We start from the raw sequence: 105,136 nt of genomic DNA on the forward strand, positions 1-105,136 counted from the left end.
TGGTAGCGGGGGCAGGATTTGAACCTGCGACCTTCGGGTTATGAGCCCGACGAGCTGCCAGACTGCTCCACCCCGCATCAGAAGCGGAATTATGAGGGATAACTTCAAAACCTGCAAGCTTTTCCTCATTCATCGAACTGGTTGGCGCCGATTCGATGTGTTGGTAGCGGGGGCAGGATTTGAACCTGCGACCTTCGGGTTATGAGCCCGACGAGCTGCCAGACTGCTCCACCCCGCACCGGAAGTGTTTGAACCGCTGCCCCACTCTGGAGAGGGGGCGCTCCGCAACGATGTTCTGGCTGAACCGCTGCAGTGACAACTCAAGCTGCGTATATTACACGAATCGCGCAGCTTTGTGTCAACTTTTATGCAAGATGCGCAAATGCCTGCTGGCACCAGACCATGATCGGGTTCCAGGCCAGGCCGAGCGCCAGCAATGCCAGTGCGTTCACGCCCAGCACGACACCCAGCACGCGATCCTTGCTGCGCGGCATGGCCTCGCCCACCGGCTCATCGAAGTACATGACCTTGATGACACGCAGGTAGTAGAAGCAGCCGACCACGGCACACAGCACGCCCAGGATCGCCAGCCACAGCAGGCCGCCGTTGATGGCTGCGCCGAGCACGGCCAGCTTGGTCCAGAAACCGAGGAACGGCGGGATGCCTGCCAGCGACGCCATGATGCATAGCACCAGGCCGGCCATCCACGGGTTGCGGGCGTTCAGGCCCTTGAAGTCCTCGATGTTCTCGGCCTCGAAACCGGCGCGCGACAGCGCGATGATCGCGCCGAAGGCCGCGGTCGACATGATCGCGTAGGCCAGGGCGTAGAACAGCGCGGCCGCATAGCCCTGCGAACCGCCGCCGGCGATGCCCATCAGCAGGAAGCCGATATGCGAGACCGTGGAGAACGCCAGCATGCGCTTGAGGTTGCTCTGCGCAATGGCCATCAGGTTGCCGATCACCAACGAGACCGCGGCCAGACCGGCGATCAGCAGCTGCAGTTCGGTGGACAGCGGGCCCACGCCCATTTCCAGCAGGCGGTAGGCCATGCCGAAGGCGGCCAGCTTCGGTGCCGAGCTGATGAACAGCGCGATCGGAGCCGGAGCACCCTGGTACACGTCGGGCAGCCACATATGGAACGGTGCGGCACCCAGCTTGAAGGCAACACCGGCAATCATGAATACCGCGCCGGTGATCAGCAGCACGCGCTCTTCCGAGTGCGGGATGGCGGCCTGGATGGCATCCAGGTGCAGGCTGCCGGTGGCGCCGTAGATCAGCGACATGCCGTACAGCAGCAGGCCAGAAGCCAGCGAGCCGAGGACGATATATTTCATCGCCGCTTCCGAGGCCAGGCCGTTGTCACGGTTGCTGGCGACCAGCGCGTAGGAGCACAGGGCCAGCAGTTCCAGGCCCAGGTACACCATCAGCAGGCTGCCGGCGGACACCAGGATCATCATGCCGGCGGTGCCGAACAGGATCAGCACAGGAATCTCACCCTGGAACAACTTGCGCTCGCGCAGGTAGCCCCAGCCGTAAATCAGGGTCAGGCCGCTGAGCAGCACGATCCCGGTCTTCATCACGTCCGCGGCGGTATCGCGCACGAACATGCCATGGAAGACCTCCCCCTGCCCGCCCACGCCGGTGGCCAGCATGAACAGCACCACGGCCAGTGCGGCGACCGAGAACAGGTGGGTGACGATCTTGTTCCGCTCGCTGACGAACAGGTCGAGGATCATCAGGGCGAAGGCGCTGCCGATCAGCACCAGCTCGGGAGCGAGCGGTGGCAGGTCAGCGGCGGTCAGTGGCAGCAGCGGCGAGGTGGTCATCATCAAATCCTGGAATTACAGCAACTTGCTGGATGCGATCTGCATCGCCAGCTTTGCGATCGAGGGCTCCATCAGGTCGGTCAGCGGCTTGGGGTAGATGCCCAGGGCCAGTACGCCAATGGCGAACACGCCCAGCACCAGCCATTCGCGGCCGTTGATGTCCTTCAGTTCGGCGACGTGGCTGTTGGCCACCTCACCGAAGAAGATGCGCTTGTACAGCCACAGGGTGTAGGCCGCACCGATGATCAGGGTGGTGGCTGCGCCCAAGGCGATCCACGGGTTCCGCTGGAACGCCGACAGGATGACCATGAACTCACCGACGAAACCGCTGGTGCCCGGCAGGCCGGCGTTGGCCATGAAGAACAGCATGGCGAACGTGGCGAACCACGGCATCACGTTGACCACGCCGCCGTAATCGGCGATGCGGCGGCTGTGCATGCGGTCGTACAGCACGCCGACGCAGGAGAACATCGCGCCGGACACGAAGCCGTGCGAGATCATCTGCACCATGGCGCCCTGCAGGCCCAGGCGGGCCGCATCGACGTTGCCGGCTTCACGCACCAGCCACAGGGCGATGAAGGTACCCAGGGTGACGAAGCCCATGTGCGCGATCGACGAATAGGCGATCAGCTTCTTCATGTCGTCCTGCACCAGGGCGACCAGGCCGACGTAGATCACCGCGATCAGCGACAGCGCGATGACCAGCCATGCCCATTCCTGCGAGGCATCGGGGACGATCGGCAGGTTGAAGCGCAGGAAGCCGTAGCCACCGATCTTCAGTGCGATGGCGGCCAGGATCACCGAACCGGCGGTCGGCGCTTCCACGTGCGCGTCCGGCAGCCAGGTGTGCACCGGGAACATCGGCACCTTGACCGCGAACGCGATCAGGAAGGCGAAGAAGATCCAGGTCTGCTCCTTGCCCGACAGCTGCAGTGCATAGAGGTCGGCCAGCTGGAAGCTGCCGCCCTTCATGTACAGGTAGATCAGCGCCACCAGCATCAGCACCGAGCCGAGGAAGGTGTACAGGAAGAACTTCAGCGCGGCGTAGATGCGGCGCGGGCCGCCCCAGACACCGATGATCAGGAACATCGGGATCAGCATCGCCTCGAAGAACACGTAGAACAGCATCGCGTCCGTGGCCGAGAAGATACCGACGGTGACACCTTCCAGGATCAGGAAGGCAGCCACGTACTGGTTCACGCGCTTGTCGATCGCGCTCCAGGCACCGATCAGGGCGAGCACGCTGACCAGCGTGGTCAGCAGGATCAGCGCTACGGCGATGCCGTCCACGCCCAGGTTGTAGCCGATGTTGTAGGTCGGGATCCAAGCGTGGGTCTCGACGAACTGCAGCGCGTCGATGCCCGGGTTGTAGCCGCCCAGCAGCGAGAGACTCGCAACGAAGGTCAGCACCGCGACGCCCAGCGACGCCCAACGGGCGGTCTGCGCATCACGGATCGCAAGGATCAGGGCACCGCCGAGGATCGGCAGCCAGATGAGGACACTGAGTAGAGGCCAGTTCGACACGTCTTCTTATTCCGTACAGGTCATCAACGCAGGTAATGCATCAGCACGCCCAGGAGGGCAATCAGGCCGATGATCATCGCGAAGGCGTAGTGATAGAGGAAACCGGATTGGGTACGGCGCAGCACGCTGGCTGCGACGTCCACAACACGTGCCGAGAGATTGACCACGCCGTCGACGATGTTGCTGTCGATCCAGCGCGAGACCTTGCCCAGCTTGACGCTGCCACCGGCAAAGCCATCGATCCACAGCTTGTCGAAGCCGTACTTGTTTTCCAGCACGGACACCACCGGGGCGAAGGTCTTGCGTGCCTTGCCCGACAGGTCCGGCTTCCACAGGTAGAACAACGCAGCCAGCAGGAAGCCTGCCAGGGTCAGCCAGAACGGCGGCAGCATCATGCCGTGCAGCGCGAACGCCACCGGACCATGGAACTCCTCGCCCAGGAAGGCCACGGTGTTCTTGGCCGGATCGTAGAAATCGACGATGCCGGTGAAGAACGTGTTGACCTGCCCCTTGATCGCCGCATGGGCGTGGTGACCGGCCCAGTCGGTGCCGTGCAGCATCGGACCGATACTGAAGAAACCGATGGCGATGGACGGGATGGCCAGCAGGATCAGCGGCAGCGTCACCACCCACGGGGTTTCATGCGGCTCATGCGGACCGTGGCCATGGCCGTGGTCGTCATGCGCATCAGCGTGGTGGGCGTCGGCAGCATGGTGATCGTCATGGCCATGACCATGGTCATCGTGCGCGTCGCGGAAGCGTTCCTTGCCGTGGAAGGTCAGGAACAGCAGGCGGAAGCTGTAGAAACTGGTCACCAGCACGCCACCCAGCACCGCCCAGTAGCCATAGGTGGCCACCCAGCTGTTCTGCATGTGAGCATGGATCTCGGCCGCCTCGATGATGGTGTCCTTCGAGTAGAAGCCGGAGAAGAACGGCGTACCGACCAGCGCCAGGGTACCGATCCACATGGTGATGAAGGTGATCGGCATGTACTTGCGCAGGCCGCCCATCTTGCGCATGTCCTGCTCGTGGTGCATCGCGATGATGACCGAGCCGGCACCCAGGAACAGCAGCGCCTTGAAGAAGGCGTGGGTCATCAGGTGGAACACGGCAGCGGAGTACGCCGACACGCCCAGGGCAACGGTCATGTAACCCAGCTGGGACAGCGTGGAGTACGCGACGACGCGCTTGATGTCGTTCTGCACGATGCCGATCAGGCCGGTGAAGAACGCGGTGGTGGCACCGATGAACAGGATGAAGTTCAACGCGGTCTGCGACAGCTCGAACAGCGGCGACATGCGGGTGACCATGAAGATACCGGCGGTCACCATCGTCGCGGCGTGGATCAGTGCCGAGATCGGGGTCGGGCCTTCCATCGAATCAGGCAGCCACACGTGCAGCGGAACCTGGGCCGACTTGCCCATGGCGCCGATGAACAGGCCAATGCAGATGACGGTGGCGATCGACCAGATCACCGGCTCGTTCAGCAGCTGCATGCCGAACATGGTGCCGTCCCAGATCTGCAGCTGTGCGCGCGGGTCGGCGAGCATGCCGGCCTGCGAGAACACCTGCGAATAGTCCAGGGTGCCGAACACCCACAGCACGCCGGCGATGCCCAGCAGGAAGCCGAAGTCACCGACGCGGTTGACCAGGAACGCCTTCATGTTGGCGAAGATCGCGGTCGGGCGCTTGAACCAGAAGCCGATCAGCAGGTACGACACCAGGCCCACCGCTTCCCAGCCGAAGAACAGCTGCAGGAAGTTGTTGCTCATCACCAGGGTGAGCATCGAGAAGGTAAACAGCGAGATGTAGCTGAAGAACCGCTGGTAGCCCGGATCATCCTGCATGTAGCCGATCGTGTAGATGTGGACCAGCAGCGACACGAAGGTCACCACCACCATCATCATCGCGGTCAGCTTGTCGACCATGAAACCGACGTGGGCCGAGTACTGGCCGACTTCGAAGAACGTGTACAGGTTCTGGTTGAACGGCTGCGCCCCGCCCCACAACAGCTGGTAGAGCGTGTGCATCGACAGGCCGCAGGCAACCGCGACACCGAGGATCGTGATGGTCTGCGCACCGAAGCGCTTGACCTGGCGACCGAACAGGCCGGCGATGATGCTGCCGAACAGCGGTGCAAGCACCACTGCGATCAACAGACTCTTGGAGAGAGTGATTTCCATCTGTGGATCAGCCCTTCAACGAATCGACTTCGCCGACATTGATCGTGCGGCGTGTACGGAACAGGGTCACCAGGATCGCCAGGCCGATGGCGGCCTCGGCAGCAGCCACGGTCAGGATGAAGAACACGAACAGCTGGCCGGCCGTGTCTCCCAGTTCCCGCGAGAACCCGACGAAATTGATGTTGACCGACAGCAGCATCAACTCGATGGACATCAGCAGGACGATGATGTTCTTTCGGTTGAGGAAGATGCCGGCGAGGCTGATGCAGAACAGCACCGCGCCCAGCGCCAGGATGTGGCCCAGAGTGATCGAGATCATGCCTTGGTCTCCTCGTCGCCCGCGGCCGGCGTGGTGTTGCTGTGGATCTGCGGCTGTTCGGCGTCCATCTTGACCATGCGCAGGCGGTCGTGTGCCTTGACCATGGTCTGCTGCGACGGGTTCTGCGTCTTCAGGCCTTCACGACGGCGCAGGGTCAGCATCACCGCGGCGACCACGGCCACGGTCAGGATGACGGCGGCGAACTCGAACGGCAGCAGGTACTCGGTGAACAGGCTGCGTGCCAGCCAGGTGACGTTGGAACTGTCGGCGGCGAGCGCGGCGGCGTTGTCGGCCGGGAACGGGTTGACCGTCCTGCCCTTCACGCCGATCAGGATCAGCATCTGCACCAGCATCGCCACGGCCACGATCAGGCCGACCGGCAGGTAGCGCACCCAGCCTTCACGCAGCTTGTCCGGATCGATGTCGAGCATCATCACCACGAACAGGAACAACACCATCACCGCACCAACGTAGACCAGCACCAGTGCCACGCCGAGGAACTCGGCGCCGACCAGCAGCCACACGCAGGCGATGGAGAAGAAGGTCAGCACCAGGCACAGGACAGCGTGCACGGGGTTGCGCACGCTGATCACCGCACCGGCCGAAACCGTTGCCGCGATGGCGAAGACCCAGAAAGCGATATTTACCCAATCCATCTCTCGACCTCAGCGGTAAGCGGCATCGGCGGCACGACGCTCGGCGATCTCGGATTCGAGACGGTCGCCCAGGGCCAGCAGCTGCGGCTTGGTAACGATGTTTTCGCCACGATTCTCGAAGTGGTACTCGAGGATGTGGGTCTCGACGATCGAGTCCACCGGGCAGCTTTCCTCACAGAAGCCGCAGAAGATGCACTTGAACAGATCGATGTCGTAGCGCGTGGTACGGCGGGTGCCGTCCTCGCGCTTGGCCGAATCGATGGTGATGGCCAATGCCGGACACACCGCTTCGCACAGCTTGCAGGCGATGCAGCGCTCTTCACCGTTGGGATAACGGCGCAGGGCATGCAGGCCACGGAAGCGCGGCGACTGCGGGAACTTCTCCATCGGGTACATCATCGTGTACTTCGGCTTGAAGCTGTACTTCAGCGTCAGCCAGAGACCGGCCAGCAGTTCGAGCAGCAGCAGGCTCTTGAAGTAATGGGTAATCCTGTTCATCACTTAGACGCCCTTTTGAATCACGCCGAAGAACACCATGACGGCGGTAACCGCGATCCAGAAAATGGTCAGCGGGATGAAGACCTTCCAGCCCAGGCGCATGATCTGGTCATAGCGGAAGCGCGGGAAGCTTGCTCGGAACCAGATGTAGGCACTGGCGAAGAAGAAGACCTTGACGAACAGCCACGGCCAGCCGCCCTTCCAGATCCAGTCGATGAACGGCGAGATCTCGCCCGGGTTGACCCAGCCCTGGATCGGGCTCAGCCAGCCGCCGAGGAAGAAGATCGAGATCAGGAAGCTGATCAGGATCATGTTCGCGTATTCGGCCAGGAAGAACAGGGCGAACGCACCGCCGGAGTACTCGACCATGTGGCCGGCGACGATTTCCGACTCGCCTTCCACCACGTCGAACGGCGCGCGGTTGGTTTCGGCGACGCCGGACACCCAGTACACGACGAACAGCGGGAACAGCGGGATCAGGAACCAGTCGAAGAAGCCGGAGCTGCCGGCCTGGGCCATCACGATGTTGCTGAGATTGAGGCTGCCCGAAGCGATCATCACGCCGACCAGGGCGAAGCCCATCGCGATTTCGTAGCTGATCATCTGCGCCGAGGCGCGCATGGCACCCAGGAACGCGTACTTCGAGTTGGAGGCCCAACCGGCAAGGATGATGCCGTAGATGCCCAGCGAGGTCATCGCCAGCAGGTACAGCAGGCCGGCATTGGCGTTGGACAGCACCAGCTGCGAATCGAAGGGCACCACCGACCACGCGGCGAAGGCCGGGGCCAGGGTGATCAGCGGTGCCAGCAGGAAGATCGCCTTGTTGGCGCTGCTGGGCTGCAGGACTTCCTTGAACAGCAGCTTGAAGACGTCGGCGAAGGCCTGGAAGATGCCCATGCCCACGTACATCGGGCCGTGGCGGACGTGCATCCAGCCGATCAGCTTGCGTTCCCAGACCACGTAGAAGGCCACCGAGACGATCACCGGGACGGTGATCACCAGGATCTTCAGGATGATCCAGATCAGCGCGCCGATGTCACCCAGGCCAAGCAGCCACTGGTGCAGCGGATCGACCGCGTTAATCAGCAATTCGTTCATGCAGCCACCACCGAAACACGAGCGGCACCCAGCGGCGCGGTTGCGCCGTGGCCCGATTCAATCCAGACCGAACCCGCAGCGACGCGGGCGTCGACCACCACCGGCAGGGTGGCCTTGCCGGCATCGGTGCCGACCTTGGCCATCTGCCCTTCCTGCAGCTGCAGGCGGGCGGCATCGTCAGCGTTGAGCACGATGCGCGGGGTGTTGTTGAGCGGATGCGACTGCAGCGCCGGGGCGCGACGGACCACCGCATCGGTGCGGTAGATCGCAGCGGTCGAGGCCACTTCCATGCCCTCGCCCGCCTGCACCGGTTGTACCGAAGCGGACACCTGCACGTTCACCGGTGCCAGGCTGGCGCGCAGGCCGGCCAGGTCGATGAACTCGAAACCGGCCACGGCCAGCTCACCGCCAAGTGCACGCAGCACGCGCCAGCCCTCGCGGGCCTCGCCCGGCAGCTTGCCGCCGGCACGCGCCGACTGCTCGCGACCATCGAGGTTGGTCAGGGTGGCATCGATTTCCGGCAGCGCACCGATCGGCAGGATCACGTCGGCAACGTCGCGGGTCGAGGCGCAGGCGAACTGGCTGAAGGCCACCACCTGTGCGCCGACCAGCGCCTTGCGCGCGGCCGGAGCATCGGCGAAGTCCAGGCCCGGTTCCAGGCCGTAGACCACGTAGGCCTTGCGCGGATCGGCCAGCATCGCAGCGACGTCCTTGCCGGCCGGCAGCACGCCGGCGCGGCTCAGGCCGATCGCGTTGGCGCCCTGCGGGATACGGCACAGCTTGGCACCGGTGGCGGCGGCGAAATCACGCGCAGCGGCGCGGATCGCGGCAGCCTGCGGATGGTTCTCGGCGATGCCACCGACGATCAGCACGGTATTGGTACCGTCCTGCACTGCCGAACGCAGCTCGGCGTTGGCCAGCGCATCGGCGAACTTCGACGGGGCCACGATCTGCTTGCCGGCAACGCTGAACGCGAAGTCGAAGTCGACCGGGTTGACCACGTGGATCTTCGCGCCGTTCTGGGTCTGCGCCTTGCGCAGGCGGGAGTGCAGCAACGGCAGCTCGTGGCGGATGTTGCTGCCGAGCACGACGATGCGGTCCGCGCCTTCGATCTCGGCCAACGGCAGGCCGAACACTTCGGCAGTGGCGGCGTCGGAGAAGTCGCGGTTGTTGATGCGGTGGTCGATGTTGCTCGAACCCAGGCCGGTGGCCAGGCGGGCCAGCAGTGCGCCCTCTTCGTTCGACGTCGACGGGTGCACCAGCACGCCCAGGTTGTCGCCCTGGTTGGCCTTGAGGATCTCGGCGGCCGCAGCCAGGCCTTCAGCCCAGCTCACTTCCTTCCACTCGCCATTGACCTTGCGCAGCGGCTTGACCGCACGGTCTTCGCTGTACAGGCCCTGGTGTGAATAACGGTCACGATCGGACAGCCAGCACTCGTTGACCGCCTCGTTGTCGCGCGGGACGGTACGCAGCACTTCGCCGCGACGCACGTGCAGGAACAGGTTCGAGCCCATCGCGTCGTGGTAGCCCAGCGATTCGCGCGCGGTCAGTTCCCACGGACGGGCACGGAACTGGAACACCTTGTTGGTCAGCGCGCCGACCGGGCACACGTCGACGACGTTGCCCGAAAGCTCGGTGGTCAGCGGCTTGCCGTCGTAGGTGCCGATCTGCAGGTTTTCACCGCGGTACATGCCACCCAGTTCATAGGTACCGGCAACGTCGGCGGTGAAGCGGACGCAGCGGGTGCACTGGATGCAGCGGGTCATCTCGGTGGCGACCAGCGGGCCCATGTCCTCGTCGGCCACCACGCGCTTGCGCTCGTTGAAGCGGCTGACCGAACGGCCGTAGCCCAGCGACACGTCCTGCAGTTCGCACTCGCCGCCCTGATCGCAGATCGGGCAATCCAGCGGGTGGTTGATCAGCAGGAACTCCATCACCGAGCGCTGGAACTTCAGCGCCTTTTCACTGCGGGTGGCGACCTTCATGCCTTCCATCACCGGCGTGGCGCAGGCCGGTGCCGGCTTCGGCGACTTTTCCACATCCACCAGGCACATGCGGCAGTTGGCAGCGATCGGCAGCTTCTCGTGGTAGCAGAAGCGCGGAATCGAAATGCCCGCCTTGTCGGCGGCCTGGATGATCATCGAACCCTTGGGCACGACCAGCGACTTGCCATCGATCTCGATGGTGACGTGGTCCGGTGGCACGCTGGGATTTATGGGTTGCGCGCTCATGCAGCGGCTGCCTCCACCTTCTTGCCGTCAACCATCGAATGACCGTTGACGATGTAGTACTCGAATTCGTCCCAGAACTGGCGCAGGAAGCCCTGGATGGGCCATGCCGCCGCTTCGCCGAACGCACAGATGGTATGGCCTTCGATCTGGCCGGCCACGGTCTTCAACTGGTGCAGGTCTTCCATCGTGGCCTTGCCGGCGACGATGCGCTCCAGCACGCGGTGCATCCAGCCGGTACCTTCGCGGCACGGGGTGCACTGGCCACAGGATTCCTTGTGGAAGAACTGGCTGATGCGGCAGGCGAACTTGACGCAGCAGACGCTGTCATCCAGCACCACGACCGCACCGGAGCCCAGGCCGGAGCCCAGCGCACGGATGGTGTCGTAGTCCATCGGCAGGCCCTTCAGCTCGGCCGCGGTCAGCACCGGCATGGACACGCCGCCCGGGATCGCGCCCTTGAGCTTGCGACCCGGCTTGAGGCCGCCGGCCATTTCCAGCAGGTCGTCGAAGGTGGTGCCCAGCGGCACTTCGAAATTGCCGCCCTTCTGCACGCAGCCGGACACCGAGAAGCACTTCGGGCCGCCATTGGCGGTCAGGCTCAGGCCCTTGAACCACTCCGGACCATTGCGGATGATCGCCGGCACCGAACCGTAGGTTTCGGTGTTGTTGATCGTCGACGGCTTGCCATACAGGCCGAAATTGGCCGGGAACGGCGGCTTGTAGCGCGGCTGGCCCTTCTTGCCTTCCAGCGATTCCATCAGCGCGGTTTCTTCGCCGCAGATGTAGGCGCCGGCACCCAGGGCGCCGTAGATGTCGATATCCACGCCCGAGCCCAGCACGTTCTTGCCCAGCCAGCCGTTTGCATAGGCATCCGCCAGGGCCTGCTCGAAGTGCTCGAACGGCTCGTGGTGGAATTCACCGCGGAGGTAGTTGTAGCCCACGGTCGAACCGGTGGCGTAGCAGGCAATCGCCATGCCTTCGACCACCGAATGCGGGTTGTAGCGCAGGATGTCGCGATCCTTGCAGGTGCCCGGCTCGGATTCATCCGAGTTGCAGAGGATGTACTTCTGCACGTTGCCCTTGGGCATGAAGGACCACTTCAGGCCGGTCGGGAAACCGGCGCCGCCGCGGCCGCGCAGGCCCGAGGCCTTGACCATCTCGATGACCTGCTCCGGCGGGATCTTCTCTTCGAGGATCTTGCGCAGGGCAGCGTAGCCACCGGTCTTCAGATAGCTTTCGTACGACCACGGGGTGTCGTAATGCAGGGTGGTGTAGACCACCTGGTGCGGCAGCGGCGCGGGGCCGACCGGACCCTTGGATTCGTGGTGATGTGCCATGCCCTTACTCCAGCCCGTCCAGAAGCTCGTCGACCTTTTCCAGGGTCAGACGCTCATGGTAGTGACCATTGATGACCATCATCGGTGCACCCGCGCAGCCGGCCAGGCACTCTTCCTCGCGCTTGAGGTAGACGCGGCCGTCAGCGGTCGACTGACCGTTCTTGATGCCCAGCTTCTTCTCGCAATGGCGCACGATGTCTTCGGCGCCATTGAGCCAGCAGCTGATGTTCGTGCAGATGGCCACGTTGTTGCGGCCCACCTTCTCGGTCTCGAACATCGAGTAGAAGCTGGCAACCTCGTAGGCCCACACCGGCGGCAGGTCCAGGTACTTGGCCACGCCGGCGATCAGCTCGTCGGTCAGCCAGCCCTGGTTCTGCTCCTGGGCAGCATGCAGACCCTGCAGCACGGCAGAGCGCTTGCGGTCCGGCGGGAACTTGGACAGCCAGTGATCGATGTGAGCGCGGGTTTTGTCGCTCAACACCACCATCGGGTCGACGTCGCGCGCCGCCTCGAAATTACCTGTCGCCTTCATCGGCCGACCTCAGCGAAATGCATAACGTGAAATTGCAGAAACTGCGGCGCCGGCTTGCGCCGGCTGCCTGCAGCGGGCGTTGGCGTGGCGGACGGCATTACCGGTCAACCTCGCCGAACACCAGATCGTAGGTACCGATCATCGCCACCACGTCGGCCAGCATGTGGCCGCGCACGATCGAATCGATCGAGGACAGGTGGGCAAAGCCCGGCGCACGAAGGTGTACGCGGAACGGCTTGTTGGCGCCGTCGGAAACCAGGTAGCAGCCGAATTCGCCCTTGGGCGCTTCAACCGCGGCGTAGGTCTCGCCGGCCGGCACGCAATAGCCTTCACTGAACAGCTTGAAGTGATGGATCAGCGCTTCCATGTCGTCCTTCATGTCCTCGCGCTTGGGCGGAGCGACCTTGAAGTTCTTGACCATGACCGGGCCGGGGTTGGCCTTCAGCCATGCCACGCATTGCTTGATGATGCGGTTGGACTCGCGCATTTCGGCAACGCGGCACAGGTAGCGATCGTAGCAATCGCCTTCCTTGCCCAGCGGGATGTCGAAATCGACGGCATCGTACTTCGCATAGGGGCGCTTCTTGCGCAGATCCCAGGCGACGCCCGAGCCACGCAGCATCACGCCGGTCATGCCCCACTGGTGGGCCAGCTCCGGGGTGACCACGCCGATGCCGACGGTACGCTGCTTCCAGATACGGTTGTCGGTCAGCAGGGTCTCGTATTCGTCGACACGACCCGGGAACTCATTGGTGAAGTTCTCCAGGAAGTCCAGCAGGGAACCTTCGCGCGAGGCGTTGAGGTTCTTCAGGGCCTTGCCCTTGTGCCAGCGCGATTCCTTGTACTTCGGCATGTGGTCCGGCAGGTCGCGGTAGACGCCGCCCGGACGGTAGTACGCCGCGTGCATGCGCGCGCCGGAGACCGCTTCGTAGCAGTCCATCAGCTCTTCGCGCTCGCGGAAGGCGTACAGCATCACCGCCATCGCCCCCAGATCGAGCGCGTTGGAACCCAGCCACATCAAGTGGTTCAGGATGCGGGTGATCTCGTCGAACATCGTGCGGATGTACTGAGCGCGCTCCGGCGCCTCGATGCCCATCAGGGTCTCGATCGAGCGCACGTAGGCGTGCTCGTTGCACATCATCGACACGTAATCCAGGCGATCCATGTAGCCGATCGACTGGTTGAAGGGCTTGGATTCGGCCAGCTTCTCGGTGCCCCGGTGCAGCAGACCGACGTGCGGGTCGGCACGCATGATGGTCTCGCCGTCCATCTCCAGGATCAGGCGCAGCACACCGTGCGCGGCCGGATGCTGCGGGCCGAAGTTCATGGTGTAGTTGCGGATTTCCTGCCGGCTTTCGGCAGCATTGCTGGCGAATGCTTCGCCGGCCTGGTGTACGTGACTCACTTCACTGCCTCCTGCGAGCGCTCGCCGGCAGCGGTCTGCAGGCGGGCGTCGTCGCGGATCACGCGCGGCACGCCGACGCGCGGCTCCACCGAGGTGACCGGTTCGTAGATGACACGCTTCTTTTCTTCGTCGTAGCGGACTTCGACGTTGCCGATCAGCGGGAAGTCCTTGCGGAACGGATGGCCGACGAAACCGTAGTCGGTCAGGATCCGGCGCAGGTCCGGGTGACCTTCGAAGATCACGCCATACAGATCGAACGCTTCGCGCTCGAACCAGTTCAGGCCCGGCCAGATGCTGGTCAGCGAGGACACCACCGGCAGCGCTTCGTCAGGCGCGAAGCAGCGCAGGTGCATCATCAGGTTGTGCTGGTACGAACGCAGCTGTGCGACCACGGCGAAGCGCTGGGTCGGCATGTGCTGCGGACGGGCACCGTCGGCGCTCTCTTCGCTGGGGAATTCGCCCCAGGCGAAACGGCCCTGGGCCTTGCCCTCGACACCGCGGCTGAAGCCCTGCGAGGACACGTCGGCGGTGTCCCACTCATCGGAGCCATAACCGAGGTAATCGACGCCGCAGAGGTCCACGGCCTGCTCGAAACCAAACTCGTCACGCAGCGCGAGGGCGGTGGCGTGCCACTCAGCGGCAGGCACTTCCAGCGTCACTTCGCCGCGGGGTTCGACCACGATGACCTTCGCACCAGCGAAACGTGCGGAGAGTCGGTCGATGAAGGATGCTTGCTCTGCCATGGGGGCTTGGCGCGCTCTTGTCAGGTGAAGGGGTCAGCGGGCGATGGTCTGTGTACGCCAGATCTTCTTCTGCAGCTGCAGGATCCCGTACACCAGCGCCTCGGCGGTCGGCGGGCAGCCCGGGACGTAGACGTCCACCGGCACCACGCGATCACAGCCGCGCACCACAGAATAGGAATAGTGGTAGTAACCACCGCCATTGGCGCAGCTGCCCATGGAGATCACCCACTTGGGGTCGGGCATCTGGTCATAGACCTTGCGCAGCGCCGGGGCCATCTTGTTGACCAGGGTGCCGGCGACGATCATCACGTCGGACTGGCGCGGCGACGGGCGGAACACCACACCGTAGCGGTCAAGGTCCAGGCGCGCTGCACCTGCGTGCATCATTTCGACCGCACAGCAGGCCAGACCGAAGGTCATGGGCCACATCGAGCCGGTGCGTGCCCAGTTCAGCAGCGCATCGACGCTGGTGGTGACAAAGCCCTTTTCAAGCAGCGGGTTGTCGCCTTCCGGCCGCAGGATGTCGTCAACCCGCCCTTCCGGGACAGGATTGGTCATCAGGCCATCGAGAGTCTGAATCACTCCCATTCCAGCGCTCCCTTCTTCCAGACATAGATGAAACCGAGGAACAGCATGCCGACGAACAGACCCATGGTGACGAGCGAACGCGCGCCAAGCTCCATGAAGACCTGCGTCCACGGCACGATGAAGATGATTTCCAGGTCGAAGACGATGAACTGGATCGCGATCAGGTAGTAGCGCACGTCGAACTTCATACGCGCGTCTTCGAAGGCTTCGAAGCCGCACTCGTACGGCGACAGCTTTTCCAGATCGGGGCGGCGGGGACCGAGGAATCGACCAACCAGCATCAGCGTAATGCCGATACCGGTGGCAACGATCAGAAACAGCAGAGACGGCAAATATTCGGCCAGCACAGCGATTCTCTCTTGCCTCTGCCGCTGCGCCTGCAGGCGCTTTGGCATGGGGGAGTGGACGGGAAGCTGCCTGGCGCCTTGCGCGCCAGACCAACCCGCTTTACTTACTAAATGGTGCCCAAGAGGGGACTCGAACCCCTACGACCTAAGTCGCTACCACCTCAAGGTAGTGCGTCTACCAATTCCGCCACCTGGGCAAACGATCACATCAGACTATCTTCCCGATGCGCCGCGTATTGTAACCGGCTTCAGTCTTTCTGGGAGCCTTCCGAAGGCTTTTCTTCACCAGAAACCGAAGATTCCGCCTGAGCCGGCACAGTTGCGGCCGGAACCGGGGCGGCCGGAACCGCATCGGCCTTCGGAACGGCCGGCAATTCGCCCGCCGGAGCGGCCGGAGCGCTGGCCGCCGGGGCGGACATCAGACCCAGATCCTGATCGGCGGCCGGGCGGTTGCCATGGCCGGCGTACCAGGCCATGAAGAGGCTGATGCCGAAGAACACCACGGCCAGCCACTTGGTCGACTTGGACAGGAAGTTGGACGCGCCACGCGCACCGAACACGGTCCCCGAGGCGCCAGCGCCAAAGCCCGAACCTGCCGCCGCACCCGAGCCACGCTGCATCAGGATCAGCGCGACCATGGCTACGGCAACCAGCACGTAGACGACATTGAGGATCAACATCAGCATTGGAAATCCGCCCTCGGACTAGAGTGCCGGCGGCTAGCCGGCAACCGTAACTAATTGTTTGCCGCCGCCTCTGCGATGGCCAGGAAGTCGGCGGCCACCAGGGAGGCACCACCAACCAGCCCACCATCGACATCCGGCTGCGCGAACAGTTCCCCGGCATTGTCGGGCTTCACGCTACCGCCGTAAACAATGGGCAGTGAATCAGCAATTCTAGCATCGATGCGCGCGACTTCGCCACGAATGAACGCGTGCACCTGCTGCGCCTGCTCCTTGGTTGCGGTGCGGCCGGTTCCGATCGCCCAGACCGGCTCGTAGGCGACCACGGCATTGGCGAAGCCTGCGGCCCCGACAAGCTCGAGCACCGGGGCCAGCTGGCTGGCGATGACCGCCTCGGTCTGCCCTGCCTCGCGCTGCTCAAGGGTTTCACCGACGCAGAGTACCGGCACCAGGCCGGCATGCAGGGCGGCGGCGAACTTGCGCGCGACCAGTTCGCTGCTCTCGTTATGGTACTGGCGGCGCTCGGAGTGGCCGACCAGGCCGTAGCGGGCACCCACCTCGTGCAGCATGGCCGCACAGACCTCACCGGTGTAGGCGCCCTTCTCATTGCTGCTGACGTCCTGTGCACCAAAGGCCAGGCCGGTCTCGCCGAAGTCTTCGACCAGCTCACCCAGGTAGGGCATCGGCGGCAGGATCACCACCTCCACCCCGCTCTTTGGCAGCCCGGCAGCGACCTGCCTCAGCAGTTCGGTGGCGAATTGACGGCTGCCGTGCAGCTTCCAGTTTCCAGCGACGATCTTGCGGCGCATGAGCGGGTGGCTCCTGTGTGAACTCAGCCGCCCATGATACCTGCTGCGGCAAAAAACCGTTTCTTTGTAAGCGGTTACATGGATTTTCAGCCAACGGCACAGCCCCTCGTGGCGGGGGTTGGGGGGTGGTCGCGGAGAGCCCCGGCTGGATTTGTGGGGTTGGCCGGGCGGGTGGGACTGGCGAGGGACGCCGTGAACCCATCCCTGGGGGCTTGGCCGCGGCATCCATGCCGCGGACACCCTCGCCAGCCCCACCCTCCCGGCCCATGACACATTGCGGCGGTCCGCCCGCCACGGAAAGAAAAAAGAAGATCAAAAGCAAAAGCGAAAGCAGAGCTTTGGCCCCCTCCCCTGCTTCGAGATCTGACAGATCTCATCCACGCATGACGTGGATAGATCGTGTCGACCAAGGTCGACACCTACCAACAGCCGCAGGGAGCTGTCGAAGGCGGGGAGGTGTCGGATGGCGGGGTGTCCGCGGCATGGATGCCGCGGCCAAGCCCCCATGGATGGGTTTACGGCGTCCCCGCCATCCGACACCTCCCCGCCTCCTCACGGAACATTCCAGAACCGCTTTGGCTTTGGCTTTGGCTTTGGCTCCGGCCTCTGCGGGTGCAGGGTGCAACCCTGCAAAGAAAAAGGCCGCCTTTCGGCGGCCTTCTCATTACTTCAGCTTGATCTCGCGCAGGCGCTCTTCGAGGAAACCGTGCGCGGTGATCGGCTCCGGGTACCGGCTCGGGTTTTCCTCGGTGATGCACGAGGGCAGCACGTCGATCAGGAAGTCCGGGTTCGGGTGCAGGAAGAACGGCACCGAATAGCGCGGCTGGCGGGCCAGCTCACCCGGGGGATTGACCACCCGGTGGATGGTCGACGGATACACGTGGTTGGTCAGGCGCTGCAGCATGTCGCCGATGTTGACCACGATGGTGTCCGCGTCCGAGGTGAACGGCACCCAGTCCCCGTCATGCGACTGCACTTCCAGGCCTGCCGCGCTGGCACCGACCAGCAGCGTGATGAAGTTGATGTCGCCATGCGCACCAGCGCGCACGTTGGGAATGTCGTCGGTGGTGATCGGCGGGTAATGGATCGGGCGCAGGATCGAATTGCCGAAATTGGTCTTGTCGGCGAAGAAGTGTTCCGGCAGGCCGATGTGCAGAGCCAGGGCCGACAGCACGCGCGAACCCAGGTTGTCCAACGCCTGGTACAGGCCGTAACCGCGCTCGCGGAAGCCCTCGACCTCGGACGGCCACAGGTTCGGCGCCATCACTTCCCGGTACTTGGAGTCGTCGGCGATCTCGCGGCCGATGTGCCAGAACTCCTTCAGGTCGAAGTGCTTGGAGCCCTTGGCGGTCTCCACACCGAACGGGGTATAGCCACGGGCGCCGCCGCTGCCTGCCACGTGGTACTTGCGCTTGGTCTCATCCGGCAGTGCGAAGAAGGCCTTGAAGACGTCGTAGGCCGCGTCGATGTCGGACTGCGGGATGCCGTGGTTGCGGATGCCCGCGAATCCCCATTGGCGGTACGCCGCCCCCAGCTCGGCCACGAAGGCGTCGCGGTCACTGTCGAAACGGGTGATGTCGAGGGTGGGGATCTGGCTCACAGCGGTTCCTGGCTTGTCGTTGAGTCGGTACGGGCCCGCCATGTCATGGCGACCGATCTGAACATTGTGACAGATAGATCGGGGCATGCCACCGACACACTGAAACAAACCGATACAATGCGCCACCCGCGCGCGGTTTAACGACTTCGTCACGCCGGGAAACGCCCTTGCTGCCCACTTGAACCCGCCTCTCCCATGGACGCCGCTCTGCCCGACGCCACCGCCGCCGTTCTTCCCGGGCCCGCCCGACGCTGGCGCAGGCTGGCTTGGTGGTCGCTGTTCATCGCGGCCAACGCGGTGCTTGCCGCGTTCATCGCGCTGGGCAACGTGCCGCTGCGCGACAACCCTGGCGGCACACTCGGCCTGGCCTACCTGGCGTTCGCCCTGCCAGGCCACCTGCTCGCGTTCGGTGCACTGGCCGGCCTGCTACCACTGGCCATCGGCCTGTGGCCGCGCAGCGCGCGCGCGTTGAGCGTCTCGGCGGTGATCTGCCAGGGTCTGTGGCTGTGCCTGCTGCTGGTGGATGCCAAGGTCTTCGCGCTGTATCGCTTCCACCTCAACGCGATGGTCGCCAACATGGTGTTCGGCGGCGCCCTGCAGGATCAGGTCAGCCTGTCTTGGAAGACCTGGCTGCAGGTGACGGCTCTGGTGTCGGCAATCTTCGCCGCGCAGGGCCTGCTGGCCTGGGCGTGCTGGAAGCTGCTGCCCGCAGCGCCGCGTCGGCGGCGGGTACTGCAGGCCTGGGCGGTGGTTGCCCTGCTGATGGGCGGCGGCCAGGTCGCCACTGCCTACTACGACGCGCTCGGCGAACGCGCAGTGATCAGCCAATGGAACTACCTGCCATGGGCGCAGCCGATCACCGCCAAGAGCGCGATGCGTCGCTTCGGCGTGGTCAGCCAGCACCAGGTCGGCCTGCCCGATCCGCGCCATGCCCAGCTGAATTATCCGTTGCACCCCCTGCGCTGCCAGAGCCACCAGCGGCCGAACGTGCTGATGGTGGTACTGGAGTCGTTGCGCCATGACGTGCTCACCCCGCAGTTCATGCCCAACGCCTCGGCGCTGGCCCGGTCCTCGCGGGTGTACGAGCATCATTTCAGTACCGGAAACGCCACCCGTTATGGTCTGTTCGGGCTGCTGTACGGCCTGCCGGGCGGCTATTGGCCGAGCATGCTCGACGAGCAGCGCGGCTCGCAGCTGTTCAAGGTACTGGGACAGCAGGGCTATGACTTGCACCTGTATGGCAGCGCGCCGCTGTACAGCCCGGAGTTCGATCGCACCGCGTTCGCCGATGTCCGCGACCAGCTTCACCAGGGGCCGTCCGAACTGACCTCCGATGGCCGCGATGCCGCCATCGTCGCTGGACTGCAGAAGGACATCCGCGCCAGCCAGGCTGCACAGCGCCCGTGGTTCGGTTTCGTGTTCCTCGATTCCACCCACGCGCCCTACCACATGCCGGCCGGCTATCCGCCGCTCGGCACGCCGATGGCCGATGCCATCGATTTCCTCAAGTTCGGCCCCGGGCACGATCCAACGCCGGAGTTGAACCGCTACCACACCGCGGTGCATTACGCCGACAGCCTGATTGGATCGCTGCTGGATGACCTGCGCGCACAGGGCCTGGAGCAGAACACGATCGTGCTGGTGACCGGCGACCACGCCGAGGAATTCAACGACCTCAAGCTCAACTACTGGGGCCACAACGGCAATTTCTCCAACTACCAGTTGCAGGTGCCCTTCGTGCTGCATTGGCCTGGCCAGGAGGGCGGCCGCGAGGCACGCGTCAGCTCGCATGAAGACTGGGTACCCACACTGATGCGCCACGGACTGGGTTGCGAAAACGCATTGACCGACTACAGCACCGGCCATGACCTGCTGGCGGCACCGACCGGCAAGCGTGCGCTGGTGGTGGAAAGCTGGTCGCAGCGCGCGGTACGCAATGGCGAGGCGATCTACGTGTTCGACAAATTCGGCAACGCCACCGCGCTCGATGCGCGCTACCGCCCGTTGCCGCAACAGACCCCCGACGCCGCCAGCATCCGCGCGGCATGGGAAGCGCTGACCCGCTTCCGCAACCGCTGAATCCAAGGACCGATCCACGCATGAACCGTCCGCTGCGCATCCTGCATACCGAAGCCGCCAAAGGCATGGGCGGGCAGGAGATCTACATTTTCCGCCACATGCAGGTGATGCGCGCGCGCGGCCATCATGTCGCCCTGCTGTGCCAACCGGACGCGCGCCTGGCCACGCGCGCCCGCGACGATGGCTTCACCGTGCATACGCTGCGGATGGGTGGCATGGCCCGGCTGCTGCGCGGCATCTGGTCGGTGTCACGGCTGGTCCGCCGCGAGCGCTACGACGTGGTCAACACCACCAGCCGTCGCGACGCATTGATTGCCGCCGCGGGCGCACGGCTGGGCGGCACACCGCTGGTGGTGCGCTCGCGCCACCTGATGAGCCCGGTGAATTCGCTGCTGACCTACACCGGCCTGCCCCACCGGGTCATCACGGTGAGCAACTTCGTCGAGCAACTGCTGGCGGACCGCGGAATTCCCGCCGAGCACATCGGCATCGTGCCGCCGATGGCGGTTCCGCCAACCGACACCACGCATGAGCCCTCCTGGCAGCAGTTGCAGGCGACGCGCGCACGCGTGCGCGCCGAGCTCGGATTCGAGGAACAGGACATCGTCGTAGGCTGCGTGGCAGTGCTGCGCGAACCCAAGGGCCACGCCGAACTGCTGCAGGCCATGGTGCCGCTGTGCAAGGCCAATCCCCGCCTGCATCTGGTGGTGGTCGGCGATGGCCAGGCCGTGATGCAGCGCCTGCAGGCCACCTGCGCCGAACACGATCTGCAGCGCCAGGTTCATCTGCTGGGCTTCCGCAGCGATGCCAGCCAACTGATGCCCGGCTTCGACATCTTCGCCCTGGCCACACACAAGGAAGCATCGGGCACGGTGTTCCTGGAAGCGGCGCAGGCGGGCCTGCCGATCGTGTCGCATCGGGTCGGCGGTGTGCCCGAAATGCTGGTGGAAGGCAGCAATGCCATCCTCACCCGGCTTGGCGACAATTCCGCGCTCACCGGCGCGCTGCGGCTGCTGGTGGACGATCCCGAACGCCGCCGACAGATGGGTCGTTCCGGCTGGGAGTGGATCTGCAGCGCCAAGCGTTTCAGCCCCGAAGGCCACGCTGAAGCCACCGAACACTACTACCACCAATGGATGAAGGAGCTGGGTCATGGCTAATGCCAGAACCGTACCGGTGCTGATGCATCATCACGTCAGCAACTCGCCCGGCATGATCACGGTGTCGCCGGAGAATTTCGAAAGCCAGATCGCCTGGCTGGCGCGCACCGGCTGGACGTCCTTGACGCTGGACCAGTACGCCGGCTTCCTGGCCGGCAAGCCGGTGCCGCGCAAGTCGATCGTGATCACCTTTGATGATGGCTACCTGGACAACTGGGTTTACGCCCATCCGATCCTGCAGAAGTACGGCATGCACGCGGTGGTGTTCGTGGTGACCGGCTGGATGCACGAGGGGCCGATACGCCCGCATGCCGGCATCGCCGGTGCCACGCTGCCGGAAACGCCCGAGCATCGCGCCTGCGAAGACCTGATCTACAAGCAGGGCCGCAGCGATGAGGTGATGATGCGCTGGAGCGAAGCACGTGCGGCCATCGAGGCGGGCACCTTCGAGATCCATTGCCATACCCACACCCACACGCGCTGGCTGCGCCGCCAGGACCTGGATCGCGCCCAGCGCCGTGCCGGTATCAGTGGCGATCTGTCCAAGGCCAAGGAAGTGCTGCTGGAGAAGCTGGGCGAGGTGTCGGACACGCTGTGCTGGCCGTACGGTGATTTCGACCAGGACTACATCGAAGTGGCACGTGAGCAGGGGTTCCGCTACCTGCATACCACCCATCCGTTCGGACGCAACGTGGTTGGCGGCGATCCCGAGCGCATCTACCGATTCGCCATCCGCAACCGGCCGGCAAGCTGGCTGCGCAAGCGCATCACTTGGAGCTACAACCCGCTGATCGCACCCCTGTTCAACGGCTTCAAGGCGCGGCAGAAGAAGATGGTGCCGGGGCCGTGATGGTTTCCCCGGGCCAGGGCTGACGCAGCTTCGGCAAGGAAGCCCCAACAGAGTGGAAGGAATACAGGAAATGAACGTTCTGGTTACCGGCGGTGCGGGATTCATCGGCTCCCACACCTGTGTGGAACTGCAGCAGCAGGGCCATGCGGTGGTCATCGTCGATTCGCTGTGCAACAGCGACGCCGGAGTGATCGGCCGGATCGGCGACATCACCGGCATCGCGCCGCTGTTCGTACAGGCCGACGTGCGCGACCGTGCGCGGATCACCGCGGTGCTGCGCGAGCATTCGATCGATGCGGTACTGCATTTTGCCGCGCTGAAATCGGTTGGCGAATCGCGGCAGATGCCGTTGGACTACTTCGACAACAACATCAGCGGCACCCTCGCCCTGCTCGGCGCCATGCGCGATGCCGGCGTGGGCACGTTCGTGTTCAGCTCGTCGGCAACCGTCTACGGCGACCAGGACCATTGCCCGGTGGCCGAAACGGCCTCGACCTGCGCGATGACGCCCTATGGCCGTTCGAAGCTGGTGGTGGAGCAGCTGCTGTCCGACCTGGTCGGCGCCGATACGTCGCTGCATGTGGCAACGCTGCGCTACTTCAACCCGGTGGGGGCGCATTCAAGCGCGCTGATCGGCGAGCTGCCGCACGGAACGCCCAGCAACCTGATGCCCTACATCGCCCAGGTGGCCGCCGGCCTGCTGCCGGAAGTGCAGGTATTCGGCGATGACTATCCGACCTGCGACGGTACCGGCGTACGCGACTACATCCATGTGCAGGACGTGGCGCGGGCCCATGTGCTGGCGCTGCAGTACCTGCGCGACAAGCGCCGCAGCATCACCTTGAACCTGGGCACCGGCCAGGGCCATAGCGTGCTGGAACTGATCAAGGCCTTCGAGCAGACCGTCGGCCGGCCGATTCCATTCCGGATCACCGGTCGCCGTACCGGCGACATCGCGGTGAGTTTTGCCGACCCGTCCCTCGCCCTGCGCGAGCTGGGCTGGACCGCCCGCCACGGCCTGGCGGACATGTGCCGCGACACCTGGAAATGGCAGACGGAGATGACGCGCAGCGCCTGATGCCTTGCTTGCGGCAGACAGCAACATGGCCGCACAAGCGGCCATGTTGTTGGTTCGATCCAGCGCCCGGGCTCAGGCCGCGGCGGCCGTCCTGACCGCCGCCGAAAGCCGGTCCAGGGTGTCCTGCATCAGCGTCGCGTCATCGGCCTCGACCGTGACCCGCACCACCGGTTCGGTGCCGGAAGGACGCAGGAAGGCACGCCCGCGGCCGGAAACCGCCTGCTGCGCTTCGGTCAGTGCAGCCTGAACGCTCTCGGCCTGCACGGTGGCCTTGGCCGAGACATCGCCAAGGCGCACGTTGACCGTCTTCTGCGGCACCTTGGACAACGGCTGCAGCGCTTCGCGCAGGCTCTTTCCCTGCTGCTTCAGCGCCACCAGTACCTGCAGGGCACTGACGATACCGTCGCCGGTGGTGGCCCGGTCCAGGCACAGCAGATGGCCAGACGCTTCGCCGCCGAGCACGCCGCCTCCCTCCACCAGTGCCTGATGCACGTAGCGGTCGCCGACGTTGCTGCGCTGGAACGGAATCTGCAGTTCGGCCAGGGCCTTTTCCAGGCCGAAATTGCTCATCAGGGTGCCGACCACCGGGCCACGCAGGCGACCATCGGCCTGCCATGCGCGTGCCAGGATGTACACCAGGTCATCGCCGTCGACCGGATTGCCGCGGTCATCGGCCATCAACACCCGGTCACCATCACCATCGAAGGCGATGCCCAGGTCGGCGCGGGTCTCACGCACCTTTGCAGCGAGGTTGTCGATGTGGGTCGACCCAACGCCGTCGTTGATGTTGACGCCATTGGGTTCGGCACCGATACCGATGACCTCCGCGCCCAGTTCGCGGAACAGCAGCGGCGCGATCTGGTAGGTGGCGCCATGCGCGCAGTCGAGCACCAAGCGCACACCGCGAAGATCGAACGCGCGCGGCACGCTGGACTTGCAGAACTCGATGTAGCGGCCGACGGCCTCGCGTGCACGCGAGGCCTTGCCGAGCTTCTCCGAAACGGCCGTGGTGAACGGCACGTCCAATGCGGCTTCCAGCGCCAGCTCGGTGGCATCGTCGAGCTTCTCGCCCTGGGCGGAGAAGAACTTGATGCCGTTGTCGTAGTGCGGGTTGTGCGAGGCACTGATGACGATGCCCGCATCCACGCCCAGGGTACGGGTCAGGAAGGCAACGGCCGGGGTCGGCATCGGGCCGAGCAGCTGCACGTCAGCGCCCGCGGCGACCAGCCCGGCTTCCAGTGCGGCTTCGAACATGTAGCCGGAGATCCGCGTGTCCTTGCCGATCACCACGATCGGACGGCGCCCCTCCTGGCCACGCTGGGCGACCAGCACGCGGCCCAGGGCGTTGCCCAGGCGCAGCACGAAATCAGCCGAGATCGGCCCTTGACCGACCCGACCGCGGATGCCGTCGGTACCGAAGTACTTGCGGCCCCCCATCAAACCTCCTCCGGTGCCGGCTCGCGACGCAGCATCGCCAGCAGGTCGGCCAGACGGTCGCGCAGTTCACGACGGTCACAGATCTGGTCGATGGCGCCATGCTCGAGCAGGAACTCCGAACGCTGGAACCCTTCCGGCAGCTTCTCGCGCACGGTCTGCTCGATCACGCGCGGGCCGGCGAAGCCGATCAGTGCATGCGGTTCGGCGATGTTGATGTCACCCAGCATCGCGAACGAGGCCGACACACCGCCGGTGGTCGGGTGGGTCAGCACCGAAATATACGGCTGTCCGGCTTCACGCAGTTTGCCCAGGGCTGCCGAGGTCTTGGCCATCTGCATCAGCGAGAACAGGCCCTCCTGCATGCGCGCCCCGCCACTGGCGGAGAAGCACACGTAGGGTGCGCCGATCTCGGCGGCGGTCTCGGCGGCAAGGGCGAAGCGCTCGCCGACCACCGAGCCCATCGAGCCACCCATGAAGGCGAAGTCGAAGGACGAGGCCACCAGGGGACGGCCCTTGAGCAGGCCGCGCATGGCAATCAGCGCGTCGTACTCACCGGTGTTCTTCTGCGCGATCTTGATGCGCTCGCTGTACTTCTTCTGGTCCTTGAACTTCAGCAGATCGGTCGGCCCCAGGCGGGCAGCGATCTCGGTGGTGCTGTCGGCGTCGAACAGCGCAGCCAGACGGGCGCGCGCGCGGATGGCCATATGGTGGCCGCACTTTGGGCAGACCTCCAGATTCTCTTCCAGCTCCGGACGGTACAACGCACTGCCGCAGTTGCTGCACTTTTCCCACAGGCCCTCGGGGACGCTGCGCTTCTTGCTGGGGGTGTTGTCGGTGCGGATGCCAGACGGCATCAACTTGCTGAGCCAACTCATGCGGGAGGACACTTCCGTTCAGGGCGGCCCGGGGGCCGCAAAGGCGGACAGTCTAGCTCCGCTTTCCCCGCCCGTGCACCCCCTGCCCGGCCTTGGGCCCGCTGGAAAAAACCATGCTGGGACGTACGTTTAGCGTCGGCGGTAGTGCCGGCCGCTGGCCGGCAACCGCTTGCACCCGAATGGGTCGGGCGGATGCCGGCCAGCGGCTGGCACTACCGTTACGCGTCCAGCGCCTGCCGCAGCGGAGCCAGGAACGCTGCGGCGCGCTGCGCCGCATCCTCGGTGGAGGTCGCTTCGGCCAGCACCGCCACCAGTGCGCTGCCGACCACCACGCCGTCGGCCTGGCGGGCCATGGCCGCCGCACTGGCTGCGTCCTTGATGCCGAAGCCGGCCACCACCGGCACGCTGGCCCTGGCCCGCAGCGCCTGCAGGCGTGCGCTGGCCGCGTCGCTGTCCAGTCGTTCCGAGGCGCCGGTGACCCCGGCAAAGCTGACGTAGTACAGATAGCCACGGGCCAGCGCCAGCAGCTTGTCGGCGCGTACCTCGCTGGTGGTCGGCGATGCCAGCAGAACCAGCGCAAGGCCTGCAGCGTCGAAGGCCTGCTGGGCTTCGCCGGCCTCTTCCGGCGGCAGGTCGACCAGCAGCACGCCGTCCACGCCAGCAGCCACCGCCGCTTCGGCGAACGCCACGTAACCGTGGATCTCCACCGGGTTGAGATAGCCCATCAGCACTACTGGCGTCTGCGTGTCCTGTTGCCGGAACTGCGCCACCGCCTGCAGCACGTAACGGTTGCCGGCACCGCGCGCCAGCGCGCGCTCGGAGCTGCGCTGGATGGTCGGGCCGTCGGCCATCGGATCGGAGAACGGCACGCCCAGTTCGATCACATCGGCACCGGCCTGGACCAGCGCGTGCATGACCGGCACCGTGGCTTCCAGCGAAGGATCACCGGCGGTGATGAAGGGGATCAGGGCCTTGCGCTGCTGCTGGCGCAGGCGCTGGAAACAGTCATCGAGTCGGGAAACAGGCATCTCAGGCACATCCTTCAATCAGTTCAATCGCTTCGCTGGTCCCCCAGTACATCAGGATGACCTTCCCTTCAAACACTTCCAGGCGGATGCCGAGGGCCGAGCCCGGGTCCTGCCAGGTCAGGTACTCGCCCTGATCGCCATCGTAGGCATGCGGGCTGGAGACCGGCGCGCCGGGGAACTGCGCCACCGCCTGCGCCCGCGTCATGCCGATGCGCAGGCCGAACGGACCCGGCTGGTCGACCGGCGCCTTGGCGTCCTCGCCCGGGCCGAGATCGAAACGGACCACGCGGTCTTCGTCGGTCATCATCGACACGCCGGGCGGCAGTCCCTTGCCGTCGTAGTACTCGCAGCTGCCGCCGATGGCCTCGACCGCGCCCATTGCCGTCCACGGCCCGAAGGCCTTCAGATCGCTCATGTGCTGGCCGATCAGCACCTCGCCGGCATGATCCAGCGCCACCGACGCCACGGCGGGCGCGTCGTCGCTGGAAACCGCGGCCGAGGCCGGTGGATCATCGATGGGCGTCCGCGCGATCGGGTCGACGTCATCGTTGGCCGCCATCGGCTGCGCCGGTTGCGCAGCGGCCTTGGCCGCCGGCGCAAGCACCGGCGGTTCCGGCGGTTGGCACGCGGCCAGGCCCAGCACCAGCAGCACGCCCGTACTGCGCATCAGTGCGCTCACAGCACCAGCCCTTCGCGCGCCGCGATGGTATGCACGTCCTTGTCGCCACGTCCTGACAGGTTGCACAGCACGATCTGGTCGCGCGGACGCCCGCGCGCAAGCTTCATCGCCTGTGCCAGCGCGTGGCTGGACTCCAGCGCCGGCAGGATGCCTTCGGTATGCGCCAGCAGGTGGAAAGCCTGCAACGCCTCTTCGTCGGTGATGCCGACGTAGCGCGCGCGGCCGCTGTCGGCCAGGAACGCATGCTCGGGGCCGACGCCCGGGTAATCCAGGCCGGCCGACACCGAATGGGTCTCGATGATCTGGCCATCGTCGTCGCACAGCACATAGGTGCGGTTGCCATGCAGCACGCCCGGGCGGCCGGCGGCGATGGAGGCTGCGTGGCGGCCGGTGTGGATGCCATCACCGGCCGCTTCAGCGCCGACGATCTCGACCTGGCGGTCGTTGAGGAAGGCATGGAACAGGCCGATCGCATTGCTGCCGCCGCCGACGCAGGCGGTGATCGCATCGGGCAGGCGACCGTACTCGGCCAGCATCTGCTCGCGTGCCTCGCGGCCGACGATGGCGTTGAAGTCGCGCACCATGCGCGGGTACGGATCCGGGCCGGCCACCGTGCCGATGATGTAGAAGGTGTCCTGCACGTTGGTGACCCAGTCGCGCATCGCTTCGTTGAGGGCATCCTTCAGGGTGGCCGAACCGGAGGTCACCGGCACCACCGTCGCACCGAGCAGTTTCATGCGGTAGACGTTGATCTTCTGCCGCTCGATGTCGGTGGCCCCCATGTACACCACGCACTCCAGGCCCAGCCGCGCCGCGACGGTGGCACTGGCGACGCCATGCTGGCCTGCGCCGGTCTCGGCGATGATGCGCTTCTTGCCCATCCGCGCCGCCAGCAACGCCTGGCCAATGGTGTTGTTGATCTTGTGCGCGCCGGTGTGGTTCAGGTCCTCGCGCTTGAGCAGGATCTGCGCGCCACCGACGTGGTCACTCAATCGTTCAGCGTGGTAGATCGGGCTCGGCCGGCCCACGTAATGGGCCAGGTCGCGGTCATAGGCCAGCTGGAACGCCGGATCCTGGCGGGCCTGGTCATAGGCCTGGGCCAGTTCCTGCAGCGGACCGACCAGGGTTTCGGCGACGAAGCTGCCACCGTAACGGCCGAAGTGGCCCTGGGCATCAGGGAAGGCATGGAAATCGGCGATGGGAGAGTCAGGCATGGGACGACCGGTCGTTCAGACAGGTGGATACTCTAGCGCACGGATTGTGTCCGGAAAATGGATATTATCTGGCCACTCCCGTCAGGAAATCTCACATGAGCACGTCACTGCTGCCGCCCCTGAATGCCCTGCGGGCCTTCGAGGCCACCGCACGCCTCGGCGGCGTCGGCCGCGCTGCACAGGCGCTGCATGTGACCCATGGCGCGATCAGCCGGCAACTGAAGCTGCTGGAAGACCATCTGGGCATTGCCCTGTTCCAGCGCGCCGGCCGAGGACTGCGCCTGACGGCCGCCGGCACCCGCCTGCAACAGGCCTGCAGCGAGGCGTTCGGCGGCATTGAAGACTGCGTGCGCGAACTCCGGCGGCCAAGCGCGGAGCCAGCCCTGGTACTGGGCTGCAGCGGCAGCGTGCTGGCGCGCTGGATGATTCCGCGGCTGCCGGCACTACAGGCTGCTCTCCCCGGCGTGCGCCTGCAGTGGTCCGCCTTGGATGGCAGTTTCACCGAGGCACAGGCCACGCTGGATGCGGTGCTGCTGCTGGCGCAGGGGCCGTGGCCGCGCGGCTGGCAGGTGCGCGAGTTGGCACCGGAACGGGTGGGTGTGGTGGTGGCCCCCTCGCATCCGGCGGCACAGCGGCTGCGCCAGGTGCCGCCGTCGGCCTTGCTGCGGGAAACGCTGCTGCACACCAGTTCGCGCCCGCAGGCGTGGCCTGCATGGGCGCAGTCGCACGGGCTGGACCCGGCCCAGCTGCAGCTCGGCACCGGCTTCGAACACCTGTACTACCTGCTGGAAGCAGCGGTCGCGGGGCTGGGCCCTGCGATCGCTCCGGAGCCACTGGTGGCCGAGGATCTGGCAGCGGGGCGGCTGGTCGCGCCGTGGGGGTTCGCCGCGACCGGGGGTTTCTGGGTGCTGGCGCGACCGGACGGCCCTGTCGATGCGCGCGTGGACGCGCTGGCGGACTGGGTGACTGCCCAGCTGCGATGAGGCGCCCCGCGGCGGGTGCGCAATGGCCGGCAACGCGGGCGGAATGATCCGCCCGGTGCCAGCACTGCGCAGGCCTCAGCGGCCGCCCATCGCGACCCGCTGCTGCTCTTCCTGCACCTGCTGGTGCTGCGAAGGATCGGACAGCAGCTTCGCGCTGGTGTGCTCCAGCGATGGTGGCGCCTGGGCAAGGTCAACGGCGGCGCGGAATCCCGGCGTGGTTCCCATCACGAACGCCTTGCCATCCTGCACCGTGATGCTCTGCAGCTTGTCGGCGGCGTCGATGCCGTTCTGTTTTGCATGCAGGGTGATGTTGGCCGCGGCTTCTTCGGAGAACACGCTTGGCAGCTTGCTGCGCACTGCGTTGTGCAGGGCATTGTCCGGATGCGAAGCATCGTTCAGCGATGGTCCCTTCGGCGCGGCAGCCGCCGGCTCCTGGCCCTGCAAACGGCCTGTGGCCAGCGCAGCGTGGGTGTTGCGGCCGGCGATGCCATCGGGCACCAGACCCTGCTGCTTCTGGAAGGCGAGCACCGCCTCGCGGGTGTGGTCACCGAAGCGACCGTCCTCGGCCAGCCGGTTGCCGTGCGCGTCGCGCACGCCAAGCTGATTGAGGGTCTGCTGCAGGGATTGCACATCACTGCCGCGCTGGCCGTGCCGGATCACCTCGGCCGATGCTGCGTGCGATGGCGCCGGTTGCGCTGCCGATGCCCCCGCCGGTGCGGCGGGGCGAGAAAGCGCCGGCTCGCCATTGCCGTGCAGCGGCGCACGGACCTGGAACTCCGGCTTGGGCGTCAGTGCACCGACGATGCGCGTACCACCACCGTCCCAGTAACCACCCGGGCGAATGGTGACTTCAGCCGGCCCGGTACTGCCCTGGGAGCCGATGAACTGGATGTTTCCCTGCGCGTCGTAGCCTTTGAAAATGCCGACATGCTGACCCTGCGAAGAGGAGAACATCAGGATGTCACCCTGCTTCAGCGAGCCATTGGGCTTGCGCGCATCCGCCGCCGAGGTCACATCGAAATGCTCGCGCGCGTACGCGGTTGTATTTGCGCCGTTGAACAGGGTCGAGGTGGTGAAGCCCGCGGCGTTCTCGCCACGCACGTCGTAGCCCGCGTTCTTCAGGCCGCGCCAGACGAATGCAGAGCAATCCACACCGAGCCGCCCGTCCCCGTCCAGGTCGCGCTCCAGCCGGCTGCTGTCACGACCCGGCCGTGGATGGTCCGGCCGGCCATACTCGTACTGGCGGCCGGAGCCCATGAAATGCTGGTGGGCCTCGTTGTAGACGGCGTCACTACCGGCCGCAGCCACGGTCTGGGTTGCAGCGGGTGCGGTCGTAGCAGGCGATGTTGCTGGAGTCGGGGTCGGGGTCTGGGTCTGCACCGGCGCGGCAGCCGATGTGCGCGTCGGCTGCTGGACGGTAGCGACATCGCCCGGCTGCCAGCCCTCGAAACGCCGTATACCGTCGGCCAGCACCTCGCGCTCGCGCACGCTCATTTCCCCGACCGTCTTCGAGCGCAGATCAACGCCGTTGCGGTCACCCTCGGCATAGATGGTGGCGGCCTGCTCTTTGTGGTGGGTCGTGCCGCTGTAGTCCTTCTTGGAGTAACTCGGCAGCATTTCCTCGACGGTCTTGTCACCAAAACGGCGCTCGAGCAGCTGGATCTTCGCCACCCGCCCGGCTTCATAGCTTTCGAAGACCGCGTTGCCCCATTGGTCCAGACCGACCACGCCTTGGTAACGTCCCTGTGCCGCCTCGAGCGCCTGCTCGCGGGTACGGGGGTTGGTTACCGTCTTGTCCGCACTGCCGGCGAACTCGAACTTGAGATTGCCGGGGTTGTTGTTGCGCCACGAGACGCTGCCGCCTGACCGTTCGATGACACTGCCATCGTCCATTTCCAGCGTGCGCGTCGTACCGACGCTGCTGACTACCCGGGTGATGTTTGGATCCGACATGCGCTGTTCCTTTGCCAGTGGTTGATTGGACCGCTCCCCCGGCGGCGATTACATTCCGTTGGAAAACACGTCCAGCACATCCGCACTGACCCAGCCCTGTGCGCAGTTCCCGGCGTAGTGTCCTGGGGCTGCCGCATGGCAGGCCTCGCCTCCCGTGGCGACCCGATTGTTGATCGGCCTGTCACCATAGGTGTCACACAACGCATTGTCCTTGCACTTGCCGACCGTGTTGGCCGGAATGGCGACAACGTAATAGAACAGCGGATTCTGTCCGGTGCGGCCGATGCCTTGCACGCACACCAGCTGCCCCTTCGACAGCTTCGCGGTGGCGGTGGCCCTGCTCCCGCTGCTCGGTACCGCATCCAGCGTCTCCACGCCCTTGGCCTCGGCCACGCCGGCGAAGAATCCCTGGTCGCCGCAGTCCGGCGACAGTTCGACATCGTAGAAGTCACCGCTGTCGACATCGCCTGCCGTGCAGCCGGTACCGGCACTTGCATTGCTGCACGTCACCCCGCTGGCGCGGATCAGCGCGGCCAGCCCGTTGTTGGCCGCTGCAGGCGTGGACGCTGGTGCCACCACCCCAGCTGCAGGGACCGGGGCCGCTGCAGGCGCAGGAACGGCGGCGCGCGACGCTGCAGCGGGATTTGATGAATCTCCCGCCGCACACGCTCCCAGGGCGAGCAGCAGGCCCGGAACGAGCGCAACGCGGGCCACGCGGAACTGGCGGGAAGAAAGACGGGGCATATCCATTGCGACCTCATTGAAGGCATGACGCACCACAGGGGGCGAGAGGGTTGAACACAGCCCACCCGGCACTCAGCCAAGGCGGTCAGGCGCATTGTGTGCGAACAGATGTTCGGTGGATGTCGACTTCATCGTCGGCATCCCGACACAACGCAAAAATGTGCATTTCGTCACATTACCCCCCCCCCCTTGCGACGTCCAGCGCAGACGCCGGCTACGGCGCCGTCGGCGCCACCAGCCGCTGCTGCAGGTCCTCGCGCAGGCGCGACAACTCAACTTCGGCCTGCTGACGCTGCTGCATGCCCTCGCGATGGATGCTGCGCACTTCCTCGACGGTAGCGATCAGCTGATCGTGCACGTGGCGCAACGTAGCCACATCGATCACGCCGCGCTGGTTGCTGCGTGCGGTGTCCACCGACGCCTGGCGCATCAGATCGGCATTGCGTCGCATCAACTCATTGGTCGCATCATCGATGGCATTAGCCAGTTCGGCGGCGTTCTTCTGCTCGCCCAGCGACAACTGGATCGCGAACTGACGCTTCCACGAGGGGATGGTGATGTCGCGGACGGTGTTGAACTTCTCGATCAGCTGCAGCGCATTGGCCTGGATCAGGCGGATCATCGGCAACGACTGATCAGCCGCATGCTGCATCAGCTGCAGGTCGGAGACGCGCTTCTCGATCAGGCGGATCGCATTGTCGATCTCGCTCTGGCGGATGCGCTGCTGCGGGTCATCGCTGCCCTGACCCAGCAACTGCTCGGACTGCAGCTGGGCCAGGCGCTGCTTGCCGGCGGCGGCATACAGGCCCAGCGCATGACGCTCCTCGCGGACGATGTCATGCATGCGGTCGAAATCGCTTACCCGCTTGCCCATCAGCGCCTGTTGCGCACCCACGTCGCCGAGCAGCTGTTCGATCTGCGAATTGGTATCGCTGAACTTCTGCACCAGCTCGCCCTTGGAAGATCGCAGGCGATCGATGAGGCCACCGATCAACGGCACCTTCGAGCGCTGGGAAAAACCATCCAGCTTGAGCTCGCGCGCGATGCGCACCACTTCGCCGAGCTTCTCGCCATTGGCGTCGAGGTCACGGTTGCGCACCTGGTCCAGCAGCTGGCTGGAGAAGGCCGTTGTGCGTGCGGCGGCTTCACGGCCGAACACCTGCAGGTTGCCCGGACGCAGGTCTTCCAGCTCGCGGCCGATTTCGGCGATGCGCGGCAGGTCGTCGCGGACCAGGCCGAGGGCCTTCAACGTGCTGTCATCAAGTTCAGGGGCGGGCGTGGTGGCGGGCACGAGCGTGCCGGAGTTCTGGCTGTCCTGGGTCATCGGGCAGTGTCCTTGCGGTGGATAAGCGGCAGCGGCGGCCGGCTCAGGGCAGTCTAGCCTGAGCAGCGGCTACTTCGTCGTCGATCTGGGCCTGCAGCGTGGCTGCCTGCTCGGCCTGTGCAGCCTGCGCCTGTGCCTGGCGCGCCAATGCGGCCTGGCGCCAGGCCGGCAGCAGGACATCGTGGATGCGGACGAAGCGCTGCAGCAGGGCCTCGTCCTGCTGCTGCAGCAGCTGCCACTGCCCGCTTTCGATGCGTCGCAGCGTGGCAAGCCGCTGCAGATGGTCCACGCGTGGGGCCAGCGCGACCTGCGCAGCTCCCTGCAGTGTCGCCAGCTGCGCGGCGCCGAACGTGGCCCAGGCCTCCAACGCGGCGGCAGCCGCATCGTTGTCGATGATGGCCCGGGCACGCTGCTGCACACGCTGCGCGAGACCCTGCGCCTGCTCGCGCGCCTGCAGCGCCAGCACGCCCAGCTGCGCCTGCAGCCCCTGCGCCTGTGCCTGGCGTTCAACGTCACGGCCGAGCAGGCGCCCCCACCAGCTCTCCTGCCGGCGCAGGCGGGCCGGATCGCTGGCCTGCAACGCCAATGCGATCCGCGCCAGCGCAGCCACCAGTCCCTCGCCTTCCGCGCCGGCCTGCAACGGTACAGGCTCGGCCAATACCTGCAGCAAGTGGCTGCCGTACGCTGCCAGCGTGGCCACATCGGCGCGCGCCGGAAGCGTGGGTTCAGGCAGGGAGCGCACGCAGGTCACGGCAGTGGCGGCGGCCGTGGGCCGTCATCAGCCACCGTTTCCGGCGGCAATGATTCACCGTAGAAGTGGCGCATCAACGCTTCGTCCAGCGCACGTTCTTCCGGAGTCGCTGCACGACGCACCCGCGGGCGACGACGCGTGTCGGTCGTGGCCACATCGGCAGTTACCTGCTGCCGGGCCCACCCGGCAAACGCCGCCAACGTCTGCGACAACTGCACCTGCTGTTCCTGCGAGGCGACCAGCAGCTGCAGCAGCGGTGCCAGACCAGCCTGCAGGTCTTCGGCCAATGGCGTGGCTGCGGCCTGCGGTACGGCGGCAGCCGGCGCGCTGGCCGGACGTGCATCGGCCAGGCGTTGCAGCGCTGCCAGCAGGGCGGGCCATGGCGCAGGCTCCGGTGCGACGGCCACCTCTGCCGGCGGTGGCGGCGGTGGCAGCTGCAACGCACTGGCGATGTCGGCCAGCTGCGCGACCACGCGGCCACCGACATCACTGTCACCGGCGCCCATTGCCTTGTTGCGCAGGAAATCACGCTTGATCTGCGCCCAGCGTTGCGCGCGTTCTTCATCGAGCACGCCACGCAGCTCGGCCAGCTTCAGCAGATTCTCTTCGGCACCGGTGGTCAGCAGCTGCGCTTCGCCCAAGTAGTGGTCGGAGATCAGCTGCTGCAGCTCGTCGTCATTCATCACCGGCGAAATTTTCTCAGCCAGCTTGTTCATGTTGCGGTAGCTGCCCTGCAGGCGGAAGGGCGGCTCGGTGCGATAGCGGTCATCCTGGGCAGCGCTGGCGATGTACTGCTGGTTGACCTTGTAGACCACATCGCGGACCTGCAGCATGCGCTGCAGGGTGGCGGTGATCTCGTTGATCTCGGCGCCGCTGTAGGCGTGGCTCAGGCCGTTGGTGGACACATCATTGCCCATCGCGCGGTCGACCAGCAGGTACAGGTCGGCCATCTCGCGCGTGGCCAGCGGCGCCAATACCGGGTTGGAGGTCAGGCTGTTCTCGATGTAGCTGAGCGTGAAGGCTGCTTCCATGCCACCGAGCACATCGCCCAGGTTGTAGATGTCGGCACGGTTGGCCAGCATGTCCGGAATCTTGAACACTTCGCCGGATTCGGTGTACGGGTTGCCGGCCATGACCACGCAGAACTTCTTGCCACGCATGTCGTAGGTGCGCGTACGGCCGCGCCATACGCCTTCGATGCGGCGCGTGCCATCGCACAGCGAGATGAACTTCTGCAGGAACTCGGGGTGCGTGTGCTGGATGTCATCGACATACAGCATGGTGTTGTTGCCCATCTCCAACGCCAGGTTGAGCTTTTCCAGCTCCTGCCGCGAGGTGGCGTCCGGTGCCTGCTGCGGATCCAGCGACCGCACTTCGTGGCCCAGCGCCGGGCCGTTGATCTTCATGAAGACCAGGCCGAGGCGATGTGCCACGTACTCCATCAACGTGGTTTTGCCGTAGCCGGGCGGCGAGATCATCATCAGCAGGCCCATCAGGTCGCTGCGCTTGTTCTCGCCAACGGTGCCCATCTGCTTGGCCAGGTTGTCGCCGATCACGCCGAGATATACGTCGTTGATCAGCTTGTTGCGCACGAAGGACGACAACGGCCGGGCCTTGAACTCCGACAGCCGCAGGGTTTCGCGTTCGCGACCGATGATGCCCTGGCGCACCGCCTGATAGGCATGGAAGGCCGGTACGAACGACTGCAGGTGGTGCTGCAGGCGTGCCAGGAAATCGTCCAGCGACACGGTCAGGCTGCCGTTGTGGATGCGGGCGTGTTCACCCAGCAGGCCGCTGACCTCCGCCCGCAGCAGTGCATCGCTGGCACGGGTGCGCAGCTGTCGCTGCACCAGCAGCAATGCCGCCGCTTCTTCGACATAGCCGGCATGCGCCGACTGTGCCGGCAGCCCGGCGAGCGCCCGCAGCCATTGCCCGGCCAATGCCCAACGCATGGCCAGCGGATCCTGCGATCGCTGCAGCGCACGTTCAAGCGCATCACGCTGGCCCGCCTGCTCCAGTTGCTGCGACAGCGCGTCCAGCAATGCCTGCGCGTGCCGGCTGGTGCTGAACACCGGCTCGCCGGCCACCAGTTCTTCGCCCAGGTATGCCGCTGCTGCATCGGCGGCGGCGGCGTCGAACGGCAGTGCATGCGCGAGTGCATGGTCATGCAGCGCCTTGGCCATTTCCGCACGCAGGGCCTGGCGCCCCTCATCGGAACCGAACAGGCGCGCGATGGCCTCGGCACCAGCCTGCCGGCCGGGCCACTGCGCCACGGCTTCATCGCGTTGCCGCGCGGCCCAGAACAGCAGTGCCAACGCACGCACATGGGGCGAATGCCGCAGCGTTCCGGCGGCCTGCTGCAGCGGCAACAGCGCGCGCAGGATCAGGGCGGCGTCATGGTCATGGATACCGCGCTCGTAGCCCTCGCGGTAACGGGGCGCGGCAAAGGCGCGGACCCGCTGGCCCAGCGCTTCCGGTTCGGCCGCATCGTGCTGCAGCTGGGCCAGGTCGAGGCCATCGCGGCCCTCCTCCGCGGCCAGCAACAGGCAACCGGCCAGGTATTCGCCGCGGTAGATCGCTGCCGATTCCGAATCCAGGGTCACCGGCCAGAACGGCTTGAGCGCATCCAGCTCGGGATCGTGCAGGGTCTCCAGGAAATCGGTGCCGGTGAGATGGATGGCAAGGGTTTCACCACGCGGCAGCAGGGTCAGGTCGAGCGCCTGGGTGTTCACGCTGAATCGATGGCGCGGGCCAAGGCGGACCACGTTGCCGCCGGCCTCGTACAGGTCGCTGCGGTCGCGCAGCTGGCGCACGGCCTGGTCGCGCACGCCCTTCAGGCGCGCCTCGACATCGTCAGCCTTGACGTTGTCGCGCAGCGCACGCAGGCGCTCAGCCAGTTCACGCAATTTGAGGATCAGCGGATCGCCGGCGAAGAATGCGTTGAGCTCATCTGCCGTGCCGAACCGCTCGGTACGCTTTCCGAGGCCATCAAGGATGCGGTTGGCGGCATCGAGCACCGAGCGTGCCTTGCGCTGGCGATCATCCAGCAGGGCCTGCTTGTGCGTATCGAAGGCTTCGACCAGCTCTTCGCGCTTGCTCAGGATGTCGCCGAGGAACTGCTCGTGCTCGCCGAACTGGCTTTCCAGTTCTTCCAGCTGCACCAGCAGGCGCGACAACTGTTCGTCGGCGCGCTCAGGGTCGCTGGCCAACGCCAGCGCGCTGGTGATCGACTGCGAGAACAGGGCGAACTGGGCAGCGAACTGGGCCACGGCTTCGGCCGAGCCCAGCGACTTGCGGCGCTGTTCGGCGCGGGCGCGTGCCTGGTTCAGGCGCCCGTACAGCAGCGATATGGATTCGACCACACGGGTGCGCGCGGTCGCATCGTCGACCTTCAGCCCGGCCATCAGTTCGGACAGCATGTCCAGATCGCCGGCCATGCCGCGCAGGCCGTCCAGCTGCTCATCCAGCTGGCGTGAGCTGGCGGCCTGCTGTGCGGCCTCATCCAGCGCCTGCATGCGGGCGGTCAAGGGGGCCAGTGCTGCATCGCCGGCAAGGAAGGCACCGGTGGCGGCGCCGACACGGTCGTGCGCCTGCACCAGCTCGGCGGCCATCGCCTCGATGCGCGCAGTATCGATGTAGCGCAGTTCGCGAATGGTCAGCAGTCGACCGCGCAGTGCGGTGATCGCGTTGAGCGCTTCGACGAAGGCCTGCACCTCGTTCCAGTTTTCCGGCTGCAGTCGGCCCAGCAGTGCCTTGTGCGTGGCCTCTGCCTCGGCCATCGCCTGCGCCGACTGCTGGCGGATCGACTGCACCTTCTCGTATTCGTCCAGCACCGATTCGCCGGTGGCGCTGATCTGCCGCAGCAGGGCTTCGGCGCCATCGCAGGCCTCGTCACCCAGCCAATGATGCGCATCGAAAAGCCGCCGGGTGTCGGCCACCAGGCGCTGGTAGCGCTGCACCGATACATCCTGGCCGTCGATCTCGCGCGCCAGGTTGAACAGGTTGGAGATGCCACGCACCAGCTCGGCGTTGCCGATGCGCCCCATAAAGGTATTGCCGGGCGGACGGCTGGCGGCGAACTCATCGCTGCTGAAGGGTGTCTGCCAGACCTGCATCGGATGGATGCGGGTCGGCTCGGTGCCCTCGGCATGGAACAGCACCATGCGCCCGTCCTGCATGAAGGCATAGCCGTGGCCAAACACGGGGTTCTGCAGCACGCGCTGGATGGTGTTGTAGACGAACAGCGCCGAACGCCCGCCTTCGCGCTCGTAGAAGATGTACAGCATGTCCTCGCCGTTGGGCGAACGGATGCTGCGCTTGAACTGCATGCCATCCATCGAGGCGTCGAACGCCTTGTGCTCGCCACCCTGCAGGTAATAGCCGCCGGGGAAGATGATGCCGTGGTCTTCGGGCAGCTGCACGCAGGCCTGGACGATGGCATCGTTGCGTACGATGTCGCCGGTAAGCGTGTTGTAGATCAGTCCGCGCCATTCGGTTTCGCGGTAGGGCAGCACTTTCAGCAGCACCAGCGAGCCGACCCGGGCGAACTCGAACTGGGCGTCGTCCAGCGACTGCGTGCTGTCCTCCACCGGTTCGCTGTAGATGCCCTGCCCGGTTTCGGTGTTGTTCTCCACCTTGATGGTGAGATCGCCACCGGTGGTTTCCACGAACAGGGTATCGAGGATGTTCAGATGCGAATGGCGGCCGTTGACGGCAAGGTCGCGCGTGGCGCGGGTCCATTCGAAATCGAAGGGCGGCGGCAAGGCGATGTCACGCTCGCCACGTGCATCGAGATAGGTCAGTTCACCTTCGCGTGACAACGCCCAGCGGAACACGCGCACGTCGCTGCTGCGCTCGCCGATCTGGAACGAGGCAAGCAGCTTGTCGCCCACCACGATCAGCTGCAGCAGGCGCGCATGCTTGTAGTAGGCGTACAGCTCGTTGAAGTCATGCACGAAGCCGGGCTGGTCGAGGAAACTGCCCTTCAGTTCAAGGGCAGCGACGTCGTAGCCATCAGCGCCCTGTACCAGCCGGTACAGACCGAACACATCTTCGATGCGGGTCTGGGTCTTGAGCCCGATGAACACGTTGTAGCCGAACAGCAGGCGATCCGGGCCGACCTGGACGATGTCGCGGCCGACACAGTTGTTCTCGCTGCGGATGCGGAAACGGCCGACCACCTCCAGGCGGCTGTCGCCGAACTCGGCCAGGCGCTGGCGGTTCAGCTGCTCGGCAACGGCCTGCAGGCGCTGGCCCTGTTCGCCGAGACGGCGCCGCAGGACTTCATAGGCGCCGCCCTGGGCTACGGCCTGGTCGACGGTATCGCCGGCAGCCTCTGGTGCGGCGGACTCGGTGGACGGTTTGGTTTCGGACATCAGCAGGTTTCCGGCTCACGGACGGCCGACCGTCGATGCGGCCGGCACGGGTGGGCGATGGCGATGGCCATCGCCGGGTGGATCAGCGCGCGCTGTCGACCACGACAGTCGCCGCGACGGGCACGGTCTCTGCGTCCTCGGCGATCTGCCGCGGTGCATTGTCGGCCACGTTGACGCCCAGGTAGCGCTGCATCAGGTCCTGCACGATCGGACTCTTGCCGGCGAAGCCCTCGATCGACTTGCCCAGCGAAACCGCCTTGATCAGGTTCTCGAACATGCCGCCGTCGCCGCCAACCAGGTCGATGTCGGCGTTACGCAGCGCGCTGGCGATGACGCCGGCGTTCTCGCGCGAAACTTCCTTGCCGGCTTCGATCGAGGCCAGCGCCTGCTTCAGGCTGTTGTCCAGCATCATGCGGAATTCTTCATGGCCGCGCGCCTGGTCGCTCAGCGAGGCGATGGCCTCGAACTTGCGGACCAGGCCCTCGGCCTCGGCCAGCAGCTTCTTCTGCACCACGCCGGCTTCGGCGTTGCCCAGCGATTCAGTGGCGGTGGCGCGGGCCAGGCCCATCTTCTCCTCGCCCTGTGCCTGTGCCTGCAGCGTCTCGGCCAGCACGCGCGCCTCGTTGCTGCCCTGCTTCAGGTTCGCTTCGGCCTTGGCTTCGATCACGCGCGCCTCGGCGATGCCGACCTTCTCGATGGCCAGCGCCGACGCTTCGCGTACCTGCGCTTCGGCCAGGCCGGGTGCGGCCTGCTCGGCGCGGAAGGCGTCGGCCAGCAGGCGCTTGGCCTCGGCCTGCTTGCCGGCGGCTTCGTGCTCGGCCTGCGCCAGCGTGGTCAGCTCCACCGCGCGATGCTTGGAGGCGGTCTCGCGGGCCTGGGCTTCCTTCACTTCGCGCACCAGCGATTCCTGCGCCTTCGCCTCGGCTTCCAGGATCAACACCTGCTTCTGGCGGTCGGCCTCGGAGACTTCGCGCACTTCCTTGATGCGCTCTTCTTCCTGCGCCACGGTCTTGTCGATGGAGATGCGTTCGCGGGTGATGTTGGCCACGTCCATCTTGCCCTGCTCGACCACTTTGTCGCGCTCCACGCCCTGCAGCTGCACTTCGCGGTCGGTGGTGACCTGCTCCAGCTGGCGTGCGCGCTCGACGCGCTCGGCTTCGATGGCCACGGCGCGCTGGCGGTTCTGCTCGGCCACTTCAACTTCACGCATGCGGTTCTGCTCGCGGATGTCGATCACCTGCTGCGCTTCGATGCGGGCGTTCTCGGACAGCTGGCGCTGCTCTTCCTGCACCTTGGCGGTCTCGGCTTCCTCGCGCGCACGGATGGTCTCGATTTCGCGCTTCTGCCGTGCCTCGGCTTCGGCCTGCTGCCGTTCAAGGGCCAGCAGTGCTTCGCGGGCTTCGACGTTCTTCTTGGTGATGGCCAGCTTCTCGTTCTGCTCCAGCTCGTTGGTCACCACGTTCTGCGCAGCGGTCAGCTCGGTGATCTTGCGGATGCCCTGCGCGTCGAGGATGTTGAACTGGTCCAGCAGCGACTTCGGGGTCTGCTCCAGGTAGTCGATGGCCACGTCTTCCAGCACATACCCATTGAGGTCGTTGCCGATCACCGCGATGATCTCGTCGCGGAATTCCTGGCGCTTCTCGAACAGCTCGGTGAAATCGAACTTCTTGCCGACCGTCTTCAGTGCTTCGGAGAACTTGGCGTTGAACAGCTCATCGACGGCATGCTTGTCCGACGCGCGGTCGGCGCCGATCGCCTTGGCCACGCGCAGTACGTCGGCCTGGGTCTCGTTGACGCGCAGGTAGAACGCCACGGCGATGTCGGCGCGCATGTTGTCGCGGCAGATCAGGCCTTCCTTGCCGCGGCGGTCGATCTGCAGGGTGATCAGGCTGATCCGCATCAGCTCGGCGCGGTACAGCACGGGAATGATCAGCGCACCGGTGAAATGCACTTTCGGGGTGGAACTCATGTCGTTGACGATCAGGGCCACGCCCTGGTCGACCTTGCGGTAGAACGCCTTGAACAGGCCCGCCACGCCGAGCAGGAGGGCGAGGACGCCGCCCACGATGATCAGGAAGGGGAGCACGGATGCCAACGTCATTGATGTTTCTCCTTGTTGCCCGGAAGCAGGTTGTCCTGGAAGTCGAGGGCGACCGCGTCGGCGCGGACCACCCGGTAATGGTGTTGTGCAGCCACGTGCTGGACCAGCACGATGCGCTCGCCGCGCTGCAGTTCGATGTCGCTGCGGATCTGCAGGACCAGGCCGGCACCGCCGTCATCGACGGTGGCATGGCCACTGCGTGCGTCGACCTTCGGCGAAGCGACCACGCCCACCCGCCCCAGCAGCGAGGCCTGCGGCACCGGGCGCAGGCGCAGCAGGAAGCGGCGGATGGGACGCAGCAGCAGCGCGGTGACCGGCACGGCCGGCAGGGGTGCGAGCACCGCCACGACGGTGCCCAATGACCAGCGCAGCAGGTCGGGCAACGGCAGCAGCAGGTACAGATGGATGAAGTAGGTGAGGGTCCAGGCGAACAGGCTCAGCAGCGTCACCACCACCATGAGCGGCACGCCGCCCAGGCCCCAGCGCGCCAGCAGCGCTGACAGGCCACTGAGATGGGCATCGCCTTCAAGGGCGCCATCGGCACCGGCCTCGCCGAAACCGTCATCGACCAGGCCAAAGGCGGCAATCCCCCAATACAGAACCGCCACCGCCAGCGCTACGCTGTACGGGAGGGTCGGATAACCGAGCACGACGGTTAGGAATTCCTGCATTGTTTGCCTTCCTGGGCGGGGGCGCCAAGCGCCCGTTCGGAGCACGCCACCAGCGGCTCCGTCGATCCTCGTGCAGGCCCTCATGGCCAGCACGCTTGGGATCATCCTATGTGAAGAGGGTGTGCAGGCTCAAATGTGAAGACCGGGCACCTCGGAAGTGACCATGTCTCAATCCAGCACGGCGCAATCGGAGCGCCGGACTTCTTCCACGAACGTGCGCATCTTGTAGCCATCCTTGATGCCCGGTTCCAGTTCGATGCCACTGGAGACATCCACGCCCCACGGCAGGGTCGCCAGCACGGCGTCATGCACGTTCTCCGGCGTCAGGCCTCCGGCCAACAGGAACGGCCGGTGCAGGCCGGTGGGGATACGCGACCAGTCGAAGGCCACGCCGGTACCGCCGCCGCCGCCCGGCGCATGGCTGTCGAACAGGAAGCCGGCGGCGCTGGGGTAGCGCAGCTGCAGGGTGCGCGCATTGATCTCCTCGCGCCCGCCCATGGCGATCGCCTTCAGGTAAGGCATGTTGAAGCTGCGGCAGAAGCTCTCGTCTTCCTCGCCATGGAACTGCAGCAGGGTCGGCCGCACGGTACGCAGCACCTCGCGCACTTCTTCCCTGCTGTTGTTGCGGAACAGCGCCACCACGTCGACCATCGGTGCGATCGCCTGGCGCATCGCGCGCGCTTCGGCCGGCGCGACCCGGCGGCTGCTCTCGCGGGCGAAGATGAAGCCCACCGCATCCACGCCCAGCTCGCCGGCCAGGCGCACGTCGCCGGCACGGGTCATGCCACAGAACTTGATGCGGGTACGGTAGTAGGAGCGGCTCATAGCGTTACCTCGGCGGGCAGATGCCAGTTGTCGGGGTACAGCGGCCCCAGGAACACCAGTCCCTGCGGAGGAGCGGTGGGACCGGCCACGGTGCGGTCGCGCCCGGCCAGCAGTTCGGCGATCCACTCCACCGGCTGCTCGCCACTGCCGACCAGTATCAACGAACCGACGATATTGCGGACCATGTGATGAAGGAATGCATTGCCGCGCACCGCCACCTCGATGACGTCGTCGTGGCGGCTGACCTGCAGCGACTGCAGCTCTCGCCGGGCATGCAGGGCCTGGCACTGGACCGAGCGGAAGGCGCTGAAATCGTTCTCGCCCAGCAGGGCCTGCCCGGCCAGGTGCATGCGCTCGGCATCGAGCGGGCGCCGCTCCCAGCTCAGGGTCTGCCGGCCCAGCGCCGGGCGCACTTCGCGATTGAGCAGGCGGTAGCGATAACGTCGTGCGCGGGCGGAGAAACGGGCATGGAAATCATCGGCCACCGGCACGCACCAGCGCACGGCGATCGAACGCGGCAGGCGGGTAGTGGTGCCGAGCATCCACGCGCGCGGATCACGCACCACGTCGGTGTCGAAGTGCACGACCTGGCACTGGCCGTGCACGCCGGCATCGGTGCGGCCGGCGCAGACCACCTGCAGCGGGGTATCGGCCACCGATGACAGGGCCTGTTCCAGGCTGGCCTGGACGCTGGGTCCGCCCTCGCCCAGGTTCTGCCATCCCCTGAAATCGCTGCCGTCGTACTCGACGCCGAGCGCGTAACGCATGTGCTACCTCGATATTGCGGGTGGGGCGGCACTCAGGCCGGGTCGCGCTCGGACCAGACCGCCAGTTCGTTGCCACCGGGCTCGACGAACTGGAAACGGCTGCCGCCAGGGAAAGAGAACACGGTCCGCACGATCTGACCACCGGCCGCACGCACCGCCGCTTCCATCGGCGCCAGCTGGTCGGCATACAGCACCAGCAGTGGCGCGCCGTCGCTGGCACGTTGTGGTTGGCCACGGAAGAAGCCTCCCTGCAGGCGGCCATCATCGAAAGCGGTGTAGTCGCTGCCGTAATCGACAAACGACCAGCCGAACACGACCTCGAAGAACGCGCGGCTCGCAGCCGGGTCGCTCGAGGCGAATTCAACGTAGTCGAGACGGCGTTCGCGGGTCATCGCAGGTCCTTGTCGAAAGGGTGTCAGGGCAGACGGGCCAGCAGTTCGCGGGCCTGCGCCTGGCAATGCAGGTCACCCCCTTCGGCAACCTCCTGCAGCAGGGTGCGCGCGGTCTGCGCGTCGCCCAGGTCCAGATAGGCGATGGCCAGTTCCAGCCGCTCCTGGCCGATACGCGGTGCCCAGTCATGGCCATTGTCTGCAGCAGACCCGACGGCGTCCCCGGCGGCAGCACGGTCGTCGTGCAGGTCGACCGGTGCAGCCGTCTCATGCTCATGCGGTTCGGCCGGCAGATCGAACACACCGCGGAACTGCGGCTCCTGTTCGGCCTGCAGCGCGTATTCGGGCACGGCCACCTCGGCTGGCTCGATGGGCGCCACCGCAGCAGCGCCGGCAGGATCGTCCCAACGCGGCAGATCGTTCACCGCAGCAGGCAGTTCAACCCGTTCGTCTTCATCAAGCTCACCCGCCCGCCACTCGGCCGGCGAGACATCCTCATGGATGTCCGCAGCCGGCACGTCATGGTCGGTGGCAGCCCAGGCCGGCATCGCCGGTTCCTGGCGTCCGCCATCGGCGGCGAAGTTCACCCCGGCGTCCTGTTCGGTCAGGGTATCCAGCGCGGCACCTGCCGGCAGCGCTGCTGCCAGGCCGGCGGCATCGTGTTCCTCGCGCAGCGGCGGCAGCGGCGAGGGCTTGCGACGACGCAGCAGCCAGGCGCCCAGGGCAACCAGCACGAGCAGCGGCAGGCCCAGCCAGTACCAGGGCGTGCCAGCGCCGGGCGCACCGGGCACCTGGGCCAAACGCTGCTGCGCGGCGGCCAGGTCGTTGTCCTTCATCGCGATCAGTGACTGCTGCTGCTCCTTGAGCTTCTCCAGCTCCGCCACGCGCTGCTTCAGATCGCCGATTTCGGCATCGCGGGTGGCGATGTCCTCCTTGGCCTGGCGCAGTTGTTCGTTGCCCAGCATGTCACCCTCGCTGCCGGCACTGGTGCCGGTGGTTGTGCCCGCGTGCGCGGCGTCGGATGCCAGCGCCGGAGCGATTTCAAGTCGTGCCCCGGTGGCCGCAGCCGGGGAAGAAGCAGCGCCATCGGCCTTGGCCACCGGCATCGCGGCGCCAGCCGGCTGTGGCACGGTGCGTGCCTGCCGCCACTGCGCGGCATGTTCGCGGACCAGCGCGGCCGCCTCGGCCGCATCCACCGCGGCCAGTGCGGTATCGCCCGGCATGCGCAGCACCGCGCCCTGCTTGAGCAGGTTGACGTTGCCACGGATGAAGGCTTCGGGGTTGGCACGCAACAGCGCGATCATCGCCCGGTCGCGACTGATCTGATTGCCACGGGCCAGCGAGCCGGCGATCTGCGAAAGCGTCTGTCCGCGCTGCACGGTCACACTGCCGTCTGCAGCGAGCGCTGGTGCAGGTGCAGGTGCTGGCGCAGGTGACGCAGCCCGTGGACGCGGTGCGCCAGGTGCGTCGGCCGCCGTGACCGGTGCCGGCTCGGGTGCGGTTGCAGCGGCGGCAGGCGCATCACGGACGATGGTGTCCGACAGCACGCCGGCCGGCGCGACGATTTCCGGTTCGGCCACGGCCAGTGCACTGGCCGGTGCATCGACCAGCGCCGAGTACTCACGCACCAGCCGACCCTGGCCCCAATCGGCCTCGACCAGGAAGCTCAACGAGGGTGTTTCCACAGGCGTCTGCGAGGTCACCCGCACCACCGCCCTGCCCTGCGCATTGCGGGTCAGCTCGAACTGCAGTTCGCTGACCAGACCTGCCGGGCGCTGCAGGCCAACGCGCTCGAAGGTGACCGGCGAAGCGAGCGCGACGCGCAGGTTCTCAAGTTCGGACGGATCGGCCGAGATCACCGGGATCTCGGCCAGCAACGGCTGTCCCGGCTTGGACAGGACCCGGATGTCGCCCAGGCCCAGGGCCATGGCCGAACTGCTGAGCAGGGCCAGCAGCGCGGCGGAGAGACAGGTGAGCGGACGCCGTGCGCCCTTGGCTCGTTTATTCATGGGCGACACTATAAAGCGTGCGGACCAAGGTCCGCACCCACCGGGGAGGCGGACTGCGCTAGTGCCCGCCACTGGCCGGCAGCCACGGGCATGCATCGATAAGGCACTGCCGGCCAGCGGCCGGCACTACCGGTCAGGCAACAGCGGGGATCAGCGCTTCTCGGCGGCGACCAGCTCGGCCAGCTGCACCGCGTTGAGGGCTGCGCCCTTGCGCACGTTGTCCGACACGATCCACAGGTTCAGGCCGCGCGGATGCGACAGGTCCTCGCGGATGCGGCCGACGTACACCGCGTCGGTGCCCGAGGCATGGGTGACCGGCGTCGGGTAGCCACCGGCCTCGTGACGATCCACCACCTCGATGCCCGGCGACTGTTCCAGCAACGCGCGCGCTTCGGCCACGGTCACCTTGTCACGGGTTTCGATCGCCACCGATTCGGAGTGGCCATAGAACACCGGCACGCGCACAGCGGTCGGGTTCACGAGGATGCTGTCGTCGCCCAGGATCTTGCGGGTCTCCCAGACCAGCTTCATCTCTTCCTTGGTGAAGCCGTTGTCCAGGAAGTCGTCGATGTGCGGGATCAGGTTGAAGGCGATCTGCACCGGGAAACGCCGCGGATCGATTTCCTGGAAGCTCAGCAGCTGGCCGGTCTGCTTGCCCAGTTCCTCCAGTGCCGAACGGCCACCGCCGGATACCGACTGGTAGGTGGACACGTTGATGCGCTCGATGCCGTACTTGCGGTGCAGCGGTGCCAGCGCGACCAGCATCTGCATGGTCGAGCAGTTCGGGTTGGCGATGATGCCGCGCGGCCGGTTGGCGACCTGGTCCGGATTGACCTCCGACACCACCAGCGGCACGTCATCGTCGTAACGGAAGGCCGAGGAGTTGTCGATCACCACCGCGCCAGCCGCAGCGAACTTCGGGGCGTATTCCTTGGACACGCTGCCACCGGCCGAGAACAGGGCGATGTCCACGCCACTCGGGTCGAAAGTGGCCAGGTCCTGGATCCTGACCTTGTTGCCGTTGTATTCGACTTCGCCGCCGGCCGAGCGCTCGGAAGCGAGCAGGCTCAGGGTGCCGACCGGGAAATCGCGCTCGGCCAGGATGGCCAGCATGGTCTCGCCGACCGCGCCGGTGGCGCCGACGATGGCGACGTGGAAGCTGCGTTGTGCATTGCTCATGGGGGAACTCTCACGAAAACGGGAAGGGGGAAAACTCACGCACGACAGCTGGGTTCGGGGAGCCTCCTCGGATGGATGCGCGGAGGTTCCCTATCGTTTCCCGCTTTTTTTGTCCGAGGTCGCGCGCGCGGCAAGGGCCGCGTCGGCGTTGATCGCGCTCGGCATGCGCGACGGGCTGCCGTCCAGGCCCAGCCCGGCCAGCAGATTGTCCACGGCCATCTGCACCATGGCCGTACGCGTGGCCAGCGATGCGCTGCCGATATGCGGGGTCAGCACGATGTTGCGCAGGGCCAGCAGTTCCGGCCGCACGTTCGGCTCGCCTTCGTAGACATCCAGGCCGGCCGCCGCCAGGCGACCGTTGGCCAGTGCATCGGCCAGCGCCAGCTCGTCGACGATGCCGCCGCGGGCGATGTTCACCAGGGTGGCAGACGGCTTCATCTTGGCCAGCGCGGCGGCGTCGATGATGTGGTGCGAGGCGGCGGTGTATGGCAACACGGTCAACAGATGGTCGGACTGCGCCAGCAGCGTGTCCAGATCCACATAGGTCGCGCCGAGCGCGGCTTCGGTGTCGGCCGGCAGCCGCGAACGGTTGTGGTAGAGCACCTTCATGCCGAAGCCGTGCGCGCCGCGACGGGCGATGCCCTGGCCGATGCGGCCCATGCCGAGGATGCCCAGCGTGCTGCCATGGATGTCGGCACCCAGCATGGTCTGGAACGACCACTGCCCCCACTGGCCCTCGCGCAGCCAGCGCTCGGATTCGGTGATCCGGCGCGCGGTGGCCATCAACAGCGCAAAGCCGAGATCGGCGGTGGTCTCGGTGAGAACGTTCGGGGTGTTGCTGGCGAGAATGCCGGCGGCACTGAGGGCGTCGACATCCAGATTGTTGTAGCCGACGCCGACATTGGCGATCACCTTCAACTGCGCGGCATCGGCGACCTGGGTCGCACCGATGCGCTCGTTGAGGGTGATGATCGCCCCGTCAACATCCGCCAGCTGCGTGGCGATCTGCTGTGGCGACCAGGCGGTGACGGTATCGGTGGTGCGCAGTTGCACGCGATCGCGCAGCGGCGCGATGGCCGCGTCGATCAGCGGCTGGCTCACCCATACCGTCGGCCGCGTATCAGCCATCAAGCTGGCCGGGAATGCGCGGAGTGATGGTGCCGACATCGCCGCACTGCGCGCGGTGGCGCAGCGCCTGGTCCATCAGCACCAGGGCCATCATCGCCTCGGCGATGGGCGTGGCGCGGATGCCGACGCAGGGATCATGGCGGCCGGTGGTGACCACCTCCACCACATTGCCGGCCGTATCCAGCGATTCACCGGGCAGGCGCAGGCTGGAAGTCGGCTTGAGCACCATCGAGGCGACCACCGGCTGGCCGGTGGAAATGCCACCGAGAATGCCGCCTGCATGGTTGCTGGCAAAACCCTGCGGGGTCAGCAGGTCACGGTGTTCGGTGCCCTTCTGCATGGCGCTGGCGAAACCGTCGCCGATCTCCACGCCCTTCACCGCGTTGATGCTCATCAGTGCGGCCGCGAGCTCGCCATCAAGCTTGCCGTAGATCGGCTCGCCCCAGCCCGGCGGCACATTGTCGGCGACCACGTCCACGCAGGCACCGACCGAATCGCCGGACTTGCGCAGCGCATCCATGTACGCCTCCAGCTCGGGCACCTGTGCGGCATGCGGCCAGAAGAACGGGTTGTCCTCGACCACCGACCAGTCGAAACCGGCCGGAGTGATCTCGCCCAGCTGCGACAGGTAGCCGCGCACGGTAACGCCGAAACGCTCGGCCAACCATTTCTTGGCGACCACGCCAGCGGCCACGCGCATGGTGGTCTCGCGCGCCGAGGAGCGGCCACCACCGCGCGGGTCGCGGATGCCGTACTTGTGCCAGTAGCTGTAGTCGGCATGCCCCGGACGGAACTGCTGGCCGATGTTGCTGTAGTCCTTGCTGCGCTGGTCGGTGTTGCGGATCAGCAGCGCGATCGGGGTGCCGGTGGTCAAGCCCTCGTACACCCCGGACAGGATTTCGACCTCGTCGGCCTCGCGCCGCGCCGACGTATGCCGGCTCTTGCCGGTGGCGCGACGCTGCAGGTCGTGGCTGAATTCGGCCGCGTCCAGCGCCAGCCCCGGCGGGCAGCCATCGATCACGCAGCCGATGGCCGGCCCGTGCGATTCGCCGAACGTGGTGACGGTGAACAGCTTGCCGAACGAATTGGAGCTCACGGGCGCTGCGCCGCCAGTTCCGTGATGCGCGCGCTGTGGGCGATCAGCTCGCGGCACTCGACCGCGAAGATGCCCATCTGGCCGACCTTGAACTCCACCCAGGCGAAATCCACTTCCGGCAGCAGCTTGATCAGGTGCTGTTCGGATTCGCCCACCTCACAGATCAGCAGGCCGTCCTCGCTCAGGTGCAGCGGCGCGTCGCGCAGGATCTTCAGCACCAGGTCCAGGCCGTCGTCGCCGGCACGCAGGCCCATCTCCGGCTCGTAGGAGTATTCCTGCGGCAAGGCGTCGGTCTCGTCGTTGGTGACGTACGGCGGGTTGGTGACGATCAGGTCGTAGTGGCGCCCGGTCAGGCCGTTGAACAGGTCCGACTTCAACAGCGTCACGTTGTGTGCCTGCAGGCGTTCCTTGTTCTCTTCGGCCAGTGACAGCGCCTCATCGCTGAGGTCCACGCCGTCCACTTCCCAGTTCGGGTAGTAGTGGCCCATGGCGATGGCGATGCAGCCCGAACCGGTGCACAGGTCCAGCGCGCGGTTGACATCGCGGCCGGCCAGCCACGGCTCGAAGCCGCACTCGATCAGTTCGGCGATCGGCGAACGCGGCACCAGGGCGCGCGTGTCGCTCTTGAAGCTGAGGCCGGCGAACCAGGCCTCACCGGTCAGGTAGGCAGCCGGGATGCGCTCGTCGATGCGGCGCTGGAACAGCTCCAGCACCGCCAGCTTCTCTTCGCGCAGCAGGCGCGCCTGGCCATAGGCCGGGCCGAGGTCGTGCGGCAGGTGCAGGCCGTGCAGCACCAGCTGGGTGGCCTCGTCCAGGGCGTTGTCGTAGCTGTGCCCGAAGGTCAGGCCCGCAGCGTTGAAACGGCTGGTGCCGTAGCGGATCAGATCGATGATCGTATGGAGTTCGGCGGCCGTTTCAGCGGTCATGGCGGTACTGCGGGCAAAGTGGCCCCCGATTATAGGGGTTGCCGCCTGCGCCGGCATCCGTTGCGGCAGAAACGATCCAGTCGCAGCCGGTATGATGGTGGCCACTTCCTGCGGCGGAATCCCATGTTCAATCGCAACGTCGGCATCATCTTGCTGATCGCCCTGGCGGCGGGCCTTGGCCTGCTCGCCGCCCAGCAGGTGTTCGCGCCGAAGCCGCCGGCCGGGCAGCCGGCCACCGAAGCGATCACCCTGTACCCGCAGCCGCGCACCCTGCCCGACTACAACCTGGCCCAGTCCGACGGCACGCGCCTGATTCCCGGCGAACTGAAGGGCCACTGGACCCTGGTATTCCTTGGCTTCACCTTCTGCCCGGACGTCTGCCCGACCACCCTGGCCGAGCTGGCCGGTGCGCAGAATCAGTGGGAAGCGCTGCCCGATGGCCTGCGCCCGCGCGTGCTGTTCGTCTCGGTCGACCCGGAGCGCGACACCGCCACGCGCCTGGGCGAGTACGCCCACGGGTTCCACAAGGACACCCTGGCGGCGACCGCCGACATTCCCTCGCTGGAGCGCTTTGCCACCTCGCTGGGCTTCGTGTTCCAGAAGGTGCCGGGCAAGCACTTCGACGAGAATCCCGAGGATTACACCCTCGAGCACTCCGCCAGCCTGGCCGTGCTCGATCCGCAGGGCCGGCTCGCCGGCCTGGTGCGGCCCCCGTTCAATGCGCCGGCGATCGCCCGCGACCTGCAGAAGCTGACCGAGAAATCCGCCCCATGAGTCTGACCACCGCCCTGACGTACGTCCTGCCCCACCGCCTGCTGTCCTCGATGGCGCGTTCGCTGGCGTACTCGGACAACCCGCGCGTATCGCGCTGGCTGATCGACACGGTCACCCGCAAGTTCAACGTCAACCTGGATGAAGCGGCCAACCCGGACCCGCGCAGCTACCCGACCTTCAACCAGTTCTTCACCCGCGCGCTGAAGCCCGGCGCACGCGTGGCCGATGCCGATCCGCGCAGCCTGGTGATGCCGGCGGACGGCCGCATCAGCCAGCTCGGAAAGATCGACGCCGGGCGCATCTTCCAGGCCAAGGGGCAGTCTTTCACCGCCGCCGAGCTGCTGGGCAGCGCCGAGGACGCCAAGCCGTTCAACGAGGGCCTGTATGCCACGGTGTACCTGTCGCCGCGCGACTACCACCGCGTGCACATGCCGTGGACCGGCACCCTGCGCGAAACCGTGCATGTGCCCGGCCGCCTGTTCAGCGTCGGCCCGGCTGCGGTGAACAACGTGCCCGGCCTGTTCGCGCGCAACGAACGCCTGGTCTGCCATTTCGACACCAGCTTCGGCCCGATGGTCAGCGTGATGGTCGGTGCGCTGCTGGTGTCGGGCGTGGAAACGGTATGGAGCGGCGAAGAGATTCCGCATTACGGCGACCGCATCACCCGCAAGGATTACCGGGGCCGCGGCATCACGCTGCAGCGCTTCGAAGAGATGGCGCGCTTCAATTACGGCTCGACCGTGATCGTGCTGCTGCCGCCGGGCGTGGCCGAATTCGCCCCGCATCTGGATGCCGAACATCCGGTGCAGCTGGGCCAGGCACTGGCCAAGCTGCGCTGATCCTGCGGTAGTGCCGGCCGCTGGCCGGCATCTCCGTTGATCCAACGCATCGAGCGTTGCCGGCCAGCGGCCGCCACTACCGGATGTGGGCGTTACTGCAGGGTCGGCGCCGGGCCGACGTCCATGCCGTCGTAGTCTTCCACGCCCATCTGCGTAGCCAGCGCACTCAGTTCCTGGTTGCGCTTGTCCAGCGAGGTTTCGTCGTGGACTTCCACGCGCTCCACATGCAGCACGTGGAATGCAGCGTCACCGTCCTCCGGCTCCTGCTCGAACAGTTCCACCAGCACATAGCCCTGCGCCTGCAGGTGGGTGCCCAGTGCCTGCAGCGGCTCGGCGGTGGAGTGCACGAAGAAGTACCCCCACAGCAGCGGGGCATCCAGGTCCCAGTCGGTGTTCTCGCGGAGGTTGGTGAACAGGTTGCGGGTGTCTTCGAGGTCCATGCGATATCCAGAGTGCGGAGAGATTATTTGTCGCAGCCCTGCAGCTTCAGCACCTGGCCGTGGCGCAGGCTGTAGCCGGGGGCCTTGAGGCCATTGGCGCGGGCCAGCACCGGCACATCGCACTGGAACTTCGCGGCGATCCGGCCCAGGGTCTCACCCTTGCCGACCTTGTAGCTGCGGGCCGGCTTGGCGCGCGGGGCCGGCGCCGGGCGCGGCGCAGCCACCGGCGCGGCGGGCGTGGTCGGCACGCTGCTGGCGGCATTGGGATCGACCACCGGCACCACCCCGCCCACGGCCACGCTGCCGGTGTAGCTGGCAGCGCTCGGGCGCACTATCGCGGCGTTGAGGTCGGCGGTGATCAGGGTGCGGGCCAGATCGGCACGCGGGCCGCTGACGCAGTTGCGCGCGTACAGGCCAGCAATACGGTTGGTGGCGTTGATGAGGGTTCCTGCCGGAATCCAGCCATCGGCCTCATAGCGCGGGTTGAGGTTGCGCAATGCGCGCATGTAGCCGTCGCGGGTGCCATGGCTGCCCAGGCAGATGGTCAGTTCGTAGATCGTGGTCGAGCGGGCCAGGCGGATGGTTGCCGGCTGCGCGTTGATCTTCGGGAACTCCACGCCGTACTGCTGGGGGTGCAGGAAGATCCAGGACGCGGCGATCACCATCGGCACGTAGTCCTTGGTTTCGCCCGGGAACTGGTTGTAGACGCTGTCCACCCAGAAGCTCTGGCCCGGGTACTGCTTGTAGACGCGCGCTGCGCGGCCCTCACCGCCGTTGTAACCGGCCAGCGACAGTTCGACGTTGTTGTTGAGCTGGCGCATGCGTTCGTTGAGGTACGTCGCGCTGGCTTCGGCGGCGCTGCGCGCGTCGAAGCGGGTATCGAAACCGGTACCGTCCGGGCCCAAGCCAAAGCGGCGGCCGGTGGCCGGCATGAACTGCATCAGGCCCGCGGCGCCCACGCGTGAGGACGCATGCACGCGGCCGTTGGACTCCTTGGCCATGATGCCGAACAGCAGCGCCTCGGGCAGGCCGCGCTTCTCCCATTCCGGCCACATCACCGCACGCAGGTTCTGGTAGTTCTCGTAGGTGGTCATCAGCGCCGGGCGCATGTCGGTCAGCCAACGGCGGATGCCGGCCTGCACGGCCGGGTTGTACTCGACCATGTTGTCGAAGGCATGGCGCTTGTCGTTGAGCAGCGCCGCTGCGCGTGCCGCCTCCGGCACATCCGCAGCCAGCGGGCCGACATGGTCCGGGTCGGCCTCCAAACGATCGCCGGCTTCATCGGCCACGTCATCATCGGCGGCGGCATCGGCGTCGTGCTTGAGCAGCCGCTTGTAGGTCGCCAGCATGTTGCTCATCTGGCAACCCTTCTGCTTCACGCATTCGCTGATGACGTCTTCCATGTCCTCCAGCGCGGCATCGGCCTCGTTGCGACCCTTCGGATCGGCGTTGGCCACCAGCAGCACGGCATCGCTATAGCGTTTCTCGGCTGCAGTCATGCGCTGCTGCAGTGCATCCACCTTCACCTTGTCCCGGGCCGAAACCCGCTGTGCGTGGGCCTCCGGTGCCAGGGAAACCAGGCCAGCAAGGGCCAACAGCGGCCAGGTGCGGGAAATCAGGACAGGAACGGGCATTGGTGGCACTGTGTATGAAACAGGCAGGCAGAGTAGCGGCGCTGCCAAGGTCGGGGCAAGCCGACCTTCGGCCCGTCACTGTCGGCGGTTAACATTGGCACATTCATCACAAGGGCTGGACCATGGATCCGATTCTGCTCGGCAAAGGCATCACCGACGATGTGGCTGTCACCCTGCTGCCGAAACTCGGCAACCGCCATGGGCTGGTCGCCGGCGCCACCGGCACCGGCAAGACCGTGACCCTGATGACCCTGGCCGAGGGCTTCTCGCGGATCGGGGTACCGGTGTTCCTGGCCGATGTGAAGGGCGATGTATCCGGTCTGGCCGTGCCGGGTACCGGCGCCGAGAACCTGCTCAAGCGCGCGGCCGAGATCGGTGTGAGCGACTATGCCCCGGCCGCCAGCCCCACCGTGTTCTGGGACCTGTACGGCAAGCTCGGCCACCCGGTGCGCACCACCGTGAGCGAGATGGGCCCGACCCTGCTGGCCCGCATCCTGGAATTGAACGACACCCAGGCCGGGGTGCTCGACATCGTGTTCAAGCTGGCCGACGACCGCGGCCTGCTGCTGCTGGACATGGACGACCTGCGCGCCCTGCTCGGCTTGGTGGCCGAGGAGCGCAAGGACATCTCCACCGAGTACGGCCTGGTCAGTGCGCAGTCGGTGGCCGCCATCCAGCGCGCCCTGCTGCGGCTGGCCCAGGACGGCGGCGAGCATTTCTTCGGCGAACCGGCGCTGGAACTGGCCGACATCATGCGGGTCAGCCATGACGGCCGCGGTGTCATCGGCATCCTTGCCGCCGACCAGCTGGTGCTCAAGCCCAAGCTGTACTCCACCTTCCTGCTGTGGCTGCTGTCGGAACTGTTCGAGCAGCTGCCCGAAGTGGGCGACCTCGACAAGCCGAAGCTGGTCTTCATTTTCGATGAAGCGCACCTGCTGTTCGACGATGCACCGCCCGCTCTGGTACAGCGCATCGAACAAGTGGTGCGGCTGATCCGTTCCAAGGGCGTGGGCGTGTACTTCTGCTCGCAGTTCCCGGACGACGTGCCGGCCAACATCCTCGGCCAGCTCGGCAACCGGGTACAGCACGCGCTGCGCGCATTCACCCCGCGCGACCAGAAGGCGGTGAAGACCGCCGCCGAGACCTTCGTACCGAACCCGAAGCTGGATGTGGTGAAGGTGCTCAGCCAGCTCGGTACCGGCGAAGCGCTGGTGTCCACGCTGCAGGACAAGGGCGTGCCGATGCCGGTGCAGCAGACGATGATCGCGCCGCCGCGCTGCCGCATGGGACCGGTCACCGAGACCGAACGTTCGCAGGTGCGTGCTGGCAGCCCGGTCGGCACCCGCTACGACACTGCCGTCAACCGCGAATCGGCCGCCGAACTGCTGGCACAGCGCGCGCAGAAGGCCGTCGAGAAAACCGACGCGCCGGCCGCGCGCAGCCGTGAGCAGGACGAGGCGCAGGAAGGCGGTTTCGGGCAGTCGATCAAGGACGCTATTTTCGGTACCAAGCGCCGCCAGGGCATGATCGAGACGATGGCCAAGCAGACCACGCGTACGGTCGGCACCAAGCTGGGCAACCAGATCGTGCGCGGCATCCTCGGTGGCATCTTCGGCGGCAAGCGCTGAGAGCCCCGGCAGTACATTTGCGGCGCGCCGACGACGGTGCGCCGTAGTTGTTTCATTCCGCACGAGAAGCCGCATTACATGTCGCGTTGGCGTCCCCCCGCAGAAAAGAGCACCGCGCTGATCACCGCCACCGGCCATGCACGTTTGAAGGCCGAGCTGGATGAGTTGTGGCGGGTGCGTCGACCCGAGGTGGTCAAGGCGCTGGCAGCAGCCGCGGCCGAAGGCGATCGCTCGGAGAACGCCGAATACACCTACCGCAAGAAGCAGCTGGGCGAGATCGATCGTCGCGTGCGCTACCTGACCAAGCGCCTGGAATCGCTGCGCGTGGTCGACACCACGCCGACTGATCCGCAAGCGGTGTTCTTCGGTGCGTGGGTGGAACTGGAGAACGTGGACAGCGGGCAGACCAGCCGCTACCGCATCGTCGGGCCGGATGAGACCGATGCCGGGCTGGGCTGGATCAGCATCGATTCGCCCTTGGCGCGGGCCTTGTTGAAGAAGCGCCTGGATGATGAGTTTTCGGTGGAACTACCCAGTGGCAACCACACCTTTGCGGTGATCGGTGTGGAGTACGAGACCGCTGCCAACGGCTGAGCCTGTGGCGGGCAGCGGCGCTCAGCCGGGCATGGGCCCGGTTCTAGAGAAGCGGCGGCGGATAGCGGCGCCCTTCGCGCAGCGGACGGAAATAATCGTCGTTCGCGTAAAAGGCTGGCGCCTGGCCGGTGTGCCAGCCGGGAATACCCGCCAATGGCAGCGGACGCAGTTCCAAGGGATCGAGCAGCACCCTGCCCTCCTCGATGGCGCGCGCGACCGTGTCGATGCAGTCCGCATCGTCATCGCCCTGCAGCACCACGCATTTGCCGACCAGCAGCCGGCCCGGCAGCAGAGCTTGTTCCATCAAGGCATGACCGAATACCGCGGCGATGGCGATCCGTCCTGACTGCCAATGGATCGGCTGGAACAGCACGCGCCACTGGTGAGCATCCCAGGCTGCAAGCAACGCCGGATCGCACACTCGCACCACCACGCCGGTTTCATCGAACTGGGTCAGCGCGGCCTGCGCGCGGTTGCGCTGTCCTGCGGCCATGCCCTCGATGTGCCGGCATTGCTGCGCGTTGAGTGCGCACTTGATCGGCAGGTAGCGTGCCCAGACCAGGGCGTTGAACAGGTCGTGCCAGTTGTCCGCGCGGGTTGCGATGCGCCCTTCGGCAATGCGCGTTTCGTAGTGCAGGCCGTCGGCCAGCAACGCCGCATCCTGTTCAACAAAGCGCTTGCCCGGCAGCGCCAGGCGCGCGTCCAGATCGACCACGCGTGGCCAGTCCGCTGCCGTCAGCAGATCGCCGAACCCGGCGATACCGGCAAACAGCGGATGATCGAACGCAGCCCTGTCCACCGCCGCACGCAGCGGCGGCACGAAGCGGCGGGGGCCGCCATCAGCAGCCTCCGCCCCGGTCACAGCACCTTGAGGTCGAATGCCGGGCGCGTGGTCGGCGGCAGTGCGTCGCCGTAGAGATCGTGCTCGTCGCTCTCGGTGATTTCCACGTCGACGAACTCACCCACGCGCAACGCCACCTGGTCTGCGTTCTGGATATGTACCAGGCCGTCGATCTCCGGCGCATCGGCCTTGGAACGGGCCACCGCGATATCGCCTTCGATGGCATCGACCAGGCATTGCTGCACCCTGCCGATCTTGGCTTCCAGACGCGAAGCCGAAATCTGCGCCTGCTTCTCCATGAAGCGCGCCAGTCGTTCCTGCTTCACTTCTTCCGGCACCGGGTCCGGCAGGTTGTTGGCCGTAGCGCCCTCCACCGGTGAGTAGGCGAACGCACCGACGCGGTCCAGCTGCGCTTCGTCCAGGAAGGACAGCAGCTCTTCGAACTCGGCCTCGGTCTCGCCCGGGAAACCGACGATGAAGGTCGAACGCACGGTGATGTCCGGCGCGATGCGGCGCCAGTTCTGCACCCGCTCCAGGGTCTTCTCGACCGCGCCGGGGCGCTTCATCAGGCGCAGGATGCGCGGGCTGGCGTGCTGGAACGGGATGTCCAGGTACGGCAGGATCCGGTTCTCGGCCATCAGCGGCACCACGTCATCGACGTGCGGATACGGATAGACGTAGTGCATGCGCACCCACGCATCCAGTTCGGACAGGCCTTCGCACAGTGCCTTCAGGCGGGTCTGGTAGGCCTTGTCGCGCCACATCTTCTCGGCGTACTTCACATCCACGCCGTAGGCAGAGGTGTCCTGCGAAACCACCAGCAGTTCCCGCACACCGCCGCGTACCAGGCGCTCGGCTTCGCGCAGCACCTCGTCCACGGGACGCGAGACCAGCTTGCCGCGCATCGACGGAATGATGCAGAAGCTGCAGTGGTGGTTGCAGCCTTCGGAAATCTTCAGGTATGCGTAGTGGCGCGGGGTCAGCTTGATGCCGTAGTCCGGCACCAGATCCACGAACGGGTCGTGCTTGGGCGGCAACGCCGCATGCACTGCTTCCATCACGCTCTGGTAATCCTGCGGCCCGGACACCGCCAGTACGTTCGGGTACGCCTCGCGGATCTGCTCCGGGCGCTTGCCCAGGCAGCCGGTGACGATGACCTTGCCGTTCTGGTTCATCGCCTCGCCGATGGCATCCAGCGATTCGGTCACCGCCGAATCGATGAAGCCACAGGTGTTGACCACCACCACGTCGGCCGAATCGTAGGACGGGACGATGTCGTAGCCTTCCGACCGCAGCTGGGTGAGGATGCGCTCGGAATCGACGAGGGCCTTCGGGCAGCCAAGGCTGACGAAGCCGACTTTGGGGTTCAGCTGGGACATGGAATCGCGGGACTCTGGGGGCCTGGGCCCCTGCCGGCATGGCAGGGGGACCTGGGGGCCGGGGCCTGAAGGGGCGCCAGTATACCGGGGTTGGACGGCCGCCTCTGAATCATGAGCCGCCCGATTCCGCACAACCGCTGACATCGCGCTAACCCGCCCAGCATCGACAATGCAGGCCTGGCCCCTGCAACGAGGTACCCCCGATGTCCGAATGGATCACCCTGGATACGCATTACGGCCCGGTCCGCGCCTGGCAGGCCCTGCCCGAAGGAGCCCCGCGCGGCAGCCTGGTGGTGGTACAGGAGATCTTCGGCGCCAACCCGCATATCCGCGGCGTCGCCGAACGGTTCGCGGCCCAGGGCTACGCCGTGTTGGCGCCGTCGTTCTTCGACCTGGTCGATGGCCCCACGGCCAACCCGGATGCCCTGCCCTACACCCCTGAAGGCGTGAAGGATGGCCTGGAACGGGTCACCGCGCTGGGCATGGAAAAGGCACTGGAAGTGGTCCGCGCCGCGGCAACCCGGTTGGCACCGCATGGCAAGGTCGGCACGGTCGGCTACTGCTGGGGTGGCAGCGTCGCCCTGCTGTCCGCGCTGCGCCTGGGCCTGCCCTCGGTGAGCTACTACGGCGCGCGCAACGTGCAGTTCCTGGACGAGACGCCGAAGGCCCCGGTGATGTTCCACTTCGGCGCGCAGGACAAGAGCATCCCGCCGGAGGCGATCCAGGCGCACCGTGAGAAGCTGCCGCAGATGGCGACCTACGTTTATCCGGCCGACCATGCCTTCAACCGCGAGGTCGGACATGCGTATGATCCAGACAGCGCCGCCCTGGCGCTGCAACGCACCCTGGACTTCTTCTCGGAGCATCTTGGATGAGCGATTTCGAACTCGATTCACGCCTGGCCACCGATAGCGTGCTGGTGGCCGAAGGCCCGTTGTCGCAAGTGCGACTGATGAACGACGAACGATTCCCCTGGCTGGTCCTGGTGCCGCGTCTGGCCGGGGTGACCGAGTGGATCGAGCTGGACGGCGAGCAGCAGGACAAGCTGCGCACCGAGCTCAACCGCGCCTGCAAGGCCCTGCACGGTTCGGACGGGGTGGAGAAGATCAACATCGGCGCGCTGGGCAACATCGTGCGCCAGCTGCATTTCCACGTGATCGGCCGCCACGACGGCGATCCGGCGTGGCCGGGACCGGTCTGGGGCAGCGGTCCGGCGCACCGCTATGAACCGGCTGCACTGGACCAGCATGTCGCCTACTGGAAGGAACGGCTAGGATATCCGGCCCATTCCTGAGCCAGTGCCGACCCGATGCGATTCAATATCGTCGCCGCCATCCTGCTGATCCTGATCGGCCTGTTCATGCTGGCCAGCAACCTGGGCTGGACCAACCTGAACCTGTCTCGCCTGCTGCTGACCTGGTGGCCGCTCGGCCTGGTCGCCGTGGGCATCGCGATCCTGTTCGGTCGCGGCAAATAAACAAAGGCGGCGCATGCGCCGCCTTTGTCCTGCAGCGCCGGGGCATGCCCGGCAAGCGCAGCGCGGCCCCACAAACGGAAACGCCGGGCATGGCCCGGCGCTACCGATACGCGCTGACGCAAGCTGTCAGGTGCGCGGCAGGGTCACACCGGTCTGGCCCTGGTACTTGCCGCCGCGATCCTTGTACGAGGTCTCGCACACTTCATCGGACTGGAAGAACAGCATCTGCGCCACGCCTTCGTTGGCGTAGATGCGCGCCGGCAGCGGCGTGGTGTTGCTGAATTCCAGGGTCACGTGGCCTTCCCACTCCGGCTCCAGCGGGGTCACGTTGACGATGATGCCGCAGCGCGCATAGGTGCTCTTGCCCAGGCACACCACCAGGGTGTCGCGCGGAATGCGGAAATACTCGACCGTGCGCGCCAGCGCGAAGCTGTTCGGCGGAATGATGCACTCGTCACCGACGATATCGACGAAGCTGCCCGGATCGAAATGCTTGGGGTCCACGATCGTCGAGTTGATGTTGGTGAACACCTTGAACTCGCGCGAGCAGCGCACGTCGTAGCCGTAGCTGGAAGTGCCGTAGCTGACGATGCGCTCGCCGTTGACCTGCTTGACCTGCCCGGCCTCGTACGGCTCGATCATGCCGTGCTGTTCGGACATCTGGCGGATCCAACGGTCACTCTTGATGCTCATGCTCTGTCCTGGGTGCAAGGGGGCGCGAGAATTCTAACAGGGGGCCGGGCGTCGCCGCCGCAGCCCCGCCAGCAGGCCCTTACAGCAGCGAGGACAGGATTGGGATCGAGGCGCGCGGGCGCTTGCCCACCTCCTCGACCAGACGCTGGGCGGCGCGATGGTAGGCCTGGGCCGCGGCCGAATCCGGCTGCGCGGCGGTGATCGGGGTACCGGCATCGCCCTGCTCGCGGATGCCGATCTGCAGCGGCAGCGACCCCAGCAGCGGCACGCCGTACTGCGCCGCCATGCGCTCGCCACCGCCCTCACCGAACAGATGCTCCACGTGCCCGCAGTTGCTGCAGGTGTGCACGGCCATGTTCTCGACCACGCCCAGCACCGGCACCTCGACCTTCTCGAACATCTTCAGCGCCTTCTTCGCATCCAGCGTGGCGATGTCCTGCGGCGTGGTGACGATCACTGCACCGGCCAGCGGGATCTTCTGCACCAGCGTCAGCTGGATGTCGCCGGTGCCCGGCGGCAGGTCGATCAGCAGGTAGTCCAGATCGTCCCACAGCGTGTCTTCGAACAGCTGGGTCAACGCCGCCGTCGCGCGCGGTGCGCGCATGATCAGCGGCGTTTCGTCCTCGACCAGATAACCGATCGACATGGTGTCCACGCCGAAGGCACGCATCGGCTCGATGCTCTTGTTGTCCGGGCTTTCCGGGCGACCGGACAACCCCAGCATCGCCGGCACGCTGGGACCGTAGATATCCGCATCAAGCACGCCGACGCGCGCGCCAAGCTGTTGCAGGGCGACGGCGAGGTTGACCGCCGTGGTCGACTTGCCCACCCCACCCTTTCCCGAACCCACCGCGATGACGTTGCGGATGCGCGCATGCGGCGCCAGTCCCTTCTGCACCTGGCTGGCATGGGGACGACGCGAAGAACTGTTCACTGCGGGCTCCGGGTGAATCGACAAGAAGAGCCCAACATCATACAAGCTGGACGTACGCTGACTGAAATTCAGGATTGCTACAGATTCGTGCACAGATTGTTAAGTTCATGTTACGTTCGCTAAGCACTGGTTTTGGGCTGCGTTGCTGGATCTACGGCACGCACGATGGCGCATGCGCAGTGCCGTACTCGTATTTGCTCTCTGAACGGAACTACATGAAAGACCTTCGCAATTCCGCACGTCGCAACACCCTCGCTGTCGCCTTGATCTCCGCCCTGGTTGCCGCCTCGCCGGCAATGGCCCAGGACAAGGCCACCAATCTGGACAAGATCACCGTCACCGGCTCGCTGATCCCGCAGACCCAGGTCGAGACCCAGACCCCGGTCATGACCATCAGCGCTGAAGCCATCCAGTCGCGCGGCTTCAACAGCGTCGCCGAGGTGCTGCAGCAGTCCTCGCTGACCACCGGCGGCATCCAGGGCGGCCAGACCTCCGCTTCGTTCACCCAGGGCGCTGAAGCCGCTGGCATGTTCGGCCTGAATCCGGGTTACACCAAGTACCTGATCAACGGCCGCCCGATGATGTCCTACCCGGCGCTGTACAACGGCGGCGACGCGTTCAACAACATCAGCGGCATTCCGATCGACATCGTCGAGCGCATCGAAGTCCTGCCGGGTGGCCAGTCCTCCCTGTACGGTTCGGATGCGATCGCCGGCGTGGTCAACATCATCCTGAAGGATCACATGGAAGGCGGCAGCCTGTCCGTGCGTGGCGGCACTTCAACTGAAGGTGGTGGCAGCAGCTTCCGCGTCAGCGGTGCACACGGCTTCTCGGCGCTGGACGACCGCTTCAATGCACTGGTCAACGTGCAGATCGAAAGCAGCAACCCGATCTGGGGCTACCAGCGTGACCTGACCAAGCAGAACAACGCGAACGGCTACACCGCGCAGCTGCCGTCGAACGACTTCGCCGTCATCGACGCCAAGACCAACGCGCTGTACATGATGGACCCGAGCAACTGCGCCAACGTTGCCGGCCAGTTCGACGGCACCACCGTGCTGGCGAACCGCCCGACGGGCCAGTCTTGCGGCTCGGTCTTCGGCGCCGGCTACAAGACCCTGAAGAACGGCAAGGACAGCGGCCAGTTCTACTCGTCGATGACCTTCGACGTGAACGACAACTTCCAGCTGTTCGCCGACGTGCTGTACAGCAAGGAAAAGACCGAATACACCTCGGGCTCCAACTACCTCTGGTGGGGCACCAAGAGCACCATGGGCGGCTTCTATGACCAGGCCTCCGGCAAGCTGGTCAACCTGCAGCGCGCGTTCGCTCCGGAAGACATCGGCGGCGAAGGCTACAAGGGCATCTTGAACAACGACAAGAGCCGTGCTTACCAGGTCACCCTGGGCGGCAAGGGTGCGGTCGGCAACTGGGACTACAGCCTGAGCTTCACCCGTGGCGAATACCGCCTGGATGAGAGCAAGTTCCAGCGCTTCGGCAATGCCATCAACAGCTACTTCGCCGACAAGGTGCTGGGCCCGCAGTTGGGCACCAAGGATGGCTTCGGCATCTACAACACCAACTGGGGCGCGTTCTACTCGCCGATCTCGCCGGAAGATTTCGCTGGCTTCACCGGTTACACCACCAACCACAGCCGCACCTGGCAGAACCTGGCACGCGCGCAGGTCACCAACGGCTCGCTGTTCTCGCTGCCGGGCGGTGATGCCGGCCTGGCCGTGGTCGTCGAAGGCGGCAGCGAAGGTTGGGACTACAGCCCCGACCAGCGCCTGCTGGACGGCGACGTGTGGGGCTCGTCGGCTGTTGCCGGCAACGGTCATCGCAGCAACTACGCGGTGACCAGCGAGCTGCGCATGCCGCTGCTGGAGTCGCTGACGGTGACCGCTTCCGGTCGCTATGACGCCTTCAAGATCGCCGACAACACCGTCGACAAGGCCACCTACAGCGTGGGTGTCGAGTTCCGCCCGATCGAAAGCCTGCTGTTCCGCGGCAAGTACGGCACTGCCTTCCGCGCGCCGACCCTGCCCGACGCGTTCCAGGGCCGCAGCGGCTATTACGCTGCCAACTCCACCGACTACTACCGTTGCGGCGAGCTGGGCTACGTGCCGGGCAACACCGACGCCTGCCGCTACGCGGACAGCGTCTCGGTCTACTCCGAGCGTGCCGGCAACCCGGACCTGGAGCCGATCACCGCCGACGTCTGGAACGCGGGCATCGTCTGGGCGCCGATGGCGAACCTGTCGATCTCGGCCGACTACTACAACTGGAAGATCGAGAACGAAGTCGATACTGCCAGCACCGACCAGCTGCTGCTGGCCGAGTACTACTGCCGCAACGGCCTGCCGAACGGCTCCTCGGCCACCTGCCAGAACGTGGCTGACTGGGTCGTGCGCGATTCGGCCGGCAACCTGAGCTCGCTGTACACCCCGAAGATGAACGTGGCCCGCCAGAACCTGCAGGCCGTGACCGTCGGCTTCAAGTACCTGCAGGACATCGGCCGCTTCGGTTCGCTGCAGTTCTCGGGCAACTACACCAACATGCTCAAGCGTGAAGTGCAGGCGCAACCGGGCGAGGACTTCCAGGACCTGCTGGGCAACCCGAAGTCGATGTGGAACTACGACAGCTACGCCAAGGTCCGTTCCGACGCGTCGGTGGCCTGGTCGCTGGACAAGTGGACCACCACGCTGTACGCGAACTACATCGGCCACACCCCGAACTACCTGGCGGGCCTGAACGGCTACGAGTACACCCATGGTGCGTCGGGCTACAAGGCAGGCAAGTGGGCTTCGTACACCACTTACAACCTGAGCGTGAACTACCGTGTGCAGGATGACCTGACCCTGTCGCTGATGGTCAACAACGTGTTCAACAAGATGCCCGAGCAGCAGGCCCACAGCTACCAGGGCACCTCCGGCACGCCGTTCAACAACTACCTGTACAACGTCTACGGCCGTACCGTGTACGTGCAGGCCAAGTACGACTTCGGCAAGTAATCCCGTCGTTTTCCGGGTTTGATTCCGGACCAGGCCCCGCTTCGGCGGGGCCTTTTTTTTTTGGCGATGCGTGTGTTTCGATCGCTGGTCACGGCCAGCTTCAAGTACGTACAGGACATCGGCCGCTTCGGTGCGCTGCAGTTCTCCAGCAACTACACCAACATGATCAAGCGCGAACTGCAGCCGCAGCCGGGCGACGAGTACCTGGACCTGCTGCGCGACCCGTACGCGATGTGGAACTACGACCAGTACGCCAAGGTGCGTGCCGACGGTGCGGTGGGCTGGGCGAAGGACAAGTGGACCACCACCGTGTACTTCAACTACATCGGCAAGACGCCCAACCGCATGGCGTACCTGGGCAAAGGGCTACGACTACGTGCATCCGTCCGGCTACGAGGCCGGCAAGTGGGGCTCGTACACCACCTACAACCTGAGCGTGAATTACCAGGCGATGGACAACCTGACGCTGTCGATGATGGTCAACAACGTGTTCAACAAGATGCCCGACGGCCAGGCCCACAGCTACGCCGGCAACATCGGCGCGCCGTACAACAGCAGCATCTACAACCCTTACGGCCGTGCCGTGTACGTGCAGGCCAAGTACGAGTTCGGCGGGAAGTAAGCGCCGCGCCCGCACTGCCCGGGAAGGCCCCGCTTCGGCGGGGCCTTTTTCATGCCCGTCAATTGAGACGGAAGATTAAAACTCGTCTCATAAATTAAATAATGAGAAAAGCATCCGCGAAGGCAGCAAACCCTTGATCTACATACGAAACATCGGCTTCGATCAACTCTGTCCCGCAACGCAACATTTTGAAACATTCCCAGACAATCGCGTTTACGCACTGATTTCAAAAGATTTTTTTTCCGATGAGCAGCACATCCGTGTGACGGGACCGTTTTGACAACGTGAACGTCGTGTTACGGTCGGCTGAATGGATTGAAACTGAACAAATCATGAAGGTGTCAAGGAGGACATCAGCCAGACGACATCGCTCACACGGGGATCCATCATGTCTCGCCATCGTTCCACGCCTTCGCGTCACCCTCTGACCCTCGCCCTGATCGGTACCCTGCTCGCCTCCGGCGCAGCCCACGCGCAGGACAACGCGCCGATCCAGCTTGACCGCGTCACCGTCACCGGTTCACTGATTCCGCAGACGCAGATCGAGAACCACACGCCGGTCCTGACCGTTACCGCCGAGGACATCCAGACGCGCGGTTTCACCAGTGTCGCCGACGTCCTGCAGCAGTCTTCGCTTTCGACCGGCGGTTTGCAGGGCGGACAGACGTCCGCTTCGTTCACCCAAGGTGCCGAGGCAGCCGGCATGTTCGGGCTCAGCCCCGGCTACACCAAGTACCTGATCAACGGCCGCCCGATGCTCTCGTATCCGGCGCTGTACAACGGCAGCGACAGTTTCAACAACATCAGCGGCATTCCGATCGACATCGTCGAGCGCATCGAGATCCTGCCCGGCGGCCAGTCTTCGCTGTACGGTTCGGATGCGATCGCCGGCGTGGTCAACATCATCCTCAAGGAGCGCATGGATGGCGGTGTGCTCAACGTCCGTGGCGGTGCCTACTCCGAAGGCGGCGGCAACGGCGTACGCGTCAGTGCGGCGCGCGGCTTCAATGGTGTCGACGATCGATTCCATGCGCTGGTCAACGTGCAGTACGAAAAGACCAGCCCGATCTGGGGCTATCAGCGTGACCTGACCAAGGTCAACAATCCCGACGGCTACAGCCCCCAGTACGTCTCCAACGACTTCCTGGTGCTGCTGCCGGCCAACAGCAACCGCTACGCCATGATGGACCCGAACCTGTGCGCCAACGTGGCGGGCCAGTTCGACGGCACCACCGTGCTCGGCACCCGGCCGACCGGCCAGGCCTGCGGTTCGGTCTATGGCACCGGCTACAAGACCATCAAGAACGGCAAGGAAAGCGGGCAGATCTACAGCTCGATGACCTTCGATGTGAACGACAACTTCCAGTTGTTCGGCGACGCGCTCTACAGCCTGGAAGAAGTGAAGTACGCCACCGGCTCGAACTACACCTGGTGGGGCACCTCCTCCGGCTGGGGCCGCTTCTACGATCAGGCCAGCGGCCAGTACATGAACCTGCAGCGCGTGTTCGCGCCGGAGGACATCGGCGCCGGCGGCTATCGCGACATCATGAACACCGATCGCAACAAGGCTTACCAGGTCACGCTCGGCGGCCGCGGCACGGCCGGCAGCTGGGATTACAGTGCCAGCTTCACCCGCGGCGAATACAAGTTGACCGAGCGCAACTTCGTGCGCTGGAACGATCCGATCAACGACTACTTCGAGCAGCGCGTGCTGGGGCCGGTGCTGGGCACCACCAGCACCGGGTACAACATCTACAGCCCGGACTGGGAAGCGTTCTACTCGCCATTGCCGAGCGGTGATTTCCAGAGCTTCACCGGCTACACCTACAGCCAGAGCCGCACCTGGCAGAACCTGCTGCGTGCGCAGGTCACCAATGGTTCGCTGTTCAAGCTGCCCGGCGGCGACGCCGGCTTCGCTGTGGTGGTTGAAGGCGGCAGCGAAGGCTGGGATTACACGCCCGATACCCGCCTGGTGGATGGCAGCGTGTGGGGCACCACTGCGGTTTCCGGCGCCGGCCATCGCAGCAGTTACGCGGTGACCAGCGAACTGCGCATGCCGTTGCTGGAATCACTGACGGTGACCGGCTCCGGCCGCTACGACGCCTTCAAGATCGGTGGCAACACCATCGACAAGGCGACCTACAGCGTCGGCCTGGAATTCCGTCCGATCGACAGCCTGCTGTTCCGTGGCAAGTACGGCACCGCCTTCCGCGCGCCCACCCTGTCCGATGCCTTCCAGGGTGTCAGCGGCTACTACGCCAACGGCTCCACCGACTACTACCGTTGCGGCCAGCTGGGCTACGACCCGGCCAACACCACCGGCTGCCCGTATGACAGCGTGTCGGTGTTCGGCACCCAATCCGGCAACCCGGACCTGGAGCCGATCACCGCCGATGTCTGGAACGCCGGCATCGTGTGGGCGCCCATCAACAACCTGTCGGTGTCGGTGGACTACTACAACTGGAAGATCAAGAACGAGGTCAACACCCTCAGTTCCGACCAGTTGCTGCTGGCCGAGTATTACTGCCGCAACGGCCAGACCAACAACACCTCGGCCAGCTGCCAGAACGTCAGCGACTGGATCACCCGCGACGCCTCCGGCGTACTCGATGAAATCTATACGCCGAAGATGAACGTGGCCAGCCAGAACCTGCAGGCGGTCACGGCCAGCTTTAAGTACGTACAGGACATCGGCCGCTTCGGTTCGCTGCAGTTCTCCGGCAACTACACCGACATGCTCAAGCGCGAACTGCAACCGCAGCCGGGCGATGAGTATCTGGACCTGCTGCGCGACCCGTATGCGATGTGGGTGTACGACTCGTACGCCAAGGTGCGCGCCGACGGTTCGATCGGCTGGGCCAAGGACAAGTGGACCACCACCCTGTATGCCAACTACATCGGCAAGACGCCGAACTACATGGCCTACCTGGGCAATGGCTACGACTACGTCCACAGCTCCGGCTACAAGGCCGGCAAGTGGGGTTCGTACACCACCTACAACCTGAGCGTGAACTATCGGGCGATGGACAACCTGACCCTGTCGCTGATGGTCAACAACGTGTTCAACAAGATGCCTGACAACCAGCGGTACAGCTTCGCCGGCACCAGCGGCCAGCCGTACAACAACTACCTGTACAACGCTTATGGCCGTGCCATCTACGTGCAGGCTAAGTACGAGTTCGGCAACCAGTAAGGGCCACAGACCGCGTGTTTCTGGAGACCCCGCTTCGGCGGGGTCTCCTTGTTTGCGGCCAATGGTGAGGACCAGTCCCGTTCACGTCGAGTTGACGGAAACCGAGCCTTCGTTCATCTTCAGGTCATATTGACGTGCCCTGCCACAAGGAACCGCTGACCATGGAATCGCGCTTCACACCTGCCCGCTTGGGTACCGCCATCGCACTACTGGTGGGCCTGCACATCACCCATGCCTCCACCGCGCCCCTGCCGGTTGAGGATTTCGCCAAGATTCCGTCAATCCAGTCCGTCAGCATGAGCCCTGACGGCAAGCAGCTGGTTGCCATCATCGCTGCACCCGGCAGCAACAATGGTGACACCGCGCTGGCCAACTGGAACCTGGACACCCCCGGCTCGGCACCGGTGGCGATCACCCCGTCCGGTGATCGGATGAAGTTCATTGCCGCCAGCGCGCTCAAGGCAGGCCGCAGTCTCGTCATCGGTCGCCAGGAGCTGACCGCACAACTGTCCGGCTGCGGCGAAGGCAATTCAGTCGGCTCGACCAAAACCTTCCTATCCAAGGCCTTTCTCACCGACAGCAGCCAAGCCAAGTTCGACGAAGCATTCGCCGACAACACCCGAAAGCTGGGCATCAGCGAGCAGACCCAACGCTGCCTGGAGCTTGCCGGCACAGCGTCCCTGGTGCACTCGCTTCCGCTGGATCCGGACAAGGTCATCATTTCACAGATCAACCAGACCAATTTCTCCGCCAGCTACTACCTGTTCAACCTCAGGACCGGGCAGACCGAGCTGCTGTTCCGTGGCGACGCCCGCTCCACGCCGGGCCTTTTCCATCCACGCAACGGCGAACTGCTGACCCGTACGCAGATCGAGCCTGCGGGCTCCAACGACTATGAGCAGCAGATCCTGGTCAAGAGCAAAGCAAGCGGTCAGTTCGAGAAGCACGAAACGCTCACCACCCGGCTGTCCGACCGCTACACCATGGAAGTGGTCGGTATCGATGACCAGAGCGGCAAGCTGTACATCCTCACCGACAAATTTTCCGATCAGGTGCAGGCACGCCTGTACGACCCGGCCACCAAAGCGTTCGACAACGAACCGCTGGCGGCTCATCCCGAATATCCCATCGGCGGACTGATCCTGGGCACCAAACCGAGCAACTTCAACCAGGTGCTGGGCTTCTACGTCGACGGCCCTCGACGTGAAGCGGTCTACGTCGATCCGCAGATGAAAGCCCTGTACGACGGCCTCAAGCAGGCCTATCCGGGCAAAAACATCGCCATCAGCGGTTACAACGACGATCTTTCGCGCGTACTGTTCACCACCAACAGCGCCAGCTCGCCCACCAGCTACCAGATCCTGGTCGATCGCAAGCAGGTCACCACGCTGGGCAGCGAACGCCCCTGGGTAGATGGCAAGCAGATCGGCGAACAGCGCTGGATAACGTATACCGCCCGGGATGGTCGCAAGATCCCCGCCATCGTCGACCTGCCCGCGGGCTGGAAAAACGGTGACGCCGCGCTGCCGGCGCTGGTCCATCCCCATGGCGGCCCTTGGGCCCGTGACTATACCGGCTGGGATGCATCCGGCTGGGTGCCATTCTTCACCTCGCGTGGTTACGCGGTAATCCGCCCGCAGTACCGGGGCTCGACCGGGTTCGGCCGTGAGCACTGGATCGCCGGCGACAAGCAATGGGGGCTGACGATGCAGGACGACAACGATGATGCTGCGGCGTGGCTGGTGCAGCAGGGTATCGCAGCCAAGGACCGCATCGCGATCTTCGGCTACTCCTACGGTGGCTTCGCCTCCGCCGCCGCAGTGGTGCGCAGTCCCTCACCCTATCAATGCGCCATTGCAGGCGCACCCGTGACCGATCTGGCTCGCTTGGGCGTTTCCTGGAGCGAGAACCGTCTGCAGCGCATCCTGCAGGGCCAGACCGTGAAGGGCATGGACCCGATGCAGAACACCGCCAAGGCCGCTATCCCGCTGCTGACCTTCGTTGGCGATCGCGACGTGCGCACCCCGGCCTCCCACGCCAGGAACTTCTACAACGGCGTGAAGGACAAGGTGCCGGCCCGCTTCGAGCTGATTCCCGATATGCCGCACAGCATGCCGTGGTATCCGAGCCACTATCGCGCGACCCTGCCGCTGATGGCAGATTTCCTGGGCAAGGACTGCGGACCAAGCGGCCTGTAAGCCCACCGCAATCTGGGCTGTGCACGAACCCCGTCGGTTAACCGACGGGGTTTTTTCATGCGCCACTTACTGAATTCCCCCTTAGCAACAACGAGTTACATCGACAATCCATTCATGTTGCATTTACTTTACGCCACACATACACTCCATTAACCGAAGCATAACAAGTGGGGATCACACCGAAATGCGCAACGCCAACCGCCACATCAAGCCAAGCCGCGTCCCGCTCACTCTCGCTGTGCTGGCCTGCCTGCAGGCCGCACCGGTTTTGGCCCAGGAGACCACCCAGCAGGAAGCCGCGGCGTCAAGCACTTCCACCCGTAATCAACGCGCGACCGATCTTGACAAGGTCACCGTCACCGGATCATTGATCCGTCGTGCGGACTACGATACCTCCTCCCCTGTGTTCACCATCGACACCGAGCACAACGCAGCGCAGGGCCAGGTCTCGGTTGGCGAGTTCCTGCAGAAGTCCGCGATCGGTGCGGCCGAGACGCAGATCACCCATCAGTTCGGCGGGTTCGTCGTAGACGGCGGCACGGGTGTGCAGACCTTCTCGTTGCGCGGCCTCGGTGCCAACCGCACCCTGGTGCTGCTGGACGGCCAGCGTCCGGGCCCGGCCGGTACCCGCGGCGCGGTCGGTGCTTTCGACCTGAACGTCATTCCCACCGCCATCCTGCAGCGCGCTGAAATCGTGAAGGATGGTTCGTCGTCCATTTACGGTTCCGATGCCGTAGCCGGCGTGGTCAATCTGATCACCAAGAAGAATTTCGAGCGCCCGGAACTGACCGTTACCGGCCGCATCCCCACCGAAGGTGGCGGTGAGGTCTTCCAGGGTTCGCTTGCCAATGGCTGGAACTTCGAGAAGGGCAGCATCGTCGCCGCCGTCGAGTGGTATCGCCACAACGAACTGACCCGCGCTGACCGCGATTTCCTGAAATGCGGCAACGACCTGATCAAGGACGCCAACGGCAACCGTATCGACCGGGAAGATCGTTCAATCACCGCCGGCACCAACCTGGCCAACTGCAACAACCTCCTGATCAACGTCATCGACGAGTACGACTCGCCGATCCGTTATGTCCCATCGCCGGACGGCAGCACCGTCGGCCCGTTCCCCGGTTACCGCCCTCGTGCCAACCGCACCTACGCCAATGGCAGCCCGGTGGCGTACTACGAAGAACCGTTGAACTTCGATGCCTGGGGCCGTAGCCACATCATCAACCGCCAGGAGCGCAAGTCGGCGTACTTCGCTTCGGACTTCGGCTTCGAGTCGTTCAACTGGAAGACCCAGTTCCTCTACAACAACCGCAAGACCAACAACTTCCAGTGGCGCCAGTTCTTCCCGACCGTGGAAGCGCCGGGCACCAGTACCGGTTATGCGCAGCCGGTGCTGCCGTTCAAGTCCTCCTCGGAAACCGAGGTGAACTACTACTACCTGGCCAACAAGTTCGACGGCCTGTTCACTGGCAGCTGGGGTTGGGAAGTCAATGCCAACGCCAGCCGCTCCAGCGGCAAGTACAGCTCGCTGGGCATCCGCAACTCGATCACCGGCGATCTGACCAATCCGAATGCCGGCGAAACTCCGGCGGCGAACTATTTCGACCCGGGCTACCTCAGCGGTGCCAAGGTCGATGAGCTGGTGGACATCCTGGGCATCACCGCCACCGGCAAGACCACCTACGACACCGCCACGATCAACGCCGTCTTCTCTGGCGAATTGTTCGACCTGCCGGCCGGCCCCGTCGGTGCTGCGTTTGGCCTGGAATACCGCTACTACTCCATTGAAGATACCCCGGACGAGAACTACAAGGACCTGTGGGGTGCGTCGACCGCTGACGTGACCAAGGGCAATGACAAGGTGAAGGAAGCCTTTGTCGAATTCGACATCCCGCTGGTCAAGGGCGTGACCGGTATCGAATCGCTCACCGCCAATGCCTCGGCCCGTGTCTTCAAGTACAACTCTGTCAGCGGCAGCGACAAGGTGTGGAAGGCCGGCTTGAACTGGCAGATCATCCCGTCGCTGCGCATCCGCGGCACGGTCGGTACGTCCTATCGCGCCCCTGGCCTGTACGAGCTGTACCTGGGCAACCAGACCGGCTTCCAGAACCAGACCGCAATCGATCCCTGCATCCGCTGGGATGAGAGCGACAACACCAACATCCGCGCAAACTGCGGCGCCGCCGGCATCCCGGGCGATTACGTGGGCGCAGGCTCCAGTGCAACCGTGTACACCAGCGGCGGCGCCGGGAACCTGATTCCAGAAACCTCCCGCGCCAAGAGCGCCGGTATCGTGTTCACCCCCTCGTTTGCTGACCTGAGCGTGGCGATCGACTATTTTGACTACGATATCCGCGGCCAGATCACCTCGCTGAACGCGCTGGACATCACCACTGGCTGCTACGGTTCCAGCACCTATCCGAACCGCTACTGCGACCTGCTGGAGCGCAACCCGACCACCGGTCCCGATGCCAACTCGATCCGCAACATCTACGCCCAGTACCTGAACATCAACCAGCAGCGTACCCGCGGCTGGGACATGACCCTGAACTGGGAGCACGAGTTCGGCTTCGGCAAGTTCGCCCTGGATTCCCAGGTTACTTACACCGTGGAAGACGTTGCACAGCTGTTTGACAGCGCGGAGGCCAGCGGCTTGGCTTCATCGGATCAGCTCGGCCTGATCGGCCGTCCGGACTTGGTGGCCAACTTGGGCCTGACCCTGACCCGCGGCGACTGGGAGTACAACTGGTTGACCCAATACATCGGCAAGACCGAGAACACCACCCTCAATTCCCGCTTCACCTATCAGGGCCGTCCGGATTCGTACCGTGACCTGGTGGCCGACGCACGCGTTTATCACACCGCTTCCTTGAGCTACAAGCAGGCCGATTGGGAAGTGCTGGTGGGTATCTCCAACGTGTTCAACACCAAGCCGGCACTGATCTCCACCGGCGCAGGCAACCGCTACGGCAACACCGCAGCCTTTGCCACCCAGTACGATCTGTACGGCCGCACCCCGTTCGTACGTCTGAAGTACAAGTTCTGATCCGGCAGTAACAGCGGTATCCCGGAAAGGGCGGCGCAAGCCGCCTTTTCCTTTTGCGGGCCTGTACTCCCCCATCACTGATCACAGGCCCGACGGCGGCCTGGCTTTGCAGTGGCTGCAAGAAAGATCAAGAGACAGCGAGAACGACATGAACGGAGCTCGGGCGTCCTCGCGGCACCTCCCCTGAGGCTCGCGCCTTTACCCCATCAACCGCCAGCTTGCGCAAAGTTCTGCTTAACACCGCATTCATAAACCGAAGCAAGAACAAAACCTATTCATCACAACTGAGACTAAGGCACTGTAATTGTTGCAATTTGATGATCGGAAGCCGCTTATTCCACAAGGAAATGTGACGGACCGATGCTTTTTCCGTTAAGCGCATGTTAGGTTCGATGAACGTCAGGACGACACATGAACATCAACATAACAACCGCATGGAGGCGAGCGTTCTCTGTCCATTAGGGGGATTCACTCGATGACGCACTACCGCACGCCCGGTCGCCACCCGCTGACCAACGCTCTGCTCGCCGGCCTGATGATGGCTGCCGCGGCCCCGGCTCTGGCCCAGGAGGCCAGCTCCGGCAGCAACCCGATCGACCTGGACCGCGTCAGCGTGACCGGCTCGCGCATCGCGCGTACCGGCTTCGTGACCCCCTCGCCGGTCACCGCCATCACTGCCGAAGAAATCCGCGCCACCGGCGCCAACAACATCGGCGACCTGATGGCGCGCCTGCCGGCGCTGAGCCCGACCTATACGCTGGGTAATTCCACCCGCTTCATCGGCACCGCCGGCGTCGGCCTGATGGACCTGCGCGGCATGGGCACCTCGCGTACGCTGGTTCTGGTCAATGGCCGCCGCCATGTCGGCGCGACCTCCGGCTCCTCGGCGGTGGACGTCAACACGATCCCGGTCGAGTGGATCGAACGCGTTGAAGTGATCACCGGTGGTGCATCGGCCGTGTACGGCGCCGATGCAGTGGCCGGCGTCGTCAACTTCATCATGAAGAAGTCGTTCGACGGCGCCGAAGTGCGCGCTCAGACCGGCATGGCCAGTGAAGGCGGCTTCAACCGTTCCTTCATCAGCGCCTCGGCAGGTACCGATTTCGCCAATGGCCGCGGCAGCGCGGCGATCGCCCTGGAATACAGCAAGCAGGACCGCTTTGTCCGCAGCGACCGCGCGATCGGCAACGAATTCCTGGTGTCGGTGCCGAACCCGAACTACGACCCGACCAAGCCGTCCAACGAAAGCAATCCGCAGACCGTCCTCAGCGGCCCGGGTGGCAATCATTCGATCTCCTTCGGCGGCACCTTCACACTGGGTGCGTTCTCGCCCACCAACAAGGCGACCTGGGGCAACCGTTACCAGTTCAACCCGGACGGCACCTACCGCCCGCAGCGCTATGACGGCGTGATGCCGAGCACCACCAGCTGCGTCAACTGCGACTTCGCCGACCTCAATTCGGTGGCCGATCTGCAGCCCGGCTTCGACCGCAAGAGCGTCAATACAGTCGTCAACTTCGATCTGACCGACAACCATCGCCTGTATTTCGAAGGCAAGTACACCGAGACCGTGTCGGACTTCCTGGCCCAGCCGTCGTTCGACCAGACCCTGCGCATCCAGCGCGACAATGCCTACGTTTCGCCGCAGCTGCGCGCCCTGATGGCCGCCAACGGCGCCAGCCAGTTGACCCTGAGCCGCTTCAACGTCGATGCCGGCCAGCGTGGCGAGCACGTGGAGCGCAACACCCAGCGCTTCGTGCTTGGCGTCGAGGGCAACCTGACTGAGAACTGGACCTACGACGTGTACGGCAACTGGGGCCAGAGCGAGGTCAAGCGCTGGAACCTCAACAACCGCATCAACGAGCGTTGGCAGGCAGGCTTGGACACCGTGGTCGATCCGTCCACCGGCCAGATCGTCTGCCGCACCACGCTGAACCCGAACGCGACCAACCCCAACAACGGCAACCGCGTGTATTCGCAGTTCGCACGCGAGGGCTGCGTACCGTTCTCCGTATTCGGCAACGGTGCAGTGACCCAGGCCGCGCGTGACTGGATGAACGTCGATTCGTTCAACTATTCGCGCCTGCAGCAGTCGGTGTTCAGCGCCTCGCTGGCCAACGCCTCGCTGTTCAGCCTGCCGGCCGGCGACGTCGGCGTGGCCGGTGGCGTGGAATACCGCCGCGAGAAGAGCCGCGAAATCACCGATCCGCTGGCAGCGCAGGGCCTGACCTTCCTCAACGCGATCCCCAACCGGATGGGCAAGTACGACGTACGCGAAGCATTCGTCGAAGCCACTGTGCCGTTGCTGGCCGACATCCCGGGCATCTACAACCTGACCATGGACGCTGCCGGTCGCTGGTCCGACTACAGCAGCATCGGCAAGACCACCACCTGGAAGGTCGGCCTGGACTGGACCATCATTCCGTCCCTGCGTGCCCGCGGCACCCTGTCGCAGGCGGTGCGTGCGCCGAGCATCGGCGAACTGTACAACCCGCAGAGCGAGAACTTCGCCACCGTCAACGATCCCTGCAACTACCTGGCCACCAATTCCAATCGCCCCAATACGGCAGCTGATCCGGCCCTGCGCCAGGCCAACTGCTCGGCGCTGGGCGTGCCGGTGGGTTGGGTCGATACCTACACCGCAACCCGCCCGGGTGTCAGCGGCGGCAACCCGAACCTGAAGCCGGAGCGCGCGCGCAGCTTCACCTATGGCCTGGTCTGGCAGCCTGATTTCCTGCAGGGCTTCGGCATGTCCGTGGACTACTGGTGGATCAGCCTGAAGGACGCCATCGGTGCTGTGACTGCACAGACCAATGCCACCCGCTGCGTGGATTCTCCGGGCGGCATCAACAACAGCTTCTGCGGCTTCATCGAGCGCGCACCGGTCGGTGGCAAGACCGATGCCGGCGGCCGGACCTTCCCGGAACATTCGATCAGCCGTTGGGTTGCGCTGAACGAAAACCTGGCTCGTTCGCGTCGCGTCGGCGTCGACCTGGAAATGGACTACCGTTTCAAGCTGGCCGAGGGTGACACGGTGATCCGCCTGGTCGGTACCCGCCTGCTGCAGTCGCGTGAATGGGCCTTCCAGGACTTCCCGACCGAGTACGACGAGAACGTTACCTGGGTGACCGACCCGCGCTGGCGCGGTTCGCTGCAGACCAAGTACTCGCTGGGTCAGTGGCGTGCGTCGTGGGACCTGAACTACGTGAGCAGCAACCTGCGCGTGCAGCCGAAGAGCTACCAGGCCAACCCGGGCCAGACCAGCCCGATCCGCAACGGCTCGTACGTCTACCACAACTTCCAGTTCGGCTACCGCTTCCCGGGCGACAAGATCGACGTCTACCTGGGCGTGGACAACGCTTTCGACAAGGATCCGCCGGTGAACTACTTCGGCTCCGACGTCGGTTCGGCGATGTACGACAACATCGGCCGTTACATGTACATGGGCGCTACCTACAAGTTCTGATCCAGCAACACATGCAGTACCCCGACAGACCCGGCTTTTGCCGGGTCTGTCTTTTTCCGGTACCGGCAAGGCCCCCTTGCGCCCGGCCATGACCTTCGACACCCTTGCAGTGTGGGCCGGCGGCGTATCGTTCGGCCCACGGCCGTTCCCCCGGCCCTTCCCTGACTCACTCGGCCTGGAGGCCATTCAAGTGACCCGTACTCCCAAGATCGTGCTGCTGACCCTGGCCGTTTCGGCCGCGCTGGTCGGCTGCGGCAAGAACGAAACCCCGGCAAAGGATGCCACCGCCTCCACGCCGGCCGCGGCCGACGCCGCCACCACCTACAAGCTCGACGAGAGCAAGCTGCCGGCCTACAACGCCTTCCAGGCCAGCGATCTGGACAGCAACCTTGACGCCTGCACCGCCTTCGGCGACTACGTCAACGGCAAGTGGCTGGCCGCCAACGAGATTCCGGGCGACCGCACCAGCTGGGGCGCCTTCACCATCCTCGACGAGCGTTCGGTGGCCGTGCAGCACCAGCTGGCCGAGCAGGTCGCACAGGTGAAGAACCCGGCCGGCATCGAGAAGATCGTCGGCGACCTGTGGGCCACCGGCATGGACGAAGCCAAGGTCAACGCCCAGGGCATCGAGCCGCTGAAGGCCGACCTGGCCGCGATCGATGGCCTGCAGGACAAGGCCGCCATCGCCAACTACCTGCGCACCAGCGCTGCCAAGGGCGAGAACGTGCTGTTCGGCTTCGGCGCCGAAGCCGACTTCAAGAACTCGGCCGTGAACATGGCCTACGCCAGCCAAGGCGGCCTGGGCCTGCCGGACAAGACCTTCTATACCGATGCGTCCAAGGCCGACAAGCTGAAGGCCTACCAGGCCCACGTCGCCAAGGTGCTGGAGCTGTCCGGCGTGGCCGCTGCCGATGCCGCAAAGCAGGCTGAAGAAGTGGTCAAGTTCGAGACCCGCCTGGCCAAGGCGTCCAAGTCCAGCGTCGAACTGTCGCGCGACGTTTCCCTGTATTACCACCCGGTCAGCCTGGCCGAGGCCGATGCGCTGACCCCGAACTTCAGCTGGACCGAGTTCTTCAAGTCGCAGAACGTGGCCGCGCCGGAGAAGTTCTCGCTGGCCATCCCTGCCTTCCACCAGGAAGTGAGCAAGGCACTGGGCGATACCGATCCGTCGGTGTGGCGCGCCTACCTGCGCTTCCACACCGTGGACAGTGCCTCGCCGTACCTGGCCGATGCGTTCGTGCAGGAGAACTACGAGTTCTACGGCAAGACCCTCAATGGCCAGAAGGAACAGAAGCCGCGCTGGAAGCGCGTGCTGGGCACCATCGAGAGCGATGCCGGCGAAGCCTTCGGCCAGCTGTACGTGAAGGTTGCCTTCTCGCCGGAAGCCAAGGCGAAGATGGAAGAACTGGTGAAGAACCTGGCCGCTTCGCTGAAGGAACGCATCCAGGGCCTGTCCTGGATGAGCGAAGAGACCAAGGCCAAGGCCATCGCCAAGTGGGAAACCTTCACCCCGAAGATCGGTTACCCGGACAAGTGGCGTGACTGGTCGGGCCTGCAGACCAACCGTGACAGCTACCTGGGCAACGTGCGCGCGGCCACCGCGTTCAACTACCAGTACAACCTGGCCAAGATCGGCAAGCCGGTGGACAAGACCGAGTGGGGCATGACCCCGCAGACGGTCAACGCCTACTACAACCCGCTGCAGAACGAGATCGTGTTCCCGGCCGCCATCCTGCAGCCGCCGTTCTTCGACCCGAAGGCCGACGACGCGCTGAACTACGGCGGTATCGGTGCGGTCATCGGCCACGAAATGACCCACGGTTACGACGACCAGGGCAGCCGCTTCGGGCCGACCGGCAACTTCGAGAACTGGTGGACCGAAGCCGATTCGAAGAATTTCGCTGGCCTGACCGGCAAGCTGGTCAAGCAGTTCGACCAGTACAAGGTCGACGGCCAGGCCGTGAACGGCCATCTGACCCTGGGCGAGAACATTGCCGACCTGGGTGGCCTGGCCACCGCCTACGACGCATTGCAGAAGGCATCGGCCGGCAAGGAAGACGCGAAGATCGATGGCTTCACCCGCGATCAGCGCTTCTTCTTCAACTGGGCCACCGTGTGGCGCACCAAGTACACCCCGGAGAACGCCAAGGTCCGCCTGGCAACCGACCCGCACGCGCCGGCGCAGTTCCGCGCCATCGGTGCGCCGTCGAACCTGCCGACCTTCACCGCGGCCTTCCAGTGCAAGCCGGGTACGCCGATGTCGCGCACCGGCGACTCGCAGGTGGTGATCTGGTAAGCCACGGCTGAGGCCACGGCTTGCCTGCAGAGGCCCGGGATTTCCCGGGCCTTTGTTTTTCAGCGCTTGGCCGCAGCCACGCATGGCGTGGCTCTATGTCCAAGCCGCTGGTAGAGCCCGACCTTGGTCGGCGCATGGCAAAAAGGAGCCGCCATGAGGCGTGCATCCCGTGCCCATGCGCGGCTTGCTATAGTTCGCCCGCCCTCAATCCATCACGGATTCGTTCTACATGCCCAACTTCCGTCCGCTTGCCATCGCCCTGGGCATCAGCCTGGCGACCCTGGTTCCGACCCACGATGCGTTCGCCGCCAAGAAGAAGGCCGCACGCGCCCCGGCCGTCAGTGCGCAGTGCAGCGATTTCTACGACGCCACCAACGCAGGCTGGCTGAAGGCCAACCCGGTGCCGCAGACCGGCGCCGCCACCGCACTGGGCCAGCTGGTCGACCGCAGCCGGCAGCAACAGCGTGAACTGCTGGACGCCTCGATGAAGGCGCCGCAGGGCAACGTGCAGAAGCTGCTGGGCGACTTCTGGGCCAGCGGCCTGGACGAAGCGGCCGTGGAAGCCGACGGCTCCAACCCGATCGCACCGCTGCTGACCCGCATCAACGCGATCAAGAAGGCCAAGGATGTCCCGGCCTCGATCGCCGCGCTGCACCAGGTCGGCATCCCGGTGGCCTTCAACTTCGGTCCGGACGTGGACCTGAAGGCGCTGGACCGCCACATCGGTTACTTCATGCAGGGCGGCATGGGCCTGCCTGATCCGGCCTTCTATACCCGCACCGACGCCGACACCGTCGCGTTGATGGGCCGCTATCGCAACTACGTCAAGCAGATCCTCGCACTGACCGGCACCCCGGCGGCCAAGCTGGACGCCGAGTCGCAGGCGGTGATCGCGCTGGAAACCGAACTGGCGCGCAACGCGCAGTCGCTGGCGGGCATCAACAACCCGTTCAACAACTACGCGCCGATCTCCACCAAGGACCTCAACAGCCGCTACCGCAACCTGCAGCTGGACGCGTTCCTGAAGGCGCAGGGCGTCAACGATGACCTGGTGTCGCTGGCCGACCCGGCGCTGTTCAAGCAGCTCGACGGCATGGTCACCAAGCTCAAACCGGACCAGTGGAAGGCCTACCTGCGCTGGCGCGTGGGCGACTCGATGGCGCCGTACCTGTCCAAGGCGTACCGCGATGCGGAGTTCGAGTTCCGTGGCCGCGTGCTGCGTGGCGAGACCCTGCCGCCGCAGCGCTGGGAAAGCGTGCTGGACGCGATCAACGTGGCCGCTGGCCCGATGGTCGGCCGCGAATACGCAGCCCGTTACCTGTCCGCCGAAGACCGCCGCCAGGCGGCCTGGATCGTCGACAAGGTGCGTGAAGTGCAGATCGAAGCGGTCAAGAACAACAGCTGGATGAGCGCCGAGGCCAAGACCGAAGCGCAGGCCAAGCTGGCCGCGCTGAAGATCGAGATCGGCACCCCGCTGCGTGACCTGGACTACAGCGTGCAGCCGATGGGCCGTGGTTCGTTCGGCGGCAACATGCTGATCGCGTCCACCTGGCGCCACCGCGAGGAAATGAAGCGCATCGGCAAGGGCAACGCCGACCGCCGCTGGGACGTGCTGCCGCAGCAGCCGTCGCTGGCCTATGACCTGGCGCAGAACCGGCTGATCGTCACTGCGGCGATCCTGCAGGGCCCGGTGTTCAACGCCAAGGCCGATGCCGCCGACAAGTTCGGCAGCTTCGGCGGCCTGGTCGGCCACGAGCTGACCCGTGCGATCGATGCCAAGGGTGCGCTGGTCGATGCCAAGGGCGAACTGCGCAGCTGGTGGACCCCGGCCGACAAGACCGCTTGGACCCTGCTCGGCACCCGTGTCGCCACCCAGTACGGCGCCTACGAGTTCCCCGGCGTGAAGGGGGCCAAGGTCAACGGCACGCTGACCCAGGAAGAGAACCTGGCCGACATCGCCGGTCTGGAACTGGCCTGGGCCGCGTACACCGCGCAGGAGCCGAAGGCCAAGCCGGCACAGCAGCAGGGCTTCTTCCGCGCCTGGGCTGCGCTGTGGCCGCAGCAGCTGTCGCCGAACGAGGCCGCACGCCGCCTGACCGCCGACATCCGTGCACCGGGTCGCTGGCGCACCAATGGCCCGCTGTCGAACCTGCCGGCATTCGGCGCCAGCTTCAGCTGCAAGCCGGGCCAGCCGATGCAGCGCACCGACGGCGAGCAGATCAAGGTCTTGCGCTGAGGTTCATGCAACAGCAATAACGGAAAGGGCGCCTTCGTGGCGCCCTTTTTCGTCGGTGGACGTCACGCGGGCTTCAACGTTCCCCGGTAATGCACGATCCGCCCCACCACCGGCGCGCCGATCTCCACGTCGAAGACGAAGCGCCCATCCTCATCACTCTCGAAACTGTTCTCCCCGGGCAACAGCGACTGCGGCAACGGCAGGCCCAGGATCGACCAGCGTCTCGGCACCAGTTGCAGCCGCCCGCTGTCGACCAGAAGTGCCAACGCTACCGATACCGCACCGAACCGTTCGACCAGCAGCGCTTCGTTGCGCCCCTGCCCCAGCGTCTGCAACGAAGAGAAACGACGGCCGGCAAAGGTCCGCGTCCAGCGCTCGCCACCCGCCTCTGCGGTGAACTCCACGCTGACCGGCACTGCCTCGCCCGCTGCCGGAAAACCGAACACGTTCCCCAGCAACCGCGACAACAACCCACCACTGCGTTCGACCGATGCCGTGCCGCTCCAGCGCTTGGCGGCAGACGGTGCATGCAACGCCTGCACGCTGGCCGGCAGCTGCGCGTACGCGCTGCCCAGCAGGCGCTGGTACAGGCTGGCACCGGGCATGTCGCGGCGGAAACCGGTGTGGATCGTGCGTCCGTCGAACAGCCGGTCGTAGTCGGACAGTTCCAGCGCATGCGTGGCCGGGCGTGCACCCGGTGACGGCCGATCACCGGCCAGCTGCTTGCGGATCACCGCTTCGATCGCCATCGACGGAATGTACGGGCCATCATCGGCCTCGGCCAGCAGGTGCCAGCTCTGTTCCACACGCGCACCATCGCGGGTGCCCACGGCGCGCACGATCATGCCGCCGCGATGCTCGCCGAACTTCATCAGGTTCAACACGGTGTAGAACAACCGCGAGCATGGCTCCAGCGACGGCAGTTTCAGGTGCAGGCGCGCCTTGGCCAGCAGATTGAGCACGCGATGCAGGATCTCCGGCACCGGGCCAGCCCCCATCCAGATGTCGGTCATCGTCGGATGTTCGGGTGGCAACACCTGCAGATCCGGCACATCCACCAGCGAGAAATGCAGGTTGCGCAGCGGCAGTCGCCCCGGCACCGCGACGGTGAAGCGACGACTCTCGGCCAGGCCGATGCCGTGCCCATCGCGGCCGTTGCGGCGCAGCTTCACCGGCGCACCGGCATAGCCGACCACCGCCCGCATCACGTTCAGGCCGATGCCGGCATACGGCGATGGCGCGATGCCGCCTTCCACGCTGACGATGTCCATATGCGTGGCCATCTCGCGCAGCACTGCCGCGGTCAATACCGGGAAACTGCTGACGCCTGACAGTGCGTAGATGCCAGCTGCCCTGGCCTGCGCGTCGTACTGCGAAACGCCGAATACGAAGTCTGCCGCGTCGGCGAAGTCCAGATAATCAATGCCGGCGGCGATGCAGGCTTCGATCGCGCCATAGCGGTGTTCGCCATAGTCCTGGAAAGGACCGGAGGCATCCACCACCAGCTCCGGTCGCTCGGCCTGCAGGGCCGTGGCCAGCCGTTGCCGGTCGACCTGCAGTGGACGCAGCGTCGATTGCCCCACATAGCTTGCGCAGAACGCCTGTGCCGCTGCCAGGTTGCGGCCACCGATCAGCAGTTCCAGCATCGGCAGGTCGGCCAGCAAGCGGACCAGGCGCCCCCCGAACACCCCATAGCCACCCAGAATCAGGATCTTCACGCATCATCCCTGTCGTGTCGTCCGGCCATGGTAGCGCGGCGCCGGCAGCTCCCGCAGTGCAGCACGATCCGGCATTAACACCGCCCATGCTATCGCTGCTCCTTCGTCCACTGCGGAGCCCCGCCATGGCTCACAAGAACACGATCTGCGTCTGGTATGACAACGGTGCGCTCGAGGCCGCCACGTTCTACGCAAAGACATTTCCCGACAGCGAAGTAACCGCTGTGCATCACGCGCCCGGCGACTTCCCCGACGGCAAGCAGGGGGACGTGCTCACCGTCGAATTCACGGTCTGCGGCATTCCCTGCGTCGGCCTCAATGGTGGCCCGAGCTTCAAGCACAGCGAAGCGTTCTCGTTCCAGATTTCCACCGAGGACCAGGCCGAGACCGATCGCCTGTGGAATGCCATCGTCGGCAACGGTGGCCAGGAAAGCCAATGCGGCTGGTGCAAGGACCGCTGGGGCGTGTCCTGGCAGATCAGCCCGCGCATGCTGATCGAAGCGGTGACCAGCAAGGACAAGGCCCTGGCCAAGCGCGCCTTCAACGCGATGATGCCGATGAAGAAGATCGACATCGCCACCATCGAAGCGGCGATCCGCAACGCATGACGACGTTGGACACGATCATCGTTGGTGGCGGCCACAACGGGCTGGTGTGCGCGGCGTATCTGGCGCGCGCGGGGCAACGGGTGCTGGTGCTGGAGCGTCGCGGCATCCTTGGCGGTGCGGCTGTCACCGAGGAGTTCCACCCGGGCTTCCGCAACTCGGTGGCCTCGTACACGGTGTCGCTGCTGCAGCCGAAGGTGATCGAGGAGCTGCAGTTGCATGCGCACGGGCTGCGCATCGTCGCGCGGCCGGCCAACAACTTCCTGCCATTGCCTGATGGCCGCTACCTGCTGTCCGCACCTGGCCGCACCCAGGCCGAGGTGGCGAAGTTCTCCGAACGCGATGCGCAGGCGCTGCCCGCCTATGAAGCGCGCCTGGAGGTATTTGCCGATGTGCTGCGCGACTGGGCGCTGCGTCCGCCGCCCGACCTCGGGGTGATGGCCGGCTGGCGTGCGTTGCCGGCGTTGTGGCAGATGGGCCGGTTGGGACGGGAGTTGGCCGCACTCGACCCTGCACTGCGCCAGGAACTGCTGGACCTGTTCACGCTGTCGGCCGCCGAGTACCTGGATCGCTGGTTCGAAAGCGAGCCGATCAAGGCCCTGTTTGGTTTCGATGGCATTGTTGGCAACTACGCCAGCCCGTACACGCCAGGCAGCGCCTACGTACTGCTGCATCACGTGTTCGGCCAGTGCAACGGGGTCAAGGGCGCGTGGGGCCACGCCATCGGTGGCATGGGCGCGATCAGCCAGGCCATCGCCGCGTCCGCGCGTGCAGCCGGCGCCGAGCTGCGGGTCGATGCCGGCGTGCAGCGCCTGCTGGTTGAGGACGGGCGCGTGGTCGGCGTCGCGCTGTCCGGCGGCGAGAGCCTGCGCGCACGTGCCGTGGTGGCCAACGTCAACCCGAAGCTGCTGTACGAACAACTGCTGCAGCCCGCCCAGGTTCCCGTCACCACCCGTGAACGCATGGCGAACTGGCGCTGCGGCTCGGGCACGTTCCGGATGAACGTGGCGCTGTCGCGGCTGCCGGATTTCCGTGCCCTGCCCGGCCCCGGCGATCACCTCAGTGCCGGCATCATCATGGCGCCCAGCCTGGATTACATGGACCGCGCCTGGCTGGACGCACGTCGCGAGGGCTGGTCGCGCGAGCCGATCGTGGAGATGCTGATTCCGAGCACGCTGGATGATTCGCTGGCGCCACCCGGGCAGCATGTGGCCAGCCTGTTCTGCCAGCACGTGGCGCCGGAGCTGCCCGATGGCCGACACTGGGATGATCACCGCGATACCGTTGCCGACCTGATGATCGCCACCGTCGATCACTTCGCCCCCGGCTTCGCCGACAGCGTGCTTGGTCGACAGGCACTGTCACCCTTGGATCTGGAACGGACGTTCGGGCTGATCGGTGGCGACATCTTCCACGGTGCGCTCAGCGCCAACCAGCTGTTCTCGGCGCGGCCGATGGTCGGCCAGGCGGGCTATCGCGGCGCCCTGCCCGGCCTGTACCTGTGCGGTGCGGGTACGCATCCGGGCGGCGGGGTCACCGGCGCGCCCGGGCACAACGCGGCGCAGGTGGTGCTGGCCGATGCATGAAATGCGTGCCAACCAAGGTTGGCATCTACCGGCGTCAAGGTGTGCCAATCAAGATTGGCACCTACCGGCGTCAAGGCGTGCCACTCAAGATTGGCACCTACCGGCGTCAAGGTATGCCGACCAACGGTCGGCAGCCACCTGCGCCTCACTTCACGCTGCGCAGGTGGTTCGGGCGCTTCGGCGGGCCCGGGGGACGACGCTTGTTGAACGGCGGTTGGCCACGCCAGTAGCGGATCAGCAGCCAGCCGAACAGCATGCCGCCCAAGTGCGCGAAATGGGCCACGCCCGGCTGCCAGCCGGTCATGCCCAGCACCAGCTCGCCCACGCCGAACAGGATCACGAACGTACGCGCCTTCATCGGAATCGGCGGGAACAGCAGCATCACCCGCTGGTTGGGGAACAGCATGCCGTAAGCCAGCAGCAGGCCGAACACACCACCGGACGCACCCAGCACCGTGGCCGGATTGTCGAGCATCGTACCGACCAGCAACTGGCACAGGCCGGCGCCGACCACGCACACCAGGTAGTAGGTCAGGAAGCGCTTCTCACCCCAGGTCTGTTCCAGCGGCGCGCCGAACATGAAGACGGCCAGCATGTTGAAGAACAGATGGAAGAAACTGCCATGCAGGAAGCCGTAGGTCAGCAGCTGCCAGGGCTGGAAATTGCCACCCGGCGAGAACGCATCGAAGCCCTGCTGCAGCGGCTGCAGCATGAATGGCTCGAAGGTCTGCATGCCGAGCAGGAACGGCTGCTGCAGCAGGAACAGGATCGCGTTGGCGATCAACAGGGCCTTGGTGACGGTTGGCAGTCGCGGGAACATGGGGACACCGGCATGGAACGGCCTCCATCATAGCCGCAGCACCGGCCCTTTTTGACCAGCGCGGACGGCCGCCCGTTCAGTCGCAGGCAGCGATCAGCCCGGCCCCCATACGGCCGCATCCAGCGCCGCCGCCGGGTCGGTCGCGGGCATCCGCACCCGGCCGTTTTCGACGATGACACCCTCGGCACGCAGCCGCTGCGATTGTTCGCGCCAGCCGGCCGAACCTTCAGCCATGGCGATGCGCCCATCCGAGCGCAGCACCCGGTGCCAGGGCAGCGAGGGATCGTCATTCTGGCCGAGGATGCGTGCGGTCAGCCGGGCGCGTCCGGGCAGGCCGGCGCGCATCGCGACCTGCCCGTAGCCCATCACCTGCCCTGGCGGGATCGCATGGATCACCGCCAGGATGCGGGCACGCGCCTGCTCCGGCGTCAGCGGCGCAGCCGCGTCACCAGCAGCACGCCGATCAGGACCAGCACGGTGCCGGCGATCTGCGCCGGCCCCATCGGTTCGTCGAGCAGCCATAGGCTCATCACGATGGTGGAAACCGGGCCCAGCATACCCACCTGCGCAGCCAGCGACGAGCCGACGCGCTGCACCGCCAGCATGATCGCCAGCACCGGCAGCACGGTGCAGACCGTCGCGTTGATCAGCGACAGCCACTGCACGGCAGCGGGGGCCTGCCACAGCAACGGCAGCGGATGGGTAATGGTGAAATGCAGCAGCACCAGTACGCTGGCCACGCAGCTGGCGTAGGCGGTCAGACGCACCGCGCCGATACGGGCGACCACCTGGCCGCTGCCGAACAGATAGAGCGCGTAGCTGAGCGCACTCCCCAGCACCAGCAGGCTGCCGAGAATGATCTGCCCACCCTCGCGCTGCAGGTCATGGCCGAACGCGATCAGCACGCCGAGATAGCTGAGCACCAGCGCGCCGACCTGCCACCGACCCGGCCGCTGCCGCGCCAGCAGCACGTTGATCAGCAGCACCAGGGTCGGGTTCAAGTACAGGATCAACCGTTCCAGGGTCACGCTGATGTACTGCAGGCCCTGGAAATCCAGCAGGCTGGACAGGTAGTAACCGGTGAAGCCAAGCCACAGCACGCGCGCGCGGTCGGCCCAGGACAGTCGCTCGGCACGGCGCGAGGCCCACACCGCCATCAACGCGAACAGCGGCAGCGCCATCAGCATGCGCAGCGCCAGCAGCGTGGTCGCGTCCACGCCATGGCGCAGCCCCAGCTTGACGATGATCGCCTTGCCCGAAGCGGCAATGGCGCCGATCGCAGCCAGGCCGATGCCGCCCAGAGCGATGCGCGGGGACGTGGTGGCGATACGGGGGGAAGAAGTGGACATCAGGAAGAAAACGGGCCGCATGGGGCGGCTGGAAGCAGCTGGATTGCTTCCAATTGTCTCATGGCATTTCCGGGCGAACGATCCGATGTCCGTTCATGCTCACTGCAACTCCTGATCCACGCATGGCGTGGATCTACGTGTCGACCAAGGTCGACACCCACCCCGCCATCCCACAAGAACCCAGCTTTTTGCTGTTGCCGTTGCCGTTGCCGTTGCTGTCGAGGTTGCCGGCCAGCGGCCGGCACTACCACGGGTGCCGGGCGCAGCCCGGCTCAGCGCATCAACACCACTTCTTCAGCAGACGTCGGATGGATCGCCACCGTGTCGTCGAACTGGGCCTTGGTCGCACCCATCTTCACCGCCACCGCGAAACCCTGCAGGATCTCGTCGGCCGCTTCGCCGAGCAGGTGCACACCCACCACGCGCTCCTCTGGGCCGGCGCATACCATCTTGAACAGGCTGCGCTGGGTGCCGTTGGCCAGCGCCTGCAGCATCGGCCGGAACCGGCTGTGGTACACGGTCACCTGGTCGAAGCGCGCACGTGCATCTTCCTCGCTCATGCCTACCGCGCCCAGCGGCGGGTGCGAGAACACCACGCTGGCCACGTTGTCGTAATCCATCTTCGCTTCCGGGCGGCCACCAAACAGACGATCCATCAGGCGTCGCGCTGCAGCCACGGCTACCGGCGTCAGGCCGACCTTGCCTGCAATGTCACCGACCGCATGCACGCTTGGCACCGCCGTGGTCTGCCACTCGTCCACCTCCACCTGCTGGTGTTCGCCGATGCCGATGCCCAGTGCTTCCAGGCCGAGATCCTTGCTGTTGCCGCGCCGGCCGGTAGCGAAGAACACGGCGTCGAACACACTGTCGATCGGGCCGTCATGGCCGAACGCGCGCACGCGTTCGCCGTCGCGCTTCAACTCACGCAGACGGTAATCGAAGTGGATGCGCACGCCCTGCTGGCGCAGGTTCTCGGCCAACTGCGCGGTCAGCTCGTAGTCGAAGCGCTCCAGCAGGCGGCTGCCACGTACCAGCAGGCTCACCTTGCTGCCCAGCGCCTGCAACAGCCCGGCAAGTTCCACCGCGATGTAGCCGCCGCCGATGATGGCGACCTCGGCCGGTGCCGCACGCAGGTCGAAGAAATCGTCGGACACCAGGCCCAGTTCGGCGCCGGGAATGTCGGGCCGCTGCGGATGCGCCCCGGTAGCGATGAGGACCTGTGCAGCGCTGTAATGCACACCATCACTGCACGCCACGGTGTGCGCATCCAGCAGATGGCCACGAGCCGGAATGCGCACCACGCCGGTTTCATCCAGACGCTTGTGATAACTGGTGTGGATGTTGCTGATGTAGGCCTGGCGATGGATCACCAGCTCCTTCCACGACAGTGCCGGACGCGGCGCCACGTCGAAGCCCATCGCGCTGGCCAGGCCGATGCGCTCGGCCAGATCGGCGGCCAGCCACATCGCCTTCTTCGGCACGCACCCGACATTCACGCAGGTACCCCCCAGTTCACCCGGCTCCAGCAGGGCAACCCGCTTGCCATGCTGCGCAGCGCGGATGGCACCGGCCAGGCCAGCGGAACCGCCGCCAAGGACGATCAGGTCGTAATCATAAGAGGGAGTATTCATCGCAATCGCTCGAGTCGACAGGGAAGATGGCGGGCGAGCGCCCGCAACGAAGATCGGCAGGCAGCGGGTTGGCGCCGTCACCCATGCTGCTGCGAGCATGCCATGGCCCGCTGCAGGCCAGACGTGAGGGCATGCAGCCACGCAGGTCGAAACGTGCGCGGCCGGCATCGATCACGCCTGCCCGGCCCCACGGCGCAGTGCTGGCCACTGCCGGTACGTCATCGCACGCCACAGCCATTCCATCGGACCAAAGCGGAAACGGCGCAGCCACAGATGGCTGAAGATCACCTGCGCTGCAAACAGCAGCAGTGCCAACAGCAGCTGCCAGGCACGCGGCAGCACGTCGAACCATCCCAGCCCGTAGTGATAGAACAGCAGCGTGCAGACCACCGATTGGGCAAGGTAGTGGGTCAACGCCATCCGACCGACCGGCGCCAGCCAGCCCATGCGCGCGCGCCAGTGCACGATCCAGGCCAGGTAGCCCAGGCACATCGGCACACCGCCCACGGCCACCAGTGCCATTGCCATGGTGGTCGGCAGGTCATAGACACCCGGCGCCAGATACGGCTTCCACAACACACCTGCCAGGGTGGCCAGCAGGCCCAGCGGCAATGCGATCCAGCGCAGGCCGGCATACAACCGCGGGAAACGCTCCGGCGCGGTCAATGCGCCGCTGCCGGCGAACCAGGCCCCCAACAGGAACATGCCCAGCACCTCGGGGCCGGAAATGAACATGCCACCCAGCGACGCGCCGAACTCATGCAGGCGCTGCACGTTGGCCTGCATCCAGTCGCCCTGGCCGTACACCAGGCGTTGCTGGTCGATGCCCTGCTGCGCGTCGACCAGCATCTTCTGCAGGTCCTGCGGGGTGGCCATCGACACCATCGCGCCGACCAGCAGCATCAGCGCAACACCCAGCGCATACACCAGCAAGCCCATCCAGGGCAGCCAGCTGCGCGGTGCCTCACGGCAGGCCAGCAATGGCAGCGAGGCCAGCGCATACAGCACCAGGATGTCGCCCGACCAGACCAGCAGTGCATGGCACAGGCCGATCAGCAGCAGCCCGGCGCTGCGGCGCAGGTAGAACGGAGTGAACTGGCGGCCCGCTGCCTCGGCGCGCTGGGCCATCACCGCAAAGCCCGCCCCGAACAGCAGCGAGAACAGGGTGAAGAACTTTCCCTGCACGAACACATAGACGAAGGCATCGGCCCAGTAGTCGATGCCCTGCCAATGCGCGTCGATGCCCGTAAAGGCCAGGTCCAGCGGCCCACTGAGGGCCTCGATGTTCATCAGCAGGATGCCCAGCAGGGCGAAGCCACGCAGTATGTCCAGCACGGCGATGCGTTCGCCGGAAGCCACCGGTTGCAGGGAAGGGGAAGCGGTGTTCACAGGGCATCCGGCGTGCAGGTCCTTCATTATGCCGCCGGCCTGCGGACCATGGATGGCTCCGCCCTGTTCCACATACGCAACGGCCCGCCGAGGCGGGCCGTTGCTGCCATCACGATCGCGACGCGATCAGTGCTGGTGACCGCCGTCGCCGTGGACGTGGCCGTGTTCGAGCTCTTCCTTGCCGGCTTCGCGCACGTCGACGATCTCGACGTCGAAATGCAGGTCCTTGCCGGCCATCGGGTGGTTCAGGTCGACGTCGACCACGCTCATGCCGACCTTCTGCACGGTCACGGCACGCGGGCCGAAGTTGGTCTGCAGCACGACCTGCTGGCCCGGGACCAGCTTGGCGGTACCGAAGTGCTTCTTCGGCACGCGCTGGGACAGGCCATCACGGCGCTCGCCGTAGGCATCGGCCGCCTTGACGTCGACGTCGAAGGTCGCGCCGGCTTCCTTGTCCATCATGGCGTTTTCCAGGCCCGGGATGATGTTGCCGTGGCCGATCAGGATCGCCAGCGGCTCGCCGCGGTCCTTGGACGATTCGATCGGCTCCTGGCCGGCCTCGGAGACGGTGTAGTGGAAGCGGACAACGCGGTCTTTTTCGATCTTCATGCGCAACTCTGTCTGGATCTGCCGGAGGCAGGCGGGTTGGGGCGGGTTGTCGCCCGGCGGGGACGCCGCCATCATGACGGCCAATCCAAGGTCGCGCATTATCCGGAGAACATGCACATCACGCCAGTTTCGTCCGGCACGCGCCGGCGCCTCGCGCCCGCCCTGCTGCTCGCCCTGCCCCTGCTGCTGACCGCCTGTGGCGGCGGCAAGGCCGTCCGTTCCGCACCGCCACCGCCTGCGGCAAGCTGGCCCAGCACCACTCCGGACAACCCGGAGGCCGCCAATTCAGTACTGATGCGCGCCATCAGCCTGGTCGGCACGCCCTATCGCTACGGCGGCAACACGCCTGAATCCGGCTTCGACTGCAGTGGTCTGGTCGCCTACGTCTACCGTGAAATGCTGGATCTGAAGCTGCCGCGGACCTCACGCGACCTGGCGGCGGTACAGGGGCCGAAGATCGACCCGAAGCGCCTGGCAACCGGCGACCTGGTCTTTTTTGGCAGTCGCGGCAACGTCAGTCATGTGGGGATCTACGTCGGCGAAGGCCGTTTCGTGCACGCCCCGAGCACCGGCGGAACGGTGCGCCTGGATTCGCTCAGTGGCCCCTATTGGAAGGACCACTACACAGGGGCGAAACGCGTCCTTCGCTAAAATGAACAGGCGATATGTTCAAAACTGTGACAAGCATCACGGCGTAACTAACGATTTATTAACGGAATTTTTAACTTATTACTGCTTTTACAGGGCATGATGCCCCATCGTTTTTTTCCTTGTGACCGACGCGTGACGACAAACGACCCGACGTGCCAAGGCCAGACCGCCGCTTCTTCGCGTAGTGTCCGCCCGCTTCTGCTGGGCTTGGCATTGTGTCTGACCAGCCTTCCCGCCTGGTCGCAGTCCGCTCCCACTCGTACCGATGCGCCCGCGGCTGCCACCGCCGAGACCGCCCCCCGCGCAGCCGCCAAGGCCGACGCAACCGCTCCGCAGCGCAGCCGCGCCGATGCCGCCGCCAGCGCCACCCTGGCCGCCCTACTGCCGCATCTGGCCGCCAATGACACCATTCCCCTGATGGACCGCTCGGCCATGGTGGCCGGTGACCTTAGCCGCCTGCTCGCCAATTACGACACCAGCAGTGCCGCCAACGGCAGCGTCGTGGTCGGCAACGCTGCCGACAACGGCAAGGTGCAGTCGCTGCTGCGCCGGGCCATGACCCTGCTCGGCACCCCGTACCGTTGGGGTGGCAGCAATCCGGACAGCGGCTTCGACTGCAGTGGCCTGGTCGGTTACGTGTTCCGCTCGGCCCTGGGCATCGAGCTGCCGCGCGTCTCGCGTGAAATGGCGCACGACGCCAATGCCGAACTGATCAACGACCGCGCCGCCCTGGCCGCAGGCGATCTGGTGTTCTTCGGCCGCAAGGGCCGGGTCGACCACGTTGGCATCTACGTGGGCGATGGCCGCTTCCTGCATGCCCCGAGCACCGGCAAGGACGTCCGCGTCGACACCCTGCTCACCGGCTACTGGGGCAACAAGTTCATGCAGGCCCGCCGGGTCGACCTCTGATCCGGGGTCATCTGCGCATTGCCTGAAAAGCCGCTGCCCTGCAGCGGCTTTTTCATTGGGCGGCTGGCCGTAACCGGGCCGCTGGCCGCTGGCCGCCGCTTGCTTCGTTGGTCCTTGATGTCAAGGTTGCAGTGACCGCGACAGGCCGACCGTGTTCGGCCACAGCATCCCGGCGCGGGGCGGCGCGCCGGGTGCCCGGCTGGGCCGCCCGTGTTGCCTGGGGGAAAGGAATGGCGGCAAGCCTGGAGATTCCATCGCGTTGCGCAATCTGGTTCGGCCAACCGCAGGCAGCCGAGCGGGGTGCGCTGGCGGCGGCCGGTTGGCAACTGCGCTGCGTCAGCCCTGCCCCTGCCATGGCCATCGGCCTGCGCGGCCGCGACCACCTGGTGGCCATCGTCGATCTGCGTCACCTTGATGCCGACGCCGTGCAGCTGCTGCTGCCGTGGATCGAGCGGCATCACCACCTGCCCTGGCTCGCCGTGCTGCCCCCTGGACTGGGCAGCGCTCCGCCCGCGTGGGGGCCGCTGCTGCGCGCGTGCCGCGACCAGTTCGCGCTGCCGCTGGAACTGCACGATCTGCTGTCGGCAATGCAGCGGCAATCCGAGGGCGACGACGCGTTGCCGCACATGGTCCGCGAGTCCGGCAACCTGCCGGCGCTGATCGGCGACAGCACCGCCCTGCTGTCGGTGCGCGCCTCCCTGCATAAATTCGCTCCGGTCGACCTGCCGGTGCTGGTCACCGGCGAGACCGGCACCGGCAAGGAACTTGCCGCGCAGGCGCTGCATGCCTTGTCCGGGCGCGCCGGCAAACCGTTCCTGGCGATCAACTGCGGCGCGATCCCTGCCAATCTGGTGCAGTCCGAACTGTTCGGCCACGAGCGTGGGGCCTTCACCGGTGCCGCCCAACGCCGCATCGGACTGTTTGAAAGTGCCCACGGCGGCACCGTGTTCCTCGATGAAGTCGGCGACCTGCCCGCCGACGCACAGACCAGCCTGCTGCGGGTGCTGCAGGAGGGGACGCTGGAACGGGTCGGCAGCAACCAGCCGCTGCGTGTGGACGTGCGCGTACTGGCAGCCACCCACGTCGAACTGGAACAGGCGGTGGCCCAGGGCCACTTCCGCCGGGACCTTTACTACCGCCTCAATGTCCTGCGCTTGCCGATGCCCGCGCTACGCGAACGCGGCAGCGATGTCCTGCTGTTGGCCGAGCACTTCCTGCGCGGCTTCCGCCAACGCCACCCCGGCCGCGCACGCGGGTTTGATCCCGGCGCACGCCAGGCCATGCGCGGGTTCGACTGGCCCGGCAACGTACGTGAGTTGTTGAACCGCGTGCAGCGGGCAGCGATCGTGGCCGAAGGCGAGCTGATCAACGCCGCTGACCTGGACCTGGCAGAGCCGGACGCCCCTGCGCGGCGCGCGCTGCTGCAGGATGCACGTGGCCAGGTGGAACGCGATGTACTGCTGCAGGCCCTGCGCCAGCATGGCTACAACGTGTCGGCGTGCGCGCGGCACATGCAGATCTCGCGGGTCACGATATACCGGTTGTGCCGCAAGCATCATCTGGAGCTGCCGGCGCAGCGCTGACAACGCAGGCCCCTGCGCAGCCCGGCATGACCCGACACCGGCAAAGCGCGGCCGTGCAGCGCCGCGCCATGCCGGGCTGCCGCGCCTACAACATGTACGGCACCTTGAACGCCAGCGTGAAGTCCGGCGCATCCGGGGTCAGGCCGATGCCCAGCAGCGTCACCAGCGTGGTGTGCTGGTTCAACGCGTAGGTCACGCCGAGATTGAGCGAGGCCGCATTGGCATCGCTGCCGATCACCTTCACCCATTCACCGCCCTTGAACCGGGTCGAGGCGCGCGTGCTGATCTTGTCGCTGAAGGAAATGCTCAGGCTGGTGCGCTCGTTGAACGCGAATGCCACGCCGGCACCGAAGTACACCGAACCGCCCAGTTTCACATCGCCGGGGTTGACCGTATCCGGGTTGCTGTCGATATCGCTGAAACCGCGTGGGAACGAATGGATGTAGCCGGCGTTGGCGAACAGGATCGCCGGATCGGCGGTCTTCACCATCGATACGCCCAGGTTGGCCTGCCACACGCCGTTGCCGGTCGGCTGTTCCTGCGGCACCGCGAAGCGGATGTAGTCATCGTCATCGCGCTCGATTACTTTCCAGTCCAGGCCATAGGGCGCGCGGCCCGTTGGTGCGGTAACGCCACCGGTCAGCACCGTCTCCGGGCGCCAGCCGCGTTCGGCGAACAGCCGGTAGTTGGCACTCAGGCTGACATCGCCGATGCCACTGCCGTTGGTTTCTTCCTGCGCGATCGCCGCCGCGGCACCGCCGGCACCGCCTTTCTGGTAGACCGTGCGTCGTGCCAGGTATGGCACGTCCATGTTCAAGGTGAGATTGGGGCTGACGCCCCAGCGCGCGGCCAGGTTGTAGGTCAACGAATCGGATTCGACGTTCTCGATCGCGATGTTGCCAAGGAAGATCGCATCCAGGGCGAGGAACCCGTTGAGCGTGAGCTGCTTGCGGTCGTAGCGTGCATAGGTGAGGCCGTTCTCGATGGTGAACCGGCGCGAGAACAATGCTGCCTGTTGCTGTTTGACGTCATCCACGCTGCGCCGGGCCTCCTGCTTGGCCTGCTGTGCCTCGGCCGCGCTGCTGGCATAGCCTTCGCTGCTGGGCGGTAGCGCGGATGCCGCAGCCGGCGCCAACGGCGCAGCGGGCGTCGCACCGGGGCCTGCGCGACCACTCAGCCGCGCCTGCATCGCCTGCACCTGCATGTCCAGTTCGCGCAGGCGTCGTACCTCCTGTGCGTAATTGGCCTTGAGCTGTTCCAGTTGCGCGATCAATGCCTGCATGTCGGCGCCATCACTGGGTGCAGGCTGCTGGGCGAAGGCGGTGGCCGCCAGCGCCGCCAGCGCCAGCGGAGTAAGCCGGTAGAGAGTGTGCATGTCGGTGACCTGCGTTGTACGTCGGTTCCCCCCGACCAGGCCGTGTTACTGGCCTGGGCCCATGCCGCGGTTCATCCCGATCGCCTGGGCCACGTTCTGGCTCAAGGGCAGGTTGTTGGCCGCGGTATTGCGTACCAGCTCCAGCTGCAGCCGGTTGCTGGCGGTCTGTCCATCGCCGGCCAGGGCAATGCCCTGCCCCACGCTGCCATTGCGGATCCACTGCTGTACCAGGCTCTGCCCATCAACCTGCAGCAGCAGGCGCGCCTGGTTGCCATCGAGCATGGCGGTGGCAGTAGCCCCGCCCTGCTGTGCCTGTGCCATGCGGCTGCCGTCATCGCCCAGTGCGGTCGGCACCGCGCCGTCACGCACGGTCAGGGTGGTCACGTTGCGTGCGGTGTTGCCATCGCCGGCCACCTGCACGCTCTGCACCAGTCCGCTGGCATTGGCCAGGCCGGTACTGTCGATGCTGCGCCCTGCCGTTGCCGGCAACGGTGCGTCAGCGGCGGTAACCTGCACGCTTGGCTGGAAGCTCAGCTTGGGGGTGCCGCCATTGCGGAAATCCATGCCCAGGGTCAGCGCGCCCTGCACCACTGCACCGTTGGGTCCCTGCCACTGCGAAATCATCGTCACCCCGAACCAGGCCACGTTGTTGCCGCCAACGGTGTAGCGGCCGCGCATCAGGTTCAGTTCGGGATCGGGTATTTCCTTCAGGCCTCGCCCCGGTGCACCGTCTGCCGCCATCAACGGCGACACCGGCAACATCAGCAGCAGAGCGAGTACTACACGTTGGCATTGCATGATCGTGCCTCCTTCAGAACAGGTCGGCGTGGCTGAAGCCGAAGTCGACCAGTTCGGCGTCGGTGATCGGTCCCTGCCGCGCATACAACGCGCGGGCACTGGGCCGTTCGCTGGGTTGCAGCAGCACCGTATTGCGATCGAAGTCGCTGCCGATCACGACGAAAACGGCGCGTGACGGCCAGGCGGCACTGAACTCGTCCAGTGACAGGCTGCGGTTGCCCAGGATCGGATCGGCCACTTCCACCACGCCGTCGCGCACCTGCTTGAGCACGACGAAATGCCGGAAGCCGCGTACATCCATCAGCACCAGTCCAGGAACCCGCAACGTGCGCAGGCGCGATTCATCGATGCGATAACCGCGTCCACGCATGCCCAGCGATTCGACATAGCGTTTGATGTCCAGCAGTGAAAACCCGCGTTCCTTGACCAGCTGTGGATCCGATACCCCCATCATTCCCTCGATCACCGTCGCCTCGGTGGTGTCCAGGTGGTAGGCATAACGCAGGATGGTGGCCAGAGCGGCCGCCCCGCAGCTGTAGTCGGTGTGCTGCCGCACCAGGTTGCGATAACGCCGCTCCTGCATGCTTTCCACCTTCTGCTGCAGCAGCGCGCCATTGGGCAGCACCCCGCTGAACACCACCTCGCCTGCCCAGCCACATGCGCTGGTCAGCAGCAGCAGGCAGGGCAGCAGACGCAACCACCAGCGATGACCGGCCATGCCGTTCTCCACGAGAAGGAAGGAGCCCCTGCCCCAAGGGGGAGGAGGGACAGGGGCCCCCGGGGGAACCCGGCCATTGGCGGATGGCCGGGCTTGTTGCGCTCAACGCAGGTTCGCTGCGAAAGCGGTCACACCGTGGATCACTCGCCGCCGCCGGTCCCACCGCCGGTGCTCGGCTGAGCCACGGCCAATGCCAGGCTGTTGGCCTGCAGGTTGCCGGTACCCGATGCCACGTTCACGCCGATGTTGCCGGACGCGCCGGAGAACGCGCTGCCGGACAGTGCCGAGGTGTTGGTCGCATTGACGTTCACCCAGCGGGTGGTGCTGACCGTGCCACTGAGGCTGGCATAGAGGTCGGCCACGCCCAGCTCGACGAACTGGCTGGTGCCGCTTTCACGCGTATCGAAGCCCAGGCCACCCACTCCCGGCCGGTTCGGGTTCATCGTTGCATTCTGGATCTCGTTGTCCAGATCGATGTGCCCGGTCGCATTGCCACCCGGATGCGGCAGATCGCCACTCCACGAATCGAGGTAGTAGTTGGCCATCTGGTAGGCATTGCCGGTGCCGCGATAGGTACCGGCACCCACGGCCAGGGTACCGCCTGCGACGCGACCGCTCAGGCCGACCTGCACCGTATCGGTGTAGGACTGCACGAAGCCGGCGTTGGACACGGTGTTGCCGGTGGACACCTGGTTGGAGCTGATGCTCGACTGCGCCATCGCACTGGTTGCCACGGAGGCTGCGAGCGCGTTCTTCTGCTCGTTGTTGTTGCCCGAGGCGATGTTCACGCCGATGTTGCCCGAGGCACCGCCGAAGGCATTGCCACCGAGGCCGGCGGCGTTGGTGACGCCGGAGTTCATGGTGGTGTTGCCGAAGCCGGCCTGGTTGACGAACACCTCGGCGTCGGCCATGCCGAAGCTGAAGGAAGCATCCGCAGCGGACAGCGACGCAGCATTGTCCTGCGCGTTGTTGTCGCCGGCCACCACGTTGAAGCCGAGGTTGCCGGAGGCACCCGCACCGACATCATCGGCGATCGATGCACTGTTGGTGACCAGGCTGTTGCCGGTGAGGTTGTTGCTGATCGACTGGCGGTTGTCGATCACGGCGATGGCTGCCGAATCCAGGTCGATGTCACCGGTGATGGTCGGATCGCCGGAGAAGTTGATGTCCGAACTCAACCGCAGATCCTTCTCCAGGTTCACGTCGACGCCGTGGTTGTTCTTTTCCTTGCGCTCGTCGGCCTGGATGTTGCTGTTCTTCTGCACCTGCTCGTTGACGTTCACCGTGCGATTGCGGCTCACGTTCGAGGTGTCGGTGTTGTTGCGTACCGTGGTGTTGGTGCGGGTCCAGTTGCGGACTTCGTTGTCGGTATGGTTGTGCGTGTCGTTGCGGGTTTCAGTCACGACATGGTTGTGGTTGATGTTCGCATTGGCATTCTGGTTGTCCCAGCCATTGGCCGCAGCAGCGGTCGAGGCAGTGGCAATTGCCATGGCGAGTACGGTCTGTTTGACAGTCGCTTTCATGGTGCCCTCTCTCTCATCAGGTGATTGGTTCGGGTGGGTGGTACTCACGGGTTGCCCTGCACGACCAGGCCCAGAACATTGGCCGTATCGTTTCGCGCTCCCGCGATCTGATTGAGTTGCAGGACACCGTCGAAGCCCCGCAGTGCCGTCGACGAAACGCCGACACTGCGGATACCCGCCGCAACACCGTCACCGGTATCGCCCTGCCCCCCTGCTGACGCGATGTCCGAGGCGGCCAACGCCGTGTCATCGGACTCGCGTATTCCTTGCCGGGCCAGCGTCGCGCTGACGACGTTGAGCGTCGTGTTGGCGATGCCGCTGGCCTGGTTGATCGATGCAATGCCGCTGGCGCCTGCCAATGCCTGTCCGGCGATGTGCGCGCTGGCTTCCAGTGGTGCCGAAAGCACGACGTCGTTGCTGTGCTGCTGGCGCGCAGCGATGGCCACGTCGGCGCGGTCGCCGCTGGCCATGCCATGCAGATTGGCCTGGATGTTGAGATCGCCCGCCGCCTGGTTGATGGCGATGGCACCACTGGCACCGGCCAGCGCGCGACCGTCGATGCGGGTCACGTCGAGGTAGGCCAACATCCCGTTGTAGTCGTCGGCCAGCGCCGTGGCGGGCAATGCCAGCCAGGCCGCCAGCAGCATTGCGCGCTTCACTTGCCACCCGCCTGCGCCGGAGCGCCCAACGGGAACTGCGACAGTGCGCCACGCACGGTATCGCCGATGCCGCGCGTGGTATTGCCGACCGCCCCCAGCGGGCCGCTCATCGCACCGCTGAGGCTGCTGCCGCTCATCATCCCCTCGCCCGAGCGTCCAAGGGTTCCGCCCAGGGCCTGCTGCGTCACCCGCTCGACAGTGGTGACGCCGTGCGCGTGCACGCTGCCGGTCTGGCCAGCGCCGAGGCCGGCGTAGTCGTCATCGCTGAGTTCATCCATGCCGCTGGCAGCGCCGCTGCTGCCGAGTGCGGCGGCGATCTCATGCTGCGGTTTCGGATCGGCGATCAACGCCACGCCGGGCGGCGCCATGCGGTAGGCCGGGCGCGTAGACACGTCGCGCAGCAGGACGATCTCACCCGGCTGCGCCTTCACCCCTTGGCGGGCACCCGAGGCCGCAGCCGCCAGCGGAACGGCCAGCACCAGCAGCAGCGCAAGCCGCCGGCCAGAAACAGTGAAAAGGGTGGTGCTGCCGTCCATGCCGCTCTCCCGTTGCATATGCGCAGGGATAGAGCAGCTTTCGTGCCAACACCGGAAGTCCGTCGCAGCGGGGGTTTGACGGGTAACACCGCGGCGGCATGACGCCACAGTGTTACAACTTCGTTCGGATTCCGTTCGCCTTAACGCGCAGGAAACACCACTGCGCAAGGCGCCATCGGGGCTGTATCAGTAGTGTTACAGGTACTGATACAGCCCGTTGCAGTGCCGCTTCAGGCGCGCGGCGGACTCGGGTCGGGATCATCGATGCCGACGTTGGTGGACGGGTTGTCGTACACCGTCTGGTCGAGCAGGCCGGTTTCCTTGGCCACCAGCACCGGCACCAGCATCTGTCCGGTCACGTTGGTCATCGTGCGCATCATGTCCAGGATGCGGTCGATCGCATACAGGTAACCGATGGTTTCCAGCGGCAGGTTGGCCGCACTCAGCACCACCGTTGCCATGATCACCGCCGTACCCGGCACGCCGGCGGTACCGAAGCTGCCCAGCACCGAAGCGATCAGCACCACCACGTACTGCTCGGGCGTCAGCGGCACACCGCTGTACTGGGCGATGAACACCGCGCACAGCGCCGGATAGATCGCACCACAGCCGTCCATCTTGATGCTCGCGCCCAGCGGCACCGCAAACGAACCGTAGTCCTTGTTCACGCCCAGGTTGTGGGTGATCGAGCGCAGCGCGACCGGCATCGCCGCGAAGCTCGAGGAACTGACGAAGGCCACCTGCATGCCCGGCGCCGCACCGCGGAAGAACTTCAGCGGATTCAACCCGTGTGCCAGCAGCAGCGCGCTGTACACCACCACGATGTGCAGCGCGCATGCCACGTACAGCGCCAGCACGAAGTGGCCCAGCGGCAGCAGCTTCTCGAAGCCATAGCTGCCGACCAGGCCGGCAATCAGGCCGAAGGTGCCGATCGGGGTGACTTCCAGCACGAAGCGGGTCACCTGGATCATGATGTCGCTCATCTGCCCGACCAGCTTGCGCGCCTCGGTCACCTTCTCGCCAAGCTTGACGATGGCAAAGCCGACCAGGCCAGCGAAGAAGATCACCGGCAGGATCGAACCACGGCCCGCCGCCAGCACGGTCTCACCGGCGGCGTTGACCTTGGTGCCGATACCCGACAGCGCGTAGAACACGTTGGACGGCACCACATCCAGCAGCACCTGCACCACGCTGGGCACTTCGCGCGGCACATAGTTGCTGGCCATCGACAGCTGCAGGCCACCGGCGCCGGGCTGCAGCACCGTACCCACGCCCAGGCCCACGCATACCGCCAGTGCGGCAGTGATCACGAACCACAGGAAGGTGCGCCCGCTGAGCGCGGCGACCGATTTCTGGCCGTGCAGCGAAGAGATCGCGTTGATGACCGCGAAGAACACCAGCGGCACCGCGATCATCTTGATCAGGGTGACGTACAGCTCGCCGAGCGGGCCGAACCAGGTTTCAGCAGCCGGGCCAAGCGCCCAGCCGGCCAGCGCACCGAGCACGAAGCCACCGACCACGCGCTGCCAGAATGGAATCCGCAGCCAGGCAGAGACCAGCTTCATAGGCAATCCAAGGGGGTAGGAAGGGATGCTGGCACGATAGCCCAAGGCGGGCCGCAGAACGACCGCCCATGTGGCAAATCAGTGTGTCATCGGCGTGCCTTGCAGGGCCGGGCATAATGAACGTCCCGTTACACTTTGTGAGATCCCAGCGTCCATGCGCCGTTCCGTCTCCCTGTTGGCCGCCTGTGCCACGACCCTGCTGCTTGGCGCCTGCGCCAGCACCGCTCCCGCGTCCGCCCCGGCCGGCCTGAAGGTCACCGTTGCCCCCGTCGCCCACCCGGCCGGTGAAACCCCGCAGTGGTGGTACCGCAGCGGCGCTGCGCAGGCGGCAGCGAACGGTGCGATGGCCGGCAAGGCCAAAAACGTCATTCTGTTCCTGGGTGACGGCATGAGCCTGACCACCGTGGCCGCCTCGCGCATCTACGAAGGCCAGCAGAAGGGCGGCTCCGGTGAAGAAAACCTGCTGTCGTGGGAGCGCTTCCCCGCCACCGCGTTCAGCAAGACCTACAACACCGATTCGCAGACCCCGGATTCGGCCGGCACCATGACCGCCATCACCACCGGCGTGAAGACCCACATGGGTGCGATCGGCGTCAGTGCCGGCAGCCGCACCGACTGCGCCGACAGCCTGTCCAAGGGCCTGCTGACCTGGCTGCAGCTGGCCGACAGCGCCGGCCTGGCAACTGGTGTGGTCTCCACCGCACGCCTGACCCACGCCACGCCGGCCGCGACCTATGCGCATTCGCCCGAGCGCAACTGGGAGAACGACACCGACCTGACCGAGGCGGCCAAGGCCGCCGGCTGCAAGGACATCGCCCAGCAGCTGCTGTCGACCTCGCGTTACGGCCGCGGCCCGCTGGTCGCCCTGGGCGGTGGTCGCGGTGAGTTCACCACCGTGGAAGAGCGCGACCCCGAGTACGACGACAAGGTCGGCCAGCGCCTGGACGGCCGCAGCCTGGTGCAGGAATGGCAGCAGGCGCACCCACAGGGCGCCTACGTGTGGAACAGCAAGCAGCTGCAATCCGCCGCCAACGCACCGGCGATCCTCGGCCTGTTCGAGCCCGACCACATGCGCTACGAGTACGAACGTCCGCAGGACCCGGCCGGTGAGCCGAGCCTGGCCGAGCTGACCGCTGCGGCGATCAAGAACCTGTCGCGCCATCAGGAAGGCTACGTGCTGATGATCGAAGGCGCGCGCATCGACCACGCCAACCACAGCGGCAACGCCTACCGTGCGCTGACCGAAACCGTGGCCCTGTCCGACGCGGTGCGCGTGGCCAACGAGCTGACCTCGGCCGATGACACCCTGATCATCGTCACTGCCGATCATTCGCACACCCTGAATTTCGTCGGCTACCCCGCCCGCGGCAATCCGATCCTGGGCAAGGTGAAGGACAAGGGTGGCGAAGATGGCGCCGGCAAGCTCGACTACGCGCTGGATGGCAACGGCCAGCCGTACACCACCCTGAGCTACGCCAACGGCCCCGGCCACACCGGCACCAGCAACCAGCAACCGGCCGGTCCGAAGCGCTACCCGCACAACCCCAGCAGCTTCGAGCCGGCCAACGGCCGCCCGAACCTGCACGACGTCGATACCGAGCATCCCGACTACATGCAGGAAGCGCTGGTACCGATGAAGTCCGAATCGCATGGTGGCGAGGACGTCGGCATCTGGGCACGCGGCCCGGGCAGCAAGGCGATCCGCGGCACCCTGGAGCAGAACGCGATCTACCACATGATCGTGCAGGCCACCCCGGCCCTGCGCGATCGCCTGTGCCAGGCCGGCACCTGCGATGACAAGGGCGTGCCGGTGGAACTGCCGGCACCGGCCACATTCGAACGCAAGGCCGAGGCCAAGTGATGGCGCGGCCGGCACGCCCTGCTCTGGGCAGTCTCCGCCGTGCGCGCTGGCTGGCCCTGCTGGGCGTGCTGGCCAGTACCTGTGCGTCAGCGCAGGGGCCGGCCTGCAAGGTCATGACCGAAGCACACGGATTGTGGATGCTGCCCGGCTGCGAGGTCGTCGATGACAAGCCGCAGATCAGCGCGGAGACCCTGCAGGATCTTCCCTACGACGGCGATGGCCTGGCGCTGGTACAGACCGCCGATGGCTTCCACTACGTCGACCGTCGCGGCCGCAGCCAGGCGGTGATCGCCTGGGACAACGGCGCCGACTCCCTGCAGGAAGGCCTGTTCCGCGGCCGCATCGGCGATCGCGTGGGTTATTTCAACGCTGCCTTCGAGCAGGTGATTGCGGCCACGTTCGATTTTGCCTGGCCGTTCCAGGACGGCGTGGCCGAGGTCTGCAACGGCTGCCGCCGCGGCACGCCCGATGGCGACGGGCATACGCCGATGGAAGGCGGCGAGTGGTTCCGCATCGATCGTTCCGGTCGTCGAGTGAAGTAAGGGTTTTTCGGCAGGGCTGCGCCCTGCACCTGCCGAAGCAACAGCAACGGCCGAAGCAACAGCAACAGCGGCATTCCGTGGGATGGCGGGACGGTGTCGGATTGCGGGGACGCCGTGAACCCATCCATGGGGGCTTGGCAGCCGCATCCATGCGGCTGACACCCCGCAATCCGACACCGCCCCACCTCTGACAGTTGGCCGGTGGCCAGTAGATCCACGCCATGCGTGGATGAAATCTGTCAGATATCGAAATCAATCTGGGGTCAGATCCGTTTTCCTACGGAAAACGGATCTGACCCCAAGAGCCATTCCAACAGATCGCAGAAAACTGTCGAAGGCGGGGTGGGTCCGGTTGCGGGGGCGTGAGCGCCATGGATGGCGCGACCGAGCTTACATGGACGTACTTGC

Annotated in this window: 83 protein-coding genes, 3 tRNA genes and 1 pseudogene; 27 read left to right on the plus strand and 60 right to left on the minus strand. The window is 65.6% G+C overall.

Features of this window, described 5'->3' with window-relative positions; genetic code table 11:
* The 20 genes from AC07UW_RS17060 to AC07UW_RS17155 all read right to left on the minus strand — a co-directional run bounded on the left by AC07UW_RS17060 (position 1) and on the right by AC07UW_RS17155 (position 18,421).
* Positions 1-77 (minus strand) — tRNA-Met (locus tag AC07UW_RS17060).
* 84 nt (positions 78-161) lie between these two features.
* Positions 162-238, minus strand: a tRNA-Met gene (locus AC07UW_RS17065).
* 127 nt (positions 239-365) lie between these two features.
* Positions 366-1,826 carry an NADH-quinone oxidoreductase subunit NuoN gene (gene nuoN / locus AC07UW_RS17070; protein WP_495212497.1) on the minus strand — a complete coding sequence of 487 codons (1,461 nt, stop codon included), beginning with the start codon at positions 1,824-1,826 and terminating at the stop codon, positions 366-368.
* A gap of 15 nt (positions 1,827-1,841) precedes the next feature.
* On the minus strand, positions 1,842-3,350 hold the full coding sequence (locus AC07UW_RS17075; protein ID WP_312108567.1) for an NADH-quinone oxidoreductase subunit M: 1,509 nt from the start codon (positions 3,348-3,350) through the stop codon (positions 1,842-1,844).
* 23 nt (positions 3,351-3,373) lie between these two features.
* Positions 3,374-5,533 (minus strand): NADH-quinone oxidoreductase subunit L, encoded by a 2,160-nt coding sequence (nuoL, locus tag AC07UW_RS17080; RefSeq protein WP_140226410.1) that lies wholly within the window; start codon positions 5,531-5,533, stop codon positions 3,374-3,376.
* Between the two features lie 7 nt (positions 5,534-5,540).
* Complete coding sequence (gene nuoK / locus AC07UW_RS17085) at positions 5,541-5,852, minus strand: NADH-quinone oxidoreductase subunit NuoK (protein WP_032951897.1); 312 nt, start codon at positions 5,850-5,852, stop codon at positions 5,541-5,543.
* On the minus strand, positions 5,849-6,508 hold the full coding sequence (locus AC07UW_RS17090; RefSeq protein WP_049465996.1) for an NADH-quinone oxidoreductase subunit J: 660 nt from the start codon (positions 6,506-6,508) through the stop codon (positions 5,849-5,851). The genes nuoK and AC07UW_RS17090 overlap by 4 nt, the downstream gene beginning before the upstream one ends.
* 9 nt (positions 6,509-6,517) lie before the next feature.
* Entirely contained in the window at positions 6,518-7,006 is a 489-nt protein-coding gene (gene nuoI / locus AC07UW_RS17095) for an NADH-quinone oxidoreductase subunit NuoI (RefSeq protein ID WP_005417924.1), read from the minus strand.
* Between the two features lie 3 nt (positions 7,007-7,009).
* Complete coding sequence (nuoH, locus tag AC07UW_RS17100) at positions 7,010-8,104, minus strand: NADH-quinone oxidoreductase subunit NuoH (RefSeq protein ID WP_495212498.1); 1,095 nt, start codon at positions 8,102-8,104, stop codon at positions 7,010-7,012.
* Positions 8,101-10,335: an NADH-quinone oxidoreductase subunit NuoG gene (nuoG, locus tag AC07UW_RS17105; protein WP_495212499.1), complete on the minus strand. Its 2,235-nt coding sequence runs from the start codon at positions 10,333-10,335 to the stop codon at positions 8,101-8,103. Before nuoG ends, nuoH begins: the two co-directional genes overlap by 4 nt.
* A complete protein-coding gene (nuoF, locus tag AC07UW_RS17110) occupies positions 10,332-11,672 on the minus strand; it encodes an NADH-quinone oxidoreductase subunit NuoF (protein ID WP_025876206.1) in 1,341 nt (446 codons plus the stop codon). The genes nuoG and nuoF overlap by 4 nt, the downstream gene beginning before the upstream one ends.
* 4 nt (positions 11,673-11,676) lie before the next feature.
* Positions 11,677-12,204: an NADH-quinone oxidoreductase subunit NuoE gene (gene nuoE / locus AC07UW_RS17115; RefSeq protein WP_025876204.1), complete on the minus strand. Its 528-nt coding sequence runs from the start codon at positions 12,202-12,204 to the stop codon at positions 11,677-11,679.
* Positions 12,205-12,301: 97 nt separating this feature from the next.
* Positions 12,302-13,609, minus strand: coding sequence for an NADH-quinone oxidoreductase subunit D (locus AC07UW_RS17120; RefSeq protein WP_025876202.1), 1,308 nt, complete (start codon positions 13,607-13,609; stop codon positions 12,302-12,304).
* Positions 13,606-14,352, minus strand: a complete 747-nt coding sequence (locus AC07UW_RS17125) for an NADH-quinone oxidoreductase subunit C (RefSeq protein WP_025876200.1) — start codon at positions 14,350-14,352, stop codon at positions 13,606-13,608. The genes AC07UW_RS17120 and AC07UW_RS17125 overlap by 4 nt, the downstream gene beginning before the upstream one ends.
* A gap of 33 nt (positions 14,353-14,385) precedes the next feature.
* Complete coding sequence (locus AC07UW_RS17130) at positions 14,386-14,940, minus strand: NuoB/complex I 20 kDa subunit family protein (protein WP_025876198.1); 555 nt, start codon at positions 14,938-14,940, stop codon at positions 14,386-14,388.
* Positions 14,931-15,287 carry an NADH-quinone oxidoreductase subunit A gene (locus AC07UW_RS17135; RefSeq protein ID WP_005414075.1) on the minus strand — a complete coding sequence of 119 codons (357 nt, stop codon included), beginning with the start codon at positions 15,285-15,287 and terminating at the stop codon, positions 14,931-14,933. The genes AC07UW_RS17130 and AC07UW_RS17135 overlap by 10 nt, the downstream gene beginning before the upstream one ends.
* Positions 15,288-15,399: 112 nt before the next feature.
* Positions 15,400-15,484 (minus strand) — tRNA-Leu (locus AC07UW_RS17140).
* A gap of 51 nt (positions 15,485-15,535) precedes the next feature.
* A complete protein-coding gene (secG, locus tag AC07UW_RS17145; RefSeq protein ID WP_025876192.1) occupies positions 15,536-15,973 on the minus strand; it encodes a preprotein translocase subunit SecG in 438 nt (145 codons plus the stop codon).
* Positions 15,974-16,023: 50 nt separating this feature from the next.
* A complete protein-coding gene (gene tpiA / locus AC07UW_RS17150; protein WP_495212500.1) occupies positions 16,024-16,779 on the minus strand; it encodes a triose-phosphate isomerase in 756 nt (251 codons plus the stop codon).
* Between the two features lie 664 nt (positions 16,780-17,443).
* Positions 17,444-18,421, minus strand: coding sequence for an isopenicillin N synthase family dioxygenase (locus AC07UW_RS17155; RefSeq protein WP_495212501.1), 978 nt, complete (start codon positions 18,419-18,421; stop codon positions 17,444-17,446).
* Positions 18,422-18,574: 153 nt separating this feature from the next.
* Between AC07UW_RS17155 and AC07UW_RS17160 the strand changes: the two genes are divergently transcribed.
* The 4 genes from AC07UW_RS17160 (at position 18,575) to galE (ending at position 23,546) form a co-directional block, all read left to right on the plus strand.
* Positions 18,575-20,458 (plus strand): DUF3413 domain-containing protein, encoded by a 1,884-nt coding sequence (locus AC07UW_RS17160; RefSeq protein ID WP_495212502.1) that lies wholly within the window; start codon positions 18,575-18,577, stop codon positions 20,456-20,458.
* Positions 20,459-20,478: 20 nt separating this feature from the next.
* A complete protein-coding gene (locus AC07UW_RS17165; RefSeq protein ID WP_495212503.1) occupies positions 20,479-21,618 on the plus strand; it encodes a glycosyltransferase family 4 protein in 1,140 nt (379 codons plus the stop codon).
* Complete coding sequence (locus AC07UW_RS17170) at positions 21,611-22,468, plus strand: polysaccharide deacetylase family protein (RefSeq protein WP_495212504.1); 858 nt, start codon at positions 21,611-21,613, stop codon at positions 22,466-22,468. Before AC07UW_RS17165 ends, AC07UW_RS17170 begins: the two co-directional genes overlap by 8 nt.
* 70 nt (positions 22,469-22,538) lie before the next feature.
* On the plus strand, positions 22,539-23,546 hold the full coding sequence (galE, locus tag AC07UW_RS17175; protein ID WP_312787078.1) for a UDP-glucose 4-epimerase GalE: 1,008 nt from the start codon (positions 22,539-22,541) through the stop codon (positions 23,544-23,546).
* 72 nt (positions 23,547-23,618) lie between these two features.
* Here the strand turns inward: galE and glmM are convergent, their stop codons facing one another.
* The 5 genes from glmM to trpB form a co-directional block, all read right to left on the minus strand.
* Positions 23,619-24,983, minus strand: a complete 1,365-nt coding sequence (glmM, locus tag AC07UW_RS17180) for a phosphoglucosamine mutase (RefSeq protein WP_495212505.1) — start codon at positions 24,981-24,983, stop codon at positions 23,619-23,621.
* Positions 24,983-25,858, minus strand: a complete 876-nt coding sequence (accD, locus tag AC07UW_RS17185; RefSeq protein ID WP_132824577.1) for an acetyl-CoA carboxylase, carboxyltransferase subunit beta — start codon at positions 25,856-25,858, stop codon at positions 24,983-24,985. The genes glmM and accD overlap by 1 nt, the downstream gene beginning before the upstream one ends.
* Positions 25,859-26,076: 218 nt before the next feature.
* Entirely contained in the window at positions 26,077-26,886 is an 810-nt protein-coding gene (trpA, locus tag AC07UW_RS17190) for a tryptophan synthase subunit alpha (protein WP_495212506.1), read from the minus strand.
* A gap of 1 nt (position 26,887) precedes the next feature.
* Positions 26,888-27,565, minus strand: coding sequence for a hypothetical protein (locus AC07UW_RS17195; RefSeq protein ID WP_223495942.1), 678 nt, complete (start codon positions 27,563-27,565; stop codon positions 26,888-26,890).
* A complete protein-coding gene (trpB, locus tag AC07UW_RS17200; protein ID WP_032975005.1) occupies positions 27,562-28,779 on the minus strand; it encodes a tryptophan synthase subunit beta in 1,218 nt (405 codons plus the stop codon). Before trpB ends, AC07UW_RS17195 begins: the two co-directional genes overlap by 4 nt.
* Before the next feature lie 95 nt (positions 28,780-28,874).
* On the opposite strand from trpB, the gene AC07UW_RS17205 reads away from it, so the two are divergent.
* Positions 28,875-29,762, plus strand: coding sequence for a LysR family transcriptional regulator (locus AC07UW_RS17205; protein ID WP_363732433.1), 888 nt, complete (start codon positions 28,875-28,877; stop codon positions 29,760-29,762).
* 75 nt (positions 29,763-29,837) lie between these two features.
* Here AC07UW_RS17205 and AC07UW_RS17210 read toward each other — a convergent pair whose 3' ends face one another.
* The 15 genes from AC07UW_RS17210 to prmB form a co-directional block, all read right to left on the minus strand.
* On the minus strand, positions 29,838-31,715 hold the full coding sequence (locus AC07UW_RS17210) for a C40 family peptidase (RefSeq protein ID WP_495212507.1): 1,878 nt from the start codon (positions 31,713-31,715) through the stop codon (positions 29,838-29,840).
* Between the two features lie 48 nt (positions 31,716-31,763).
* The gene (locus AC07UW_RS17215) at positions 31,764-32,465 is read right to left on the minus strand and encodes a hypothetical protein (RefSeq protein ID WP_495212508.1); all 702 of its coding nucleotides are present in this window, start codon (positions 32,463-32,465) and stop codon (positions 31,764-31,766) included.
* A 208-nt stretch (positions 32,466-32,673) separates the two neighbouring features.
* Positions 32,674-33,783 (minus strand): toxic anion resistance protein, encoded by a 1,110-nt coding sequence (locus AC07UW_RS17220; RefSeq protein WP_495212509.1) that lies wholly within the window; start codon positions 33,781-33,783, stop codon positions 32,674-32,676.
* 43 nt (positions 33,784-33,826) lie between these two features.
* A complete protein-coding gene (locus tag AC07UW_RS17225; RefSeq protein WP_495212510.1) occupies positions 33,827-34,525 on the minus strand; it encodes a hypothetical protein in 699 nt (232 codons plus the stop codon).
* 5 nt (positions 34,526-34,530) lie between these two features.
* Complete coding sequence (locus tag AC07UW_RS17230) at positions 34,531-39,909, minus strand: DNA repair ATPase (RefSeq protein WP_495212511.1); 5,379 nt, start codon at positions 39,907-39,909, stop codon at positions 34,531-34,533.
* 82 nt (positions 39,910-39,991) lie between these two features.
* Complete coding sequence (locus AC07UW_RS17235) at positions 39,992-42,010, minus strand: flotillin family protein (protein WP_025876158.1); 2,019 nt, start codon at positions 42,008-42,010, stop codon at positions 39,992-39,994.
* Positions 42,007-42,681 carry a hypothetical protein gene (locus AC07UW_RS17240; protein WP_495212512.1) on the minus strand — a complete coding sequence of 225 codons (675 nt, stop codon included), beginning with the start codon at positions 42,679-42,681 and terminating at the stop codon, positions 42,007-42,009. The genes AC07UW_RS17235 and AC07UW_RS17240 overlap by 4 nt, the downstream gene beginning before the upstream one ends.
* A 168-nt stretch (positions 42,682-42,849) precedes the next feature.
* On the minus strand, positions 42,850-43,506 hold the full coding sequence (locus tag AC07UW_RS17245) for a phosphoribosylanthranilate isomerase (protein WP_025876155.1): 657 nt from the start codon (positions 43,504-43,506) through the stop codon (positions 42,850-42,852).
* On the minus strand, positions 43,503-44,273 hold the full coding sequence (truA, locus tag AC07UW_RS17250) for a tRNA pseudouridine(38-40) synthase TruA (RefSeq protein WP_025876154.1): 771 nt from the start codon (positions 44,271-44,273) through the stop codon (positions 43,503-43,505). The genes AC07UW_RS17245 and truA overlap by 4 nt, the downstream gene beginning before the upstream one ends.
* Before the next feature lie 32 nt (positions 44,274-44,305).
* A complete protein-coding gene (locus tag AC07UW_RS17255) occupies positions 44,306-44,665 on the minus strand; it encodes a VOC family protein (protein WP_495212513.1) in 360 nt (119 codons plus the stop codon).
* 23 nt (positions 44,666-44,688) lie between these two features.
* Positions 44,689-46,671: a FimV/HubP family polar landmark protein gene (locus AC07UW_RS17260; protein WP_495212514.1), complete on the minus strand. Its 1,983-nt coding sequence runs from the start codon at positions 46,669-46,671 to the stop codon at positions 44,689-44,691.
* A gap of 150 nt (positions 46,672-46,821) precedes the next feature.
* The gene (locus tag AC07UW_RS17265) at positions 46,822-47,850 is read right to left on the minus strand and encodes an aspartate-semialdehyde dehydrogenase (RefSeq protein ID WP_495212515.1); all 1,029 of its coding nucleotides are present in this window, start codon (positions 47,848-47,850) and stop codon (positions 46,822-46,824) included.
* Positions 47,851-47,940: 90 nt separating this feature from the next.
* Positions 47,941-48,978, minus strand: a complete 1,038-nt coding sequence (locus AC07UW_RS17270; RefSeq protein WP_495212516.1) for a 2-hydroxyacid dehydrogenase — start codon at positions 48,976-48,978, stop codon at positions 47,941-47,943.
* Positions 48,971-50,074, minus strand: coding sequence for a chorismate synthase (gene aroC / locus AC07UW_RS17275; RefSeq protein ID WP_223495965.1), 1,104 nt, complete (start codon positions 50,072-50,074; stop codon positions 48,971-48,973). Before aroC ends, AC07UW_RS17270 begins: the two co-directional genes overlap by 8 nt.
* Positions 50,071-51,000: a 50S ribosomal protein L3 N(5)-glutamine methyltransferase gene (gene prmB, locus AC07UW_RS17280; RefSeq protein ID WP_025876143.1), complete on the minus strand. Its 930-nt coding sequence runs from the start codon at positions 50,998-51,000 to the stop codon at positions 50,071-50,073. The genes aroC and prmB overlap by 4 nt, the downstream gene beginning before the upstream one ends.
* A gap of 123 nt (positions 51,001-51,123) precedes the next feature.
* Between prmB and AC07UW_RS17285 the strand changes: the two genes are divergently transcribed.
* Both AC07UW_RS17285 and asd read left to right on the plus strand, forming a co-directional pair.
* Positions 51,124-51,774, plus strand: a complete 651-nt coding sequence (locus AC07UW_RS17285; protein WP_032975016.1) for an SCO family protein — start codon at positions 51,124-51,126, stop codon at positions 51,772-51,774.
* Positions 51,771-52,613, plus strand: coding sequence for an archaetidylserine decarboxylase (gene asd, locus AC07UW_RS17290; protein ID WP_025876139.1), 843 nt, complete (start codon positions 51,771-51,773; stop codon positions 52,611-52,613). The genes AC07UW_RS17285 and asd overlap by 4 nt, the downstream gene beginning before the upstream one ends.
* A 92-nt stretch (positions 52,614-52,705) precedes the next feature.
* On the opposite strand, the gene AC07UW_RS17295 is transcribed toward asd, so the two are convergent.
* A complete protein-coding gene (locus tag AC07UW_RS17295; RefSeq protein ID WP_099819030.1) occupies positions 52,706-53,053 on the minus strand; it encodes a ribonuclease E inhibitor RraB in 348 nt (115 codons plus the stop codon).
* 23 nt (positions 53,054-53,076) lie between these two features.
* Entirely contained in the window at positions 53,077-54,687 is a 1,611-nt protein-coding gene (locus tag AC07UW_RS17300; RefSeq protein WP_223495969.1) for a transglycosylase SLT domain-containing protein, read from the minus strand.
* 122 nt (positions 54,688-54,809) lie between these two features.
* On the opposite strand from AC07UW_RS17300, the gene AC07UW_RS17305 reads away from it, so the two are divergent.
* Together AC07UW_RS17305 and greB are read left to right on the plus strand one after the other, a co-directional pair.
* Positions 54,810-56,315 carry a helicase HerA-like domain-containing protein gene (locus AC07UW_RS17305; protein ID WP_223495970.1) on the plus strand — a complete coding sequence of 502 codons (1,506 nt, stop codon included), beginning with the start codon at positions 54,810-54,812 and terminating at the stop codon, positions 56,313-56,315.
* Positions 56,316-56,393: 78 nt separating this feature from the next.
* A complete protein-coding gene (gene greB / locus AC07UW_RS17310) occupies positions 56,394-56,909 on the plus strand; it encodes a transcription elongation factor GreB (RefSeq protein WP_315828725.1) in 516 nt (171 codons plus the stop codon).
* Between the two features lie 43 nt (positions 56,910-56,952).
* Here the strand turns inward: greB and AC07UW_RS17315 are convergent, their stop codons facing one another.
* Positions 56,953-57,771, minus strand: coding sequence for a DUF3025 domain-containing protein (locus AC07UW_RS17315; RefSeq protein WP_495212517.1), 819 nt, complete (start codon positions 57,769-57,771; stop codon positions 56,953-56,955).
* On the minus strand, positions 57,768-59,129 hold the full coding sequence (rimO, locus tag AC07UW_RS17320) for a 30S ribosomal protein S12 methylthiotransferase RimO (protein ID WP_495212518.1): 1,362 nt from the start codon (positions 59,127-59,129) through the stop codon (positions 57,768-57,770). Before rimO ends, AC07UW_RS17315 begins: the two co-directional genes overlap by 4 nt.
* A 203-nt stretch (positions 59,130-59,332) precedes the next feature.
* Here rimO and AC07UW_RS17325 point away from each other — a divergent pair, with 203 nt between their 5' ends.
* From AC07UW_RS17325 to AC07UW_RS17335, 3 genes are read left to right on the plus strand one after another with little or no spacing between them, the layout of a single operon-like run.
* The gene (locus AC07UW_RS17325; protein WP_495212519.1) at positions 59,333-60,004 is read left to right on the plus strand and encodes a dienelactone hydrolase family protein; all 672 of its coding nucleotides are present in this window, start codon (positions 59,333-59,335) and stop codon (positions 60,002-60,004) included.
* On the plus strand, positions 60,001-60,423 hold the full coding sequence (locus AC07UW_RS17330) for an HIT domain-containing protein (RefSeq protein ID WP_032975033.1): 423 nt from the start codon (positions 60,001-60,003) through the stop codon (positions 60,421-60,423). The genes AC07UW_RS17325 and AC07UW_RS17330 overlap by 4 nt, the downstream gene beginning before the upstream one ends.
* A gap of 15 nt (positions 60,424-60,438) precedes the next feature.
* Entirely contained in the window at positions 60,439-60,606 is a 168-nt protein-coding gene (locus AC07UW_RS17335) for a LiaI-LiaF-like domain-containing protein (RefSeq protein ID WP_025876120.1), read from the plus strand.
* Between the two features lie 126 nt (positions 60,607-60,732).
* On the opposite strand, the gene dcd is transcribed toward AC07UW_RS17335, so the two are convergent.
* Together dcd and apbC are read right to left on the minus strand one after the other, a co-directional pair.
* On the minus strand, positions 60,733-61,299 hold the full coding sequence (dcd, locus tag AC07UW_RS17340) for a dCTP deaminase (protein ID WP_089236335.1): 567 nt from the start codon (positions 61,297-61,299) through the stop codon (positions 60,733-60,735).
* A gap of 79 nt (positions 61,300-61,378) precedes the next feature.
* Entirely contained in the window at positions 61,379-62,233 is an 855-nt protein-coding gene (apbC, locus tag AC07UW_RS17345) for an iron-sulfur cluster carrier protein ApbC (RefSeq protein WP_089236336.1), read from the minus strand.
* 215 nt (positions 62,234-62,448) lie between these two features.
* On the opposite strand from apbC, the gene AC07UW_RS17350 reads away from it, so the two are divergent.
* The 8 genes and pseudogenes from AC07UW_RS17350 (at position 62,449) to AC07UW_RS17385 (ending at position 82,301) form a co-directional block, all read left to right on the plus strand.
* Positions 62,449-65,244, plus strand: a complete 2,796-nt coding sequence (locus tag AC07UW_RS17350; RefSeq protein ID WP_495212520.1) for a TonB-dependent receptor plug domain-containing protein — start codon at positions 62,449-62,451, stop codon at positions 65,242-65,244.
* Between the two features lie 87 nt (positions 65,245-65,331).
* Positions 65,332-65,866: pseudogene (locus AC07UW_RS17355) on the plus strand (TonB-dependent receptor); the annotation flags it as partial.
* Between the two features lie 388 nt (positions 65,867-66,254).
* Positions 66,255-69,059 (plus strand): TonB-dependent receptor domain-containing protein, encoded by a 2,805-nt coding sequence (locus AC07UW_RS17360; RefSeq protein ID WP_495212521.1) that lies wholly within the window; start codon positions 66,255-66,257, stop codon positions 69,057-69,059.
* A gap of 161 nt (positions 69,060-69,220) precedes the next feature.
* Positions 69,221-71,257 (plus strand): alpha/beta hydrolase family protein, encoded by a 2,037-nt coding sequence (locus AC07UW_RS17365; RefSeq protein WP_363732385.1) that lies wholly within the window; start codon positions 69,221-69,223, stop codon positions 71,255-71,257.
* Between the two features lie 184 nt (positions 71,258-71,441).
* Entirely contained in the window at positions 71,442-74,303 is a 2,862-nt protein-coding gene (locus AC07UW_RS17370; protein WP_336030630.1) for a TonB-dependent receptor plug domain-containing protein, read from the plus strand.
* 535 nt (positions 74,304-74,838) lie between these two features.
* A complete protein-coding gene (locus AC07UW_RS17375; protein ID WP_495212531.1) occupies positions 74,839-77,769 on the plus strand; it encodes a TonB-dependent receptor domain-containing protein in 2,931 nt (976 codons plus the stop codon).
* Between the two features lie 190 nt (positions 77,770-77,959).
* Positions 77,960-80,065 carry a M13 family metallopeptidase gene (locus AC07UW_RS17380; protein WP_100553135.1) on the plus strand — a complete coding sequence of 702 codons (2,106 nt, stop codon included), beginning with the start codon at positions 77,960-77,962 and terminating at the stop codon, positions 80,063-80,065.
* 229 nt (positions 80,066-80,294) lie between these two features.
* Positions 80,295-82,301: a M13 family metallopeptidase gene (locus AC07UW_RS17385; RefSeq protein ID WP_394197808.1), complete on the plus strand. Its 2,007-nt coding sequence runs from the start codon at positions 80,295-80,297 to the stop codon at positions 82,299-82,301.
* A gap of 62 nt (positions 82,302-82,363) precedes the next feature.
* Here AC07UW_RS17385 and AC07UW_RS17390 read toward each other — a convergent pair whose 3' ends face one another.
* A complete protein-coding gene (locus AC07UW_RS17390) occupies positions 82,364-84,019 on the minus strand; it encodes a saccharopine dehydrogenase family protein (protein WP_495212522.1) in 1,656 nt (551 codons plus the stop codon).
* Between the two features lie 125 nt (positions 84,020-84,144).
* Between AC07UW_RS17390 and AC07UW_RS17395 the strand changes: the two genes are divergently transcribed.
* Positions 84,145-84,627: a VOC family protein gene (locus AC07UW_RS17395; protein WP_059064748.1), complete on the plus strand. Its 483-nt coding sequence runs from the start codon at positions 84,145-84,147 to the stop codon at positions 84,625-84,627.
* A complete protein-coding gene (locus AC07UW_RS17400; protein WP_346602822.1) occupies positions 84,624-86,210 on the plus strand; it encodes a phytoene desaturase family protein in 1,587 nt (528 codons plus the stop codon). The genes AC07UW_RS17395 and AC07UW_RS17400 overlap by 4 nt, the downstream gene beginning before the upstream one ends.
* Positions 86,211-86,355: 145 nt before the next feature.
* Here AC07UW_RS17400 and AC07UW_RS17405 read toward each other — a convergent pair whose 3' ends face one another.
* From AC07UW_RS17405 to AC07UW_RS17430, 6 genes are all read right to left on the minus strand, one after another.
* Positions 86,356-87,030: a rhomboid family intramembrane serine protease gene (locus AC07UW_RS17405; RefSeq protein ID WP_025876091.1), complete on the minus strand. Its 675-nt coding sequence runs from the start codon at positions 87,028-87,030 to the stop codon at positions 86,356-86,358.
* Between the two features lie 93 nt (positions 87,031-87,123).
* Positions 87,124-87,552, minus strand: a complete 429-nt coding sequence (locus AC07UW_RS17410) for an MGMT family protein (RefSeq protein WP_394122484.1) — start codon at positions 87,550-87,552, stop codon at positions 87,124-87,126.
* Entirely contained in the window at positions 87,459-88,379 is a 921-nt protein-coding gene (locus AC07UW_RS17415; RefSeq protein ID WP_059064791.1) for a DMT family transporter, read from the minus strand. The genes AC07UW_RS17410 and AC07UW_RS17415 overlap by 94 nt, the downstream gene beginning before the upstream one ends.
* Before the next feature lie 272 nt (positions 88,380-88,651).
* A complete protein-coding gene (gene gorA / locus AC07UW_RS17420; protein WP_495212523.1) occupies positions 88,652-90,010 on the minus strand; it encodes a glutathione-disulfide reductase in 1,359 nt (452 codons plus the stop codon).
* Between the two features lie 171 nt (positions 90,011-90,181).
* The gene (locus AC07UW_RS17425; RefSeq protein WP_495212524.1) at positions 90,182-91,426 is read right to left on the minus strand and encodes a DUF418 domain-containing protein; all 1,245 of its coding nucleotides are present in this window, start codon (positions 91,424-91,426) and stop codon (positions 90,182-90,184) included.
* A 99-nt stretch (positions 91,427-91,525) separates the two neighbouring features.
* Positions 91,526-92,008: an FKBP-type peptidyl-prolyl cis-trans isomerase gene (locus tag AC07UW_RS17430; protein ID WP_025876084.1), complete on the minus strand. Its 483-nt coding sequence runs from the start codon at positions 92,006-92,008 to the stop codon at positions 91,526-91,528.
* Between the two features lie 111 nt (positions 92,009-92,119).
* Here AC07UW_RS17430 and AC07UW_RS17435 point away from each other — a divergent pair, with 111 nt between their 5' ends.
* The 3 genes from AC07UW_RS17435 to AC07UW_RS17445 all read left to right on the plus strand — a co-directional run bounded on the left by AC07UW_RS17435 (position 92,120) and on the right by AC07UW_RS17445 (position 95,151).
* Positions 92,120-92,659, plus strand: a complete 540-nt coding sequence (locus AC07UW_RS17435; protein ID WP_099819008.1) for a C40 family peptidase — start codon at positions 92,120-92,122, stop codon at positions 92,657-92,659.
* A gap of 132 nt (positions 92,660-92,791) precedes the next feature.
* Positions 92,792-93,568: a C40 family peptidase gene (locus AC07UW_RS17440; protein WP_495212525.1), complete on the plus strand. Its 777-nt coding sequence runs from the start codon at positions 92,792-92,794 to the stop codon at positions 93,566-93,568.
* Positions 93,569-93,798: 230 nt separating this feature from the next.
* Entirely contained in the window at positions 93,799-95,151 is a 1,353-nt protein-coding gene (locus tag AC07UW_RS17445) for a sigma-54 interaction domain-containing protein (RefSeq protein WP_033831683.1), read from the plus strand.
* 85 nt (positions 95,152-95,236) lie between these two features.
* On the opposite strand, the gene AC07UW_RS17450 is transcribed toward AC07UW_RS17445, so the two are convergent.
* From AC07UW_RS17450 to AC07UW_RS17480, 7 genes are all read right to left on the minus strand, one after another.
* A complete protein-coding gene (locus AC07UW_RS17450; protein ID WP_495212526.1) occupies positions 95,237-96,526 on the minus strand; it encodes a transporter in 1,290 nt (429 codons plus the stop codon).
* 45 nt (positions 96,527-96,571) lie between these two features.
* Positions 96,572-97,324 (minus strand): hypothetical protein, encoded by a 753-nt coding sequence (locus AC07UW_RS17455; protein WP_032975046.1) that lies wholly within the window; start codon positions 97,322-97,324, stop codon positions 96,572-96,574.
* A gap of 13 nt (positions 97,325-97,337) precedes the next feature.
* Positions 97,338-98,042 (minus strand): C39 family peptidase, encoded by a 705-nt coding sequence (locus tag AC07UW_RS17460; protein WP_312786803.1) that lies wholly within the window; start codon positions 98,040-98,042, stop codon positions 97,338-97,340.
* 140 nt (positions 98,043-98,182) lie between these two features.
* Positions 98,183-99,565, minus strand: a complete 1,383-nt coding sequence (locus AC07UW_RS17465) for a FapB/FapC family functional amyloid domain-containing protein (RefSeq protein WP_495212527.1) — start codon at positions 99,563-99,565, stop codon at positions 98,183-98,185.
* 44 nt (positions 99,566-99,609) lie between these two features.
* Positions 99,610-100,212 (minus strand): FapB/FapC family functional amyloid domain-containing protein, encoded by a 603-nt coding sequence (locus AC07UW_RS17470; protein ID WP_495212532.1) that lies wholly within the window; start codon positions 100,210-100,212, stop codon positions 99,610-99,612.
* 8 nt (positions 100,213-100,220) lie between these two features.
* Positions 100,221-100,760 carry a FapA family amyloid fibril periplasmic chaperone gene (locus AC07UW_RS17475; RefSeq protein WP_025876068.1) on the minus strand — a complete coding sequence of 180 codons (540 nt, stop codon included), beginning with the start codon at positions 100,758-100,760 and terminating at the stop codon, positions 100,221-100,223.
* Positions 100,761-100,990: 230 nt separating this feature from the next.
* Positions 100,991-102,325: a dicarboxylate/amino acid:cation symporter gene (locus AC07UW_RS17480; protein ID WP_025876066.1), complete on the minus strand. Its 1,335-nt coding sequence runs from the start codon at positions 102,323-102,325 to the stop codon at positions 100,991-100,993.
* A gap of 154 nt (positions 102,326-102,479) precedes the next feature.
* On the opposite strand from AC07UW_RS17480, the gene AC07UW_RS17485 reads away from it, so the two are divergent.
* Both AC07UW_RS17485 and AC07UW_RS17490 read left to right on the plus strand, forming a co-directional pair.
* On the plus strand, positions 102,480-104,186 hold the full coding sequence (locus AC07UW_RS17485; protein WP_495212528.1) for an alkaline phosphatase: 1,707 nt from the start codon (positions 102,480-102,482) through the stop codon (positions 104,184-104,186).
* On the plus strand, positions 104,183-104,728 hold the full coding sequence (locus tag AC07UW_RS17490; protein WP_495212529.1) for a WG repeat-containing protein: 546 nt from the start codon (positions 104,183-104,185) through the stop codon (positions 104,726-104,728). Before AC07UW_RS17485 ends, AC07UW_RS17490 begins: the two co-directional genes overlap by 4 nt.
* The last annotated feature ends 408 nt before the right edge of the window (positions 104,729-105,136 follow it).

The organism is Stenotrophomonas sp. GW821-FHT02D01 (assembly GCF_059421765.1).

Coding starts and splice junctions, on each gene's coding strand:
- AC07UW_RS17215 (WP_495212508.1), bottom strand. CDS start 32,465: ATGGATATGCCCCGTCTTTCTTCCCGCCAGTTCCGCGTGGCCCGCGTT.
- AC07UW_RS17325 (WP_495212519.1), top strand. CDS start 59,333: ATGTCCGAATGGATCACCCTGGATACGCATTACGGCCCGGTCCGCGCC.
- AC07UW_RS17230 (WP_495212511.1), bottom strand. CDS start 39,909: ATGTCCGAAACCAAACCGTCCACCGAGTCCGCCGCACCAGAGGCTGCC.
- AC07UW_RS17165 (WP_495212503.1), top strand. CDS start 20,479: ATGAACCGTCCGCTGCGCATCCTGCATACCGAAGCCGCCAAAGGCATG.
- AC07UW_RS17255 (WP_495212513.1), bottom strand. CDS start 44,665: ATGACCCGCGAACGCCGTCTCGACTACGTTGAATTCGCCTCGAGCGAC.
- AC07UW_RS17375 (WP_495212531.1), top strand. CDS start 74,839: ATGATGGCTGCCGCGGCCCCGGCTCTGGCCCAGGAGGCCAGCTCCGGC.
- AC07UW_RS17260 (WP_495212514.1), bottom strand. CDS start 46,671: ATGAATAAACGAGCCAAGGGCGCACGGCGTCCGCTCACCTGTCTCTCC.
- nuoH (WP_495212498.1), bottom strand. CDS start 8,104: ATGAACGAATTGCTGATTAACGCGGTCGATCCGCTGCACCAGTGGCTG.
- AC07UW_RS17470 (WP_495212532.1), bottom strand. CDS start 100,212: ATGCTGCTGGCGGCCTGGCTGGCATTGCCCGCCACGGCGCTGGCCGAC.
- galE (WP_312787078.1), top strand. CDS start 22,539: ATGAACGTTCTGGTTACCGGCGGTGCGGGATTCATCGGCTCCCACACC.
- AC07UW_RS17425 (WP_495212524.1), bottom strand. CDS start 91,426: ATGAAGGACCTGCACGCCGGATGCCCTGTGAACACCGCTTCCCCTTCC.
- AC07UW_RS17435 (WP_099819008.1), top strand. CDS start 92,120: ATGCACATCACGCCAGTTTCGTCCGGCACGCGCCGGCGCCTCGCGCCC.
- AC07UW_RS17240 (WP_495212512.1), bottom strand. CDS start 42,681: ATGCAGGAATTCCTAACCGTCGTGCTCGGTTATCCGACCCTCCCGTAC.
- AC07UW_RS17465 (WP_495212527.1), bottom strand. CDS start 99,565: ATGAAAGCGACTGTCAAACAGACCGTACTCGCCATGGCAATTGCCACT.
- dcd (WP_089236335.1), bottom strand. CDS start 61,299: ATGAGCATCAAGAGTGACCGTTGGATCCGCCAGATGTCCGAACAGCAC.
- AC07UW_RS17365 (WP_363732385.1), top strand. CDS start 69,221: ATGGAATCGCGCTTCACACCTGCCCGCTTGGGTACCGCCATCGCACTA.
- AC07UW_RS17485 (WP_495212528.1), top strand. CDS start 102,480: ATGCGCCGTTCCGTCTCCCTGTTGGCCGCCTGTGCCACGACCCTGCTG.
- AC07UW_RS17090 (WP_049465996.1), bottom strand. CDS start 6,508: ATGGATTGGGTAAATATCGCTTTCTGGGTCTTCGCCATCGCGGCAACG.
- AC07UW_RS17475 (WP_025876068.1), bottom strand. CDS start 100,760: ATGGACGGCAGCACCACCCTTTTCACTGTTTCTGGCCGGCGGCTTGCG.
- AC07UW_RS17445 (WP_033831683.1), top strand. CDS start 93,799: ATGGCGGCAAGCCTGGAGATTCCATCGCGTTGCGCAATCTGGTTCGGC.
- greB (WP_315828725.1), top strand. CDS start 56,394: ATGTCGCGTTGGCGTCCCCCCGCAGAAAAGAGCACCGCGCTGATCACC.
- AC07UW_RS17335 (WP_025876120.1), top strand. CDS start 60,439: ATGCGATTCAATATCGTCGCCGCCATCCTGCTGATCCTGATCGGCCTG.
- AC07UW_RS17370 (WP_336030630.1), top strand. CDS start 71,442: ATGCGCAACGCCAACCGCCACATCAAGCCAAGCCGCGTCCCGCTCACT.
- AC07UW_RS17170 (WP_495212504.1), top strand. CDS start 21,611: ATGGCTAATGCCAGAACCGTACCGGTGCTGATGCATCATCACGTCAGC.
- AC07UW_RS17430 (WP_025876084.1), bottom strand. CDS start 92,008: ATGAAGATCGAAAAAGACCGCGTTGTCCGCTTCCACTACACCGTCTCC.
- AC07UW_RS17410 (WP_394122484.1), bottom strand. CDS start 87,552: ATGGCTGCTCGACGAACCGATGGGGCCGGCGCAGATCGCCGGCACCGT.
- AC07UW_RS17300 (WP_223495969.1), bottom strand. CDS start 54,687: ATGCCCGTTCCTGTCCTGATTTCCCGCACCTGGCCGCTGTTGGCCCTT.
- nuoG (WP_495212499.1), bottom strand. CDS start 10,335: ATGAGCGCGCAACCCATAAATCCCAGCGTGCCACCGGACCACGTCACC.
- AC07UW_RS17460 (WP_312786803.1), bottom strand. CDS start 98,042: ATGGCCGGTCATCGCTGGTGGTTGCGTCTGCTGCCCTGCCTGCTGCTG.
- AC07UW_RS17130 (WP_025876198.1), bottom strand. CDS start 14,940: ATGGGAGTGATTCAGACTCTCGATGGCCTGATGACCAATCCTGTCCCG.
- AC07UW_RS17265 (WP_495212515.1), bottom strand. CDS start 47,850: ATGAGCAATGCACAACGCAGCTTCCACGTCGCCATCGTCGGCGCCACC.
- AC07UW_RS17270 (WP_495212516.1), bottom strand. CDS start 48,978: ATGGCTGATACGCGGCCGACGGTATGGGTGAGCCAGCCGCTGATCGAC.
- tpiA (WP_495212500.1), bottom strand. CDS start 16,779: ATGCGCCGCAAGATCGTCGCTGGAAACTGGAAGCTGCACGGCAGCCGT.
- prmB (WP_025876143.1), bottom strand. CDS start 51,000: ATGACCGCTGAAACGGCCGCCGAACTCCATACGATCATCGATCTGATC.
- glmM (WP_495212505.1), bottom strand. CDS start 24,983: ATGGGGGGCCGCAAGTACTTCGGTACCGACGGCATCCGCGGTCGGGTC.
- rimO (WP_495212518.1), bottom strand. CDS start 59,129: ATGTCCCAGCTGAACCCCAAAGTCGGCTTCGTCAGCCTTGGCTGCCCG.
- AC07UW_RS17160 (WP_495212502.1), top strand. CDS start 18,575: ATGGACGCCGCTCTGCCCGACGCCACCGCCGCCGTTCTTCCCGGGCCC.
- AC07UW_RS17405 (WP_025876091.1), bottom strand. CDS start 87,030: ATGTTCCCGCGACTGCCAACCGTCACCAAGGCCCTGTTGATCGCCAAC.
- nuoK (WP_032951897.1), bottom strand. CDS start 5,852: ATGATCTCGATCACTCTGGGCCACATCCTGGCGCTGGGCGCGGTGCTG.
- AC07UW_RS17220 (WP_495212509.1), bottom strand. CDS start 33,783: ATGACCCAGGACAGCCAGAACTCCGGCACGCTCGTGCCCGCCACCACG.
- AC07UW_RS17295 (WP_099819030.1), bottom strand. CDS start 53,053: ATGGACCTCGAAGACACCCGCAACCTGTTCACCAACCTCCGCGAGAAC.
- AC07UW_RS17455 (WP_032975046.1), bottom strand. CDS start 97,324: ATGCAATGCCAACGTGTAGTACTCGCTCTGCTGCTGATGTTGCCGGTG.
- accD (WP_132824577.1), bottom strand. CDS start 25,858: ATGAGTTGGCTCAGCAAGTTGATGCCGTCTGGCATCCGCACCGACAAC.
- AC07UW_RS17155 (WP_495212501.1), bottom strand. CDS start 18,421: ATGGCGGGCCCGTACCGACTCAACGACAAGCCAGGAACCGCTGTGAGC.
- AC07UW_RS17395 (WP_059064748.1), top strand. CDS start 84,145: ATGGCTCACAAGAACACGATCTGCGTCTGGTATGACAACGGTGCGCTC.
- AC07UW_RS17285 (WP_032975016.1), top strand. CDS start 51,124: ATGTTCAATCGCAACGTCGGCATCATCTTGCTGATCGCCCTGGCGGCG.
- AC07UW_RS17125 (WP_025876200.1), bottom strand. CDS start 14,352: ATGGCAGAGCAAGCATCCTTCATCGACCGACTCTCCGCACGTTTCGCT.
- trpB (WP_032975005.1), bottom strand. CDS start 28,779: ATGCCTGACTCTCCCATCGCCGATTTCCATGCCTTCCCTGATGCCCAG.
- asd (WP_025876139.1), top strand. CDS start 51,771: ATGAGTCTGACCACCGCCCTGACGTACGTCCTGCCCCACCGCCTGCTG.
- AC07UW_RS17235 (WP_025876158.1), bottom strand. CDS start 42,010: ATGACGTTGGCATCCGTGCTCCCCTTCCTGATCATCGTGGGCGGCGTC.
- gorA (WP_495212523.1), bottom strand. CDS start 90,010: ATGAATACTCCCTCTTATGATTACGACCTGATCGTCCTTGGCGGCGGT.
- truA (WP_025876154.1), bottom strand. CDS start 44,273: ATGCGTTACGCGCTCGGCGTCGAGTACGACGGCAGCGATTTCAGGGGA.
- AC07UW_RS17245 (WP_025876155.1), bottom strand. CDS start 43,506: ATGAGCCGCTCCTACTACCGTACCCGCATCAAGTTCTGTGGCATGACC.
- nuoE (WP_025876204.1), bottom strand. CDS start 12,204: ATGAAGGCGACAGGTAATTTCGAGGCGGCGCGCGACGTCGACCCGATG.
- AC07UW_RS17210 (WP_495212507.1), bottom strand. CDS start 31,715: ATGTCGGATCCAAACATCACCCGGGTAGTCAGCAGCGTCGGTACGACG.
- AC07UW_RS17400 (WP_346602822.1), top strand. CDS start 84,624: ATGACGACGTTGGACACGATCATCGTTGGTGGCGGCCACAACGGGCTG.
- AC07UW_RS17305 (WP_223495970.1), top strand. CDS start 54,810: ATGGATCCGATTCTGCTCGGCAAAGGCATCACCGACGATGTGGCTGTC.
- nuoF (WP_025876206.1), bottom strand. CDS start 11,672: ATGGCACATCACCACGAATCCAAGGGTCCGGTCGGCCCCGCGCCGCTG.
- AC07UW_RS17205 (WP_363732433.1), top strand. CDS start 28,875: ATGAGCACGTCACTGCTGCCGCCCCTGAATGCCCTGCGGGCCTTCGAG.
- nuoI (WP_005417924.1), bottom strand. CDS start 7,006: ATGAACAGGATTACCCATTACTTCAAGAGCCTGCTGCTGCTCGAACTG.
- nuoN (WP_495212497.1), bottom strand. CDS start 1,826: ATGACCACCTCGCCGCTGCTGCCACTGACCGCCGCTGACCTGCCACCG.
- AC07UW_RS17360 (WP_495212521.1), top strand. CDS start 66,255: ATGTCTCGCCATCGTTCCACGCCTTCGCGTCACCCTCTGACCCTCGCC.
- secG (WP_025876192.1), bottom strand. CDS start 15,973: ATGCTGATGTTGATCCTCAATGTCGTCTACGTGCTGGTTGCCGTAGCC.
- AC07UW_RS17480 (WP_025876066.1), bottom strand. CDS start 102,325: ATGAAGCTGGTCTCTGCCTGGCTGCGGATTCCATTCTGGCAGCGCGTG.
- nuoL (WP_140226410.1), bottom strand. CDS start 5,533: ATGGAAATCACTCTCTCCAAGAGTCTGTTGATCGCAGTGGTGCTTGCA.
- trpA (WP_495212506.1), bottom strand. CDS start 26,886: ATGCCTGTTTCCCGACTCGATGACTGTTTCCAGCGCCTGCGCCAGCAG.
- AC07UW_RS17385 (WP_394197808.1), top strand. CDS start 80,295: ATGCCCAACTTCCGTCCGCTTGCCATCGCCCTGGGCATCAGCCTGGCG.
- AC07UW_RS17350 (WP_495212520.1), top strand. CDS start 62,449: ATGAAAGACCTTCGCAATTCCGCACGTCGCAACACCCTCGCTGTCGCC.
- AC07UW_RS17330 (WP_032975033.1), top strand. CDS start 60,001: ATGAGCGATTTCGAACTCGATTCACGCCTGGCCACCGATAGCGTGCTG.
- AC07UW_RS17415 (WP_059064791.1), bottom strand. CDS start 88,379: ATGTCCACTTCTTCCCCCCGTATCGCCACCACGTCCCCGCGCATCGCT.
- AC07UW_RS17450 (WP_495212526.1), bottom strand. CDS start 96,526: ATGCACACTCTCTACCGGCTTACTCCGCTGGCGCTGGCGGCGCTGGCG.